This window comes from Saccharopolyspora hirsuta (genome assembly GCF_008630535.1).
GTDB lineage: Bacteria > Actinomycetota > Actinomycetes > Mycobacteriales > Pseudonocardiaceae > Saccharopolyspora > Saccharopolyspora hirsuta.
Window position 1 is genome coordinate 283238 of the sequence record NZ_VWPH01000005.1, and the last position, 114536, is coordinate 397773.

The following is a 114536-nucleotide window of genomic DNA, read 5'->3' on the forward strand; positions in this document are numbered from 1 at the left end:
CGTGGCCGGTGACACCTGCACCCACAGCGCGTAGAACTCGTAGAACCAGCCGAACGGCGACTCCGGGTTGGCGAACCAGCGGAAGTAGTTGGTGACGTACCCGGCGTCGCCCGCGGCGCGCAGCATGGTCAGGATGTAGCCGTCGTCGGCGGTCATCGCCCCGATCAGCCACCACACGCCGAGCGCGCCGATGACCGCCACGTCGCGGACCTTCAGCCGCCACCACCCCGGTTGCAGCAGTCGCGGCGCCCGCCGCACCTCCAGCCTGCTCAGCGCCAGCACCGAACCGGCGAACGCGGCCACCGCCAGCACCATCGCCGCGACCTTCAGCGGCGTCGGCGAGCTGGCGAACCGGTCGTCCACCCGGGCCTCGAACGACAGCCCGCGCACGTCGTCGACAGCGCCGTCCAGCTGCGAGAAGATCCCGGTCAGCTGCGGGCGCCGGTCCCCGTCGACCGCGGCCAGCTCGGTGCCGCCGACGTCGGCCCTGGTGCCGGAGGAGTCCGCGCGCACCGAGATCGCGCAATCACCGGCGGGCAGCGCGGTCGAGCCGATCCGCTGCCCGCGCGACCACAGCGTGACCTCGCCGCCCTCGACCTGCAGGCTCAGCCCGGTCACCCCGCCGTAGGTCGACGACGGCGGGTTCGTCGCGATCAGCACGGCCGCCCCGTTGCTGCGCGCGTCCAGGCTGCGCGCGCTGGCGCAGGGGACTTCGGCGGTGAGCCACAGCGGCGCGTGGGTGACCAGCGGGGCCGACACCGGGGCGGTGCCCTGCGCGGTCGGCCACTTCAGGGTGGTGATCTCGTGCTGCACCGGGAGCAGCGGCACGGCCAAGGCCGCCAGCGCCGACAGCAGGCCGAGCAGCACCGCCCAGCGCCGAGCAGCTTTCGGAGCGGAGTCGCGTCGCGTGATCTCCCCCGACCGCTGAGCCACGCGATCGCCACCTCATCCCTGCCGACAACAGCCAATCCCACTGAGCTTAGAGAGGCGTGCGAACGGGCCGACAACCGGAGCGGCCGATGTCACCCAGCGCGGTCGAAACCGCACGTCCCGCCACCGGAGCTCCCGGGACGTGTGATCCGGATCTCCGCTCCGCCGCTGGGCCTTCCGGGTGAGATCCCCCGGACGGGGGCGCTCGTGTCACTAGCGTCAGCGACATGACCTTCACCTTGATCAAGGGCGCCTTCCGGATCGTCGGCAGCTCCCCCGACGGCGACTCGATCCGCTTCTACCCCGCCGACCCGAAGACCTTCCGCAAGGCGGGGTTGTCCGTGCGGCTGAACTCCAGCGGCGGTGTCCAGCTGCGATTAGAGGGCATCGACGCGCTGGAGACGCACTACCGGCCGCAGGCGCGCGGCAGCGAGCTCTGGCACCAGCCCGCCGAGCTCGCCGACGCAGCGGGCCGGGCGCTGCTGGAGCACCTCGGGTTCACCGGCGTCGAGCGCGACGAGAACGGGCGGGTCACCGCCAGCACGCCGGAGGAGGTGCCCGGCCACATCCTGACCCGGTTCGCGGACAAGTACGGCCGCGCGGTCGCGTTCGCCTTCCCCGGCCAGCGGCCCGGCCGCTCCACCGACGGCGGCGACGTCCGCCTCGACCCCGACGGCCTGCCGAACTCGGCCAACCACGCGCTGCTCGAAGCCGGGCTGGTGTACCCCACGTTCTACTCGAAGCTGTTCCCCGACCTGCGCCAGGCGATGGCCGAGGTCTCGGTCGCCGCGCGCGAGTCCCGCCGCGGGGTGTGGGCCGAGGACGTCACGCTCGAAGGCCTGCGGCTGCGCTCCCGCGAGCAGCTGCGCGACGAGGCGGTGCTGCTGCCCAAGCTGTTCCGCCGCCTGGCCGACTACCTGGAGCTGGAGGAGTCCGGCGGGGTGTCGCTGACCGGGTTCGCGAACTACCTCGACACCCGCGACGACCGCCTGTTCACCGTGCCGACCGGGCACGCCACCGAGCTGGAGACGCTGGTGGAGGTCCGCCGCCAGACCCTGCGCCTGACCGTCGAACCGGAGCGCATCGTCTTCATCGAGGCCTGACCGGTCCCGCCGCGCCCGGTTCCGACGTGGTGAGATGGTCGGACGTCGAGGATGCGCGGGGGGTGCGATGGGCGAGACGGCTGCGCCGACGGTGGCGTCCCGGTTGTTCCGGATCCTGGAGGCATTCTCCCCGGAGCGGCCGTCGCTGACGCTGTCGGCGATCAGCCGCCACAGCGGCCTGGCGCTGACCACCACGCACCGCCTGGTCGGCGAGCTCACCGGCTGGGGCGCGCTGGAGCGCGCCGCCGACGGCCGCTACCGGATCGGGCTGCGGATCTACGAGCTGGCGGCGCTGACCCCGCGCGGCACGTTCCTGCGCGAGGTCGCGATGCCGTTCCTCGGCGACCTCTACGAGGCCACCCGGCAGAACGTGCAGCTCGGCGTGCTCGACGGCGACGAGGTCGTCTACGTCGAGCGCATCTCGGGGCGCGAGGCGGTGCCGGTGGTGTCGCGCCCCGGCGGCCGCCTCCCGCTGCACGCCACCGGGGTGGGCCTGGTGCTGCTCGCGCACGCCGATCCCGAGCAGCAGGAGGCGGTGCTGGCGAAGCCGCTGAAGCGATTCACCGAGCGGACCATCGCCGACGCCCGCCAGCTGCGCGGAGTCCTCGCCGACGTGCGCAGGCAGGGCTTCGCGATCAGCGACCGGCAGATCGAGCTGACCACGCTGTCGGTGGCCGCCCCGGTGCACGACGACTCCGACGAGGTGGTCGCGGCGCTGTCCATCGTCGTCCCGGCGGAGCGCACGGACCCGATGGCCCTGGTCCCGGCGGTCCGCGCAGCCGCCCGCGGCCTCTCCCGCGCCCTCGGCTCCCCCAACGCCCAAGCGCTCCCGCCCACGGCCCACCTCGAACGCCCCTGATCCGCGGGTCACGCGATTTCAAGGGAGAACGGACGTCCTCGACCGTCAGGTGTCCGCCGGGAGGTCGGCCTGGCGAGCGGTGGCGTGCAGGGTGCTCAGCAGCGCGAGAGCGTGGGCGCTGGCTGTGGCTGGTTCCGCGTGGTAGATGATCAGCTGCTGTCCGGGGGCGCTGCGCACGTCGAAGGCTTGGTGGGTCAGGGTGAGCGGGCCGACGTCGGGGTGGACCAGGTGCTTGGGCTCGTGGGTCTTCCCGCGCACCGCGTGGGCGTTCCACAGGGCGCGGAACTCGTCGCTGCCGTCGCTGAGCTCGGCGACCAGGCGCAGCAGATCGGGGTCGTGCGGGTCGAACCCGGCGGCCACCCGCAGGTTCGCCGCGGTGGCCTGCGCCGTCCAGTCCCACCGCGCGTAGAAGTGGCGCCCTGCGGGGTCGAGGAAGGTCATGCGGGCGAGGTTGTCCGCGGAGCGGAACGGTGAGAACAGCGCGTCGGCCAGGGCGTTGGTGGCCAGCACGTCCAAGATCCGGTTGAGCACGAAGGCCGGGGTGTTGGTGTAGCCGTCCATGAGCTGGCGCAGCTGCGGGCTCACGCTCTGCGGCACCTGTTCGAGGCCGGTCCGCGGTGCGGTTCCGGCGAGCCGGTACAGGTGCAGGCGCGCGTCCGGGTCGAGATCCAGCGCCCGGCACAGCGCGTCGAGGACCTGCGGGGACGGGTTGGACTCGCGGCCCTGCTCCAGACGGGTGTAGTAGTCGGCGTTCACCCCGGCGAGCACGGCGACCTCCTCGCGGCGCAGCCCGGGGACCTTCCGCCGACCGGAATGGAGCACGCCTGCGTCCTCGGGCGACCGCTGCGCGCGGCGGGCGCGCAGGAACTGCCCCAACTCTCCACCGCTCATGCCGCCACGTTAGGCGGGTGCCCGCGCGGTTGGGTGGGTGCGGCACACCCAGCCACCGCACGTCCTGCCGCGGACCGCTCCCGCTCTCAAGACTCGGTGGTGCAGGACCACGAGCTGGCTGACCGGCGCTCGCCGCGCTGATCAACCACACCGCGAGATGAGGAGTGCCATGACTGGACGACTGGCCGGTAAGATCGCGCTGATCACCGGCGCGACCGGCGGCATCGGACAGGCCACCGCTGAGCTGTTCGCCCGCGAGCAGGCCCGGCTGGTGGTCACCGACGTCGCCGACGATGCCGTGCGAGCTCTCGCCGCGCGGCTGGAAGCCGACGACGCCGAGGTGCTGGCGACCCGGCTGGACGTCTCCTCCGCCGAGCGCTGGCGCGAGGTGATCGACCTGATCCGCGATCGGTTCGGCCGATTGGACGTCCTGGTCAACCTCGCCGGGATCGTGGACTGGCCCGGCGTCGAGGACACCGAGCAGTCGTCGTGGGACCGGGTGATCGCGGTCAACCAGACCGGCACGTGGCTCGGGATGAAGACCGCCATGCCGCTGCTGCGCGCGTCCGGCAACGCCTCCGTCGTCAACACCTCGTCGGTCCTCGGGCTCGTCGGCAGCGGCGCCGCCGCCGCATATCAAGCGTCCAAGGGAGCCGTGCGGCTGCTGACCAAGACCGCCGCGGTCGAGTACGCCACGCGCGGCGTCCGGGTCAACTCGGTGCACCCCGGCGTCATCCGCACCCCCATGATCCAGGACGTCCTCGACGAGGAGGGCGACCAGCAGCCCGACATCGTGCGCACCCCGATGCGCCGCGCGGGCCGCGCCGACGAGGTCGCCGCCACCGTGCTGTTCCTGGCCAGCGACGAGTCCTCGTTCGTCACCGGCGCCGAGCTGGTCGTCGACGGCGGGCTCACCGCGCACTGACCGCCCCTGCCGAGCCGGGCCCGCCGCTCGGCCTGATCCGGGCTTCCGGTGAACGGAAAGGGGCGTTCCGCGTCGCTGATCGCGCACCGATCGTGGACCGTGAGGCTGCGGCGGCGGTCACATCGGGGTGCACCGCCCGCAGCAGGTCCGAGGGAGGATTCGGTCGATGCAGATCCAGGTCGGGATCGTCGGGGCGGGGCCAGCCGGGCTCATGCTCTCGCACCTGTTGCACCAGCGGGGCGTGGAGTCGGTCGTGCTCGACACCCGGACCCGCGAGGAGATCGAGGGCACCATCCGGGCCGGTGTGCTGGAGCAGAGCTCGGTGGACCTGATGGTCGACACCGGGATCGGCGAGCGCGTCAAGCGGCTCGGCATGGTGCACCACGGCATCGAGCTGCGCTTCGGCGGCCGGGGCCACCGGATCGACTTCGCCGACCTCACCGGCGGCCGCGGCGTGACCATCTACCCGCAGCACGAGGTGCTCAAGGACCTCATCGCCCAGCGCCTGGCCGACGGCGGGGACATCCGCTTCGGCGTCTCCGACGTGCAGGTCGAGGGCATCACCGGCGACCGGCCCCGGATCCGGTTCACCCAGGACGGCGCCGAGCAGCAGCTCGACTGCGCGCTGGTCGCGGGCTGCGACGGATCGCGCACCACGACCCGCTTCCTGATCCCGAGCCCGAACCCCCGGCAGGACCACTTCCGCCAGTACCCGTTCGCCTGGTTCGGCATCCTGGCCGAGGCGCCGCCGTCGTCCGAGGAGCTGATCTACGCCCACCACCGCAACGGCTTCGCGCTGATCAGCACCCGCTCGGCGACCGTCCAGCGGCACTACCTGCAGGTCGACCCGAACGATTCCGTCGAGGACTGGTCCGACGACCGGATCTGGTCGGAGCTGCACACCCGGGTGGCGGGCGCGGAGATCAAGGAGGGGCCGATCTTCTCCAAGTCGGTCCTGCACTTCCGCAGCTTCGTGTGCGAGCCGATGCAGCACGGCCGCCTGTTCCTGGCCGGGGACGCCGCGCACACCGTGCCGCCGACCGGGGCGAAGGGCATGAACCTCGCGATCGCCGACGTGCACGTGCTCTCCCGCGCGATGGCCGAGTTCTTCGCCAACAGCGACCGCACCGCGCTCGACGCCTACACCGCCACGGCCCTGCCCCGGATCTGGCGCGCGCAGCACTTCTCCTGGTGGATGACCTCGATGCTGCACCGCATGCCCGAGGCGACCGGCTTCGACCTGCACCGCCAGCTCGCCGAGCTGGACACCGTCACCCGCTCCCGCGCGGGCCGCACCCTGCTCGCCGAGAACTACGTCGGCACCCCGTTCGACTGAAACCCCATCCGGCGCACTCGTTTTTGGCGCGACGCCGTGGCAGTACCCAGATTTGGCGGGCAGATTCGGACCTGGACGGACTTCACTGCTTAATCGCAGGAACCCCGACCGTTCACGGCCGGGAGGAATGCGATCCCTAAAGCGGCGTGTGGGCGTGCAGTGACCGCGTATCGCGTGCTGCCCCGTTCGTGTTGACGCGAGGCGGGTAATGTTCCTCTGCGATGAAGATCGGCCCACTCGGGATCATTTCTGCTGTCGTCGGCGTGTTCTCGCTGGACCAGCCGACGTCGTCGCCGGGGTCAACGTGCGCGACCGCGCACGCTCGGCGTGGGTATTCGCAAACATGCCCCAACCCGCCAGTTAGCTGGTGGGCGATGCGACCCGTCCCACCGCAGCCAGCCGTGAGACGGGAGCGCGAGCGAAGCCCCTACGGACCGCAGCCGCATGAAAGCTCGGTCTCTTCAGGGCGAGCTGTTTACAACGGGTACTGCTGGATCGGGCCCTGGACGGTGACCCACTGGGTCTCGGTGAAGGCCTCGATGTTGGCCTCCGCTCCCCCGACCCGGCCGCCGTTGCCGGAGGCCTTCACCCCGCCGAAGGGGATGTGCGCGTGGTCGCCGACGGTCTGGTCGTTGACGTGCACCAGGCCGCTCGGGATCTGCTTGGCGATCTCCCAGGCCTGCATGGCGTCGGCGCCCAGCACGCTCAGCGACAGCCCGTACTCGGTGTCGCGGGCGATCTCGACCGCTTCCCGCACCGTCCGGTACCGCAGGACCGGCGCGACGGGACCGAAGATCTCCTGGCGGAACGCGGGCGTGTCGGGCCGGACGTGGTCGAGCACGGTCGGCCGGTAGAACAGCTCGTCGTACTCGCCGCCGGCGACCAGCGTCGCGCCTGCGGCCACGCTCTCGGTCACCAGCCGGTGGATCCCGTCGCGCTGCTTGGCGTCGATGATCGGCCCCAGCGCCACCTCCTCGGTGTTCGGGTCGCCGACCGGCAGGGTGCGCGCCTTGTCGGCCAGCGCGGCGACGTAGTCGTCCGCGATGGACTCGTGCACCAGGTGCCGACCCGCGGCCATGCAGATCTGTCCCTGGTGCAGGTAGGAACCCCAGGCACCGGCCGATGCGGCGGCGGTGACGTCGGCGTCCGGCAGCACGATGATCGCGTTGTTGCCGCCCAGCTCCAGGTGCGCGCGCTTGAGGTGCGCGGCGGCGGCCTCGCCGACCTTGCGGCCAGCCGCGGTGGACCCGGTGAAGGCGATGACGCGGGTGTGCTCGTCGGCCACCAGCGCGGCTCCGGCGTCAGCTCCGCCCGGCAGCACCTGGAACACGCCCTCGGGCACCCCGGCCGCTTCGAAGATCGCCGCCAGCGCGATCCCGCCGCACACCGCGGTCCGGGTGTCGGGCTTGAGCACGACGGAGTTGCCCAGCGCCAAAGCCGGTGCGACCGCGCGGATCGACAGGATCAGCGGGAAGTTGAACGGCGCGATCACCCCGACGACCCCGGCCGCCACCCGCCTGCTGAAGCTGAGCCGCCCGTCCGCCGACGGCAGCAGCGAACCCGCCGGGTGCGACGGCAGCGCGGCGGCTTCGAAGCACTCCTCGGCCGCAGTCCGCGCCTCCAGCTCGGCCTTCGGCCGGATCGAACCGCCTTCCCGGATCAGCCAGCTGCTGACCTCCGCGGCGTGCTCGACGAACAGCTGCCCGGCCCGCCGCAGCACGGCCGCCCGCTCCTCGAACGGCGTGTCCTCCCACCCCCGCTGCGTCGCGGCCGCTCTCGCGCAGGCCGCGGCGACGTCGGCCGGAGTGGCGGAGCCGACGTGCCCGAGCACCTGGCCGGTGGCGGGCTCGACCACCTCGGTCGGCGTCCCGCCGGCCGGTGCCCAGCGCCCGGTGAAGACCTGCTCGGTCCAGCGTTCGGTGTCCAGGATCGTCATGCGTTGGCCTTTCTCGGCAAGGGTTCTTTCACGACGGCGCGGTGCCCGAGGCTTCCACCCCTGGCACCGCGCCGCGACTCGGCTACTGCGCGGGGGCCGGTTCGGGGACCTGGAACTTCTTCTTGGCCACGATCGCCACCGCGATCGCACCGATCACGCCCGGCACCGCGACGGCGATGAAGTTCTGCTGGAACGGCAGTTCCAGGGCCAGCAGCGCGCCGCCGAGCGTCGGGCCGCCGATGGCGCCGATGCGGCCGATGCCCGCCGCCCAGCCGACGCCGGTCGACCGCACCTCGGCCGGGTAGTATTCCACCGCGAACGCGTGGATGATCGCCAGCACGCCGACCGTCGCCGCACCCGCGACGAACAGCAAAGCGTTGAGCACCACCGAGTTCGGGTTGAACGACAACCCGATCAGCGACGCCGAGGCGAGCACGAAGTACAGCACGAGGGTGCCGCGGTAGGTCCACTGGTCGGCCAGCCAGCCGCCGACGATCGCGCCGACCATGCCGCCCAGGTTCAGCACCACCAGGTTCCACAGCGCCGAGCCCAGCGGGTAGCCCGCGGTCTGCATCAGCTTCGGCAGCCAGGTGTTGAGCCCGTAGCTGAGCAGCATGCACATCGCGAAGAACACCCAGATCAGCACGTTGTTGAGGGCGTTGCCACCGGCGAACAGCTGCCGCAACCGGGCTCTGGCCTGCTGCGGGCGCTCCTCCAGCACCACCTCGTCGAGGTCCTCGCGCTCCGGGGCGATCCGCCGCAGCACCACCAGCAACCGCTCCCGGTCACCGCGCGCGGCCAGGTAGTCCGGGGACTCCGGCAGGTGGCGCAGCAGCAACGGCACCAGCAGCAGCGGCAGGCCCGCCACGTAGAACACGCCGCGCCAGGTCCACAGCGGTTCGATGTGGATGGCGAACACCGCCGCGCCGATGCCGCCCACCGAGTAGAACGACGACACCAGCGTGACGAACAGGGCCTTCGCCCGCCGCGGCGCGATCTCCCCGGCCAGCGCGTTGAAGTTGGGCACCAGCGCACCCAAGGACACCCCGACGACGAACCGCAGCACGCCCAGCTGCTCGGGCCCGGTGGCGAAGGCGCAGCCGAACGAGGCGATGCTGGCGATGGTCACGCAGCTGATCATCAGCGGCCGCCGCCCGTGCCGGTCGGCCAGCGGCGAGACGAACAGCCCGCCGACGAGCATGCCGACCAGCGCGACCGATCCGAGCGTCCCGGCGGTGACCGGGTCCATGTGCCACTCGTCCATCAGGTGGGCGATGACGGTGCCGTAGCTGACCATGTCGTACCCGTCGACGACCATCAGCAGCGAGCACAGCGCCAGGACCTTGTAGTGGAAGCCGTTGAGCCGGGCAGCGCCGACCACAGCCCCCGCGGTGTGCTGGGACACTTGGTTCCTCCGGTTTCCACTGCGTCGGGGAGGGCCAGTCAGGGTTCGGTGAGCTCGGTTTCCGCCTCGATCAGCACCGGTCCGCCCGCGCCCAGCGCCTTGGTGAGGGCAGCGGTGAACTCCGCGCCGGTGCGCACCGACGTCGCCTCCACCCCGTACCCGCGGGCGATCTGGGCGAAGTCGATGCCGGGCACGTCCATGCCGGGCGCCTCGCCCGCGTCCAGGACCTTGGAGAACCAGCGCAGCGCGCCGTAGGTGCCGTTCTTCAGGATGACGATGATCACCGGGATCCGGTACTGCGCGGCGGTCCACAGCGCGGTGATCCCGTAGTTGGCCGAACCGTCGCCGATGAGCCCGATGACCTGGCGCCGGTCGTGCGCCAGCTGCGCGCCGACCGCGGCGGGCAGCCCGAACCCGAGCCCGCCGGAGGCCGGGAAGAAGTAGCTGCCCGGCTCGGAGAGGTCCATCTGCGCCCAGAAGGCGCCGGTGGTCGCGGTGGATTCCTTGACGTAGACGGCATCTTCCGGGGCGTGCTCGCGCAGCAGCGCGAACAGCTCCTCCGGGTGCAGCCGGTCCCCGGAGGACTTCACGGCCGGGCGCTCCGGCAGCGGCGGCAGCTCCGGGCGCAGGCCCGGGGTGACCGCGTCGGCCAGCCGCGACAGCGCGTCCTTGACGTCGCCGACCAGCGCCTCCCCCATCGGGGCGCGCGCGGCCTCGCCGGGGTCGCTGGTCAGGTGCACCAGCCGGGCGCCCGCGGGCAGGTACTCGCCGGGCACGAACTGGTGGTATCGGAACACCGGGGCGCCGACCACCACGATCAGGTCGTGCTCGCGCAGCGCGTCGGTGATGCCCTGGACCGCGGCGGGCAGCACGCCGCGGAAGCTGCGGTGCCGGGTGGGGAACGGGCACCGCGGCGCGGAAGGCGCGATCCACACCGGCGCGCCCAGCCGGTCGGCCAAGCGCACGGCGTCGTCGTTGGCGCGCTCGGCGTCGACCTCCGGGCCCAGCACCAGCACCGGGCGTTCGGCGCCGTCCAGCTCCTGGGCCAGCTCGGCCAGCTGCGCGTCGCTCAACGACCCGGCGACGCCGGTCTTGCGGGCCAGCAGGTGCTGCGCCTCCGCCGGTGCTTCCTGGGCCCAGTCGTCGTAGGGCACCGAGACGTACACCGGGCCCTTGGCGGGCAGGTTCGCGATGTGGATGGCGTGGCTGATCGAGCGCGGCACGTCCTGCGCGCAGGCGGGTTCGCAGCTCCACTTCACCAGCGGCTTCGGCAGCGCCGGGGCGTCGACGTTGGCCAGCATGACCTCCTGGCCGATGGTCGAGCGCACCTGCTGCCCGGCAGTGATGACCAGCGGGCTGTGCGAGTAGACCGAGTTGGTCAGCGCGCCGAGCGCGTTGCCGGTCCCGGCCGCCGCGTGCAGGTTGACCAGCGCCGGGCCGCCGCGGGCCAGCGCGTAGCCGTCGGCCATCGCCAGCACCGCACCCTCGTGCAGGCCCAGGACGTAGCGGAAGTCCTCGGGCATCCCGGCCAGGAACGGCAGCTCGTTGGAGCCCGGGTTTCCGAAGATGGTGGTCAGGTCGTGCGATCGCAGCAGTTCGTAGGTCACGTCGCGGACGTCGGCCATGGGTGCTCGCTCCCCGTGTCGGTGATGCCCGCCACCCTAGGGAGCCCAGCCGTCATAGGCCTAATGAATGCTGTTGATCCCGACATGGCCGATATCTATTCTCGCTGCGTGGTCGACGTGGACCTGAACCTGATGAAGACCTTCGTGCTGCTCTACGAGACGCGCAGCGTCACCAGGACGGCCGAGGCGCTGTTCATCACGCAGCCGTCGGTGAGCCACGCGCTGCGGCGGTTGCGCCGCCAGTTCAACGACGAGCTGTTCGCCCGCTCCCCCGACGGCCTCGCGCCGACCGAGATCGCCGAGCGGATGTACCCGCGCCTGCAGCAAGCGCTGGAGGTGATCGAGGAGACGGTGTCAGGGGCGGGGCGGTTCGACCCGGCCACCTCGGCGCGCACGTTCCGGATCTGCGCCACCGACCTCGGCGAGATCAGCCTGCTCCCCGCGGTCCTGGCCCGGCTGGAGCGGGAGGCGCCGAACTGCGCGGTGGAGGTGCTGCCGCTGGACATGGCCGCCGCCCCGAACCACCTGCGCCAGGGCCGGGCCGACGCGGTGATCTGCACACCCCGCATCGATGCCCCGGACCTGCGGCGCGACGCCCTGTTCCAGGAGCACTACCTCGGTCTGCGCGCCCGCGCGCACCCGCGCATCGGCGATCGCCCCGCACTGGCGGAGTACCTGCGGGAACGGCACATCGTGGTGGATCCCGCGGCCGGGCACGTCGACGCCGACACGGAGCTCACCCGGCTCGGGCACCGCCGCGAGGTCGCCGCCCGGGTACCGCACTTCACCGCGCTGCCCGAGCTGCTGGCGCGGACGCACTACCTCTCCGCGGTGCCCAGCGGGGTGGCCGGGTTGTTCACCCGCTCCTCGGAGGTGGCGACCTTCCGGCTGCCGTTCGAGATCCCGACGGTGGAGGTGTCGCTCTACACCTACCGGCGCGCGCTGCCCTCCCCCGGCACGGACTGGTTGCGCGAGCTCATCCGGCGGACCCTGCGCCGCGAGCCGGAACCGTCCACTTGAGACGGTTTCAGGCGGCGACCCGGTTCGGCGCGGCGCCGGTCGAGTGGCGCCGGACGTCCAGCAGGTAGCCGATCCAGAAGCCGACCACACCCGCACCGACGACGGCCAGCGTTCCAACAGCACGCACCATGGGAGTTCCCCTTCTCCTCGGCGCCGGATCCCCTGACCCCGGCCCACCAGGTTCGGTACCGATGCTGAACCCGCCGGATGGCAGCGCCGTTGCCCCGACGATAACGCCCGGTGAAACGGCCGACCACACCGCCCCGCACCAACTCGACCACGCTCCGCAACCGTCCACTGAGGACGTCTTCTCGGTCGGATGACGCCGCCGGGGTCAGGGGCGGGCAGCAACCCCGAGCCGAACGTCAGCGCCGCGCTCCGACGGGCGCTGCTCGCGCATTCACCGAGGTAGAACCACGTCGACACGGTCCGCTCGCCGAGTTCGAAGACGGTGCTCCCGAGCGTGCGCATCGGAACACCCGGCTCGGTGGCGGTGCCGAAACCGCCCTCGTCGAGCGCTTCCCGCCGCCGCGCGCCGGAAAATCCGGGTTCTGCGGCTCGTTCCCGCAACGTGCGGTGACGACGATGGCTGAACAGGGTGTTGTCGGTATCACGCGCTTCGTCGCCCGACGCATCGGCGATCAGGTAGTGCAGCGATGCGCCCGGGGCGTACTGCTTGGCGCCGAGCAGCGCCTGCCGCGCCTCGTCGGCGGTGCGTCCAGCACGAGGCGCGGCAGCTGGGGAGCCCCGCCGAAAAGCTCCGCCCGAAGAGCGGTTCCCGCTGCTGGCGCGGGTGGAAGCCGATCCGCAACCGGCGACCTCGACGGGTTCGGCGGGTTTGACCCGTCTCAGCGCAGCTCGATCCGGCCGCCGGACCCCTCGATCTCGGCGCGCAACGCCGGGGCGTCCGAGCGGGTGAGGTCCAGGTGCGCGCCGACGGCCCGCAGGTCGGCCCGCACCGATTCGGGGTCCGGGTGCTCGGCGCGCAACGACAGGAGCCGGACCTCCGGCAGGCCGGACTCCGCCGGGTGCGGGGCGCTGCCCCAGTCGATGAGGAACGGGACGAGGCCGTCCCGGGGGTTCGGTTCCCGCTTGGCCAGCCGCCACTCCAGCAGCTGCCCGTCCGGGGTGCGCCGCGACATCGACCGGGCCTCGCCCGGATCGTGACCGGCGGCGCGCGCGTCGGCGACCGCCCGGTCCAGGTCGGTGGCGCGCACCGCCCAGGTCACCAGGCGCGGGACCGTCAGGGTGGCCAGCCCGAAGGTGTTCGGCGGGCGCGTCGCCCCGGGGTCGGGCCCGATGATCTCCAGGTAGGCCCGGCCGCCGAGACCGACGAGGTAGTTCTGCGTGCCGTTGTCCGGGTGGCGCCCGCCGGGAGCCGGGTCGACGCCGAGCAGCTCGGCGACCGCCCGCACCCCGGCGAGCAGGTCCGGCACCCCGTACACCAGGTGGTCCAGCCGCGGTTCGACGTTCGCCATCCGCACCTCCCGAAGGCTCGGTCCCGATCCCACCGCCCGGTGCCGGGAACATCAACGGCTCCCGGAGCGACCGGGCACCGCCTACGCTGCCACGCATGGGTTCTCCCGACGACCTCGCCCCGCCGCCGATCCCCGCCGACACCGCGGACCTGACCAGCGGGCCGCCGCTGCACGACGCGTGCCGACCGCTGCGCGCCCTCGTCGGCGTGTGGCGCGGCCGCGGGGAGGTCGACTACCCCACGATCGACGGGCCGTACCGGTTCGGCCAGCAGCTCACGATCTCCCACGACGGGCGGCCGTTCCTGCGCCACGAGGCCCGCGCCTGGCTGCTCGACGCCGATGGCGCGGTGCTCCGACCCGCCGCGTGGGAGACGGGTTGGTGGCGCCCCCAGCCCGACGGGTCGCTGGAGCTGCTGCTGTCCCACTGCACCGGGATCCAGGAGCTGTTCTACGGCGAAGCCGCGGACCGGCGCTGGGACCTGACCACCGACTCCGTGGTCCGGACCGCGACCGCCAAGGACGTCCGGGCCGCGCGGCGCAGCTACGAGCTGGCCGAGGACGACGTCCTCGACTACGCCGAGCACCGAGCGATGGTCGGCGTGGAGATGACACCGCACGTGGCCGCGCGCCTGCACCGCACTCGCTGACCGCGCCCCACCCAGCAGTCCCGGGCAGCCGTTCACGGTCGAAATAAAGACAGCTATGCTGAATACATGAGCCGAGACGACCCCGCTGCCGAAGACACCGCCGGGGTCGCCGCCGCAGCTGCGGAAGTGCGCACCGGCGTGATGCGGCTGGCCCGGCGGCTGCGCGCCGAGCGCAATCCCGGCGAGCTCACCCTGGGCCGCATGGCGGTGCTCGGCCGCCTGGAGCGCGACGGCCCGACCACCAGCAGCGCCCTGGCCGTCGCCGAGCGGGTCACGCCCCAGTCGATGGCCCGCATGGTGCAGCACCTCATCTCCACCGGGCTGGCCGAGCGCGCTCCCGACCCGGACGACCGCCGGGCCGCGATCATCCGCATCACCGACGCGGGCCGCGACCGGGTGCGGCAGGACCGGCAGCGCCGCGAGGCGTGGCTGGCGCAAGCGATGACGACCGAACTCAGCGACGTGGAGCGGGAGGTGCTGGTGCTGGCCGCCCGGTTGCTGGACCGGCTGGCCGACTCCTGACCGCTCGCGCAGGAGCTCCGACGATGACCCGAACGCACGAAACCCCACCCAAGAAGGACAGCAACGCTGAACAAAGCGCTGCGGGTCCCGCGGCCCCGGAACTGCCCGGCCGGTTCATCACGCCGATCGCCTTCGGCACCGTCCTGCAACCGCTGAACTCGTCGATGATCGCGGTCGCGCTGGTCAGCATCCGCGACGTGTTCGACGCGGGCACCTCGGTGACCTGGCTGGTCTCCGCGCTCTACCTGGCCACCGCGGTCGCGGCCCCCGCTATGGGGCGCATCGCCGACGTGCTCGGCCCGCGCCGCACCAGCCTCGCCGGGCTGCTGCTGGTCGGGGCCACCTCGGCGGTGGCGCCGTTCGCGCCGAACGTCGCCGCGCTGGTGGTCTGCCGCATCCTCATCGGCATCGGCACCGCCGCCCAGTACCCGTGCGGGGTGGCGATGATCCGCCGCGCCGCCGACCGGCTGCGCTCCCGCCCGAACAACGCGCTGGCCGCGCTGGCGGTCTGCTCGCAGGTCACGGCGTCGCTGGGCCCCACCCTCGGCGGCCTGCTGGTCGGCCTGTTCGGCTGGTCCGGGGTGTTCTGGGTGAACGTGCCGCTGACCCTGGTCGGCGCCGCGGTGATCATCTGGTGGGGACCGGCGGACCCGCCCGCGCAGCGCGGCCGCGGGCGGCTCGCCGCGCTGCGGCGGGTCGATCCGGTCGGCATCGCGCTGTTCGCCGCGGCGATCACCGCGCTGATGTTCTGGCTGCTGTCGCTGGCCGACGTGCCCCAGTGGTGGTGGCTGGCGATCGCGGTGCCCGCCGCGGCGCTGACCGGCTGGTGGAGCCTGCGCGTCCGCGACCCGTTCCTGGACGTGCGGCTGCTGGGCCAGCGGGCGCTGTCGTTCACCTACGTGCGCACGATCGTGACCTACACGGCGTTCTACTGCGTCTTCTACGGGCTGCCGCAGTGGCTGGAGGAGACCCGCGACCTCGGCCCGGTCGGCGCCGGTCTGGTGGTGCTGCCGATCTCGGCGGTCGGGGTGGTCTCGACGCTGCTGGCGAACCGGCTGCAGCGCAACCGCAGCCCGCGCGCGGCGCTCATCGTCGGCACGGCCGCGCTGTGCGTCGCCGGGCTGCTGCTGACCGTGCCCGGCGAGGACTCGCCGATCCTGCTGCTGCTGGCGATCTCGGCGATGCTCGGCGTGCCGAACGGGTTCAACAACATGGGCAACCAGCGCGCGATGTACGCGGTCGCCCCGGCCGAGCGGGTGGGGGCGGCCTCCGGGCTGTACCGGACCTCGCAGTACGTCGGCGCGAACCTGGCCGCCGCACTGCTCGCGCTGGTGATCGGCGAGCGCGCCGACGACGTCGGGCTGCACCGGATGGGCCTGTCGATCGCCGTTCTCGCGGCGGTCCTGCTGGCCGCTTCGCTGTTCGCCGCCCTGCGCGAACGCCGCTCCTGAGCGGCCCTTCCGGGGGCGGATGCGCGAGAAGGCCCCGCACCGGGGTGCGAGGCCTTCGTCGACGAGCGGTTCAGCTACCCGTGTCGCGGCTGCGGAACGGGTCGGATCACCGTTCTCAGAGGGCGCGGACGCCAGCCGCCTGCGGGCCCTTCGGGCCCTGGCTGACCTCGTAGGAGACCTTCTGGTCCTCCTCGAGGGTGCGGAAGCCGCGCGCCTCGATGGCCGAGTAGTGGACGAACACGTCCGGGCCGCCGTCGTCCGGAGCGATGAAGCCGAAGCCCTTCTCCGAGTTGAACCACTTCACGGTTCCCTGTGCCATGCTCTTCTCTCCTTCTGGGAGCCGGTACTGCATCAGGCGGTCACACTGCGTCACCACCTGGGTCGCGGATCTCGAACGGCGACTTCTCCAGCTACAACCAGAAAGCAGCACGCCCGCATCACCATCCTGCGAGTGTGCGCGAACACGACCCCAGAAAAATACGACCGAGGTAGACACTACACGCTCAGCCAAGATCGCGCCGCTGCCGATCCACCAGCGTGTCGCAGCCAACATCGCACCCACACCGCCCGCCCCGACCTCGGGTTTTCCCGGAAGGTCCGGGAAGATCGACCGCTGCGAGCACCACCCGTCCGGACGATACCGAGCTCGCCTTCAGCTGTCGGCGAAACGCACGTCCCCCAGATGGCCGCACCCGGCTCATTCGAAGCGGGACGCATCGCCCGCGCCGTACCGGACCACCTCGGGTTCGGGTCCGGAGAAGTCCACCACCGTGGTCGGCTCGGTGCCGCAGTCGCCGGAGTCGATCACCGCGTCCAGCACGTGGTCCAGCTCGTCCTTGATCTGCCAGCCCTGGGTCATCGGCTCCTCCTCGCCGGGCAGCAGCAGGGTGCTGGACAGCATCGGCTCGCCGAGCTCGGCCAGCAGCGACTGCACCACCACGTGGTCCGGGATGCGCACGCCCACCGTCTTCTTCTTGGGGTGCAGCAACCGGCGCGGCACCTCCTTGGTGGCCGGCAGGATGAAGGTGTAGCTGCCCGGCGTCGAGGCCTTGATCGCGCGGAAGACCGCGTTGTTGATGATCACGAACTGGCCGAGCTGGGCGAAGTTCTGGCACACCAGGGTGAAGTGGTGCCGGTCGTCGAGGTGCCGGATGGAGCGGATCCGCTCCATGCCCTCCTTGTTCCCCAGCTGCGCGCCGAGGGCGAAGCAGGAGTCGGTCGGGTAGGCGATCAACCCGTCCTCCCGCAGGATGTCCACCACCTGCCCGATCGCGCGCCGCTGCGGGTTGTCCGGATGCACGTCGAAGTACTTCGCCATGACCAGAGCTTAGATCCTCTTCGCCGGATCCAGCCGCCGGACGGCACCGGGCCGATCGACCGCAAAATGGTTGGCGCCCGCACCGGAGAGGGGCCTACCGTCCGGGTACCGACCCGCGGCGGACGAGATCGCCGCGACCTCGTCGAGGGTGACCCGATTGCTCCGCACCGCTGGCCGTTCGCCCACCTCGCCGAGCGCATCACGCCCCGGGGCGGGCACCGCTGTCGGCGCGCTGTTCATCGCGACATCGGGCGTGTGGGTCAGCTTGTCCGGCACGTCGCCGGGCACGGCCTCGGTGTACCGGTGCGCCCTCGCGCTGCCCTTCCTCGCCCTGCTGGCGCTCCGGGAGCCGCGAAGCGAAGCACCGCAGCACGGGCTCTCGCTGGCCGCCGGGGTGCTGTTCAGCGCGGACATGCTGCTGTGGACGCAGGCCATCGCCGAGGTCGGGGCGGGGTTGAGCGCGGTCATCGTCAACCTGCAGGTGGTGCTCGTTCCCGCGCTGGCGTGGTTGGTGGACCGCGAACCGGTGACCCGCCGCTACCTCCTCGCCGTTCCCGTCGTGCTGCTCGGCGTCGCCCTGACCTCGGGTGTGCTGGACGGCGGCGGCACCGGTGCGGATCCGGTCCTGGGGACGGTGCACGCCTCGTTGGCCGCGCTGTGCTACTCGGGATTCCTGTTCCTGCTGCGCAGGTCGGGACGCCGCGGCCCGACCGCGCGGTCCTACCTGGCGATGATGACCACCGCCGCACTGGTGTCCCTGCCGCTGGGGGCGCTGTGGCACGGCATCGACCTCTTCCCCGGTTGGGCGGCGATCGGTTGGCTGCTGCTCGTCGCGGTGTGCGGGCAAGTTCTGGGGTGGTTGCTGGTGGCCGCGTCCCTGCCGCACCTGTCCAGCCAGGTCGGCGCGATCCTGCTCCTGCTGACCCCGGTCGGCGCTCTCGCCCTCGGCGCGGCGGTGCTCGGTGAACGCCCGACACCGCTGCAGCTCCTCGGCTGCGCGCTCGTCCTCGGCAGCGTCGTGGCCGTGGCCGGTCGCCGGGAGTCGTGATCAGAGCAGGCCGCGCTTGGCGGCTTGGACCCCGGCCTGGAAGCGGGTGGTGGCGCCGAGCTGGTCGAGCAGGGCCGCGATGCGGCGCACCACCGTCCGGCGGGACAGGTCCAGGCGGCGGGCGATCGCCTCGTCGGTCGCGCCCGCCGCCATCAGCGTGATGATGGCGCGGTCGCGGTCGGAGAGCTGGTCCTGCTCGCGCTCCACCGACACCGGCAGCGCCAGCGTCCACAACGTCTCGAACAGCCCGCACAGCGCGTTGAGCAGCCCCGAGGCGTGCACGACCAGCGCGCCTTCCAGCCCGGTCCGGTCGGGCTCGGGGACCAGCAGGGCCATCTCGTCGTCGCCGATGGTCAGCTTCACCGGCAGCTCCGAGAGCAGGCGGACGTGCTCGCCGAGCTCGGCCATCCTGGTCATCGCCGCGAACAGGCCCGGGTCGTCGTAGACGTCCTGGCTGTAGACCGTCCGGTAGCGCACCCCGGCGGACATCCGGCGGGCCTGGACCTCCTCCTGCGCCCGGAAGTGGTGCGGCGTGCTGCTGTAGGGCGGGCGGTCCAGCCAGCGGACCTGCTCCGCGGCCCGCTCCTGCAGCCGGGTGGTGAGCATGATCAGCCGGGCCGGGTGCTCCACCGGCTCGACGTGCCGGGAGAACCCGGCGCCGTGCTGCGCCTGGTGGTAGAGCCGGTCCAGCTCCGCACCGGCCCGCCACAGCTCGCGCCGCCTGGTCTCCTCCGCGCGCAGCGCCGCCGACACCGCCCGCTCCGGCGGCGCGGCCTCCCAGAGGTCGGTTCCCTTGCCGACTTCCACGACCAGGTCCAGTTCGGACAGCTCCGCCAGCGCCCGGGTCACCACCTCGGCGGGCAGCCCGGTGTCGCGCACCAGCAGTTCCCGGGGCAGCTGCCCCCGCGTGGTGAGCGCGCGGTACACGCGCCCCTGGTCGCTGTCGGCAGCGAGGACGTCGAGCACGTGGACCTTCCGGCGGAGCGGGACGACCTTCGCCGGGCAGCCTAGAACGCCTGGTCGAACGGGGTCAACGAGATCGGCACCGCCGGAAACGTCCCGAACTGGCGCAGATGTGCGATGGCCCAGGTGAGCCAGCGCGCAGGCCTGGCGCCGGGCGGTTCGATCTTGGCAGGATTCGCGTCGAATCCCAACATCAAGTGCGCGCAACGGGTTGCCGATTCACCGACCCGTCGGTAACACCCCGCGTCGCAACGACTTCCAGCGGAGCCGCGCGCACGAGCCGGGGGGCTCGTCGTCCAGGAGGCAGGATGTTCTCGTCGAAACTCGCGGCGTCGGCGGCCGCCCTCACGCTGATGGCCACCGGCGCGGCCACCGCGCCAGCAGCGGCGTTATCGCCCGCGGCGCCCCCGGCCCCGGTCGTCCGCCCGTCCGGCGAGCACGTGCTCGACGTGGACTACCAGGTGCAGGAGACCGGCTACTGGTGCGGACCCGCGGCGACGCGGATCGCGCTGTCCGCGCGCGGGATCTACCGCAGCCAGGCCGACCTGGCCGCTGAGCTGGGCACGCACACCGGCGGCACCGACTGGATCGGGCAGGTCACCCGGGTGCTGAGCGGTCACGTGGGCTGGTACGAGACCAAGGAGATGCCCGCCGATCCGCCGACGCAGGAGCAGAAGGACCTGCTGTGGAACGACATCGTGCTGGACATCGACAACGGCTACCCGGTCGTCGCCAACATCGTCGCGCCGCCCGGCAACCAGCCGCCCGGCTACCCGCCGGACCAGACGATCTACCACTACTTCACGGTGATCGGCTACAACGACGTCGACCGCACCGTGCTGATCGCCGACCCGGCGTCGTTCGGCGGCAACCAGATCTACTGGCTGACCTTCGACCAGCTGGCCTCGCTCATCCCGCCCAAGGGCTACAGCGCCTGATCCGCCGGACGAACAGGACGATCCGATGCGCATCCGCAGGAATTCGCTTCGCACGCTGGGCATCGCGGCAGCCGCCCTCGCGCTCGGCGCCGCCGTCCCGAGCGCGACCACCTCGGCGGCCGAGCAGTGCCCGGACACCGCGGTCTTCCAGCTCGACGGTTACGGGCACGGGGAAACGCTGACGAACTGGAACAACTCGGCGTTCAACGCCGCACCGCCGGACGGCTGGCAGATCGTGCAGGTGCCCTACCACGCGGGCGTCTTCCCCGGGGTCGACCGCCTCGCCCTGGACGAGTCGGTCGCTCAGGGCGCGGCCCGGTTGGAGCGCGCGGTGCGCGACTTCCACGCCGGTTGCGCCGGATCCCGCCTGGTGCTGGCCGGCTACTCGGAGGGAGCGCTGGTCGCCGGGGAGGTGCTGCAGGTGCTCGCGCAGGACGGTTCCATCCCGCGCGAGCAGGTCAACGGCGTGCTCTACGGGAATCCGCGGCGCGCGTTCGGCGACGGCGGGGTGGGCGGCGTGGCCGGGGGCATCGAGACCAACGTGCCCAGCGTCCTGCCCGGCGTGACGATGCGCGGCGGGCACGACTGGGAAGGCCTGGCGGTGCACGAGGTCTGCAACGTCAACGACGGGATCTGCAACTCCACCAACATGATCACCAACCTGGCGGCGTTCGCCAACGGCCTGGTCGGCTACGCCAGCGGCGACCACGGCTACGACCTGAACCCGGCCCGCGACCTCGGTTCCGGCGTCACGCTGCACCCGCAGCCGCCGCGCGTCCCGCACGGACCACCGCTGCCCATCGCTATCGGGACGCCGTGGCAGATCCAGCAGGAGCTGGGCCAGGACGCGGCGGCCAGGCGGGCCGCGGTCGAAGCCCGCGAGCAGCTCGACCGGTACGTCGGCTCGGACGTGCTGGCGCGGCTGGCCGCCGAATCGCCCTGGTTCAAGGCCTTCGACGCGGCGTGACGCTCAGGAGCAGGTGGCCAGCATCTCCTTCAGCGCCTGCTTCTCCTCCTGGGTGACGGTCAGGTCGTAGCCCTTCTTGACCTCGACCCACTTGGTCGCGTAGTCGCACCACGCGGTCTTCTCCGGCTTCCACTGCGACGGGTCCTGGTCGCCCTTGCTGCGGTTGGAGCTGGCGTCGACCGCGACCAGCTGCGGCAGGTCCATGTCGTTGGCGAACTTCTCGCGGCGCGCGTCGTCCCAGGTGTTCGCGCCGCTGCGCCAGGCGTTGGCCAGCGGGACCATGTGGTCGATGTCGATCGCGGAGGCGTCGGTGAGCTGCTGGCCGGTGTACTCCGAGGTCCAGGTGCCCGACACCGACTCGCAGGAGTTGTTGGTCTTGACGTTCACGCCGTCGCGGGCGAGCACCGCTTCCCGGGTGTTGCAGTTCTTCCCGGCCTGCGGCTGGGACGTCCAGTGCTTGAAGCGCTCCCGCGAGTACCCGTCCATCGAACCCGACGGGGCCACCCGCAGCTGTTCGAGCTGGTCAGCGGCCGCGCCCGTGGGCTGGCTGCCGCGGGCGTCGTCCAGCAGGCCGGACTCGAACACCACCCACATCAGGCCGAGCAGCGCCGCCGCCACGACCGACATCCACGCCGACTTCTTCACAGGCAGTTCCGCCTCTCCGGAATTCTCAGTGGTGGTTGCGCTTTGGGGGTGAGGTCGCGTTTTCGGGGTTTCTCGTGGCTAAGTTGCGTCACGGTCCCCTGAGGTGCGGGTGAGCAGCAGTCGGAACCGTGGCCCAGGGGTGGTCATGTCTTCTCCCGGTTTGGTGACGTCTCCGCCATTCGATCATTCGGGGTGGTGGGGGTTCACTCCGCCACGCGGGGAATGTGGCGCGGCACACGGGCGGTTCAGCGGGTCGTCGCGGCCGCTCGGTTGGGGGCGTAGCGGGGCACGTAGCGCAGCAGGAGTCCGGCGCCGAGGAGGCCGAGGGCTCCCATGCCCGCTCCTGCGAGGCCGACGCCGAGCAGGGCGGTCAGGCCGGAGACGGTGAGCGGGCCGACCGCTTGTCCGAAGTCGGCGGTGAAGCGCCAGGCTCCGAGGAACGGGGCCGGGCCCGGCTGCGGGGCGAGGTCGGCGCCGAGGGTCATCAGGATGCCGCTGCTGGTGCCGTTGGCCAGTGCGAGCAGCGCCGCCACGGCGGCGAAGGTGGGCACGTCGGCGACCGCGAACAGCAGGAGGTGGCCGACGGCCAGGCCGACCATGGACGGCACCGCTGCCCAGATCCGCCCGAACCGGTCCATGATCTGGCCCGAGGTGTAGGACAGCGCGAAGTCGATCCCGCCTGCGATGCCGATGATCAGCGCCGTCGTCGACGGCGGGAGCCCGGCCGCCACCGCGACCAGCGGCAGCACCACCATCCGCGACGCCCGCAGTCCGCCGATGAGCGCCGCGCAGGTGCCCATCCGCAGCAGCACTCCCCGATGCCGGACCAGGGTGCTGACCAGTCCCTGGTGCCCGCGCTCGACGTCCTCCGACTCCGCTGTGCCGAGGTCCTTGGTGCACAGCAGCAGGACGACAGTGGCCGCGGCGAAGGCGATGTGCAGCAGGAAAACCGCGCGCTTGTCCGGGGTCACCAGCAGCACGAGCGCGGAGAGGAAGGGGCCGACGAAGTAGCCCGCGCGGAACAGCCCGCCGAGCACGCTCAACGCCCTGGCCCGGTAGCGCAGCGGCACGGTGGTGGTGATGAACGCGTGCCTGGCCAGCGCGAAGACCGCCGTGGCCAGGCCGACGACGAACACACTCGCGCCGAGCATCCACGGGCTGGTCGAGAAGTAGCAGCCGAGCAGCCCCAGCACCGAGACGACCGCGGCGCCGATCATCGCGGTGCGCTCGCCGAGCCGGTGCACCAGCACCCCGCTGGGCACGTCGCCGATCAGCTCGCCGACCATGAGCATCGCGGCGATCAGCCCGAGCACGCCGAGGTTCGCACCCTGGTCGGCGGCGATGAGCGGGATCATCGGGATGATGGCGCCCTCGCCGGTGGCGAACAGCAGGGTCGGTCCGAACGCCGCGAGCGCGACGGTCCGCAGCTCGAAAGGCCGTTCATCCACCCGCAACTTCCGCACCACTCCTCGCCGAGCACACCCGGGCCAGCTCAGCTTGCCAGACCGAACCCGCTCGCCAGGCGAGAGATCCGTCACCGGCAGATCAGATCTGGAGCAGGTCGGCCAGTCGGGCGCGGTGCTGGTCGGGGGTGCCCAGCAGGAGTTCGGAGGTCTTGGCGCGCTTGTAGTACAGGTGCGCGTCGTGCTCCCAGGTGTAGCCGATGCCGCCGTGCAGCTGCACGGTGTCGGCCGCAGCCTGGAAGTTGGCTGGTGAGACGAGGACCTGCACCAGAGCCGCTGCGAGCGGGAGCTCGCCGGGATCGGCGTCGGCCGTCCAGGCCGCGTAGCGCACCGCGGCCTCGGCCTGCTCCACCGCGCTGCACATGTCCGCCAGGCGGTGCTTGACCCCCTGGTAGGAACCGATGGCGCGGCCGAACTGCACCCGGACCTTGGCGTATTCGGCGGTCATCTCCAGCACCCGCGTCATGCCGCCCAGCTGCTCTGCGGACAGCGCGACGGCGGCGAGGTCGCGCACTCGGGCGCGCACCGCATCCGGGTCGGGCGAGGCCAGGAGCTCGGCCGGGGCCGCCGCGAAGTCCAGGTTCGAGAGGCGGCGGGTCGGATCCAGCGCGCGCAGCGGGGTTTTCGCGACGTGCTCGCCGCGCACCCGGAACCACGCCGTGCCCTGCCCGGTCTTGGCCTGCACCAGCACGACGTCGGCGATGTCGCCGGAAACCACGCGCGGCGCGCGCCCGTCCAGCACCCACGAACCGTCGCGCTGCGCCGCGGTCGGCACCGACTCCTGGTCCCACGCCACGGCCGCGACCAGCTCGCCGGAAGCCATCGCGGGCAGCAGTTCCGCGCGGGCCCGCGCATCGTCGAGTTCGAGCAGCACGTCGGTGGCCAGCACCGCGGAGGCCAGGAACGGCACCGGTGCCAGCGCCCGGCCCAGCTCCTCCAGCACCACCGCGCGCTCCGCGTGACCGGCCCCGGAACCGCCGAACTCCTCGGGGACCACCAGACCGGTCAGCCCCAGCTCGGCCGACAACCTCCGCCACAGCTCGGGATCGTGCCCGTCGCCGTCGGCCAGTTCGCGCACCCGCCGCGGCGGCGCGTGCTCGGCGAGGAACTTCCGCACCGCGGACCGCAGTTCCCGCTGCTCCTGGTCCAGCACCAGCTGCATCGCACACTCCTCGGTGACTCGTCCTGCGGTCGCGCGCTCACGGGGTCCGCTGGGTGCCCACCTTCAGCTCGCGGAACGGCACGTCGCGGTCCACCTGGGGCTCCTTGGGCAGACCGAGGATGCGCTCCCCGATGATGTTGCGCTGCACCTGGTTGGAGCCGCCCGCGATGCTCGACGCCGGGGTGGCGTTGATGGCGACGGCCATCTCCTCGGCCGCGGTGTCGCCGTCCTCCCAGGAGGTCAGCGCCGGTCCGGCGATCAGCCCGGCGGTGTCCACGGCCTGCCACAGCAGTTCGGCACCGGCGAGCTTGGCGATCGATCCGCGTGCACCGGGCGGCGAACCGGCTTCCGCCTCCTGCCGCAGCTTGGTGTTGAACAGCGCCAAAGCCCGTTCCCGCGCGTAGATCCCGGCGAGCCGGTCGCGCACCACCGGGTCGTCGGAGCGGTTGCGCCTGCGGGCCAGGTCGACGAGGTTGTCGCAGGACAGCGGGTCGCTGCCGCGCCGGACCGAGCCGCCGATGGAGACCCGCTCGTGGCCGAGCATGGTGACCGCGGCCAGCCACCCGCCGCCGACCTCGCCGATCACCGCATCGGCCGGGATGCGCACGTCGTCGAAGTAGACCTCGTTGAACGGCGCGCGTCCGGTCATGTCCCGCAGCGGGCGGACGGTCACCCCCGGGCTGTGCATGTCCACCACGAACATGGTGATGCCGCGGTGCTTGGGCACGTCCGGGTCGGTCCGGGCCAGCAGCGCGCCGAAGTCCGCGAACTGCGCCCCGGAGGTCCACACCTTCTGCCCGTTGACCACCCAGGAATCACCGTCGCGCACCGCGCGGGTCTGCAGGCTGGCCACGTCCGACCCGGCGCCGGGCTCGGAGAAGAGCTGGCACCAGATCTCGTCGCCGCGCAGCAGCGGCGGGACGTAGCGGGTCTTCTGCTCGTGGCTGCCCAGGTCGAGCAGCGTCGGTCCGCACATGCCCATGCCGACCATGAACGGCGAGCTGGGCAGGTCGTAGTGCCCGGCTTCCTCGTCGTAGACCTGCTGCTCGGCGGCGGTGAGCCCGCGACCGCCGTACTCGGCGGGCCAGGTGATGCCGATCAACCCCGCATCGTAGGCCGCGGCCTGAAACCGCTTGGCGACTCGCAGCTGCTCAGCGGGCTCCAGATCACCGAGCGGCCCGGGCGCGTTGCGGGCCAAGAACTCCCGCACCCGAGCGCGGAACGCTCCCCGCGATTGGCCGTCGTGGCTGCCTTCGGGATCAGAAGTGCTCATGCGATCGCCTCCGGTCGGCGGAAACCGATCAGTCAGCGCTGACTGTAACCGATCGGATGCGCTCCGAACACCCGCATTTTCCGGGAATTCCACTGTGGACATCCTCGGTCCCGGTACTCTGCAGCCGTGGAACGCAGCCGCAACGACCCGCGCACCCGGCAGGAGCGGGCCGCCGACAGCCGCACGCTGATCCTGCAGGCCGCCGTCGACTGCCTGGTCGAGCACGGTTACGCGGGCGCTTCCACGCTGGCCATCCAGGCCAAGGCGGGTGTTTCGAGGGGACGCCTGCTGCACCACTTCCCGTCCCGGGACGAGCTGCTGGTCGCCGCCGCGCAGCACCTCGCCCGAGACCGGCTGGCGCAGACCGAGCTGCGGGTCGCCGAGCAGCTCGCGGGCATGCCCGAGGGGCCCCGCCGGGTCGACCGCTGCATCGACCTGCTGTGGGAGACCTTCCACGAACCGCACTTCTGGGCCGCGATGGAGCTGTGGACCGCCGCCCGGACCAACCCGGCGCTCAGCGCCGCGCTGCGCCCGGAGGAACGGCGGCTGCGCCGGTCCATCCGATCGGTCTCCGACCGGATCTGGGGCCCGCAGGTGTGCAACCACCCCGTCTACCCGCAGCTGCGCGAAATGCTGTTCACCAGCATGCGCGGCGCCGCCCTGGCCTACGCGTTCGAGGACCGCTCCCCCAGCCGCTCGGCGCACCTCGCGGTGTGGAAGTCCATCACCCGGCGGCTGCTCTTCGAGAGCTGACCCGCAGCGGTCGAGGTTGACCGCCAGCGTCGGCCGACGCAGTATGAGGCACGTCACGCCGCTCTCACCGACGAGGTAGCGATGCCAGCACCTGCGCAGTCCGGCCGAGGCATGACCATCAGCGACCAGCTCGCCCGCCACTCCCGCAAGATCCCCGACGAGATCGCGCTGCGCTTCGCGGGCACCAGCCGCAGCTACCGCGAGCTCGACGAGCGCGTCTCCCGGCTGGCCAACGCGCTCGCCGAACGCGGTGTGGCGCAAGGCGATCGCATCGCGGTGCTCGGCCGCAACGGCCTGGAGGTCATCGAGTCCTACCTCGCCGCAGCCCGGTTGGGCGCGATCTGCGTGCCGATCAACTTCCGGCTGGTCGCCGACGAGGTGGCCTACGTCCTCGCCGACAGCGGCACCCGCGCCGTGATCGTCGACGAGCTGTTCACCGACGTGCTGGACAAGGCGGCGGGGTCCGATGTGGACGTCCGGCTGGTCGTCGGGGAATCCGGCGACTACGAGGCGGCGCTGGCCGCGGCCTCGCCCGTCCACGCCGAGATCGCGGTGGACGAGCAGTCCCCGGCGTTCATCATGTACACCTCCGGCACCACCGGCCGCCCCAAGGGCGCGGTGCTCAGCCACCACAACCTGCTGATGCACACGTTCAGCTCGGCGGTGCACCACGGCATCAGCGGCGACGACCAGGTGTGGCTGGTCGGGGTGCCGCTGTTCCACATCGCCGGGGTGTCCGGGATGCTGCCCTACCTGCTGCAGGGCGGCCGGATCGTGGTCGCCCCCTCGGGGCGGTTCGACCCGGCGGAGACCGTCGAGCTGCTGGCGCGGGAGCGGATCACCGCGTGCTTCCTGGTCCCCGCGCAGTGGCAGGCGATCTGCGACCTGCCCGACCTCGGCGCGCACGACCTCTCCGCGCTGCGCCGGATCACCTGGGGCGCCGCGCCCGCGTCCACCACGCTGCTGCGGGCCATGTTCGAGAAGTTCCCGGACGCCGACATCACCACCGCGTTCGGGCAGACCGAGTGCAGCCCGGTGACCACCGTCCTGCGCGCCGAGGACGCGCTGCGCAAGATCGGCTCGGTGGGCACGCCGATGCTCAACGTCGAGGTGCGGATCGTCGACGACGACATGAACGACGTGCCGCCGGGCGAGGTCGGCGAGATCGTCTACCGGGGCCCGACGGTGATGCGGGAGTACTGGGGCAAACCCGCCGAGACCGCCGAGGCGTTCCGCGGCGGCTGGTTCCACTCCGGCGACCTGGTGCGCCAGGACGAGGACGGCTACCTCTACGTGGTGGACCGCAAGAAGGACATGATCATCTCCGGCGGGGAGAACATCTACTGCGCCGAGGTCGAGGACGCGCTGGCGGCGCACCCCAAGGTCGCCGAGGTCGCCCTGATCGGCGTGCCGGACGAGCGCTGGGGCGAGACCCCGCTGGCGGTGATCGGACCGCGCGACCCCGCCGACCCGCCCTCCCCCGGCGACGTCGCGGAGTGGTGCCGCGACCGGCTGGCCGGGTACAAGCGGCCGCGCCGGATCGCCGTGGTCGACGAGCTCCCGCGCAACCCCAGCGGCAAGGTGCTCAAGACCCAGCTGCGCGCCGACCACGCAGCGGGACGGCTCGCCGTCCAGGAATAACGCGCCGCCATCGCAGGAGACCGCGACCCGCGCGAACCAGGTATGCAACTCGTTGCATTGCAACTGCGTGCATAGTACGGTTCCCCGAGAGGTCAGCGCGGGAGGCGAGTCATGGGCGAGTTCCGGACCAGGTTCACCGAGGAGTTCGGGGTCGAGCACCCCATCGTGCAAGGCGGGATGCAGTGGGTCGGGCGGGCCGAGCTCGCCGCCGCCGTCGCCGAGGCCGGAGCGCTCGGCATGATCACCGCGCTCACCCAGCCCACCCCGGAGGACCTGGTCAAGGAGATCGCGCGCTGCCGCGAGCTGACCGACAAGCCGTTCGGCGTCAACGTCACGATCCTGCCGACCATCGCGCCGCCGCCCTACGCCGAGTACCGGCAGGCCATCATCGAGTCCGGCGTCAAGATCGTGGAGACCGCCGGGTCCAACCCGGCCGAGCAGGTCGCCGCCTTCAAACCGGCCGGGGTGAAGGTGCTGCACAAGTGCACCAGCGTTCGGCACGCGCTCAAGGCGCAGAAGCTCGGGGTGGACGCGGTCAGCATCGACGGCTTCGAGTGCGCCGGGCACCCGGGCGAGGACGACGTGCCCGGGTTGGTGCTCATCCCGCGGGCCGCCGACGAGCTGAGCATCCCGATCATCGCCTCCGGCGGGTTCGCCGACGCGCGCGGCCTGGTCGCCGCGCTCGCGCTGGGCGCCGACGGCATCAACATGGGCACCCGGTTCATGTGCACCGCCGAGTCGCCGATCCACGACGAGGTCAAGAAGCGCATCGCCGCGGCCAGCGAGCTGGACACCGAGCTGATCTTCCGGCCGCTGCGCAACACCGCGCGGGTGGCCAGCAACTCAGTCAGCCGGGAGGTGGTGGCCCGGTTGGACGACGGCGCCGCCTTCGAGGACGTGCGCGAGCTGGTCGCCGGTGCGCGCGGGCGGCAGGTCTACGAGCAGGGCGACACCGAGCTGGGCATCTGGAGCGTCGGCATGGTGCAGGGCCTCATCGACGACATCCCCGCCGTCGACGAGCTGGTGCAGCGCATCGTCGGCGAGGCCACCGAGCTCATCCGGGGCCGCCTCGGGGGCCTGCTCACCCGGACCGCGTGATCCGGGCGTCCACTGCGGACTATCGTCGGCACCGGCAGTGCCCACCCGAGCTGAGGAGCCTTCGGTGTCGTTGGAGTACGCGATCCTGGTGTCGCTGCAGGAGCGCGCGGGTTCCGGGTACGAGCTGGCCAGGCGGTTCGACAAGTCGATCGGGTTCTTCTGGGGAGCCAGCCACCAGCAGATCTACCGCAGCCTGAAGCGGATGGTGGAGCTCGGCTGGGTGACCGGCGACGCGGTCGCGCAGGAGAAGCGGCCGGACAAGAAGGTCTACCGGGTCAGCGAGGCCGGTGCCGCCGAACTGGCCCGCTGGCTCGCCGAACCCGCCGACCCGCCGACCGTGCGCAACGAGCTGTCGGTGAAGATCCGCGGCGCCTCCTACGGCGAGGTGGCCCAGGTCCTCGCCGAGGTCGGCCGCCACCGCCGCCTGCACGCCGAGCGCCTGGCGATCTACCGGGCGATCGAGCAGCGCGACTTCCCGGACCCGACCCGGCTGTCCGGCCAGTCCCTGCACCAGTTCCTGGTGCTGCGCGGCGGGATCCGCACCGAGCAGTCGATGGTCGACTGGTGCGACGAGGTCATCGGCGCGCTCGAGGACGACAGCAGCGCCTGACCCGGCCGCTCAATCCCGCTGCGCCTGGCGCTGTTCCGCGACCAGGCCGTTCATGTCGCGCAGGAAGCGGCGGATCGCGTCGCGGTCGCTCGCTCGGTAGCCGCGCATCCTGCCGACGGCCCGGTCGATGAGCGGGCCGAAGAACGACCAGCCGAGTTTGACGGCCTGCTCCGCCACGACCAGCCGCACCCGCCGCCGGTCCGCCGGGTCCTTCTCCCGCCGGACGTGGCCGCGCTGTTCGAGCCGGTCGACCAGCGCGGTGACCGCGGCGGAGTTCAGCCCGAGCTGCTCCCCCAGCTTCCCCGGCGTCGCGGTCTCCCCGGCCCGGTGCGCGTCCAGCAGGGCGATCAGCGCGCGCAGGTCGGTGGGGTGCAGGTCGTTGGCACCGGCGAACTCCGCGGCCAGCAGGTCCAGTTCGACGGTGACCGCGCGCAGCAGGTGGACCAGTTCCAGTTCGTCCTCCACGTCGACCATGTTAATCTCTCGATCATCGAGATGCTCGACGAGTGAGGTGAACATGGGGTTCCGGGACCTGGCGGACGCCGCGGACTTCTTCACCGCCTACGACACCGCGTTCGCGCACTGGCCGATCCCGGTCGAAGCCCGCGATCTCGACTCCGCCCGCGGCACCACCCGCGTCCACCTCTGCGGCAACCCCGGCGGACGGCCGCTGGTCCTGCTGCCCGGCGGCGGCGCGACCTCGGCGATCTGGGCGGCCAACGTCGAAGCGCTCGGCGAAACCCACCGCATCCACGCCGTCGACCTGCTCGGGGAGGCCGGGCGCAGCGCGGCGCGCGGGACGGCGGTGCGCAACGTCGACGACCTGATGTCCTGGCTGGACGACCTCTTCGACCAGCTCGGCCTGGAATCGGCGGACCTGTGCGGGCATTCCTACGGCGCCTGGATCGCGCTGCACCACGCCGTGCGCTCACCGCGCGTGCGCCGCCTCGCCCTGCTGGACCCGACGGGCTGCTTCACCAAGTGGAACCCCCGGTACCTGCTGCGCGCCCTGCCAACGCTGCTGCGCCCGAGTCCCCGTCGGACGCGCGACTTCCTGCGGTGGGAGACCGGCGGCGCGGCGTTCGACCCCGCGCAGCTGGAGCTGCTGGCCCGCGCGGCGACGTTCCGGCGGGAGAGGGTGATCAGCGGCCCCGGACCCGATCCCACCCGGCTGTCGGCGCCCACGCTCGTCGTGGGCGCGGCGAGGTCGAAGGTGCACGACGCCGATCGGCTCATCGCGGAGGCGCGTCGCGCGATTCCGGCCGTCCGCACCGAAGTGCTGCCGTGCACCAGCCACCACGCGATTCCCTGGCACGACGCCGAACGCCTCAACGCCGTGCTGGCCGACTTCCTGAGCTGAGTGCGCGAGGGGCGCCCGCGGGCGCCCCTCGCTCTGCGGTTCACCAGATCTCGGCGACCCACTCCGGGTGGTCGATGAACGGGTTCCGGTTGTGCTGGAACTGGTCGAAGATGACCTGGTTGCGGCGCTGCTCCGCGGCGTCCGGCGGGTCCTGCTCGTGCCACTGCTTGAGCACCGAGACCCGGCCGATGTGCGGGGCGCTGCCGTTGCCGACCTCGTCGTTGACCTCCAGGTCGGCGAAGCCGTCGTCACCCTCGTAGCGGACCGACATGTAGAAGATCATCCGGGCGACGTCGCCCTTGACCTCGTCGCGCGGCTCCCACGAGTCGCCGTCGGTGAAGTTGCCGGGCGCCTCGGCGACCTCGTCGCCGCCCATGTCGAAGTCCTTGCTGCCGCGCTCGGAGTTGACCGAGACGTCGGTCGGGCGCAGGTGGTGGACGTCGGTGCCGGGACCGGGCGCGGTGCCGAAGTCGCCGTGCGACTTGGCCCAGACGTGCTCGCGGTTCCAGTCGTCGGCGTCGCCGCCGTTGGAGTCCTTGCTCTGCGACCGGCCGGTGTAGAGCAGGACCACGTTGTTGGTGTTGTTCGGGTCCTCGTCGGTGACCTTGAGCGCGTCCCACACCTCGTCGTAGCTCAACGTGGTGGTGCCGCTGCTGATGATCTGGTGCAGCGCGGCCTCGAGCTCCGGGCCGGTCTTGCCGATCGCGTCCTGGTAGTAGTCGTCGGCGGTGGACGCGGCCGCGGACGGTACCGGGATCGCCACCAGGGCGATGCCGAATAACAGGGATAACGACTTCAATCGGGTGGTCTTCATCGGTGTTGGTCCTCTCCCCGTGGGCAACCGGGGGAAGCGTGCCACACCGACGATCACCATTGGGTGAACCAATTGGGGGAGCCCGATGTCGGACAGTGATCAAGTTCGCGAACGCCGGATGGCACCGAACCCGGCGAACACCTCGCAAACTGGGAAAACGTCCGGGAACCGGGCGGTCACCCGCGGTTCCGGCGCGGCCACCAAACGGAAACAACGGGAATAGTCAGCGCCAGCAGCAGCGCCGGGAGCAGGAAGCCCAGCGCCGGGTCGTACCGGTAGAGCCCGGTGAACGCTGCGGGGGAAGCCGACATCCCCAGGAAGCGCAGCGCGGAGACCACCGAGATGACCCCGCCGCCGGAGGACCCGCCGACGAGCACCGTCGCGTTGATGCCGACCAGCACCAGCTGCGCGCAGATCCCGCCGACGGCCCAGGCCAGCGCCACCACCGGCAGCCAGTCGGCCAGCCCGATCGACCCGACCGCGACCGCCGCGACCAGCAGTCCCGCGACCACCACCGCGCGCGGCCCGAACCGGTCCACCGCCCCACCGGTCAGCCGGGCCGTGACCGCCCCGGCGATGCCGAAACCGGTCAGCACCAGGCCCCGGGCGCCGGGGCTCAGCGCGAAGGCGTCGTCGAGCCGGAAGGAGACCAGGAACGGCAGACCGGCCAGCGCCGCCCAGGCGACGAACGCCACCCCGCCCACCAGCAGCACCGGCGAGCGCCAGGCCTCGCGCAACGCGGCCGGGCGTCGCTGCTGGTCGCCGGGCTCGTCAGCGGGCAGCGGGCCGACCGCGAGCACCGCCGCCACCGCGGCCAGCCCGACGAAGGCCCACTGCCAGGCCCCTTCCGCGGCCACCCCGCCGACCAGCGGCGCCGTGGTCTGGCCGATCGCCTGCATCGCGCCGTAGGTGCCCAGCGCCCGGCCGAGCCGGTCCTTCGGCGTCACGGCGGCGAGCTTGGCCAGCAGCAGCGGTGTCGTGAAGGCGTTCGCGACGCCCTGCAACCCGCGGCTGACCTGGAACAGCCAGAACCACGGCGCCACCGCCGCGAGCAGCGCGGCCAGCACGTAGGCCACGTAGGCGACCCGGATGCTGCGCGCCATCCCCCAGCGCTCGCCGAGGCTCCCGGACACCAGCATGACGAACGCGAACGGCAGCAGGTAGGCCGTCAGCGAGGTCGCCGCGGTCGCCTGCGAGACGGCGAAGCTCCGCCCCAGCTCCGGCAGCATCGCCGACACCACGCCACCGCCGAACGGCCCCAGCAGACCGCCCACGTACAGCGGGATCCGGGAGTTCACCGCGCGGGAACCCCGCCAGCGACCCGTCCGCGCATACCCCAAACCTTTCGCCGAGCGAACTACCCACCGGCAGTGGATCACACCGCGCCGGCGAAGTCGAGCGACCCCCGCCGCACGTCACAGCCGCGCCAGCTGCGGGGCCACCTCCGCGGCGAAGAGTTCCAGCGATTCGGCGACCAGCGGGAAGGGCATGCCGCCGATCTGCGGGCCGAAGATCATCAGGTCGTGGCCGTAGCGCTCGCGGTAGGTGCCGACCTTGTCGACGATCTCCTGGGGGCTCCCGGCGAACAGCCCGCCGTCGGTGATGTTGCGCTCCAGCGTCGCCCCCACCGGTTCGTCGCCGACGCCGCCGCGGTCGCGCGTGGGGTCGCGGTCGGTCCACAGCGCCTCGTAGTAGGGCCGCAACACCTCGCGCGCCTGCTGGGACGTCTTGGCCGCGAACAGCGCCCCGCCCGAACCGACCCGGGCCAGCGCCGGGTCGCGACCGTGGAGCTCCCACTGCCGCCGGTAGTGGTCGATCAGCCTGCCGTAGTTCTCCATGGGCTGGATGGCGTTGGCCACGAAGATCGGATCGCCGTGCCGCGCCGCGAGCTCCGGCGAGGCGAGGCTGGTGGCCACGCCGTGCCACACCCGCGGCGGCGTCTGCAGCGGACGCGGCAGGCTGGTGACGCCGTCCAGGGAGCGGAACCGGCCGCGGAAGGTGACGTCCTCCTCCCGCCACAACCGGCGCAGCACCTCGTAGTGCTCGGCCTGCAGCTCCCACTGCTGCGCGCGGTCGTAGCCGAACATGGTGTAGGGGTCGGGGGAATTGCCCTTGCCGACGATCAGCTCCAACCGGCCGTGCGACAGGTGGTCCAGGGTGGCGTAGTCCTCGGCCACCCGCAGCGGGTCGAGCGTGCTCAGCAGGGTCACGGTGGTGATCAGCCGGATGCGGCTGGTCCGGGCCGCGATGGCCGCCAGCACCACCGGCGGCGCGCTGGCCACCGTCCGGCCCGCGTGGTGCTCGCCGAAGCCGAAGTAGTCCAGGCCCGCGTCCTCGGCCAGCTCGGCCAAGCGCACGATGTCGTCGAAGTGCCGGGTGGTCGGCACCGTCGCACCGGTGACCGGATCCGGCTGCGTGCTGCCCAGGCTCAGAACGCCCAACTGCACGACCGCGCACCTCCTCGGCGGCCCACCGGCCGCACGTGTCGGAAATGTCCACTCAGGACTGATCAGCGATGCGGTGCGGTCAGCGGGGACACGCCTGGCTCGCCACGCGACGCAGGTCGACGTGCCGACGCCGGATCAGCGCGATCATCACGCCACCGATCCTCGGACCGCCGCAAGCGGGGTGTCAACGCCTCCCAGGACGTGGACGCCCTCAGCGCCCCGTGCCGACGCGGTGGTCAGCGGCCAGGTCGTGCGCGCGAGCGAGCAGGTCGGCGGGCAGTGCAGCGGGTTCCAGGCCGTAGCGGTCGTCGTAGGCCGTGATCACCTCGGCCTCCAGCGCGCCCAGTTCGAGGCCCGGGGACTCGTCCACGACCGATCCCACGGAGTCGTCGTCGAAGGGCAGCTCCAGCAGCCGGTAGACGTCGGTGAGCAGCGGGCGCAGCACGTCGGTGTCGTCGAAGATCACCACCGCGCTGAACAGCCAGGCGCTCCGCACCAACCGCTGCGCGGTGCCGACCAGCTTCACGCGACCCCGCGCGTTCACGCTGTGCGCGCCGGGGCAGTACTCCCCCGGCACGGCACCGATCTGCGCTTCGACGCCGTGCTTGCGCAGCACGTCGGCCCACAGCTCGGCGTAGCCGGTGAACCGCTCCTCCATCCCGGACAGGTAGCCGGGGTCCGGGCCGACGTGGTCGACCACCAGCGAGCGCTCGGTGTAGGCCACCGCCCGGCCACCGGGTGCGCGCACCACCGGGGTGAACCCGGCCTCGCGCACGGCCCGGACGGCGTCCGGGAACCCGGGCAGCAGGGTGTCCCGGCGGCCGAAGGCCACGACGCGCCCGCTGGGCCGGTAGATCCGCATCCCGGCACCGGCCTCACCGGCGCTGACCCGGCGCAGCATCGCGTGCGCGACCGCGACCTCCGAGGCCTGGTCCCCATCCGCTCCGAGCGCACCGCGATAAAGCTCCACGGGCCGATCCTAATCGGTCGCGAGCTCGACCGACCCGCGCGCCGGATGTCCACTATGGGCATTCAGCGCGGTTCACCACCCCGCGTTGACCGGCGGAGCCGCCCTGACCTATCGTTCCGTTTACAGAACGATAGCCGGTTGAACAGGACAGCGATGACGATCGACCACCTCCCCACCCGCAGCCAGGAGGTCGCCCGCGCACTGGCGGCGGCCGGTGTCCGAGGCGAGGTCCGCGAGCTCGCGGACTCGACCCGCACCGCGGCGGAGGCCGCCGCCGCGCTCGGCTGCGACATCGGCGCGATCGCCAACAGCCTGGTCTTCATCTCCGACGACGAACCGGTCCTGGTCCTCACCAGCGGCAGCCACCGAGTGAACCCCGAAGCCCTCGCCCACCGCTGGGGCCGGGGCGAGCTCCACCGAGCAACCCCGGACCAGGTCCGCGCGGCCACCGGCCAGGTGATCGGCGGAGTAGCCCCGCTCGGCCACCCAACCCCGCTGCCGACCGTCGTCGACGCAGCCCTGTCCGACTACCCCCAGATCTGGGCGGCAGCAGGCACGCCCCGAACGGTCTTCCCCACCACAGCAGCAGAACTCCGCCGAATCACCAACGCCACCGAACTCCCCGTCACCTGAGCGACGGGAGCAGCGGAGTCAGCGGCCGCGGGCAGCCAGCCAACCGAACCGTCTCAGCGCCCGGCTGAACCGCTCCGCCTCCGCCGCCAACTTCCCGAGCCGATCGGGGTCGACCTCACCGCGCGGAACCCGGACTGCTTCATCGCCCAGTTCCCGCTGCAGAACGTGCATCGCAGAAGCCATCTGCCCAGGTGTGTCGATCCGAGCCGGAACGAGCCCCGGCTCCGCGCCACACGCATCCGGTGAGCCGCGGAAGGCAAGCTGAACGAAGCAGTCCGTGCACTCGGCAACCGCTTCCGGCAGCGTAGATGCCACGATCTGCGGTGCAGCGCAGTCCTCGACCTCGTCCGCCCGGAACGACTGGCGACACCACGACTGGATCTGCGATCCGATTGCGCCACGCCGGATGTGCGCGAACCTGGACCACTCGGGAACAACCCCAGCACGGTACTGGAAGTACCGGATCTGCCCGCTGACCTCTGCCCGGCCGGGTGCTGTTGGGTTCTTTTCCTTGAACGTCACCAGTTCTCCCCTATGTTGTTGGTAGTGCTACCAGTCCTCGGACAGGAGCTAGCGTGTCTGGTAGCACGACGGCTCCACCACTCCTCGAATCGGGTGATCAACTGACGTTTCAGCTATCGATGGGATGTGTTTCATGGCTGCCACAGCAGGTACGCCACGCGCTCGGGCATTGTCGGCCGCACTGCGGGAAGCGCGGATCGCCGCCGGGATCGGGGTTCGCGAGCTGGGGCGAATGCTCGAGTACACCCATGTTGAGATTTCGAACTGGGAGACCGGGAAACGGGTTCCGAAGATCGAGACCGTCGCGGCCATCCTCGCAACCGCGTGGCGGCGGCAGAACGGGATCGAATCCTCGATCTTGCCCGCAACGTGCACGAACCGAACTGGCTCACGGTCGGCTTGAACGGCATTCCGCAGCAGCTCGCCGGAGCCGTCGAGTGTGAACGGGCCGCGACCGCCATAGCCGAATGGGCACCGATGCTGGTGCCGGGCCTGCTCCAAACCCTGGACTACAACCGGTCGATGAAGAAGGCCAGTGGTCTGTCGGAAGCCGACACGGAACTCCGGGTGATGTTGAGCGCGAGCAGGCGCGAAGTCATCACGCGGCGGTCCGATCCGGTCAGCTTCAACGCCTTCATCGGCGAAGCAGCGCTGTTCGAACCCATCGGGACGGCTGAAGTGATGGTCGAACAGCTCGACCAGCTCGTCGAGTTCGCGAGCCGGGACAACATCGCCGTCCGGATGGTGCCGCTTCGCACGGGCTGGCATCCGGGGCTGCTGGGGCCCTTCGTCCTGTACGAGTTCGACGACATCACCCCGGTCGTCCACTTCGAGCACTACAGCTCCGGCGCCTTCATCCCGGCCGAGCACGACGTCGACGAGTACCGCAGCGCGATCCAGCAGATCGAGAGCTTGGCGATGGACGAGCGGACGTCCGTCGAGTTCATCGTCGAGGCGAAGGCGACATGGGAGAGGTGAACAGTGATCGGGTACACCTGGCAGAAGTCCAGTTACACCGGCCCGAACGGGAACTGCGTCGAGCTGTCCCGGCCGCGCGGCCTGGTCCGCGATTCCAAGGATCCGAACGGCCCCCGCCTCCAGGTGGACGTACCGGCGCTCGTCCGCGCCGTCCGGGAAGGCCGGTTCGACCGGTGACGGTGAGTGGCCCCGAGGTTCGATCTGCTTCTCGGGGCCACGGCGACCTCACAGCGACGTCGGGATGGTCGGGTGGCGTTCGAAGAGGATCGTGCCGCGGACGATCGCTTCCTTGTACAGGGCCGCTTTTCGGCCGGTGAGGACCGATTCCTTCGGGGTGTCGTCGGCTCGGACGAACTGGACCAGGGCGTCCTTGCGGCCGAGGCTGATGCACTGGTTGAGGTAGCGGAAGCGCAGCGGGCGGGGTTCGCGCCCGGCCAGGCGGTCGGCGATCGCGCGGACCGCGTGCTGGGTCGAGGGCAGGCCCGTCGCGCAGGCCATGCGCAGTTCCTGGCCGGTGCGCATGCGGCCCGCCGCCGCGTCGCCGATGGCCGTCACCTCCGGGTGGGAGACCGAGCGGAACTCGCCGTCGACGATCACGCGACCGTTGCCGTCGACCGCGAAGCCCGCCCGCTCGGCCAGGTCCGGCACCCGGAACCCGGTCGTCCACACCACGGTGTCGGCCGCGACGTGCGAGCCGTCGGCCAGCAGCAGACCGTCCGGGCGCACTTCGGAGACGGCCGCGTTCTCGCGCAGCTCGACGCCGAGGCGGGCGAAGGTGCGCCGCAGGTGGTTCTTCCCCCGCTCGGACAGACCGTGGCCGAGGTCCCCGCCGGTGATCAGCCGGATCTTCAGCGCCGGGTTCGCCTCGGCCAGCTCTGCCGCGGCTTCGATGCCGGTCAGCCCGCCGCCGACCACGGTGACCACCTCGGCGGAGGCCAGCCTCCGGTGCAGGCGCAGCGCGTCGTCGTTGGTGGCGACGGTGAAGGCGTGCTCGGCGACACCGGGGACCGACGTCGTGTCCGCCGCGCTGCCCACGGCGTAGATCAGGCGGTCGTAACGCACTTCGCGGGACGTGCCCGCCAGTCGGAGGGTTCGCGCCTCGGCGTCGATGCCGGTGACCCGGTCGACGACCAGCTCCACGCCGGTGCCTTCGAGTAGGTCGGCCAGCGGCAGGTCGCGCAAGCGCTGGCCCGCCGCCAGCTGGTGCAGGCGGACCCGCTCCACGAACCGGTCCGAGGCGTTGATCAGCGTCACGCGCGCTCCGGTCCAGCGCGCCGCCAGCTTGGCCGCGGCCAGCCCGGTGTAGCCCGCTCCGACGACCACGATCTGGTGCTCCATCGTCCCGTCCTCTCCGTTCGGTGCGTCGTTGCTCTGTGAGCGGAGCAGCCCGCCGAGTTGTGACAACATGTGTCCCACGTCACCGATCGAGCCGGGGTGGGAGTGGTGGCCGAGGAACGGCTGGCGCGGTACCGGGAGATGCGGGACTTCACCCGCACCGCCGAGCCGCGCGGTGCCGAGACCCCCTCCGGGGCGGGCGACCGGTTCGTCGTGCAGCGCCACCGGGCCCGGCGCCGCCACTACGACCTGCGGCTGGAGCTGGACGGGGTGCTGGTCAGCTGGGCGGTGCCCAAGGGGCCGACGCTGGACCCCTCGGTGCGCCGGATGGCCGTGCACGTCGAGGACCACCCGCTGGAGTACGCCGACTTCGAGGGCACCATCCCGGCCGGGGAGTACGGCGGCGGGGACGTCATCGTCTGGGACCGCGGCACCTGGACGCCCGGCGAGGACGACCCGGCCGCCGCCATCGAGGCCGGAACCCTGCACTTCGACCTGCGCGGGGAGAAGCTGGTGGGCCGGTTCGTGCTGGTGCGGCGCGGCGAGACGCAGTGGCTGCTGCTGCACAAGAAGGACGAGCACGCCCAGCCCGGCTGGGACCCCGAGGACCACCCTCGCTCGGTGAAGAGCGGGCGCACCAACGAGGAGGTCGCCGCCGCCCCGGAAGCAATGTGGCGCAGCGATCTGCCGCCGGACCGCGCCGAGATCCGCCTGCGGAACTGGAAAGCGCCCAGCGAGGACGAGATCGCCGCCCTGGACGCGCTCGGCGCCAAGGGCCGCTGGCGGGTGGACGGCCGCGACCTCGCGCTGACCAACCTGGACAAAGTCCTGTTCCCGGGCCGCGACGGCGAAGCGCCGGTGACCAAGCGCGACCTGATCCGCTACCACGCGCTGATCGCGCCGGTCATGCTGCCCTACCTGGACGGTCGGCCGCTGAACTCGCACCGCTTCCCCAACGGCGTCGACGAACCCGGCTTCTGGCACAAGGAGGTGCCCGGCCACGCCCCGGACTGGTTGCAGCGCTGGCGCTATCCCGGGGCCGACCCCGGCGACACCCAGTGGTACCTGATCCCGGACAGCGTCGCCGCGCTGGCCTGGCTGGCCAACTACGCGGCGCTGGAGCTGCACGCCTGGACCTCGCGCGCCGCCGACGTGCAGCACCCGACGTGGGCGCTGTTCGACATCGACCCGGGCAGCCGGACCACCTTCGAGGAGGTGCTGGTGCTGGCCCGGCTGCACCGCACCGCGATGGAGCACCTCGGCGTGGTGGCGCGGCCGAAGGTCACCGGGCAGCGCGGCATCCAGATCTGGGTGCCGGTGGAACCGCGCTACACCTACGCCGAGACCCGCGCCTGGGTGGAGCAGGTGTCGCGCGCGGTCGGCAACGCGGTCCCGGACCTGGTGAGCTGGGCGTGGACCAAGTCCGAGCGCCGCGGGCTGGCCCGCCTGGACTACACCCAGAACGTCATCAACAAGACCCTGGTCGCGCCCTACAGCGCCCGCCCGCGGCCGGGCGCCCCGGTGTCGGTCCCGCTGGAGTGGGACGAGCTCGACGACCCGGAGCTGACCCCGGACCGCTGGACCATCCGCACCGTGCTGGACCGGGTGGCCCGGGTCGGCGACCCGTTCGCGCCGCTGCTCGAGGTCCAGCAGCAGCTCCCGCCGGTGTGACCGGGTTTCAGCGGCTGCCCGCGGTTTCCAGCACGGCCGGTTCGGGCAGCGTCCGGGCCAGCAGCCAGGCCAGCACCGGGAACATCAGCAGGGTCGCCAGGGCGGTGCGCAGGTCAGCCAGCTCGGCGACCAGCCCGAGCACCGGTGTGGCGATGCCGCCGACGCTCACCGCCAGGCCGAGCGTCACCCCGCTGGCGGTGCCGATGCGGTTGGGCAGGTAGTCCTGGCCGAGCGTGACGTGCAGCGAGAACGGCACGTACAGCAGGACGGCGACCAGCGCGACGAAGACGTACACCGAAACGCCGGGCGCCCAGACGACTCCGGCCATCGCCGGGATCGTGGCGGCGTAAGCCAGGCGCAGCGTCCGGGTGCGACCCCAGGACGAGGCGAGCCTGCCGCCGAGCAGGGTGCCGACCGCTCCCCCGGCGAACAGCACGAACAACGCCACCGCACCAGCGGTCTCACCACCGCCGCTGCGCTGCTGCACCCACAGCGCGACGAACGCGCTCAGTCCGATGTAGACGATGGAGCGGAAGATGATGATCGCGGTCAGCCGCAGGAAGACCGGCCAGTCGTCGGTGCCCCGCCTGGCCGGTCCGGCCGCGGCGGAACCGGTCGCGGCGGTGATCGAGCGGAGCGCGGCCACCGTGACCAGTCCGCCCAGCAGCGCCGGGATGAACAGCCACGGGGAGGCCGCCAGACCGCCCGCGGACAGGATCGGCGCCACCACCACCGGCGCCAGTGCGAAACCGATGTTGCCGCCGAGGGAGAACCAGCTCATCGCCAGGTGGCTGCCGCCGGAGGCGGCGCGGGCGAGCCGGGCCGCCTCCGGGTGGTAGGCCGCCACCCCCAGGCCGGAGAGCGCGACCGCGAGCCAGGTCAGCGGGTAGGAGTCGCCGACGCCGCACAGCGCCACGCCGAGCCCGGCCGTCGTCATGCTCACCGGGATCGCCCACGGCATCCGCACGCGGTCGGTCAGCGCCCCGAAGACCGGTTGCACGATGGACGACAGCAGCGTCGCGGCCAGCACGACGCCGGACACCGCCACGTAGCCGTAATGCCGTTCGAGCACCAGGAACGGCACCACCGCCGGGACCGCGCCCTGGTAGATGTCCACGCCCGCGTGGCCGACGGCCAGCAGCCCCACGGACCGGGTCATGTTCTGCGTCACGGTCCCGATCTTGAGCCGCCGCACCGGTGTCGCGCTTCCGATAAACTGCCAGCTCATGTCGAAAATCCGCCACCAGCCGCGGGCGCCCACCGCGCTGCGCCGCATGCCCGCCGGTTCCGGGGTCGACGCCCACCGGCACGACGACCACCAGATCGTCTACGCCGGGCGCGGCGTGCTCTCGGTGACCACCGAGGCGGGCACCTGGATCGCGCCCGGGACCCGAGCCCTGTGGATCCCGGCCGGGATGGTGCACGAGCACCGCGCTTACGGCGAAACCGACCTGCACACCGTCGGGCTGCCCACCAGCGCGAACCCGCTGCGGCTGCACTCGCCCGCAGTGCTGGCGGTCGAACCGCTGCTGCGGGAGCTGATCCTGGCCTGCACCCGGGACGAGTTCGCCAGCGACGCCGAGCGCAAGCGGCTGCGCGCGGTCCTGCTCGACCAGCTCCGCCGCGCCCCGGAGCAGCCGATCCGGCTGCCCAGCCCGCGCGATCCCCGGCTGGTCGCGGTCTGCGCGCTGCTCGACGAGGACCCGGCCGACCAGCGGGCCCTGACCGCGCTGGGCGCGCAGGTCGGGGCGAGCGAGCGCACGCTGAGCCGCCTGTTCCGGGCCGAGATGCGGATGACCTTCCCGCAGTGGCGAACCCAGCTGCGCCTCTGCCACGCGCTGCGCCTGCTCGCCGACGGCGAGGCCGTCACCTCGGTGGCGCACCGCACCGGCTGGTCCTCGGCCAGCGCGTTCATCGAGGTCTTCCGCCGGACCTTCGGGCACACCCCGGGGAAGCAGCCCACCGGGCATCACCCGGAGGCGTGATCAGGATGGCGGTGGTGATCACCGGCCGGTTGGCTGCGGATCATGCGAATCCGAACCCGCTCGGCGGTGCTCACCACCGCCGCCGCCGCGCTGCTGCTCCCCTCCGCGCTGCCCGCCGCGGCCCAGGCCGACGACGCCCGGCTGCTCGGCAGCTACGTCGTGCCGCACGAGCTCCGGGTCGGCGGCACCCCGGTCGGCGGGCTGTCGTCGATCGACCACGACCGCCGCAGCGGTGACTTCGTGCTGGTCAGCGACGACTGGTCCGACTACGCGCCCGCCCGGTACTACCGCGCGACCATCGCGGTGACCGAGCGGGGCATCGAGGACGTGGACTTCACCGAGGTGCACCAGTTCCGGCGCCCGGACGGCCGCACCTACCCGACGATCGACACCTGGCGCGACGAGCAGCACCGGGTGCCGAAGGCCGCGCGCAACGCGCTGGGCACGGTGGATCCGGAGGAGCTGCGGGTCGACCCGCTCACCGGCGCGGTCGCCTGGACCAACGAGGGCCAGCGCAACATCCCGCCGGACGGCTCGGCGGCCGGAACGGTCCTGATGGACCCGGCGCTGCGGATCTCCACCCGCGAAGGGCGGTACGTCCGCGACCTGCCGACCGCGCCCAACGAGAAGATGACCACCGGCGGGACCGGGCCGCGGGTCAACGAGACCTTCGAGGGTCTGACCTACACCCGGGACGGCAGCCAGCTGGTCTCCGCGCTGGAAGGCCCGCTGGAGCAGGACGGGCCGTCCGCCAACGCCGATCACGGCGCGTTCAGCCGGATCACGGTCCACGACCGCTCCGGCCGCCCCGTCGCGCAGTACGCCTACCCGGTGGAACCGCTGTTCGCCGAACCGCAGCCGCCGAACGAGTGGAACACCAACGGCATCTCCTCGCTGCTGGCCGGTGACGAGCCGGACAGCTTCCTGGCGCTGGAGCGCGGCTACGCCAGCGGGGTGGGGACCAAGGGGCGGATCTACGAGTTCAGCACCGCCGGGGCCGACGACGTGCTGAACCGGCATTCGCTCGCCGACGGCGACTTCCGCCCGGTGCGCAAGGAGCTGGTCGCCGACCTCGACGAGCTCGGCCTGCCGTACACCGACAACGTGGAAGGTCTGAGCTGGGGGCCGCGGCTGCCCACCGGCGAGCGGGTCCTGCTCGTGGTCAGCGACAACAACTTCTCGCCGCACCAGCAGACCCAGCTGATCGCCATCGCGGTCCGCTGACCGACCACCGGAGGGCGCGACCCCGAGCGGGGGTCGCGCCCTCCGCGCTTTCGGGAAAAACGGGAACCTGCTTGGGAAAAACGCGTCGCGGTTCGAGCAACGCGCAAATCTTGACCTCCGCCAAATCGCCCACTTATGGTCCAGACCACGGTTCGCACGGTTAAGCGCCGGTGAACCCGCGGTCGTCGGAGTGCCCCTCTCCCCTTCCTCGGCCAGGTTCCAACAGCGCCGCTACCAGGACGTCCGACGTCGCTGGGCGCGGTCTCCCCCGAAGGAGCTGAGATGAACAGAAAGCCGAAGCTCGCCGCCGCCGCAGTCGGTGCAGCGATCGCGCCCTTCCTGGTGGCGATCCCGACCAGCACCGCCAGCGCGCACGGCTACATCGACTCCCCGCCCAGCCGCCAGGCGCAGTGCGCCGCGGGCACCGTCCCGTGCGGCCCGATCAAGTACGAGCCGCAGAGCGTCGAGGGCCCCAAGGGCCTGACCAGCTGCAGCGGCGGCAACCAGGCGTTCGCCGAGCTGGACGACGACAGCAAGGGCTGGACGGTCACCCCGGTCGGCAACTCGGTGACGTTCAACTGGACGCTCACCGCCGCGCACGCCACCAGCACCTGGGAGTACTTCATCGGCGGCAACCGGGTCGCCGTGTTCGACCAGGGCGGCAAGCAGCCGCCGAACCAGCTGTCGCACACCGTGGACCTCAGCGGCGTCAGCGGTCCGCAGAAGGTCCTGGCGGTGTGGAACGTCGCCGACACCGCCAACGCCTTCTACGCCTGCATCGACGTCAACGTCGGCGGCAACTGACGGACCACTTCCGGTGAAAGGGCGGGCCCGCACTCCGATCCCGGAGGCGGGCCCGCCGCCTGTCACAACCCGCTCGGCGCGCCGAACCGGGCGTCCACTCTGGACGCGGTGAGCGCCACCGGCCGGTCCGGGGTCGGCAGGCCGAGCGAGGCGATCAGCCCGAAGTCCGCGCAGGACAGCAGTTCCGCGCTGTGCAGGGCCCACGGTTCGTGCTCGGCCGGGGTGTGCAGCGGATGCCCGTGCCAGGTGGAGAACATCCGCCAGCGCGCGGTGGCGAACCGGGCGGCCTCGTCCGCGGCGATGCGCGGTCCGCGCCGCACCTGCAGTTCCAGCCCCACGTCGCCGCGTTCCACGCGGTAGTCGATCCTCCTGCCGCTGCACGTGCGTTCCACGCGGGCGAACCGGTACGGCAGACCGGCCGCGGCGCGCGCGGCCCGCACGAAGGTGCGGTTCGACGCCTCCATGCTCAGGAACACCAGCCCCCGGCGACCGCGCTCGTCGACGGCGTAGGTGCGGACGTTGACCTCGGCGAAGTCGCGGAACTCGTGCGGTGTCGGCACGCCGAGCACCGAGGTGACGGTCATCCGCAGGCCGATCAGGCCGATCCAGGCGGAACCGGCGAACACGTCGGGGCTCGTGCCGCGCGGCAGGACCGGTCGCAGCAGCGCCGGGTCGCACGGCCAGTGGGCGAACACCACGTCGCGCCAGATCTGGTCGGTCAGCGACCAGCGGATGCGGTGCGGGGCGGTGAGCGTCAGCGGTTCGGTCATCCGGTCACCCTCAGCAACGCGGCGTAGAGCGTCAATCCCGGCCCGAAAGCCAGTGCCACCACGTGACTTCCGGGTCGCATACCGCTGGTGGTCAACTCGTGGAGGACGAGCAGCAGCGTCGCCGAGGAGCAGTTCCCGTGCTCCGCCAGGACGTTCCGCGATTCCCGCAGCGCTTTCGCGGGCAGGCCCAAGGTCTCCTCCACGGTGTCGAGGATGCGCGGTCCGCCGGGGTGCACGGCCCAGCCGGTGACGTCGGCCAGGTCGAGCCCGTTGCGGTCGAGCAGGTCGCCGACCACCGGGCCGAGGTGGCGGGCCAGCACGTCGGGCACCTGCGGCGACAGGCCCATCCGGAAGCCGAGATCGGTGATGTCCCAGGTCATGTGGTCGAGCCCGCTGGTGTCGGTGAACGCCACCAGGTCGGTCACCGCGAGCCCGGCCGCGCGCGGGTGCACGACCACCGCCACCGCCGCGTCGCCGAACAGCGCGTGCGAGACGATCTGCTGCGGGTCGGCGGTGGGCGGCTGGATGTGCAGCGAGGTCAGCTCCAGGCACAGCAGGACGGCGGGCTGACCTCGCGCGGCGACGAAGTCGACCACGCCGCCGAGCGCCGGGAGGGCCGCGTAGCAGCCCATGTGCCCGACGAACAGCCGCCGCAGGTCCGGGCGCAGGCCCAGCGATCCGGCGAGCTTGATGTCCAGGCCCGGCGTGCCGTAGCCGGTGCAGGAGGCGACGGTGAGCAGGCCGATCTCCTGCGGGTCGAGTCCCGCCGCGGACAACGCGGTGCGCACCGCGCGGTGCCCCAGGGGCGGCGCCTGTTCGTCGAAGCGGCGCATCCGGGCTGCTGTCGACCACCCGGAGAGGTCTTCCTCGACCGGGTTGGCCACGGTGTGCCTGCGGTGCACCCCGACCGCCGAGAACAGCCGCCGCGCCAAGGCGCTGTCGCCGAAGTGCGCGGCGAAGAAGCCGTGCCACAGCTCGGTCTGCTCGGCGGTGTCCGGCAGCGCCGAGCCGAACCCGGTGATCGCCGGGGTCACCAGCGCGGTGCTTCGGTGTCGCGGTCGGGATCGCCGCCGAGCGCGGCGACGCCGAGCCAGTCGGCGCAGACGTCGGAGGTCGCCGGTTGCAGCGCGCCGCAGCGGGCGTCGCGGTAGATGCGCTCCAGCGGGTGCCCGCGCCTGGTGGCCGAGGTGCCCGCCGCTTCCAGCACCGAGGAGGCCACCTGCGCGGCGGTGTCGCCCGCGACCAGCTTCGCCCGCCACACCCAGCGGTTCGTCTCCGGCTCGCCGGGCTGCTGCGCCACGCGTCGCGCGGCCTCCTGCACGACCGCTTCGGCCGCCGCAACCGCGGCATCAGCGCGCCCCATCCGGTTGCGCACCGCCGGAAGGCCGTGCAGCCCGCGCTCGCGCAGGTGCGCGCTGCCCACGCGCAAGGCCGAGCGGGCGACTCCGACGTACACCGCGGCGTAGGAGGCGACCAGCCACTGCGGCATCACCTGCGCGACCAGCAACGTCAGGCCTTCCAAGCCGCCGAGCAGCGCGTCCGGGCCGACGGCGACGTCGAAGTGCACGTCGTGGCTGCCGGTGGCGCGCATGCCCAGCGAATCCCAGGTCGGTTCGACCTGGACGCCCTCCCCGGCCGGGACCAGGAAGTACGACACCTTGGGTTCGGTGCCGTCGACGTCCTTGGCGGTGACCAGGTAGGCGTCGGCGTGCCCCGCGCCGGAGACGAACGCCTTGCGGCCGGTGATGCGGAACCCGCGGTCCCCTCGCCGGTACCCGGTGGTGGTGCGCGACAGCCGCGATCCGCTGCCGCGCTCGCTCATCGCCACCGCGTACAGCGCCCCGTCGGCGGCGTCGGACAGCAGCCGGTCGCGCGCGTCGAAGCAGCTCTCCGGCGCACCGAGCTGTTGGAGCAGGTCGTCCGGCGTGTGCGCGAGGGCACCGGTCACCGAGGCGTGCATGTTGAAGATCAGCGCGGTGGCCCCGGCTCCGGTGGCGAGCTCGGACGCCACGGCGGCGTAGTCGGCGAACGAAGCGCCGAATCCGCCCAGCTCCCGGGGGACCATGAGTCCCAACAGCCCGCGGTCGCGCAGGTCGGCGAAGTCCTCGGCGGGGAAGGTGCCCCCGGCGTCGTAGTGCTCGGCGCGCGCGGCGATGCGCGGCACGAGATCGCGCACCACCTCCTGCGCGGACGCAGCTGGCAGCGACACCGGCGTTCACCCCTTCTTCCACCCGATGGCCTGGAACAGCACGGCGGTGGCGCGCATCGGAACCATGCGAACGGCACTGCGCCGTCCGGCGGACCACGCCACCAGGTCCCGCAGCGACGGCCGCAGCCCCCGCAAGGCCAGTTCGACGCCGTGCCGGGCCGCTTCGCCTGCAAGCACACCGCGGTCGACCAGCAGCGCGGGGTCGTGCACGCCGCGCGGCGCGATACCGGGCAGCCGTTCGGCGACGTCGATGGCCAGCACCCGGCACAGGGCGGTCGCGGCCAGCGTGTCCAGCACCAGCAGACCGCCGGGCCGCAGGATCCGGCAGGCTTCGGCGACCGCGGCGCGCAAGTCCGCCACGTGCTCCAGGATCTGCCCCGCCACAACGCAATCCGCGCTGGCCGCCGCGAGCGGAACTGCCTGCACGTCGCCGACCAGCGGCTGCACGCCGTGCTCGGTGGCCTGCCGCAACGCGCTCGGCGACCGGTCCACGCCGATGTGCCGGTAGCCCTTGTCCGCCACGTGCGGCGCCAGCAGCCCGGCCCCGCACCCCAGGTCGACCAGGACCGCGCCCGTCCGCGGTGCGGTGGGCACGAGTGCTGCGCGGGCGGCGGCGAGCCAGTGCAGCATCGCGAACACGCCCCGCGGTTGCCACCACTGATCGGCGCAGGTCTCGTAGAGCTGCGGGTCGTTGCGCAGCGCGGTCCGCGTGCCGCCGCGTGCCATGCGCTCCAGGCTGGCACACTCGGCCGGGTGCGGCACTTCGCAACCGCGTCCGCGCTGCTCCGCGCCGCGCACCCGATCCCCGCGCTGGCGGTCACCGCGATGACCGCCGGACTGGCCGCGGCGGTGGGCGGCGGAGCGCTCGCGGTGCTGGGCGTGGTCGCCGCGGTGCTGCCCGGGCAGCTGTCCGTCGGCTGGCTCAACGATCTCGTCGACGCCGATCGCGACGCGCAGGTGGGCCGCACTGGCAAACCGGTGGCGGCCGGTGCGGTGTCCCGGCGGGCGGTGCTGGTCGCGGTCGTCGTCTCGGCACCGGTCGCAGTGCTGCTGTCGCTCCCGTTCGGCATCGCGGCGACGGCGGCGCACCTGGTCGCGCTGGGGTCGGCCTGGGCGTACGACCTCGGGCTGAAGTCGACGGCGTTCTCGGTGCTGCCCTACGCCGTCTCCTTCGGACTGCTGCCCGTGTTCGTGACGCTCGGAAACGCCGCTGGGCCGCCGTCGTGGCTGGTGCTGGCCGCAGCGCTGCTGGGCTCGGCAGCGCACTTCGTGAACGTGCTGCCGGACATCGCCGACGACGACGCCACCGGCGTGCGCGGTCTGCCGCACCGGCTGGGCGCGGTGAGAAGCACTGCGGTCGCGTCGGTTCTGGTCCTGGCCACCGCCGCGCTGCTCGTGCTCGGTCCGGTCGGTGTCTCCCCCGCCGGGCTGCTGCTGCTCGCGCTGGCGGTGGTGCTGCTCGGCGCCGGGCTCGTGCTGGGCCGCCGTCCCGGGTCCCGCGCCGCTTTCCACGCCGTGATCCTGGTCGCGCTGCTCGACGTCGTCGTCCTGCTGGGCAACGGCGTCTGAGCACTATCCACTCGGGACGGTTCCGGTGAAGGTGGCGAAGGCGATGATGTTGTCCCGGTAGCTGCGCGCGGTGCCGTCGAAGGCCCCACCGCAGGTGATCAGCCGCAGCTGCGGATCGGCGGTGTCGCCGTAGACCTCGTCGGCCGGGAAGCCGCTCTTGGGCTCCTGCGCCATGCGGTGCACCACGAACCGGGCGACCTGCCCGTCCTGGCGACCGATCCGGATCTCGTCCCCGGGCTGCAACTCCCGCAACCGCGCGAAGACGCCGTCCTGGCCGTCGCCGTTGACGTGCCCGAGCACCACTGCTGGCCCGACCGCGCCGGGTGTCGGGCTGTACCGGTACCAACCGGCCTGCATCGGTTCGTGCACCGACGGGAGCTCGACCGTCCGATCGGGGTTGAGCCCCAGCGGGACCAGCGAGGACCGCGCGTCGATCCGGGGAACCTCGATCCACGTCGGGGGCGAGGGCGCCAGCGCGGTCGCGGCCTGCACCTGCTGTGGCGCGGTGGTGGTGCCGAGGTCCAGGGGCTGGTCGGCCGCCGAACATCCCGACAGCACCAAGGAGAGCGCGGCGGCCACGAGGACCGGGGCGGTCGCGCGACCGCCCCGGTGCCCCCGTGCGCGGGAAGGCACGTCCATCTCGGACGCCTCAGTTCGCGCCCGCACGCCGACGGCGCAGCACGACCGCAGCGCCACCGCCCAGGGCCGCGACCGCGGCCGCGCCGCCGAACGCGGCCGGGCCGAAGGATTCCTCCGGTCCACCACCGGTTTCCGGGGTGCCGACCGGCCGCTGCGAGACCTGCCCGCGACCGTCCGCCTTCTCCGGCTCCGCCGCGGGCTTGCTCTCCTGCGGCGCCGGGACGGCGTTGGGCTCGTCCGCCCAGCTGACCGCCGCGGTCAGCGGCAGCGCCGCGGCTCCGAGCAGGGCGGCAGCCGCGAAGGTACGACCAAGCTTCATCTGCGTGCGTCCTCTCCGTTCGATCGGTCCGGGAGCTCCGGACACCGACCAGCTTGGGGCGCGCTTCTCAAGATCCGGTCTGCTCGACGTGAAGAACTTGTTCGGCTTCGCCGGATGTGAAGATCCTGTTCAGGTGCGGCGTCCGGATCACCGCAGCGCACCGGCGGAAGCGATAATGCGCCGCGTGAGCGCACACGTGCTGGTCGCCGAGGACGACCCCAAGCAGGCCGAACTCATCCGGAGATATCTGGAGCGCGACGACCACCGGGTGGTGGTGGTCGCCGACGGCCGGGCGGCGATCGACGAGGCGCGGCGGCGCAAACCGGACCTGGTCGTGCTCGACGTGATGATGCCCAAGGTGGACGGGCTGGACGTGTGCCGGATCCTGCGCGCCGAGTCGGACGTGCCGATCGTGCTGCTGACCGCGCGGACCACGGAGGACGACGTGCTGCTCGGCCTGGACCTCGGGGCCGACGACTACATCACCAAGCCCTACAGCCCGCGCCAGCTCGCCGCCCGCGTGCGCGCGATCCTGCGGCGGGTGCGGCGCGTGCAGGACCGCGGCCACCAGCCGCTGCGCGTCGGAGACCTGGTGGTCGACGAGCAGCGGCACGAGGTCACGCTGGGCGGCACCGCGCTCGACTGCACCCCCGCGGAGTTCCGGGTGCTGGCGGCGCTGGCCGCCGAACCCGGCCGGGCCTTCACCCGCGGTCAGCTGCTCAGCCAGGCCTTCGGGATGGACAAGTTCATCACCGAGTGCACCATCGACGTGCACGTGATGAACCTGCGCCGCAAGCTCGAACCGGATCCCCGCCGACCGGTCCGGCTGCTCACCGTCTACGGCGTCGGGTACAAGTTGCGGGACTGCCCCGATGGCGCGTCGGCATAGCCTGCTGGCCCGGCTGCTGGCCATGTCGGTGGTGGTGGCCGGGTGCTCGATCGGGGCGACCGCGTGGCTGGCCGCGCAGAGCACCAGCGGGGCGATCAACCAGGAGATCGGCGAGAGCCTGGCCACCGACGCCAAGATCTACGACGCGCTGCTCGGCTACGCCGCCGGTCACCCGCAGTGGTCCGGGGTGCAGGACGTGGTGGCCAAGCTGTCCGAGCGCACCGGTCGGCGCATCGCGCTGACCACCCCGGCGCGGGCGCCGATCGCCGATTCCGGGGACCCGCAGGACACCCCGCTGCCGCGGACGCCGTCGGCCGTGGTCGACCCGCTCGCCGTCGACCCGGTGCTCAAGCCCGGCGCCACGATCGACCCGCGGGCCGTCGGCCCCTACCAGCTGACCGCGGCCGAGCGCGCGAAGCTGGCCGCCGAAGCGCAACGCCAGCTCGGGTGCCTGCGGCGGACCGGCTCGGACGGCCGGATCGTCGAGCTGCCCAACGGGCGTTCAACGGTCGAGATCGTCGCCGCCGAACCGCAGCAGAAGCGGTCGCGGTCGGCGGACGCACCCGGTGAGCCGCCGAGAGCGGTGCCCGCCGAGGTCCCGGCACCGGAGTCGTCGGTTCCCGCGGCTCCGCCGCCGGATTCGTGCGCGGCTCCGACGACGACCACCGAAACCGAGCGCACCGCCAACGCCGAGCTGCTGGAGCTGGCCAACGCCTGCCTGGCCAGGCAGGGCGCGGACCCGCTGCCCGCCGACGCGGCCGAGACCACCTGGCCGGACGGGCTGCGCGCCGCACCGGAGGACCAGCGCTGCGTGGACGCCGCACGTCGGGAGCAGCTCGGCGCCCACGTCTCACCCGCGGCACAGCTGTTCATCACCAAGCCGGGCGGCGACCGGGCGGCCACCGATCTGTCCACTGTGGGCATCTCGCGGATCGCGTGGACGGCGCTGGTGGTGCTGGTGCTCACCGTCGGCCTGACCGCGCTGGCCGCCAGCCGCCTGGTCCGCCCGATCCACGCGATCACCGCGGCGGCCCGGCGGATGGGCGGCGGCGACCGCTCCGCGCGGGTGCGCACCGGCGCGCGCGGCGAGATCGGCGAGCTCGCCGCGGCGTTCAACGCGATGTCCGAGCAGGTCGAGCGCACCGAGCAGCAGCGCAGGACGATGGTCAGCGACGTCGCGCACGAACTGCGCACCCCGCTGGTGAACGTGCGCGGCTGGCTGGAGGCGGCGCAGGACGGTGTGGCCACCCTGGACCAACCGCTGGTGGCCTCGCTGCTGGAGGAAACCCTGCTGCTGCAGCACCTCGTCGACGACCTGCAGGACCTCGCGCTCGCCGACGCGGGGAAGCTGCGCGTCTACCCCGAACCGGTGCACCTCGGCGCGCTCCTGGAGCACGTCGCCGCCGCGCACCGCGGTCGCGCCGAGGCGGGCGGCGTCGAGCTGATCGCCGCCGTCGAGGGCGATCCGGACCTGGCCGCCGATCCCACCCGGCTGCGCCAGGCGCTGGGCAACCTGGTGTCCAACGCGCTGCGCTACACGCCTGCGGGCGGGCGCGTCGAGCTGCGGGCGCGTCGGGTGGCCGACGAGGTGCTCATCGACGTCAGCGACACCGGGGTCGGCATCGACGCCGAAGCCTTGCCGCACGTCTTCGACCGCTTCTGGCGCGCGGAGAAGTCGCGCGGCAGGCACGGCGGCGGCAGCGGGCTGGGCCTGGCGATCACGCACCACCTGGTGGACGTGCACGGCGGCAGCATCGAAGTGCGCAGCACCGTGGGAGTCGGCACGACGTTCACCATCCGCCTCCCCGCGATGAAGTCCACAGTGGACATCGCCGAGCGGAGCACCGACGACTAGGCCGAAAGGTGCACCCGCGGCCGCTTAGCACTTTTCGTCTACACCTGTACCAACTTTCCGCTGTCGCCGGGGCGAGCGACCCGACGTGAAATGGTTCACACCATTTTCGTGCATTTCCCCCGAAAGGCGGCTCGCTCATGACCGAGGAAGAACGGCGGATCCGTCGAGCCACGTTCCTCAAAGCCGGCCTGGCCACCGCGGTCACCCTCCCCGCGGTCGCCAGCGAGGTGGTGCGCGCACCCCGCGCCGCCGCCGGACCGCTGACCCCCACCCCGATGTGCGACGACGGGGACGACCCGACGCCCCCGCAGATGGAGGGCCCGTACTTCAAGCCGAACTCCCCGGAGCGCAGCGACCTGCGCGGCGACATGCCCGGCACGGCGCTGACCATCACCGGGGTCGTCTACAGCCGCTCGTGCACCCCGCTGGACCGGGTGCTGCTGGACTTCTGGCAGGCCGACAACGCGGGCAACTACGACAACGTCGGCTACCGCGGCCGCGGCCACCAGTTCACCTCCACCGACGGCCGCTTCCAGCTGGACACGATCGTGCCCGGCCTGTACCCGGGCCGCACCCGGCACGTCCACGTCAAGGTCCAGGCCCCGAACCAGCCGATCCTGACCACCCAGCTGTACTTCCCGGGCGAGCCCGGCAACGACTGGGACGCGATCTTCGACCCGGCGCTGCTGATGGACGTCCAGGGCTCCAACGCCACCTTCGACTTCGTCCTCGACCTGACCTGACGCGAGCGGCGCCCCCGACCGGCGGTCGGGGGCGCCGCTCGCGTCAGGTCAGCAGCCGGGGGCGCAGGGCTGCCCGTTGGTGGTGGAGCCCGCCGCCGGGAGGTCCGAGAGCTTGCGGACCTCGGCGCCGTCGGTGTGCTCGGCGACGAGTTCGACGATCAGCTTCGCGAACCGCGGGTCCGGCCCGGCCGTCCCCGCCCGGGCGAAGCCCATGCCCAGCTCCGCGGCCTTGTCCTTGGCCTCGTTGTCCAGGTCCCAGATGACCTCGAGGTGGTCGGAGACGAAGCCGACCGGGCTGACCACCACCGCCTGCACCCCCTTGGCGTGCAGGTCGTCCAGGTGGTCGCAGATGTCCGGCTCCAGCCACGGCACCTGCGGCGGCCCGGAGCGGGACTGCCACACCACGTCGTAGCCGTCCACGCCGACCGCCTCGGCGACCAGCCGGGCGGCCTCGGCGACCTGGCGGGAGTACCACCGCGGCTGGCCGTCCGGGCCCTCCTGCTCGTCGGCCCGCAGCGGGATGGAGTGCGCGGTGAACACCAGCCGCGCCTGCTCCCGCTGCGCCGGGTCCAGCTCCTCGAACGCCCGGCGCACCGCGTCCGCGTTGGCCTCGACGAACAGCGGGTGGTCGAAGAACTGGCGCAGCTTCACCAGCTCCGGCGCCCGCTCGCCGACCGCTTCCCGCGCCCGGGCGATGTCCTCGTGGTACTGCTTGCACCCCGAGTAGCCGCCCCACGCCGACGTCGCGAACACCAGCGCGCGCCGCACCCCGTCGTCGGCCATCTTCGCGACGGTGTCCTCCACCATCGGGTGCCAGTTGCGGTTGCCGAAGTAGACCGGCAGCTCGCGGCCCTGCGCGGCCAGCTCGGCCTCCAGCGCGGCGATGATCTCCTTGTTGAGCCGGTTGATCGGCGACACCCCGCCGAAGTGGTGGTAGTGCTCGGCGACCTCGTCGAGGCGTTCCGGCGGAACTCCCCTGCCTCTGGTCACGTTCTCCAGGAACGGCCGGACCTCATCCGGTCCCTCCGGTCCTCCGAACGACAGGAACAGCAACGCGTCAAAGCTCACCGGACCATGATGGCTGCGCCGCCCCGGTCGCGCGCAGCCGGGGGCACCGGCTGCGCGCTCGGCCACACTCAGACGCCGAGGGCGTGCACGCCGCCGTCGACCATGATCATCGAACCGGTGGTCTTGGGCAGCCAGTCCGACAGCACCGCGCAGATCGACTTGGCCACCGGCTCCGGGTCGTTGACGTCCCAGCCCAGCGGCGCGCGGTCGCCCCACCCGGCCTCCAGATCGGCGAAGCCGGGGATCGACTTGGCCGCCATGGTCCGCACCGGACCGGCCGAGACCAGGTTGACCCGGACGCCCTTCGGGCCCAGCTCGCGGGCCAGGTAGCGGGAGGTCGACTCCAGCGCCGCCTTGGCCACGCCCATCCAGTCGTAGGACGGCCAGGCCACGCGCGCGTCGAAGTCCATCCCGACGATCGAGCCGCCCTCGCCCATCAGCGGGAGGGTCGCGGTGGCCAGCGACTTCAGCGAGTAGGCCGACACCTCCAGCGCGGTGGAGACGTCCTCCCACGGCGCGGCCAGGAAGTCGCCGCCCAGGCACGACGCCGGGGCGAAACCGATCGAGTGCAGCACGCCGTCGAGCCCGTCGACGTGCTCGCGGACCCGGTCGGCCAGGCTGTCCAGGTGCTCGCTGCTGGTCACGTCCAGCTCGAGCACGGGCGCGGGCTTGGGCAGCCGGGTCGCGATGCGCTCGACCAGGCTCATCCGGCCGAACCCGGTGAGCACCACCTCAGCACCCTGCTCCTGGGCGACCTTGGCCGCGTGGAACGCGATCGACGAGTCGGTGATCACGCCGGTGATCAGAATCCGCTTGCCTTCGAGCAAACCGCTCACGAAATCCTCCGCTGTGCTTCTCCCCAGGTACCGGACTGCCTGGTCCTGGTCTTTTGTCTTTGAAGCGGCGCCAGCCGCCTAGCCCACCCTCGCAACCGGCACCGCGGCGTCTGAGGTTCCGCCACCTGCACCGCCACGCAAAACGAGCCTGGAATCAGGTTCTGTCAGTGGCCCATTCCGAGGCCGCCGTCGACCGGGATCACCGCGCCGGTGATGTAGGCGGCCGCGTCGGAGGCCAGCCACTGCACGGTGCCCGCGACCTCCTCCGGGGCGGCGAACCTGGCCAGCGGGATCTGGCCGAAGATCTCCTTCTTGCGCTCCTCGGACAGCGCGTCGGTCATGTCCGTGGTGACGAAACCGGGGGCGACCACGTTCGCGGTGATGCTGCGCGAGCCCAGCTCGCGGGCGATCGAGCGGGCCAGGCCGACCAGGCCCGCCTTGCTCGCCGCGTAGTTGGCCTGCCCGGCGCCGCCGGAGAGCCCGACCACCGACGAGATGAAGATCATCCGGCCCTTGCGGTTGCGCAGCATGCTGCTGGCCGCGCGCTTGGCCACCCGGTAGGAACCGGCCAGGTTGGCGTCGATGACCCGGCCGAACTGCTCCTCGCTCATCCGCAGCAGCAGGGTGTCGTCGGTGATGCCGGCGTTGGCCACCAGCACCTCGACCCGGCCGTGCGCGGCCTCGACCTCGTCGAAGGCCGCCGCGACCTGCTCCGGGTCGGTGACGTCGCACTGCACCCCGAACAGCCCCTCCGGTGCGCCCGATCCGCGGTGCGTGACCGCGACCTTGTCCCCGGCGGCCTGGAACGCCTTCGCGATGGCCAATCCGATGCCGCGGTTCCCGCCGGTCACCAGTACGGACCGTGCCACTGTGGATCTCCCCTCGAAACGATGCCGCAAGATTCGGTTCAGCCGCGACATTATCCGTTCGGTGGAGACGACCGCTCGTCGCCTCCATACAGAAAACGGGGCACCGTGTCGTGGTGCGCCTACACCTCCGACGGCGGGCAGACTGCGCTATGCGGCCGATCACCCACCGACCCGGGAGGCGTTCCGATGGACAATCCACCCGCTGACCTCGTCGCCGAGCTGCGCGCCGCGCTGTCCGGCCCCGCGCGCTTCGACCCCGGCACCCGCGCGCTCTACGCCACCGACGCCTCCAACTACCGCCAGGTGCCGACCGGCGTGGTCTTCCCGCGCGACGAGGACGACGTGGCCGCCACCGTCGACATCGCACGGCACCACGGTGTGCCGATCACCACGCGCGGGGCGGGCACCAGCATCGCGGGCAACGCGATCGGGACCGGGCTGGTCCTGGACTTCGCCCGCCACCTGAACCGGATCGTCGACATCGACGCCGACCGCAGGCTGGCCCGCGTGCAGCCCGGGGTGGTGCTGGACTCGCTGCGCTCCGCGGTGGCCGGGCACGGGTTGACCTTCGGCCCCGACCCCTCCACGCACAGCCGGTGCACGCTCGGCGGGATGATCGGCAACAACTCCTGCGGGACGCACTCGGTGGCCTGGGGGAAGACCGTCGACAACGTGCACTCGCTGGACGTGCTGCTCTCCGACGGCACCCGGCTGGAGGTCGGCGCGACCTCGCCCGAGCAGCTGGACGCCCTCTGCGCGCGCGGCGACCGCGTCGGGCGGCTGCACCAGGACCTGCGGGCGCTGCGCGACGACGTCGCGGACCTGGTCCGCCGCTCCTTCCCCGACCTGGCGCGCCGGGTATCGGGCTACAACCTCGACCAGCTGCTGCCGGAGAACGGCTTCCACCTGGCCCGGGCGCTGGTCGGCACCGAGGGCAGCTGCGCGGTGGTGCTGGGCGCGACCGTCGAGCTGGTGCCCTCGCCCCCGGCGCGGGCCCTGACCGTGCTCGGGTTTCCCGACACCTACGCCGCGGCCGACGAGGTGCCCCGGCTGCGCGGGCTGGGGGCGCTGGCCATCGAGGGGCTCAGCTCCGAACTGGTCGACGTGGTGCGGCTGCGCAACCCCGCCTCCCCGGCGTTGCCGCTGCTGCCCGGCGGGCGCAGCTGGCTGCTGGTGGAGAGCGGCGGCGCGGACCGCGGGGAGGCCGAAGCCGCGGCCGACGCCATCGTCCGCGCGATGGGCGAGCGCGCGGAGAGCGTCGTGCACACCGATCCGGCGCGGATCGCGGCGCTGTGGAAGATCCGCGAGGAGGGCTCCGGGTACTCGACCCGGATGGCCGGGTCGGAGCGCTGGTCGGGCTGGGAGGACGCCGCCGTCCCGCCCGAGCAGCTGGGCTCCTACCTGCGGGAGTTCGACGCGCTGCTGGCCCGGTTCGGCCGCCGCGGCGTGACCTACGGCCACTACGGCGACGGGTGCATCCACGTCCGCATCGACTTCGACCTGCTCTCCGGCCCCGGCACCGCGGAGTACCGCTCGTTCCTGGAGGCCGCGGCGGACCTGGTGGTGGCGCACGGAGGCTCGGTCTCCGGCGAGCACGGCGACGGCCAGGCCCGCTCCGCGCTGCTGTCCCGGATGTACCCGCCGGAGGTGATCCGGGCGTTCGAGCGGTTCAAGGCGGCCTTCGACCCGCACGGGCTGCTCAACCCCGGGCAGATCGTCCACCCGCGACCGGTCGACGCCGACGTGCGCCCGCTGGTCGCCCCCGCGCGGATCCCGACGCGCACGACGCTGGCGCTGCACGCCGACTCCGGCGACCTGGCCGCCGCGACCCGCCGCTGCGTCGGCATGGGCAAGTGCCTGAACACCACGGGTGGGGTGATGTGCCCGAGCTACCGGGCGACCCGCGAGGAGATGCACTCCACCCGAGGCCGGGCCCACCTGCTGTTCGAGATGCTTGCCGGGCGCGTCGTCCAGCGCGGCTGGCGGTCCCCGGAGGTCCGCGAGGCGCTGGACCTGTGCCTGTCCTGCAAGGGCTGCAAGTCCGACTGCCCGGTCGACGTCGACATGGCCACCTACAAGGCGGAGTTCCTGCACCAGCACTACCGGCACCGGCTGCGCCCGGCCGCGCACTACTCGATGGGCTTCCTCCCGCTGTGGCTGAAGCTCGGCCAGCACGCCCCGCAGCTGGTCAACCGGGTGCTGTCCGGACCGCTGGCACCGGCGCTCAAGCGGCTCGGCGGGATCGACGCGCGGCGCGCGGTGCCGCAGCTGGCCCCGCGAACACTACAGGCGTGGTGGTCCGAGCGAGGTCCGCGCAACGGCACCACCGCACGGGTGGTGCTCTTCCCCGACACCTTCACCAACCACTTCGACCCGCACATCGGGCGCGACGCGGTCGCCGCGCTCGAAGCCCTCGGCCACGCCGTGGAAATCCCCCGCCGACCGGTCTGCTGTGGACTGACCTGGCACTCCACCGGCCAGCTCGGCACCGCCCGCCGCGCGGTCCGCCGCACCGCCCGCGCGCTGCGCCCGCTGCTGGACCGGGGCCTGCCGGTGATCGGCCTGGAACCCAGCTGCACCGCGTTCCTGCGCAACGACGCGCTGGAGCTCGCCCCGGACGACCTCGACGTGGCCGCCCTGGCCGCGGCGACCCGCACCTTCGCGGAGTGGGTGGAACCGACCCGCGAGCGGTGGCAGCAACCCGCCCAGGACCGCCAAGCGTTGGTGCAGGTCCACTGCCACCAGCACGCCGACCTCGGGTTCACCGCCGATCAGGCCACATTGGACGCCACCGGGACGCGAGCGCAGGTGCTCGACGCCGGGTGCTGCGGGCTGGCGGGCAACTTCGGCTTCGAGCGCGGCCACCACGACGTCTCGATCGCCTGCGCCGAGCAGGGCCTGCTCCCGGCCGTGCGCGCCGCCGACCCCGGGACCGACGTCGTCGCCGACGGCTTCAGCTGCCGCACCCAGCTGCGCCAGACCGCCGGGATCGAGCCCGTCCACCTGGCCACCCTCGTCGCCCGTACCCTCGACCGGACCCGGCGGTGACCGAACCGACAACCGCCGGGGGAATGCCGGACCGGGCGCACCGCGTTGTCCCGGTACCCAACCGCAGGAGGGAACGCAGATGGCGACGGTCGAGCTCACCAAGGACAACTTCGAGGAGGTCGTCACCGACGACAGCTTCGTGATCATCGACTTCTGGGCGTCCTGGTGCGGTCCGTGCCGCCAGTTCGCCCCGGTCTTCGAACGCACCTCCGACAAGCACGAGGACATCGTCTTCGCCAAGGTCGACACCGAGGCCCAGCCGGAGCTGGCCGGTGCGTTCGACGTCCAGTCCATCCCGACGCTGGCCGTCATCCGCGACAAGGTGCTGGTCTTCCAGCAGGCGGGCGCGCTGCCGGAGAACGTCCTCGAGGACCTCGTCGGCCAGGCCCGCGACCTGGACATGGACGAGGTCCGCCAGAACGTCAGCAGCTGACCTGTTCCGGGTTCTCAGAAGCCCGGTTCGACGGCTTCACCCACGGCGGCGTGCAGCACGCCCGGCAACGCGCTGATCTCCTCGACCAGCGTCGAAACCGGTGCCTTTCCCCGCAGCCGCAGAGCAACCACCGCGGTGCGCTGCTGCTCGTCGTCGGTGTCCTCGCGCTCCACCTCGAGGTCCATCACCGTCCAGCCGCGACTGGTGCACAGGGTCATGACGCTGCGCAGCACCCCGTAGCCGTCGAGGTAGCCGATGCGCATCACCTGCGGCTCCCGCAGCGACCTGCGCAGCGTGCGCAACAACCACGGATAGCCCAGCACCACCAGGAAGTGCACCGCCGTGGTCGCCGCCGCCAGCACCACCAGACCGCTGCCGCAGGCCATCCCGACCGCGGCCACCACCCACACGGTGGCCGCCGTGGTCAGCCCGCGCACCGCGTCGCGGCGCACGAAGATCAGCCCACCGCCGATGAAGCCGATGCCGGAGACGATCTGCGCGGCCACCCGCGACGGGTCGAACGACACCCGGTCGAACACCAGCAGATCGCCGAAGCCGTACTTCGACACCAGCATGAACAGCGCCGCACCGACCCCCACCAGGGCGTGCGTGCGCATCCCGGCGCTCTTGGCGCGAACCTCCCGCTCCAACCCGATCAGGCTGGAGAACAGCAGCGCCGTCCCCAGCTCGACCAGCAGCGGAACCTCACCGAGCCCGGTCACCACCGCATCCGACGACACCCCTGGAACGTAGCACCGCCGGGATCAGGTCACGATCGCCGAGGTCGCCGCGCCAGGTAGACCACCGCGGGCGGCAGGTTGCGCCACACCGTCCGGCTGATCACCGTCTCCTCGAACTCCGCGCGCAGGTCCGCCAGCTGGCGGCGCGCCGGAGGCGCCCACCGCGTCCAGGTGTAGGCGAACTGCGTGAACGCCCCGCCCGGTGCCAGCGACTCCGCGACCAGCCGGACCAGCGGCACCCCGTCGACCGCCGCGTGCGCCACCCAGGGCAGTCCGCTCACCACGACATCGGCCCGCAGCCCGCGCTCCCGCAGCAGCGCCGGGAGCTGCCGGGCGTCGGCGCACACCGACTCCACGCCGGGGAACCGCTCCCCCAGCTGCGCCGCCCACCGCGAGTTGAGCTCCAGCGCCAGGTGGTGCCCGCGCCCGCCGAGGCGGCGCTGGATCACCTCGGTGAACGCGCCGGTCCCCGGCCCGAGCTCGACCACCACCGGGTCACCGCGGTGCGGGATCGGCGCCACCATCTGCTCGGCGAGCGCGCGCGAGCTCGGCCCGACCGCAGCGGTCGTGGTCGGCGACTTGACGAACTCCCACAGAAAACCCGCTGCCGTGCTCACCTGCGCCACTCCTGATCGCCTCCCGAACCCCGCGTGCCCGGTCGAGCATCGCGGGGCCGGTCGGCGTCCGGGGTGCGGCTAGGTGACCACCGGCGCAACTCGACGCCAACAGTTCCTCACGGCAGCCGCCGCCCGGTGAACATCGAGACCCCGGAAGCGACGATCGCGGTGAGCGTGCCCAGCACCAGCCACGGCTTGCTGGCGTCGGTGTGCTTGGTCTCGTAGCCGATCTGCTCGCCCAGCGTGGCGTAGACCTCGCGGAGCTGCTCGGCGCTGGCCGCCTTGTGGAACTCGCCGCCGGAGAGCTTGGCGATCTCCTGCATGGCCTCGTCGTCGACCTCGACCAGCTCCTGCTGGCCCTGGATCTCGATGCTGCCGTGCCTGGTGCCGAAGGAGATGGTGGAGATCGGGATACCGGCCTGCCGCGCCTCCTTCGCCTTGGTGTAGGCGCCGCGCGGGGCGTCCATGTCGCGCGGGATCGTCTGACCGCCGTCGGCCATCAGCACGATCCGCGCGGGCGGCGCCCCGGCCGGGCCGCCGACCATCTTGCCGAAGGAGTCGATCGCCTGCATCGAGGCGTTGATCCCGTCGCCGGTGGCGGTGGCCTCGGCCAGCTTCAGGCTGTCGATGGCCTGCTTGACGCCCGCCCGGTCGGTCGTGGGCATCACCAGCACGGTCGCGGTGCCCGCGAACGACACCAGCCCGAGGTTGATGCCCGGGGTGAGGTTGTCCGCGAACTCCTTGGCGGCGACCTTCGCCGCCTCCAGCCGACTCGGCTCGACGTCGGTGGCCTTCATCGACAGCGACACGTCGATGGTCAGCATCACCGTGGCCCGGTTGCGCGGGATGCGCTGCTCCGCGGTGGGGCCCATCAGCGCCACGGTGAGCATGATCAGCGCCACGCCCAGCAGCGCCGGCGGAACGTGCTTCCACCAGCCCTGCCGCCGGGCGGCGACCCTGTCCAGCACCTCCAGGTTGCTGAACCGCATCGTGTCCCGGCGGCGGCGCCGCATCGCCCACAGGTAGCCGACGACCAGCGCCGCGACCACGAACAGCAGCAGGAACCACCACGGCGTGGCGAATCCCGACAGACTCAACATCAAGCAGCTCCTCCGGACCAACCGCGCTTGCGGGCCACCACGAACCGCACGACGTCGGCGATCCAGTCCGAATCCGTCCGCAACACCAGGTGCGCGCAGCCCGCGCGGCGCAGCACCCCCGCGACCTCCTCGCGGTGCGCCGCGGCGGCCGCGGCGAACTCCTTGCGCAGCACCGGGGTGGTGTGCACCTCCCGCTGCTTGCCGGTCTCCGGGTCCGACAGCAGCACCGTGCCCACGTCGGGCAGCTCCAGGTCGCGCGGGTCCAGCACCTCCACGGCCAGCAGCGAGTGCCGGGCACCCAAGCCGCGCAGCGCGCGCTGCCAGTCCGTCGGGCCCAGGAAGTCCGAGATCACCACGGCGAGCCCGCGGCGCCGCGGCGGGCGGCGCAGCGACTCCAGCAGCCGGGTGAGGTCACCGCGCGTGCCCTCCTCGGCCCGGGGGCTCCCGGCGACCTTGCGCAGCAGCGCCCGCGCGTGCGCCGCGCCGCCGCGCGCCGGGAGCCGCACCGGACCGGTGCCGTTGTCCAGCACCGCGCCGATCCGGTTGCCCCCGCCGCTGGTCAGGAACACCACCGCGGCCAGCGCCGCGACGGCCAGCTCCCGCTTGTCGCAGGCCGCCGAACCGAAGTCCAGGCTCGGCGAGAGGTCCATCGCGACCCAGGTCTCCAGCTCCCGGTCGGCGACCGTCTGCCGGATGTGCGGCTCGGCGGTGCGGGCGGTGACCGCCCAGTCCATCCGCCGGACGTCGTCGCCGGGCTGGTAGACCCGCGCCTCCCCCGGCTCGGTGCCCGGACCGGGCACCAGCCCCAGGTGGTTGCCCTGCAGCAGGCCGTCCAACCGGCCCCGCACGCTCAGCTCCAGCGACTTCAGCGCCGCTTCCATCCGCCCGGTGTCCAGGGCCGGGGGCGCCCAGCTCGGGCGGTCCCCGCCCGCGGGTTGAGCGGTTGCCGACACGCCCTGGCTCCTCACTGGTGCGGGTTGGGCGCGTGCTGCGGCTGGCCGTAGCCGCCGGGGCCGCCGACCGGAGCGGGCGCGGGCGGGCCGGACTGCGGGCGGGCCGAGACCTGCGGCAGCGGCACGGTCTGCAGAACCCGGTTGACGATGTGCTCCACCGGGATGCCGTCGGCCAGCGCGTCGTAGGACAGCACCAACCGGTGCCGCAGCACGTCCGGCACCACGTCCACCACGTCCTGCGGCAGCACGTAGTCGCGGCCGCGCACCAGCGCCAGGGCCCGCGCGGCGGCGATGATGCCCAGGCTCGCGCGCGGCGAGGCGCCGTAGGACACCCAGCCCGCGATGTCGGAGAGCCCGTGCTCGTTGGGCAGCCGGGTGGCCACCACCAGGCGCACCACGTAGTCGACCAGCGCGTGGTGCACGAACACCGAGGCGGCCACCTTCTGCAGCCGGATCAGCTCGTCCGGGTTGAGCACCGGGTTCGGTTCGGGGGGCGCGACGCCCATCCGGTAGATGATCTCCCGCTCCTCCTCGGCGGAGGGGTACTCGACCGGGAGCTTGAACAGGAAGCGGTCGCGCTGCGCCTCCGGCAGCGGGTAGACGCCCTCGTTCTCGATCGGGTTCTGGGTGGCCAGCACCAGGAACGGGGCGGGCATCGGGAAGCTCTGGCCGCCGATGGAGACGTGCCGCTCGGCCATCACCTCCAGCAGCGCCGACTGGACCTTGGCCGGGGCGCGGTTGATCTCGTCGGCCAGCACGAAGTTGGCCAGCACCGGGCCGAGCTCGACGTCGAAGCGCTCGCTGCCCTGCCGGTAGATGCGGGTGCCGAGGATGTCCGCGGGCACCAGGTCCGGGGTGAACTGCAGGCGGGAGAAGCTGCCGCCGACGACGCGCGCGAAGGTCTCGACCGCGAGGGTCTTGGCCACGCCGGGCACGCCCTCCAGCAGGATGTGCCCCTTGGCCAGCAGCCCGGTCAGCACCCGCTCCACGAGCCGGTCCTGGCCGACGATCACCCGCTTGACCTCGAACACGGTGCGCTCCAGCAGCTGCGCATCGCGCGCCGGGGTGCTCACCTGGTCCGCCGGACGCGCCGCCGCGGCTCCGGCGCCCCCGCTCTCACCGTTGCCGGCCTCGGTCAATTCTCCCAGCCTCCTGTCGTCGATCCGGCCGTTCCCGGCCGATCAAGATCCTGGCACGTCCCCGCCGCACGACCGCGCGGGGGCACTGCGCCGACCCCACCCAACCCCACAGCCGGTATGACCCCGGTAAAGCCACCGACCGGGTGGATTAATTTCACTTGGCACTGAACTCATCGATCACATTGACCGAACGAGAGATGTCCCGGCCCGGTCGCAGGGATCGCTCACCCGTTCGCGGCGCGAGCCTCGCGGAGGTCTTCCGGGGTGTCCACATCGGATGCTTCGGACTCGATCGCCGGGACGTGCAGCGGGGCGAGCGGAGCCAGGACCGCGCGGAGCGGGCGGTTGCGGACTTCGGCGGGCATGGCCTCCCGCAGCGCGGCCGAGCGCCACACCCCCACCAGCCATTGCGGACGGTCGTCGGAGTCGGTGAGCACTGCCCCAGCGGCTTCCGGGGTTGCGCGCAGTGCGGCCAGCAGCCGGGTGATCGTGTCCGGGGTCAGGTGCGGGTGGTCTCCGGCGAGCACCGCGACAGCGCGGGTTTCCGCCGGGAGCAGCGCGAGTCCTGCCTTGAGGCCCGCGAGCGGACCGCCGTCCGGCGGGTCCTCCGCCGTCCACCGCACCGGCCGGGCCGTGGTGCGCGGCGGTCCGACCACGACCAGCGGATCGGCGGCCGCGACCGCGTCCAGGGTGCGGTCCAGCAGGGTTCGGCCGCCGACCGGCAGGAGGACCTTGTCCACCCCGCCCAGGCGACGCGCCCGACCGCCAGCCAGCACCACCGCCGCGAACTCCGCCACACCGCGATGCTTCCAGCCGCCCGCAGCGCCGCACCACCCGGGCCGGAAATTCGGTGGCCGGTTCCGCTCCGGGGCGGCTAACGTCGCCGACCACACGTCCGCACGACCGAAGAGGTGCATTCGATGAGGGTCCGGCACGCAGGCGACGACCTGCCCGCACCGAACCACCACCACTCCGGACGTGAAGGAATCAGAAGTGGACATCCCACGCGGCTTCACCATTCGCGAGAGCAGCCACCGCATCCACAACCCGCTCACCGATGACCAGCTGGCGGTCCTGGGCCGGGCGCTGCACCTGACCCCGGGCACCCGGATCCTCGACCTGGCCTGCGGATCGGGCGAGATGCTGTGCACCTGGGCGCGGGAGCACCAGGTCACCGGCACCGGCGTGGACCTCAGCACGGTCTTCCTCGCCAAGGCCCACGAGCGCGCTGCGGAGCTCGGCGTGGCCGACCAGGTCGCCTTCGTGCACGACGACGCCTCCGGGTACGTCACCGACGAACCCGTCGACGTCGCCGCGTGCATCGGCGCCACCTGGATCGGCGGCGGGGTGCCCGGCACCGTCGAGCTGCTCCGGCGCAGCGTCCACCCCGGCGGTCTGCTGCTGGTCGGCCACCCCTACTGGCGCATCCTGCCGCCGGACCAGGAGACGGTGGCGGGTTGCTACGCCACCAGCGTCGACGAGTACCGGACGTTGCCGGAGCTCCTGGAGGAGTTCGGGCAGCTCGGCTGCGACGTCGTGGAGATGGTGCTGGCCGACCAGCAGGGCTGGGACCGGTACATCGCCGCCCAGTGGTTGAACATCCGGCGGTGGCTCGACGCGAACCCGGACGACGAGCTGGCCCCGGAGATGCGCGCCGAGCTCACCACCGCTCCCGCGCGGCACGCCAGGTACCAGCGGGAGCACCTCGGCTGGGGCGTGTTCGCCCTGCTGGACCGCTGACCGTTTCCGGACCTGAGCACAGCCGGAGGGCCGACCAGCGCGGTCGGCCCTCCGCCGGGGTCAGAGCATGCGGACCGCGTACGGGGCGATGCCGCCGTAGCGGACCGAGGTCACGCGGACCCGGGAGCCCGAGTACGGGGCCTCCACCATCTTGCCGTTGCCCAGGTAGAGCGCGACGTGGTGGATCCGGCCGCCGGTCTGCCAGAACAGCATGTCGCCGCGGCGCATCTGCGACAGCGGCACCCGGCGCCCGGACTGGTACTGGTAGCCGCTGTAGTGGTCGAGCGAGATGCCCGCACCGGCGAACGCGTAGATCATCAGGCCCGAGCAGTCGAAGCCGATCTTGGCGTAGTCGCCGTAGGAGTCGGCCACTCCCCCGTCGCGGATGCCCCGGGTCGGCCCGCGCGAGTTGCCGCCGCCCCAGGCGTACTGCACGCCCAGCTGGGACAGCGCCCGGTTGATCACCACCTCGACCGACCGGCCGCTGGCCGGGGCGGCGGGCTTGGCCGGGACGCGGGAGCCCTCCGACTGGGTCGCGGCCTGCGCCGCGGCCGCCGCAGCCGCTGCGGCCTCCTCGCGCTCCTTGGCCGCCAGCCAGTCCTGGTACTGGCCGCGCTGCTCCTCCAGGCCGGACACGTGCGAGCGCGCCTCGGCCAGCTGCGCCTCCACGTCGGACTTGTCGGCCTCCAACCGCCGGGCCTGATCGGCCTGGGTGTTCTGGGCGGCCACCGCCGCCTGCTCGGCCTGCTCGGCCGCGCGGCGCGCTTCGTCGGCGGCCCGCCGCTTGGCCTCGGCCTCCTCGAGCGCGGCCCGCGCCAGCGAGTCCTTGTTGACCTTCTCCACGCGGGCGCGTTCCAGGTCGTCCAGGACGTCGAGCTCGGACCTGCTGATCACGTCCAGGAACAGCGCCCGGTCGAGCACCTCCTGCGGGTTCCGGGAGCCGACGAACGCGGTCGCCGAGCCGATCTGGCTGCCCTGCCGGTAGCTGCCCGCGACGAACCGGTCCAGCCGCTCGCGGTGCTCCTCGATGCGCCGACCGGCGACGTCGGCCTCGACACCGGCCGCCTCCGCGGCCCGTCGGGCGTCGTCGTAGGCGCTCTCCGCCCGGTCCAGGTCGACGCGCGCCTTGTTCGCGTCCTCCATCTTGACCTCGACCTGCGCCTGCAGGTCGATCAGCTTGGCCTCCGCCTCGGCCAGCCGGTTCGCCAGCTCGCCGACCCGCCCGGCCACCTGCTGCGACTTCTCGCGACCGGCCTGGAGCTCGGCATCGCTGGGGTTCGGCGGCGGTGGCGGCACGGCGGCACCCACCCCCGGTGTCGCCAGCCCGATGGCGACGAGCAGCGCGATGGCGGCGGTTCTCCGCATGCTTCGACTTCCCGGCACGACCGTCACCTCCGCTGTTGCGCCCATTCAGCGGTCATACGTTGGACTGAATGGAGTCACACGACGGCCTCGGATCTTGCCACTTTCGTCCCTATCGCACCACTGGACCCGATCACGACATGCGTAACATCAACCACACGAGTTACATGATCGTCCGGTGGGTGAGATCGAAGAGCGATCAGCGCGGGTGACGGCGGCTCAGGACCAGGTGCTCGGGTCGCCCCAGGTGCGCAGCGGCCGGGTCGGCTCGGTGAGCGGGGCGGCGACCAGCTCGGGCAGCACCTCGACCAGGGGTTCGCGCAGGACCGCGGCGGCCAGCTCGTCGTAGGGCGTCGGCTCGGCGTTGCAGATGACCAGCTCGGCACCGGCCTTGACGGCCAGTTCGGCGAGCCCCGCCGCCGGGTGGACCGTCAGCGAGGTGCCCGCCGCGAGGAACAGGTCGCAGTCGAGCGCGGCGCACTGCGCGGCCCGGATCACATCGGGGTCCAGGGACTGGCCGAAGGAGATGGTGGCCGACTTCAGGATGCCGCCGCAGGACCGGCAGGGCGGGTCGGCCTCCCCGGCGGCGACCCGCTCCAGGGCCGCGCTCATCGGGCCGACCGCACCGCAGTCCAGGCACACCACCTGGAAGATCGTGCCGTGCAGCTCCACCACCTGGTCGCGGTCCAGACCGGCGCGCTGGTGCAGCTCGTCGATGTTCTGCGTCAACAGCGCCCGGAGCCGCCCGGAGCGGTCCAGGTCGACGAACGCGCGGTGCGCGGCGTTGGGCTCGGCGGTCCAGGCCGGGTGCTCGGCGCGGCTGCGCCACGCCTGCTCGCGCACCTGCGGGTCGGCGACGTAGCTGTCGATGTCGCTGAGGCGCTGGGCCGCCGGGTTCCTGGTCCACACCCCGTTGGGGCCGCGGAAGTCGGGGATGCCGGACGCCGTGGACACCCCGGCCCCGGTCAGGGCCGTGATCCGGCGCGCTCCGCCGAACAGCTCTCGGGCCCGCTGCCGGTCGCCCATGCCTCGTCGCACCACGCCTACACGGTCCCACGAACCCCGGGCCCGCTGTGCCCTCGCCCACCGTCTGCCCGCTCACACCGCCCGGACCTGGCCTTGTGAAGGCCGGTTTGCACTCCGGTAACGCCGGGCGAGCCCGGGTGAAACACCGGGTTCCTACGTTCGGTCCAACCGACGGAAGGAGCCGAGTTGACCGCGAGAGCACCTGCCCGCAGCGGCCGCTGGATCGAGGGCTGGAACCCCGAGGACGAGCAGTTCTGGGAGTCCACCGGCAGGCGCGTGGCGCGGCGCAACCTGATCTTCTCGATCGTCTCGGAGCACATCGGCTTCTCCGTCTGGAGCATCTGGTCGGTGCTGGTCCTGTTCATGTCGCCGGAGATCGGCCTGCCCTTCACCGCCGCCGAGAAGTTCCTGCTGGTGGTCACCCCGAACCTGGTGGGCGCGGTGCTGCGGCTGCCCTACGCCGCGGCGGTGACCCGCTTCGGCGGCCGCAACTGGACGATCTTCAGCTCCGCGGTGCTGCTGGTGCCCGCCGCGCTGGCCTGCTACTTCGTGCAGCAGCCGGGCACCCCGCTGTGGGTCTTCCTGCTCATCGGCGCCACCGCCGGGGTCGGCGGCGGGAACTTCTCCTCGTCGATGACCAACATCACGATCTTCTTCCCGCAGCGCCACCAGGGCTGGGCGCTGGGGCTCAACGCCGGCGGCGGCAACCTCGGCGTGGCGGCGGTGCAGGTCGTGGGCCTGCTGGTGATCGCCGCCGCGGGCAGCACCAGCCCGGCCTACGTGGCCGCGATCTACCTGCCGCTGATCGTGGTGGCCGCCGTGTGCGCGGCGCTGTTCATGGACAACGTGGACGCGGTGCGGGCGCGGCCCGGCGCGCTGCGCGAGGCGGCCGCGAACAAGCACACCTGGTGGATCTCGCTGCTCTACATCGGCACGTTCGGCTCGTTCATCGGCTACAGCTTCGCCTTCGGGCTGGTGCTGCAGACCGAGTTCGACTTCACCCCGCTGCAGGCGGCCAGCTGGACGTTCCTGGGGCCGCTGCTGGGTTCGGTCTCCCGCCCGGTCGGCGGCTGGATGTCCGACCGGCTGGGCGGCGGCCGGGTGACGCTGTGGGCGTTCGTCGGCATGACCGCGGGGACCGCGGCGCTGCTGCTGGCCTCGTCCCGGGGATCGTTCGCGGGCTACGTCGCGGCGTTCATCGTGCTGTTCGTGCTGACCGGGATCGGCAACGGCTCGACCTACAAGATGATCCCGGCGATCTTCGCCAAGGAGGCCGAGGACGAGGTGACCGACGGCGGCGAGGCGGTGGCCGCCTTCGCCAGGGCCCGCCGGTTGTCCGGCGCGGTCATCGGCATCGCCGGAGCGGTCGGCGCGCTCGGCGGCGTGGGCATCAACATGGCGTTCCGCGCCTCCTACGGCAGCGAGGCGGCCAGCGGCGACGCGGCGTTGATGGTGTTCCTCGGCTACTACGTGCTCTGCGTGCTGGTCACCTGGGCGGTTTACCTGCGAGGGGCGCTCAAGAGCACTCCGGTTCCGCAGCCCGCGTCGGCGCCGTCGAAGGCGGAGGCCACTCGTGCCTGAGTTGCGAACCGTTGCCACGCACTGCCCCTACTGCGCCCTGCAGTGCGGCACCCGGCTGACCCGCGAGCGGCGCGGGGTGTCGGTGCGGCCGACGGACTTCCCGGTCAACCGGGGCGGGTTGTGCCAGAAGGGCTGGACCGCACCGGCCCTGCTGGACGTGGCGGACCGGCTGCGGAACCCGCTGGTGCGCCGGGACGGAGAGCTCACCCCGGTCGACTGGGACACCGCGCTCGGTGTCGTCGCCGAGGGCGTGCGGCGGCTCCGCGCCGAGCACGGGGCGGACTCCGTCGGGGTGTTCGGCGGTGGCGGGCTGACCAACGAGAAGGCCTACCTGCTGGGCAAGTTCGCGCGGCTCGCGCTGGGCACCAGCCAGATCGACTACAACGGCCGGTTCTGCATGTCCTCGGCCGCGGCGGCGGGCAACGCCGCGTTCGGGGTGGACCGCGGGCTGCCGTTCCCGGTCACCGACCTCGGCGGCGCCGACGTGGTCCTGCTGGCCGGGGCCAACCCCGCCGAGACCATGCCGCCGCTGATGCAGCACCTGCGGTCCGCGCAGCTGGTGGTGATCGACCCCCGCCGCACCGCCACCGCCGAGCGGGCCGCGCTGCACCTGCAGCCCGCCCCGGGCACCGACCTGGCGCTGGTGCTGGGCCTGCTGCACATCGCGGTGGTGGACGGCTGGGTGGACCAGGACTACGTGCGCACCCGCACCACCGGGTTCGAAGCGGCCTGGCAGCGGGCGATGAGCTGGTGGCCGGAGCGCGTCGAACGCACCACCGGCGTTCCGGTGACCGCGCAGCGGCAGGCGGTGCGGATGCTCGCCGAGGCCGGGAGCGCGTACGTGCTCACCGGTCGCGGCGCGGAGCAGCACAGCAAGGGCGTCGACACCGTCGCGGGGTTCATCAACCTGGCCCTCGCGCTCGGCCTGCCGGGGCGTCCCGGTCGCGGTTACGGCTGCCTGACCGGGCAGGGCAACGGGCAGGGCGGTCGCGAGCACGGCCAGAAGGCCGACCAGCTGCCCGGCTACCGGATGATCGACGACCCGGCCGCGCGGGAGCACGTGGCCGGGGTCTGGGGCGTTGCTCCCGAGGTCCTGCCGGGTCCGGGGCGCAGCGCCTACGAGCTGCTGGACGCCCTGGGCACCGCGGACGGGCCCCGTGCGCTGCTGGTCTTCGGCTCCAACCCGGTGGTCTCGGCACCCAACGCCGCGCACGTGGCGCAGCGGCTGTCCGCATTGGACCTGCTGGTGGTGGCCGACTTCGTGCCGTCGGAGACCGCGCAGCTGGCCGACGTGGTGCTGCCGGTCACGCAGTGGGCCGAGGAGGAGGGCACCATGACCAACCTCGAAGGCCGCGTCCTGCGGCGCCACCGGCTCCAGGTGCCGCCCGGTCACGCGCGCAGCGATCTGGAGGTCCTGCACGGGCTGGCGGTGCGGCTGGGCGAACCGGGCCACCGCTACCCCACCCGACCGCGGGAGGTCTTCGAGGAGCTGCGCCGCGCCTCGGCCGGTGGCAAAGCCGACTACGCCGGGATCAGCTACGAACGGCTCGACGCCGGGGAGGCCCTGCACTGGCCGTGCCCGGACGACGGGCACCCCGGCACGCCCCGGCTGTTCCTGGACTCCTTCGCGCACCCCGACGGGCTCGCCCGCTTCGCCGCCGTCGAGCACCGCGATCCCGCCGAAGGTCCACAGAGGACGTTCCCGCTGACCGCCACCACCGGCCGGGTGCTCGCGCAGTACCAGTCCGGGGCGCAGACCCGGCGGGTGGACGAGCTCAACGAGGCGGCGCCGGAGGCGTTCGTGGAAATCCACCCGGACACCGCCGACCGCGCCGGTCTCGCCGACGGCGCGCTGGCGCGGGTGACCTCCCCGCGCGGCAGCGCGCTCGCGCGGGTGAGGGTGGTGGCCACCATGCGCACCGACACGGTGTTCCTGCCGTTCCACTTCCCCGGTGCGGGACGGGCGAACCTGCTCACCGGCGACGCGCTCGACCCGCGCAGCCGGATGCCGGAGTTCAAGGTCAGCGCGGTCCGCCTCGAACCGGCCCGGGAGGTGGCGGCGCGGTGAAGCGGATCGTCATCGTCGGCAACGGCCCGGCCGCGCACCGGTTGGTGGAGCGGCTGCGGGCGCACGGCCACACCGGACCGATCACGGTGCTCGGCGCCGAGCAGCACCCCGCGTACAACCGGGTGCTGCTGGGCTCGGTGCTGGAGCGCTCGCTGTCCGCCGAGTCCGTGCGACTGCCCGAGGTGGACGCCGAGGTCCGGCTGCGGGTCACCGCGACGAGCATCGACCGCGACCGGCGGATCGTGCGCACCGACACCGGCGAGCAGCACCCCTACGACGTCCTGGTCCTGGCCACCGGGTCCCGCGCGCGGCTTCCCGAGATCACCGGGCTGCGGGGTGACCGCCTCCAGCCGCTGCGCACCCTGGCCGACTGCGAGCGGATCGAGGGCGTCTCCGGGCCGCTGGCCGTGCTGGGCGGCGGGGTGCTCGGCGTCGAGGCGGCGCGGGCGCTGCTGGCGCGCGGGCACGAGGTGGCGCTGGTGCACCCGCAACCGCACCTGATGGAACGCCAGCTGGACCCGGCGGGCTCCCGGCTGCTGGCCGACCGGCTCGGCAAGCTCGGCGTCGAACTCCGCTTGGGGCGCAACGCCGTCGCCTACCGGCCGGGCCGGTTGATCCTGGACAGCAGCGAGGTGGTCCCGGCCCGGCTGGTGATCGCCTGCACCGGGGTGGTGCCGGAAACCGCGCTGGCGGTGCGGGCCGGGCTGGCAGTGCGGCGCGGGGTCGTGGTGGACGACCGGTTGCGCACCAACGACCCGCACGTCCACGCCATCGGCGACTGCGCCGAGCACGACGGCAGCACCCCCGGCCTGATCGCCTCGGCGTGGGAGCAGGCCGAGGTCCTCGCCGCCCTGCTCAGCGGCGGCGACTCCCGGTACTCCGGCACCCGCGCGGTCACCCGGCTCAAGGCGCGCGGCATCGACCTGGTCTCGATCGGCTCGGTCGGCGCGCTGGACAGCGGTGGGGCCGAGATCGTCACGCTGTCCGATCCCGCCCGGGGCCGCTACGCCAAGTTGGCGCTGCACGACGAGCGGATCACCGGCGCGGTGCTGTTCGGCTTCCCCGAGGCGATCGCCTCAGTCACCCAGCTGCACGACCGCGACCTGGCGGTGCCCGCCGACCGCCTCGCGCTGCTGCTGGGCACCCCGGCCGCGGTGCCCGGCGCGCCCGTGGAGCTGCCCGACGAAGCGGTGCTCTGCCGCTGCAACAACGTCACCAAGAAGTCCCTGACCACCGCCTGGCAGGGCGGTGCCCGCTCGGTGCCGGAGCTGGCCCGTGCCACGCGGGCGACCACCGGCTGCGGCGGCTGCGTCGACGACGTCGCACGCCTCTGCACATCCCTAGCCAAACGCACTGAACGCCAGGAGAAGGGCGTCGCTTGACACGCCTCGTGCCAACCGGAGTCCTGCTCAACCGCACCTCAGGGGACCGTGATGCAACCCAGCCACAAGAAACCGCACAACGCGAGACCACTCCCGAACGCAACCACCGCTGAAAATCGCGGAGAGGCGGGAAAGGGGCGCGGCATGACCCGCACGCTCATCGTCGTCGGCCACGGGATGGTCGGTCACCGCCTGGTCGAGACGCTCCGCGACCGCGACACCGCCGGTGCCTGGCGGATCGTCGTGCTCGGCGAGGAGCCCCGGCCCGCCTACGACCGGGTGGCGCTGTCGTCCTACCTGGACGGCAAGAGCGCCGAGGACCTGAGCCTGACCAGCCACGAGCTGCTGGACGACCCGCTGGTCGAGCTGCGGCTGGGCACCGCGGTGACCGGCGTCGACCGGACCGCCCGCACGGTGTCCACATCGGACGGTGACGTGCTGGGCTACGACGCGCTGGTGCTGGCCACCGGATCGCGGCCGTTCGTGCCGCCGGTGCCCGGACACGACCTGGACGGCTGCTTCGTCTACCGCACCATCGAGGACCTCGACGCCATCCGCGCCGCAGCCGCCGAGGGCGCTCCCGGCGTGGTCATCGGCGGTGGCCTGCTCGGCCTGGAGGCGGCGAACGCCTTGCGGCTGCTGGGGATGCGCGCGCACGTCGTGGAGATGGCGCCGCGGTTGATGCCGCTGCAGGTGGACGAGGGCGGCGGGCAGGTCCTCGGTCGGCTGGTCGGCGACCTCGGGCTGACCGTGCACTGCGGTGCGGCCACCAAGGCCATCGAGGGCGACGGCCGGGTCCGCGGGGTCGCGCTCGCCGACGGCACCGTGATCGACACCGAGCTGGTGGTGTTCTCCGCCGGGGTCCGGCCGCGCGACGAGCTGGCCGAGGTCGCCGGGCTGGAACGCGCCGAGCGCGGCGGGATCCTGGTCGACGAGTTCTGCCGCACCAGCGACGAGAACATCTGGGCCATCGGCGAGTGCGCCGCGGTGCAGGGCCGCTGCTACGGGCTGGTCGCGCCCGGCTACAGCATGGCCGAAGGCGTCGCCGAGCAGCTGCTGGAGCAGGGCGGCGGCGCCTTCCCCGGCGCGGACCTGTCCACCAAGCTCAAGCTGCTCGGCGTCGACGTCGCGAGCTTCGGCGATGCGCACGGCCAGACCGAGGGCGCGCTGGAGGTCGTCTACGCCAACAACGCGGCGGGCACCTACGCCAAGCTGGTGCTCAGCGACGACGCGCGGGTGCTGCTCGGCGGCGTGCTGGTCGGCGACGCCAGCGCGTACTCGGTGCTGCGTCCGCTGGTGGACCGCGAGCTGCCCGCGCCACCCGAGCAGCTGCTGCTGCCCGCCGGGTCCGGTGTGGACGCCGGTGCTCTGCCCGCAGACGCCACGGTGTGCTCCTGCAACAACGTGAGCAAGCAGGACATCACCACCGCCATCGGCGAGCAGGGGCTCACCGACGTGCCCGGCATCAAGGCCTGCACGAAGGCCGGGACCAGCTGCGGTTCGTGCGTGCCGATGCTGAAGAACCTGCTCGGCGAGTGCGGGGTCGCGACCTCCAAGGCGCTGTGCGAGCACTTCCCGCAGTCGCGCAGCGAGCTGTTCGAGATCGTCCGGGCCACCGGGATCGGTTCGTTCTCCGAGCTGATCGGCAGGCACGGCAGCGGGCGCGGGTGCGACATCTGCAAGCCCGCCGTCGCCTCCATCCTGGCCAGCCTCGGCCACGGGCACATCCTCGACGGCGAGCAGGCCGGGCTGCAGGACACCAACGACCGGTTCCTGGCCAACATGCAGCGCAACGGCACCTACTCGGTGGTGCCCCGGGTGCCCGGCGGGGAGATCACCCCGGACAAGCTGATCGTGCTGGGCGAGGTGGCCAAGGAGTTCGGGCTCTACACCAAGATCACCGGCGGGCAGCGCATCGACCTGTTCGGCGCGCGGGTGGAGCAGCTGCCGCTGATCTGGCGGCGGCTGGTCGACGCCGGGTTCGAGTCCGGGCACGCCTACGGCAAGGCGCTGCGCACGGTGAAGTCCTGCGTCGGCAACGACTGGTGCCGCTACGGCGTGCAGGACTCGGTGAGCATGGCCATCCGGCTGGAGCTGCGCTACCGGGGGCTGCGGGCGCCGCACAAGATCAAGGCCGGGGTGTCCGGGTGCGCCCGCGAGTGCGCCGAGGCGCGCGGCAAGGACTTCGGCGTGATCGCCACCGACAAGGGCTGGAACCTCTACGTCGGCGGCAACGGCGGGTTCACCCCGCGGCACGCCGAGCTGCTGGCCGCCGACCTCGACGACGAGCGGCTGATCCGGCTGATCGACCGGTTCCTGATGTTCTACGTGCGCACCGCCGACCGGCTGCAGCGCACCTCGGCCTGGCTGGAGTCGCTGGACGGCGGGCTGGAGCACCTGCGCGAGGTCGTCGTCGAGGACTCGCTGGGCATCGCCGAGGAGCTGGAGGCGGCGATGCAGCGCCACGTGGACAACTACTCCGACGAGTGGGCCGGGGTGCTGGCCGATCCGGCCAAGCTGGCCCGCTTCGTCTCCTTCGTCAACGCCCCGGAGGCGCCGGACCCGACCATCCGCTTCGTGCACGAGCGCGGTCAGATCCGACCCGGCCCGGTGGCGCTGCCGATGCCCGCCGTCGCAACCCAGGAGGTGTCCAGGTGACCTGGCAACGGATCTGCGAACTCGACCTGCTGCCGCCCGAGTGCGGGGTGCCCGCGCTGGTGCACGACCGGCCGGTGGCGGTGTTCCGCACCGGCGACGACGAGTTGTTCGCGGTCGGCAACGTCGACCCGTTCTGCGGGGCCGGGGTGATCAGCCGCGGCATCGTCGGCGACCGCGGCGGCGAGCCCACGGTCGCCTCCCCGATGCTCAAGCAGGTCTTCTCGCTGCGCACCGGGCAGTGCCTGGACGACCCGGCGGCGCGGCTGCCGGTCTACCGGGTCCGCCGCGGCGCGGGCGACGTGGTGGAGGTCGCGCTTCCTTGACCGACGAACTCGCTGGGTACACCGTCGCGGTGACCGCGGCGCGGCGGGCCGACGAGCTCGGATCGCTGCTGGCCAGCCGAGGCGCGCGGGTCCTGCACGGCCCGGCGCTGCGGATCCTCCCGCTGGCCGACGACGCGGAGCTGCGGCGGGTCAGCCGCAGCTGCCTGGAAGCGCCGCCCGACGTGGTGGTGGCCACCACCGGCATCGGCTTCCGCGGCTGGGTGGAGGCGGCCGACGGGTGGGGCATCGGCGCGGAGCTGCTCGACGCGCTGCGCCCGGCGCAGCTGCTGGCGCGCGGCCCGAAGGCGCGCGGCGCGGTGCACGCCGCCGGGCTGCCCGACCCGTGGTCGCCGCCCTCGGAGTCCTCGGCGGAACTGCTGGCGCACCTGCTCGACCAGGACCTGGCCGGGGTGCGGATCGCGGTGCAGCTGCACGGGCAGCCGCTGCCGGACTTCGTGGACGCGCTGCGCTGCGCCGGGGCGGAGGTGGTCGAGGTCCCGGTCTACCGCTGGACCGCGCCCGCCGACATCGGCGCCCTGGAGAACCTGCTGCGGTCGGTGTGCGCGCTGGAGGTCGACGCGGTGACCTTCACCAGCGCGCCCGCCGCCGCCAGCCTGCTGGCGCTGGCCGCCGAGCGGCGGTGCCGGGACGACCTGCTCGCAGCGCTGCGCGGCCCGGTGCTGGTCGCCTGCGTCGGTCCGGTGGCGCACGCGCCGCTGGCCGACCACGGCGTGCCCGCGGTGATCCCCCGGCGGTTCCGCCTGGGCGCGCTGGTGGGGTCGCTGTGCGATGCGCTGCCCGGCCGGACTCCGACGTTGCCGGTGGGCGGTCGGCAGCTGCAGGTGCGCGGGCACGCCGCCGTGGTGGACGGGGAGGTCCGGCCGCTCTCCCCGCAGGGCCGGACGCTGCTGGGGGTGCTGGCCGAGCGGCCGGGGCGGGTGGTGTCGCGGCGGGAGCTCGCCGAGGCGCTGCGCCGCGCCGGGGGCTCGGCCGACGAGCACGCCGTGGAGCAGGCGGTGGCCCGGCTGCGGGCGGCGCTGGGCTCGCCCGACCTGGTGCAGACCGTGATCAAGCGCGGCTACCGGTTGCCGCTGGAACCGATGGGGGACGCTCCGCGATGCGCACGACCGTGAACCCGCCGCTGCTGCTGGTCGCCCACGGCACCCGGGACCCGGCCGGACCCCGGGTGGTCGAACGCCTGGCCGCCGCCGCGGCCGAGCACCTCCAGGTCCCGGTGCACGTGGGCTACGTCGACGTCATCGGGCCGACCGCGGCCGAGGCGCTGGAGGGCATCGACGGGCCCGTGGTCGCGCTGCCCGCGTTCCTGGCCGCCGGGTACCACGTGCGCACCGACCTGCCCGAGCAGATCGCCGCCAGCGGGCGGGCGGACGTGGCGATCGGCGCGGCGCTGGGGCCCGCCCCGGAGATCGCCGAGGTGATGCGGGAGCGGTTGCTCGCAGCCGGGTGGCGGCCCGGCGCGCGGATCGCCTTCGCCGCCGCCGGGTCCTCCGACGAGCGCGCGCTGGCCGACGTGCGCACGGCGGCGCAGCTGCTGGGCCGCCGCTGCGGGCAGTGGCTGACCCCGAGCTACGTCACCACCGCCGCCCCGGCCACCGCCGAGGTCTGCGGGCCCGGCGACTTCATCGCCCCGTACCTGCTGGCCCCGGGGCTGTTCCACCAGCGGCTCGCGGAGCTGCCGGTGGCCGGGGTCGCCGAGCCGATCGGCGCCCACCCCGCCGTGGTGGAGCTGATCGCGCGCCGCTACCGGCTGGCCCGGCGCGCGGTGCCCGCGGCCTGAAATCGGAGGTGGTCCCGCGGGCCGAACTGGGTACTCCCACGGGATCCAGGCGGCGATGTCGGACCGCCCGGACCGGTTGCAGCTGCCGACGAGGGGGTTGGCCAGATGTCCACCACGACGAGTTCCAGCACGACGCACCGCACCCGTCGACAACCGGCGAGCAAGCAGCGCCGGCAGACCGGCCCGGCGATCCCGGTGCCCTACGTGACGGCCGAGCTGCACACCACCAAGATCCAGCTGCCGAAGGTGCCGGGACTGCCCAGCGGCAAGGACTTGGCCTCCGCCGTCGAGACGGTGCGCGGCCAGCTGCCCTCCCGGGACCAGATGCTCTTCTACGGCGGGTTGACCGCCGCGGCGGCGTTCAGCGTCATCGAGTGGCCGGTCGCGGCCGCGATCGGCATCGGCAACGCGCTCGTGCAGCGCAGCGTGCACCGGGAGATCAGCGAGGCCTGACCGCGAAGGACCGCCGATGCCGCTGGGTTGGCTGCTCGCGAAAGCCGCCGAGGTCGCCGCACCGGTGCTGCACGCAGCCCGCACCAAGACCGCCGCCCCCGCCGGGCGGCGGGTGTGGATCGGTCGGCGGCGCAGCCACCTGGAGATGCTCGGCGTGCACCGGCCGGGCACCGAGGCGGCCGCGCGCGACGTCGAAGCCCGGATCCTCGCCGCCGAAGGGGTGCGCAGCGCCGAGGTCAACGCGGTCCTCGGGCGCGTGGTCGTCGAGCACGATCCGGAGGTCGTGGACGTCGCGGTGCTGTCGCGCGTGATCGCCGAGGTCGAGCGCGAGCACGGCTTGGACGGTGCGTCACCGCGCAACACCGCCCACCCGGCCAACTCCGAGGCCGTGCTCCGCGACGTCGGCGCCCTGGTCGTCGGCCTGGTCGGGCTCGGGTATTCGGCCGTCGGCGCGCTGCTGCCGGTCCGGACGATGTCGCCGCTGGTCCCTGCGGTGGTGTCGCTGGTGGATTCCGTGCCGTGGATGCGCAACGGCCTCGAGCGCAAGCTCGGCCGCGCCCCGGTCGACACCACGCTGGCGCTGGGCGGTGCGGTTTCGCACGGGCTGTCCCGGCGACCGCTCGGCGTGCTCACCGACGTGTGCGGTCGGTTCTGCGCCTCGCGCGAGACGATCGCCCGGCAGCAGGCCTGGTCGGAGTGGGAGCAGTCCGCGGTGCACCGGTGCGAGCCGGTGGTGGTCGAGCCGCGCCCGCGGCCGGTCCCGGACGGCCCCGTCGAGCGGGTCGCCGCGGTCTCCGGCGGCGCCGCGCTGGCGGGCTACGGCACCGTGCTCGCCGCCTCGCGCAACCCGCAGCGCGCGCTGGCCATGCTGCTCGCCGGGGTGCCCCGTCCGGCCAAGGCCGGGCGGGAAGCCTTCGCCACCCACCTCACCACCGCGATCTCGACGCGCGGCGGACTCGTCCTGGAGCCCGATGCGCTGCGCCGCCTCGACCGGGTCGACACCGTCGTGTTCGACTCGCGCGTGCTGCTCACCGGCCGCCGCACCTTGGAGAACGTCGTCCCGCTGGACCCGGCGGCCGATGCCGCGGAGCTGTTCGCCCGCGCCAGCCGACTCGTCGACCCGCAGGACCCGAGCGCCGAGCAGGTCCTCGGAGACTGGTCGACCGGACCTGTTCGGGCCGCCGAGCACCTCCCGGACGCCGTTCGCGGCGCCGCTGCGGAAGCGTCCGCGCGCGGCACGGCGGTGGTGCTGCGCCACCGTGGCGAAGCCGTTGCCGTGGTGGGCGTCGTGGAGGAGCTCGATCCGCTGGCCGAGGCGCTGGTGGCAGCGGCCCGGGAGAACGGCGCGGCGGTGGTGGCCGGGGTCGGCAGCCGGTTGGACCGGCGGCTCCCGCTGGACCGGACCGTGGCCGGTGGTACCCGGCTGGCCGACTCGGTGCGCCGGTTGCAGGCCGACGGCGCGGTCGTGGCGGTGGTCTCGGCCCGCGCGAACGCCGCGCTGGCGGCGGCCGACGTCGGCATCGGACTGTCCACTGCGGACAGGACGCCGTGGGGTGCGGACGTCCTGTGCCCGCGGGCCGACGTCGTCCACCTGGTGCTGGCAGCGGCGGAGAACGCACGCACCGCGAGCCGCCACGCGGTCCTGCTGTCGGTGGCCGGTTCCTGCCTGGGGGCGTTGTTCGCCGCTTTCGGCCCGGCGATCGGCGCTCCGGCGCGCGCCTCGATGCCGGTGCACGCGGCGACCTTGTCGGCTTTCGTCACCGGAACCTGGGCCGGGATGTGCGCGGCGAACCGCGCTCCCCCGGTCCCGCAGGAGAGAACTCCTTGGCACGCGATGCCTCCGGCCGTCGCACTGTCCACGTTGTCCAGCTCGGAGCACGGGCTCGGCGAGTCCGTCGCGGCCACCCGGCGCCAGCACCGCGCCCGCGGCCGCGTCCCGGTGAGCGTGGCCGGGGCCACCGCGGAGGGGCTGATCACCCCGATCACCCCGGTGCTGGGCGCCGGGGCGGTGATCTCCGCGGGCCTGGGGTCGGTGGTCGACGCGGCGCTGATCGTCGGGGTGCTGCTGGCCAGCGCGCTGGTCGACGGGATCCAGCGGGTCGCCACCGACCGGGAGCTCACCCGGCTGCTCGACGCCGGACAGGTGCCCGCGCGCCGCAAGCGGGACGGCGCCGTCCAGGTGGTGCCCGCCGACCAGCTCGTGCCCGGCGACGTGGTCGAGCTGCGCGCCGGCGACGGGGTGCCCGCCGACTGCCGACTGCTGGCGGTGGACGGCCTGGAGGTCGACGAGTCCGGCCTCACCGGCGAGTCGCAGCTGGTCGTCAAGGACACCGCGGCCACCACCGCGCCCGAGGTCGCCGACCGCACCTGCATGCTCTACCAGGGCACGGCGATCGCCAGCGGGTCCGGCACCGCCGTGGTCGTCGCGGTCGGCGCGCACACCGAGCTCGGCCGCACCGCGCAGACCAGGGCGCCGGAGACCGGCAACGGCGTCGAAGCCCGGCTGGGCCAGCTGACCAAGCAGGTCCTGCCGCTCTCGGTGGGCGCGGGCGGCATCCTGCTCGTCGCCGACCTGCTGCGCGGCGTGCCGCTGGGCCGGACCGTCGCGCGCTCGGTGGGGCTGGCGGTGGCCGCGGTCCCGGAAGGCCTGCCGTTCGTCGCGACGCTCGCCGAGCTGGCCGCCGCGCGCCGCCTCTCCAAGCGCGGGGTGCTGGTGCGCAGCCCGGCGACCATCGAAGCTCTGGGCCGGGTCGACGCGCTGTGCTTCGACAAGACCGGCACCCTCACCCAGGGCCGGATCGCGCTCGGGCAGGTCTCCGACGGCCGCACCGGCCAGTCCACTTCGGACCTCGACGCGGCGCACCGGGAGGTCGTGGCGGCCGGGGTGCGGGCCACGCCCCGGCAGGACGACGAGCACCCGCTGCCCCACCTGACCGACCGGGCGGTGCTCGACGGGGCGCGCGCCGCCGGGGTCGTCGCGGACGGGGAGGTGCTGGCGGAGCTGCCCTTCGAGCCGTCGCGGGGGTTCCACGCGGTGCACACCGACGGCCTGCTGTCGGTCAAGGGAGCCCCGGAGGTGGTGCTCGACCGGTGCGTCCGCTGGCGGCGCCCCGGTGGTGGCAGCGCGGTGTTCGACGCCGAGGCGCGGGCCGACGTCGACACCGAGGTCGAGCGGCTGGCGATGGGCGGCTACCGGCTGCTGGCGGTCGCCGAGCGCGCGGTGCCCGGCTCGTTCGAGCTCACCGAGTCCGATGTGGACGACCTGGAGCTGGTCGGTCTGCTGGGGCTGGCCGACCCGGTGCACCCGGCCGCCGCCGAAGCGGTGGCGCAGCTGAGCCGCTCCGGGGTCGACGTGATCATGATCACCGGCGATCACCCCAGCACCGCCGCGGCCATCGCCGCCGAGCTCGGCATGCTCGGCGACAAGCGGGTGCTCACCGGCGCCGAGCTGGACCGGCTCGACGACGAGCAGCTGACCGGCGAGCTGCCCAAGATCTCGGTGTTCGCCCGGGTCAGCCCGGCGCAGAAGGCCCGCATCGTGCGCCGGATGCGGGCCGGTGGCCGGGTGGTGGCGATGACCGGCGACGGCGCCAACGACGTCCCGGCGATCAACCTGGCGCAGGTGGGCATCGCGTTCGGTTCCCGGGCCACCCCGGCCGCGCGCGAGGCCGCCGACCTCGTCGTCGCCGAGGACCGCATCGAGACGCTGACCGACGGCATCGTCGAGGGCCGCGGCATGTGGACGTCGGTGCGCGACGCGCTGTCGATCCTGCTGGGCGGCAACCTCGGCGAGATCGGCTACGCGCTGGGCACCGGGCTGATCAGCCCCGCGGCCGGGCTCAACGCCCGCCAGCTGCTGGTGGTCAACCTGCTCACCGACATCATGCCCGCCATCGCGATCGCGGTGCGGCCGCCGCCGCACGCCACCCCGGAGCGGCTGCTCGCGGAAGGCCCGGAGTCCTCGCTGGGCTCGGCGCTGGCGCAGGACGTCTACCTCCGCGCCGCGGCCACCGCCGGTGCGGCCGGGCTCGCCTGGCTGCTCGCCCGGCCGCTGTCCACCGCCGCGCAAGCGCGCACCACCGGTCTGGTCGCGCTGGTCTCCGCGCAGCTGGCGCAGACCCTGGCGGTGCGGGGCCGCACCCCGCTGGTCCTGGCCGCCGGAGCGGGCTCGCTGGTGCTGCTCGTCGGGCTCGTGCAGCTGCCCGGGGTCAGCCGCTTCTTCGGCAGCACTCCCCTGCTGCCGCACCACTGGGCCATCGCGGCGGGCACCTCGATCGCCGCGGCACTGGCGGTGCTGGTGTGGCAGAAGTGGCCGCGCAACACCGCCTGACCTGCACTGTTCCGGTCCGGTTCACCTCGCCGACACCTGCGGCTGGATCCCGTCTAACCCGGTCGGCGCACAGTCGGGCCGTACCGTCGCAGCAACGCGGAGAGAGCAGACCCCGATGCCCCAGTTCCTGACCACCGTCCTGACCGCCGTCGCCGTCGCCCTGGTGGAGACCCTGGTCGTCCACGTCGTCCGCAAGGCCCTCCGCGCGGCCTAGCGCCCGGGGCTCACACCCCGGCCAGCTCCGAGGCCTGCGTCTTCGCCGGTGCCGACCGCTGGGCGACGTAGGCACCGGCGAGGATCAGCGCACCGCCGAGCAGCTGGATCGGCCCCAGCGCCTCCGCCAGCAGCGCCCAGGCCAGCACGGTGGCCACCACCGGCTCCAGGAACGCGACCGCCCCGGCCACCTGCGGCGACAACCGGCGGACCGCGACGATGCCGGTCAGGTAGGCCAGCACCGTGCTGAGCACGACGATCCAGGCCACCGCCAGCAGCGCCGGGAACTGCTGCCCGGCCAGCTCCACGTCGCCGAGCAGCAGCGCCCAGTCCAGCTCCCACGGCCGCGCGATCAGGGTGACCACCACCGCGCCGAGCAGCAGCCCGAACCCGGCGAGGGCGAACGGGTCGACCTCGGGTCCGCTGTCGGAGAGCAGGAAGTAGGCCGCCTGGCAACCCGCGGCGCCCAGCGCCAGCAGCAGGCCGACCGGGTCGAAGCTCAGCCCGGACCACAGCTCCACCACGCACGCCAGCCCGACCATCGCGATCGCCACCCCGACCGCCGCCGAGCGGCTCACCGGGCGTCGGCGCACGAACCGGATCCAGCCCAGCACCAGCACCGGCCCCAGGAACTCGATCAGCAGCGCCACCCCGACCGGCACGCTGGCGATCGCCGCGAAGTAGAAGACCTGCACCCCGGCGATGGCGAACAGCCCGTACCCGAGGAGCAGCTTGGGCACCCGCCGCACCGCGGCGGCGTGCCGGAGCGCGAACGGCAGCATCAGCAGCGCGCCACCGGCCAACCGCAGCCACGCCACCTGCAGCGGGCTGAAGCCCGCGGTGATCAGCGGTTTGGCGAACGGCCCCGAGCCGCCGAAGCAGAACGCGGACGCGATCGCGACCGCCACCCCGGCGGACTTGGCACTGCTGGTCAGGTTGCGCACCGCACCATCGAAGCACGCGTCCCCGGCCACCCAGAAGCCGATTCCGGTACCGGCGTCCCAATCTTTGGGAACCCCCGGAAAAACAGCGGTTTTGCACGAAGTGGTACATGTGATCGAGAGTTTGCCGACCCTTAGTTGAGGGGCCTTACAGGACAAGCGTACTGTTAACGACGAAGAGAGCGGGTTCTGCGCGCACGCTCGGCCGACGTGCGCGAGACTCGCAATCGTTCCCGAACTTGCGCCCGTCGCGAGATGGAGTTGAACGTGACTGCACCTGCGAGCAAGGACAGCTTCGGCGCCCGCGGCACGCTGAACGTCGGCGACGCCTCTTACGAGGTGTTCCGGCTCAGCGCCGTCGAGGGGGCCCAGCGGCTGCCCTACAGCCTCAAGATCCTCCTGGAAAACCTGCTGCGCACCGAGGACGGCGCGAACATCACCGCCGACCACGTGCGCGCGCTGGCCAACTGGGACGCCAAGGCCGAGCCGTCCACCGAGATCCAGTTCACCCCGGCGCGGGTGATCATGCAGGACTTCACCGGTGTGCCGTGCGTGGTCGACCTCGCCACCATGCGCGAGGCCGTCGCCGACCTCGGCGGCGACACCTCCAAGGTCAACCCGCTGGCCCCGGCCGAGCTGGTCATCGACCACTCGGTGATCATCGACGTGTTCGGCAAGCCGGACGCCTTCGAGCGCAACGTCGAGTTCGAGTACGGCCGCAACAAGGAGCGCTACCAGTTCCTGCGCTGGGGCCAGGGCGCCTTCGACGAGTTCAAGGTCGTCCCGCCGGGCACCGGCATCGTGCACCAGGTGAACATCGAGCACCTGGCCCGCACCGTGATGTCCCGCAACGGCCAGGCCTACCCGGACAGCTGCGTCGGCACCGACTCGCACACCACCATGGTCAACGGCCTGGGCGTGCTGGGCTGGGGCGTCGGCGGCATCGAGGCCGAGGCCGCGATGCTCGGCCAGCCGGTGTCGATGCTGATCCCGCGCGTGGTCGGCTTCAAGCTCACCGGTGAGATCCCGGCCGGTGCCACCGCCACCGACGTGGTGCTCACGATCACCGAGATGCTGCGCAAGCACGGCGTGGTCGGCAAGTTCGTCGAGTTCTACGGCTCCGGCGTGGCCTCGGTGCCGCTGGCCAACCGCGCCACCATCGGCAACATGAGCCCGGAGTTCGGCTCCACCGCGGCGATCTTCCCGATCGACGAGGAGACCGTCCGCTACCTCAAGCTCACCGGTCGCCCGGCCGAGCAGGTCGCGCTGGTCGAGGCCTACGCCAAGGAGCAGGGCCTGTGGCACGACCCGAGCCACGAGCCGGAGTACTCCGAGTACCTCGAGCTGGACCTGTCCACCGTGGTCCCGTCCATCGCCGGCCCGAAGCGCCCGCAGGACCGGATCGTGGTCTCCGAGGCCAAGCAGTCGTTCCGCGCCGCGCTGACCGACTACGTCAAGGTCGAGACCGCTGACGACCGCGCGGTCGACGAGGCCGGCGAGGAGTCCTTCCCGGCCAGCGACGCCCCGGCGGTCACCCACCACGAGTCCGCCCCGGCCGTCGTCTCGGCCGCCAACGGCTCGAAGGGCCGGATCTCCAAGCCGGTCAAGGTGTCCTCCGAGGAGCTCGGCGAGTTCGAGCTCGACCACGGCGCCGTGGTGATCGCCTCGATCACCTCCTGCACCAACACCTCCAACCCGTCGGTGATGCTGGGCGCGGCGCTGCTGGCCCGCAACGCCGTGGACAAGGGCCTGACCCGCAAGCCGTGGGTGAAGACCTCGATGGCCCCGGGCTCGCAGGTCGTCACCGACTACTACGAGAAGGCCGGGCTCTGGCCGTACCTGGAGAAGCTGGGCTTCCACCTGGTCGGCTACGGCTGCACCACCTGCATCGGCAACTCCGGCCCGCTGCCGGAGGAGATCTCCGCCGCGGTGCAGGACAACGACCTGTCGGTGGTCTCGGTGCTGTCGGGCAACCGGAACTTCGAGGGCCGGATCAACCCCGACGTCAAGATGAACTACCTGGCCTCGCCGCCGCTGGTCATCGCCTACGCGCTCGCGGGCTCGATGGACTTCGACTTCGAGAACGACCCGCTGGGCACCGACACCGAGGGCAAGCCGGTCTACCTGCGCGACATCTGGCCGTCGCCGCAGGAGGTCCAGGACGTCATCGACTCGGCGATCACCAACGAGATGTTCACCAAGTCCTACGAGGACGTCTTCAAGGGCGACGAGCGCTGGCGGTCGCTGCCCACCCCGGAGGGCCAGACCTTCGAGTGGGACCCGGAGTCCACCTACGTGCGCAAGCCCCCGTACTTCGAGGGCATGGCCATGGAGCCCGCGCCGGTCACCGACATCTCCGGTGCCCGCGTGCTGGCCCTGCTCGGCGACTCGGTCACCACCGACCACATCTCCCCGGCCGGTGCGATCAAGCCGGACTCGCCGGCGGGCAAGTACCTCACCGAGCACGGCATCGACCGCAAGGACTTCAACTCCTACGGTTCCCGCCGCGGCAACCACGAGGTGATGATCCGGGGCACCTTCGCCAACATCCGGCTGCGCAACCTGCTGCTGGACGACGTGCAGGGCGGCTACACCCGGGACTTCACCCAGGAGGGCGGCCCGCAGGCGTTCATCTACGACGCCGCGCAGAACTACGCCGCGCAGGGCATCCCGCTGGTGGTGCTCGGCGGCAAGGAGTACGGCTCCGGTTCGTCCCGCGACTGGGCGGCCAAGGGCACCCGCCTGCTCGGGGTCCGCGCCGTCATCGCCGAGTCCTTCGAGCGCATCCACCGCTCGAACCTGATCGGCATGGGCGTGATCCCGCTGCAGTTCCCGGAGGGCCAGTCGGCCAAGTCGCTGGGCCTGGACGGCACGGAGACCTTCGACTTCGCGGGCATCACCAAGCTCAACGAGGGCGAGACCCCGGAGACGGTGCAGGTGACCGCGACCAAGGCCGACGGCTCCAAGGTGGAGTTCGACGCCAAGGTCCGCATCGACACCCCCGGTGAGGCGGACTACTACCGCAACGGCGGCATCCTGCAGTACGTGCTGCGCAAGATGATCCGCTCCTGATCCCCTGCCGACCCGGCAGGTGCAGTTGCCGAACGGGCCCGGTGCGCCACAAGCGCACCGGGCCCGTTCCCGTCGGGGCGCGAGTGTTTCCGGCCTCAGACCAGTTCCGCGCCGCGGCGTTCGGGGATGGCGAACATCGCCGCGAAGGCGAGGAGGTAGATCGCCGACAGCAGGGCCAGGGCGAACGGGAAGCCCTGCGCGGTGGCGACGAGGGCGATCACCACCGGGGCGAACCCGCCCAGGCCGCGGCCGATGTTGAACAGCACGTTCTGCGCCGTGGCCCGCGCTTCCGTCGGGTAGAGCTCGGCCATCAGCGCGCCGTAGCCGCCGATCATGCCGTTGGCGAACGCACCCATCACCGCGCCGCCGACCAGCAGCGCCGTCGGCGAGGCCAGCTGGCTGTAGACCAGCACCGACGCCGCAGCTCCCAGCTGGAAGGTCCAGAACGTGCGGCGGCGGCCGATCCGGTCCGCGAGGTGGCCGAACGCCACCGCGCCGACGAGCATGCCCAGCACCGTCACCGCCGTCCACAGCGAGGACTTGGTCAGGCTGTACCCGAACTGCTCGGACAGGTAGGTCGGCAGCCAGGTCATGATCCCGAAGTACCCGAAGTTCTGCACCGTGGTCAGCACGACCAGCGCGAGGCTGACCCGCACCGTCCGGGCATCGGCCAGCAGCAACCGGACCGGGCTCCGGCGCGGCGCCGGATCGGCGTTGCCCGCCAGGAACTTCGGCGACTCGTGCAGCCGCTTGCGCAGCACGACCGCGAAGATCGCCGGGGCGGCGCCGACGACGAACAGCCCCCGCCAGCCGAACGCGCCGATGATCCACGGCGACACCAGCGCCGCCGCGAGCACGCCGAGCTGGAAGCCGACACCCACCCAGGACGTCGCCCGGGCCCGCAGCCTCGCCGGGACGGCCTCGGCCGCCAGCGTCATGCCGATGCCGAACTCGCCGCCGATCCCGACACCCGCGACGAAGCGGTAGGCCGCGAGGTCGGCGAACCCGACCGCGATCGCGGACAGCCCGGTGAACACCGCGAACAGCAGCACCGACCAGGTCAGCATCCGGACCCGGCCGAAGCGGTCGCTGAGCATCCCGAACGCGAAACCGCCGGTGACCGCGCCGAGCAGGGTGATCGTCGTCAGCGAACCGGCCTGCGGGGCGGACAGGTGCAGGTCGGCGGTGATGCCGCCCAGGGCGAAGCTGAGGATCAGCAGGTCGAACCCGTCGAGGGCGTAGCCGACCGACGAGGCGAACACCGCTCTTCGCCCGTACTCCCCCAGCGGCTCGACCCCGGCCGCGCCCGCGCGTTGTTGTTCAGCGGTCATCACTTCTCCTGGACGGCGACGAAGATCGCCGACGTGCGAACGCGCGGCGGAACGGGCCGAGATCATCGATGATTCCGGCCACCACCCGCGGGCGGGTGAGCGCCCCGGCTCGGACCTCGCGCCGCGCTCACCCCGGCTCCGGAGAACTCTACGACAACGCCGACGGTGGCGGACCCGCCACGATCCGCGACCGGGCCGTGCGCGTTCCGAACCCGGGAACGCGCACGGCTCACACCCGCTGATCGCCGCGGGTTACAGCGTGCTCGCCAGGCGGTCGGCCAGGAGACGCGTGAAGCGGGCCGGGTCCGCGAGCTCGCCGCCCTCCGCGAGGAAGGCCGTGCCGTACAGGAGCTCGACCACTTCGGACAGTTCCGCGTCGTCGCCCCGCTCCTCGTGCGCCTTGCGCAGTCCGGCCACCAGCGGGTGCGCCGGGTTGAGCTCGAGGATCCGCTTGGTGGGCGGCACCTCGTGGCCCATCGCGCGGTAGATCTTCTCCATCGTGGGGGTCAGGTCCGAGGACTCGCCAACCAGGCAGGCCGGGGAGGTGGTCAGGCGCGAGGTCAGCCGCACCTGCCGGACCTCGTCGCCCAGCTTCTCGGTCATCCAGGCCAGCACTGCGGCGAAGTCCTTCTGCTGCTGGTCCCGCTCGCTCTCGGCGCTCTTCTTCTCCTCCTCGGTGTCGAGGTCGAGCTCGCCCTTGGCGATGGACTGCAGCGGCTTGCCGTCGAACTCCGGCACCGCGTCGACCCACATCTCGTCGATGGGGTCGGTGAGCACGAGCACCTCGTAGCCCTTGGCCCGGAACGCCTCCATGTGCGGCGAGCTCTCCACGACCTGCCGCGAGGCGCCGGTCAGGTAGTAGATGTGGCGCTGCCCGTCCTTCATCCGCTCCACGTACTGCCGCAGGGTCGTCAGCTGCTCCGGGTCGTGCGTGGAGGCGAAGGAGACGACGTCCAGCAGTGCGTCGCGGTTCTCGGGGTCGCTGAGCAGGCCTTCCTTGACCGCTCGGCCGAACTCGTTCCAGAAGGTCCGGTAGCGCTCGGCGTCGTCGTCCAGCATCGCCTTCACCGCCGAGAGCACCTTCTTGGTCAGGCGGCGGCGCATCAGGCTGATCTGGCGGTCCTGCTGGAGGATCTCCCGCGACACGTTCAGCGACAGGTCCTGCGCGTCCACGACGCCCTTGACGAACCGGAGGTACTCGGGCAGCAGCGCCTCGCAGTCGTCCATGATGAACACGCGCTTGACGTAGAGCTGGACGCCGCGGGTGCGCTCGCGGGCGAACAGGTCGGCGGGCGCGTGCGACGGGAGGAACAGCAGCGCCTGGTACTCGAAGGTGCCCTCCGCCTTGACCTGGACGGTCTCCAGCGGGTCGCGCCAGTCGTGGCTGATGTGCTTGTAGAACTCCCGGTACTCGCCCTCGTCTACCTCGTCCTTGCTGCGGGCCCAGAGCGCCTTCATCGAGTTGAGGGTCTGGACCTCGCGCTTGGTCCCGCCAGCGCCGTCCGGGCTGTCGACCTCCATCCGGATCGGCCAGGTGATGAAGTCGGAGTAGCGCTGGACGATCTGCCGGATCTTCCACTCGTCGGTGTAGTCGAAGAGGTGGTCCTCGGCGTCCTCGGGCTTGAGGTGCAGGGTGACCGAGGTGCCCTGGGGCGCCTCGGCCACGGTCTCGACGGTGTAGGTCCCGGCACCGGCGGAGCTCCACCGGGTGGCCGTGCTCTCCCCCGCCCGCCGGGTCACCAGCGTCACCTCGTCGGCGACCATGAAGCTGGAGTAGAAGCCGACGCCGAACTGCCCGATGAGCTCGTTCGCCGCCGCGTCGCTGGACTCCTTGAGCTTGCGCAGCAGCTCACCGGTGCCCGACTTCGCGATGGTGCCGATCAGCCCCACCACGTCGTCGCGGGACATCCCGATCCCGTTGTCCCGGACGGTGAGCGTGCGCTTTTCGCGGTCGACCTCGATCGCGATGTGCAGATCGGAGGTGTCCACCTCGAGGTCCTTGTCCCGGAACGCCTCCAGCCGGAGCTTGTCCAGCGCGTCCGAGGCGTTGGCGATCAACTCGCGCAGGAAGACGTCCTTGTTCGAGTAGATCGAATGCACCATCAACTGCAGGAGCTGCTGCGCCTCGGCCTGGAACTCGAGGGTTTCCGCCTGCGTACTCACTTGAGCTGCTTCCCCTTTCCCTTCGGGCACTGCGGGCGCGGGTCGAGTCGCAGGAGCGCCCGCGCACCACGCCAATTATGGCCAGCGCGCGGCACGCCCCTGCTGGAACCGGCGGAGGTCCGGGGAACTGCCCCGTTGCTACCGGTCCGGATCGCCCCACGTGACCGGCAGTTCGTGAACGCCGTAGATGTTCATGTCGGTGCGCAGCCGCACCTCGGCGGCCGGGACGGCCAGCCGGAGGGTCGGGAAGCGGCGCAGCAGTCCGGCGAAACCGGCCCGCATCTCGATGCGGGCCAGCTGCTGGCCGAGGCACTGGTGCACGCCGTGGCCGAAGGCCAGGTGGCCGCGGGCCTTGCGGTGCACGTCCAGGGCGTCGGGGTTCTCGAAGCGCTCGGGGTCGTGGTTGGCGGCCAGCAGCGAGATGGCGACCGTCGATCCCTCGCGGATCGTCTCCCCGCAGAGCTCGACGTCCTCCGCGGCGTAGCGGTAGAAGACGTCGGCGACCGACAAGTAGCGCAAGAACTCCTCGACCGCATCGGGCAGCAGGTCCGGGTCGGCGCGCAGTTCCGCCAGCTGCTCGGGGTGCTCCAGGAGCGCGAAGGTGCCCAGGCCCAGCATGTTGGCGGTCGTCTCGTGCCCCGCGAGCAGCAGCAGGAAGGCGATGCCGACCAGCTCCTCGACGGCCAGGTCGTCGTCGCGGGCCAGGTCGGACAGGATGTCCTCGCCGGGTTCGGCGCGCTTGCGGGTGACCAGTTCGGCGAGGTAGCCGGACATCGCGGTGTAGGCGGCCATCTTGTCGTCGAACGAGATGTCCCGGACCATCAGCTTGCTCGAATTGACCTGGAAGGTGTCCCGGTCCGCGTAGGGCACGCCGAGCATCTCGCAGATCACCAGCGACGGCACCGGCAGCGCGAACTCCTTCACCAGGTCGACCGGCGGCGTGAGCCGCTCCAGCTCGTCCAGCTGCCGCTCGGTGATCTCGGCGATGTGCGCTTCGAGCCGCTTCATCCGCTTGACGGTGAAAGCGCCGGTGAGCTTGCGCCGCAGCCGGGTGTGGTCCGGCGGGTCCATCGCGATGAACATGCCCGGCTCCGCCGGGGACGGCTCGGTGAAGACCGGCATGCCGGGCGTCTCGTACGGCAGGTGGATGACGCCGAGGTCCTGGCGGGAGCTGAACCGGGTGTCGGCCAGGGCCTGGCGGGCCGCGTCGTACCCGGTGATCAGCCAGCCCTCGTGCCCGTCGGGGAAGATCATCGGGCTGACCGGTCGGGACTCGCGCAGCCGGGAGATCCTGCTCGGCGGGTCGAACGGGCTCGCATCGCGCTCCACCGGCAGGCCGTGCGGAACGGGAACTGCTCCAGTCATCGAACTTCCCTTCGTGGTGGGTGCTGCGACCACCGTCGCCGACGGCGTTGACACGCCCCTGACACGGCTCTGACACCTCGGGGCGGGCTTGCGTCAACAGCCGGATCTCCGCCGGTGGACCGTGGCAAAATCGGCCTGGTGAAGATCGGGATGCTCGGACCGTTCGAGGTCCGCACGGAGGACGGCGTCCTGGTCGACGTGCCGGGTGCCCGGTTGCGCGGGCTGCTCGCCGCGCTCGCGCTCGCGCCGGGCCGCGTGGTCCCGAAAGCGGCGCTCGTGGACTGGATCTGGGGCGAGCATCCCCCGGCCGAAGCGGCGAACGCGTTGCAGCGCCTGGTTTCCCGGCTGCGGAAGGCACTGCCGCCGGGAACGGTGGAGGGGCAGCCGAACGGTTACCGGCTGGCGGTGCCCCCGGACGCCGTCGACGCCGTGCGGTTCGAGCTCCTCGTCGGTCAGGGCCGCGACGATCCGCAGCGGCTGCGCGAGGCCCTCGCGCTGTGGCGCGGTCCCGCCCTGCAGGACGTCGAGCTGCCGGACAGCGCAGCACTCGCCTCGGCGAGCACCCGTCTCGAAGGACTTCGCCTCGCTGCCGTGGAGGACCGGTTCGACGCGGAGGTCGGACTCGGTCGCGAAGCAGAGATGGTCGCGGAGCTGACCGATCTGGTGGCCGCGCACCCGCTGCGGGAACGGCTCGTCGCCGCGCTCATGCGCGCCCTGGTCTCGACTGGTCGCGACGCGGAAGCGCTGCTGGTCTACGAGCGCACGCGGGAAGCCCTGGCCGATGCGCTGGGCGTCGACCCCTCACCGGAGCTGTCCGCGTTGCACGGCGCGCTGCTGCGGGGCGAGCTGGGGCGACGCGAGGAGAACCGGAAGACCAACCTGCGCGCCGAGCTGACCAGCTACGTCGGCAAGGACGCCGACGTAGCCGCGGTCGGTCGGCTCGTCACCGAACACCGGCTCACCACCCTGACCGGGCCGGGCGGCACGGGGAAGACCAGGCTGGCCGCGGAAACCGCGCGCACGCTGGTCGACGGCATGCCGGACGGGGCCTGGCTGGTCGAGCTGGCCCCGATCGGCGCGGACGGCGACGTGGCGCATGCGGCGCTCGCCGCGCTCGGCCTGCGGGACGCGCTGCTCGGCGAGGCGCCGGACGCCGATCCGGTCGAGCGGGTCGTCGCCGCGGTGCGCGAGCGCGAGATGCTGCTGGTCCTGGACAACTGCGAGCACGTCATCGACTCCGCGGCGAAGTTCGCCCACCGGGTCCTCGGGGAGTGCCCGCGGCTGCGGATCCTCGCCACGAGCCGGGAACCGCTCGGCATCACCGGCGAGGCGCTGTGGCCGGTCGCGCCGCTGGGTCTGCCCGCGCAGGACGCCGCCCCCGACCGGATCGAGTCCTCCCCCGCCGTCCAGCTGCTGCGGGACCGGGCCGGTGCGGTGCGCAAGGACCTCGCCAGCGATGCCCGCGCGCTGACGACCATGTCGCGCATCTGCCGCGCGCTGGACGGCATGCCGCTGGCGATCGAGCTCGCCGCGGCCAGGCTGCGCACCATGTCGCTCGACCAGCTCGCCGACCGGCTCGACGACCGGTTCCGCCTGCTGACCGGGGGCAGCCGCACCGCGCTGCCCCGGCACCGGACGCTGCGCGCGGTGATCGACTGGAGCTGGGAACTGCTCACCGACGCCGAACGCGCAGTGCTGCGCAGGCTTTCGGTGTTCTCCGGCGGTGCGAGCCTGGAAGCGGCCGAGCGGGTCTGCGCGGGCGATCCGGTGGAAACCGGGCGAGTTCTCGAGCTGCTGACCGCGCTGGCCGAGAAGTCGCTGGTGCTGGCCGAAGGCGACCGGGTTCCGCGCTACCGGATGCTCAGCACCATCCAGGAGTACGCCGGGCACCGGCTGGCGGAAGCGGGCGAAGCGGATCTCGCGCGCCGTGCGCACCTCGCGCACTTCACCGAGCTCTCCCAGGTCTCGGACCCGCACCTGCGCCGGGCCGAGCAGTTGGACTGGCTCGCCGCGCTCGAGGTCGAGCACGACAACATCGCCGCCGCGATGCGCGGTGCGCTCGCGGCGGGCGATGCGGCCGGGGCGATGCAGCTCGCCGCGGCCGCAAGCTGGTACTGGTGGCTGGGCGGGCACAAGGCCGAGGGCAGCGAGCTGCTCCTGGCCGCCGCTGCCGTGCCCGGTGAGGTGCCCGACGAGACCCGGGCCGTGGTGTGCTCGTTCATCGTCAGCTTCGTGACCGCCGGGATGCTGGGTGATCACCACCGGGCGGCGGAGTGGATCAGCGAGGCGCACGAGCTCGGCCAACGCGTTCCGCACCACCACCCGGCGCTGAGGTTGGTCGCCCCGCTGGAACGTCTGCTGCACGAGCCGGACGCGGCGCTGGTCGCGTTCGAGCCGCTGCTCACCGACGAGGACCCCTGGGTGCGCGCCCTCGCCCGGCTGCACCTCGGCAAGACCCGGATCATGCTCGGCCACGAGGGCCGGGAGGTGGACGCCCACCTCCAAGCGGCGCTCACCGAGTTCCGCGCGACCGGCGAGCGGTGGGGGATCTCGTTCGCCCTGACCGAACTGGCGAACCGCATCGCCGCGCGCGGCGAGTTCGCCGCCGCGTGCGAGCACTATGAGCAGGCCATCGCCGTGGTCACCGAGGTCGGCGCCGTCGACGACGTGGTGCGGATGCGGTCCCGGCAGGCGCAGCTGTACTGGCTGATCGGTGATGCGGAGGCCAGCGCGGCCGCGATGGCCGAAGCCGGACGAATCGCAGAAGGAGTTGCCGGGCCGCACGAGCTGGCCGAGCTGGCCCTGGCGCGGGCCGAGCTCGCGCGCTGGCGCGGCGACGCCGAGCAGGCGCGCCAGCAGCTCGAAGCGGCGACCGCGGTGCTGGGCGCGGAGGCCGAGCGGGCGAACATCGGCGCGATGCTCCACGACCTGCTCGGCTACCTCACCGACGATCTCGACGAGTCCCGCGAGCACCGCACCGCGGCCTTCCACGCCGCGTCCGAGGCGGGCTACGCGCCGCTGATCGCCCAAGCTCTCGTCGGGATCGCGGACCTGGCACTGCGCCGCGAGCAGCACGAGCAGGCCGCGCGACTGCTCGCCGCGAGCACCGGCGTGCGCGGTCTGCCGGACCGCGCTCTGCCGGACGAGGCCCGGATCGAGCAGGCCGTGCGGGAGCAGCTCGGCGACGCGCGGTTCACCGAGGTCTCGCGGGAGGGGGCGCGGGCGAGCTGGCGCGACCTGGCCGCAGCCGCGCTCTCCCGCTGAGCTTCAGTCCTGGTGGGGGCGGCGGCAGACGTAGATCCGGGCTGGCGGGACGTTGCGCCACACCGTGTGCGAGGTCAGGACCTCGTCGAAGGTCAGGTCCAGGCGGCGGCGGAACTGGCGGGCGCCGGACATGCCCAGGGCGTGCACGTAGGCGAAGGTCGTGAAGGCGCCGCCCGGCGCGAGGACCGTGCCGACCTGGTGCAGGATGTCGCGCTGCAGCGTCGCGGGGAAGATCGACCACGGCAGGCCGCTGACCACCGCGTCCACCTTGTCCACACCGATCTCGGCGAGCAGCTCGCCCAGCCGGGCCGCGTCGCCCTGGACGACCTCCAGCCACGGCAGCTCGGCGCGCAAGTACTCGACCATGCCGCTGTCCAGCTCGATGGCCACCTGGCGGCCGCCCGCCGGGAGCCGCTCGGCGATCGCGCCGCTGAGCGCCCCGGTCCCCGGTCCGAGCTCCACCACCACCGGCGTGCCCGAGGTCGGCACCACGGAGGCCATCTCCCGGGCCAGGTTCGGCGAGCTCGGGGCGACCGCGCCGACCAGGTTGGGCTTGCGCACCGCGCGCTCGATGAAGGCGCGGTAGTTGGCCAACGTCGATCCGGCACCGGACCGGGGCGGTGCGGCAACGCCCCGCTGCCGACCGCGGGTCTGTTCGGCTGGAGTCACGGACGCCCTTCCCGGTAGGTGGTTCGGACTGGCTCGGCCCACCCTATCGGGCACTGCGGCGCGGAGGACGACCATGTGCGGCATCACATGCCGATCACCGCGGCGACCGTCCGCATTCGGACCATTACCGAACGAAAGGACCCACCCCCGGGAAACGGGGAATCAGGGCTTGTCGAATGGCGGGAGAAATCCGCGGGAATTGTGTAACGAAAACCGGTCGGCCGACGATGGGAACCGAATGCGCCGACCGCCGGTTCGAAGGAGTACGGGCCCGGGCGGGAACCGTGCGCCGAGCCCGCGCGCGCGTCCGCTCAGGCGATGCGCTCGGCCACCGGGCCGACCGGCTCGATCGCCTGGTCAGGGGTGCCGGGCTGCGGTCGGTTCACCCACTTGACCATCGCTCCCGCCACCGCCAGCAGAACAACCGCCTCAGCCGCCAGGGCCACCCACACCGTTGTCACTTCTTGCCTCCCTTCTGCGAACCTCCCCGACTTCCGCACGCGCGCGCAGGAGCGCCCGACCGCAACAGCGGGCAGGACGAACGGAAGAAGGTTTGGGGAACCGTGCTTGCAACAACAATCGTAGGCCTTTGTTTCGGCCGGATTAAAGGGACCCCGGGGTGTCTTGCGTCTCCCCCTCTTGGCCGTATCCGAGCAATGGCGCGACCGGTGGCGCAGACCACTCCGGGGCCGGGAAGAAACCGGCTCCCCGGCTGTTCTGCTGGGTGTGCGGCTCATCGACGTCGTGGTGATCGGGGCCGGTCAGGCCGGGCTGACCGCCGCCCACCACCTGCAGCGGACCGGGGTCGACCACGTCCTGCTCGATCGCGGTGCCGGTCCGGGCGGCGCGTGGCGGAACCGGTGGCCGTCGCTGCGCCTCGGCGGCGTGCACGGCATCCACCCCCTGCCGGGCGTTGCGATGCCGGAGACCGACGGGGCGCGTCCGGCGTCGGAGGTGGTCTCGGAGTACTTCGGGAGCTACGAGCGGGAACTCGCGCTGCCGGTGCTGCGCCCCGTGCACGTCCACGCGGTCCGCGACGGCGGCGAGCGGCTGCTGGTGGAGTCCTCGGCGGGGACGTGGGCGGCGCGCGCCGTGATCAACGCGACCGGCACCTGGGACAACCCGTTCTTGCCGCACTACCCCGGTCGGCGCGAGTTCACCGGCCGCCAGCTGCACACCGCTGACTACCGCGGCCCGGAGGAGTTCCGCGGGCAGCACGTGATCGTGGTCGGCGGCGGCATCTCGGCGGTCGAGCACCTGCTGGAGATCTCCGAGGTCGCGGACACGACGTGGGTGACCCGCCGACCGCCGAAGTTCACCGACGCGATGTTCACCCCGGAGGACGGGCGCGCCGCGGTCGCCGAGGTCGAGCGCCGGGTCCGCGCGGGCTTGCCGCCCGGCAGCGTGGTCAGCGCGACCGGACTGCCCAACAGCCCCGCGGTGATCGCCGCGCGCGAGCTCGGGGTGCTCGACCGGTTGCCGATGTTCCAGCGGATCACCGCCGACGGGGTCGTCTGGGCCGACGGCCGCGCGCAGCGCGCCGACGTGATCCTCTGGGCCACCGGGTTCCGGCCCGCCATCGCGCACCTCGCACCGCTGAACCTGCGCGCGCCGGGCGGCGGCGTTCAGCTGGACGGCACCCGCGCGGTCGCCGAACCCCGGCTGCACCTGATCGGGTACGGGCCGTCGGCGAGCACCATCGGCGCCAACCGCGCCGGTCGGGCCGCGGCGCGCGAGGTGCGCGAGCTGCTCCGGACCGGAGATCAAGAATGCCTTAAGTGACCCTGTCCAGGGACCAAATCCCCTGTGCGCCCGGCGCGCAGGACAGCAGAGTGCGCAGTGGCGACTCAACCGCGCCGAAGCGGCGCCATCTCCAGGAGAGGGGGAGGTGGCGCCGCTTCTTGCTCGCGTCAGGGCTTGCGGGCCACTCCCCCGGGTCCGGTGATGAGCGATTCGCCCGCCCACCGCTCCCCGGGGTCGGGGCGCCAGTCGAGCAGGTCCACCAGGCCGGGTTCGACCAGCTCCAGGTCGCCGAACATCGCGGCGACCTCCGCGTGGGACCGCAGGTAGAACCCGCCGATGCGTTCGCTGTAGAGCGCGGAGGCCCGGATGCGGGACTCGTCGACGCCGTCGCTGCCCGCGTGCGAGATCGCCACGTAGCTGCCCGGGCACAGCCGGTCGGTGTAGCGCGCCACGATGCCCGCCGGGTCGTCGCCGTCGGGCACGAAGTGCAGGACGGCGAAGAACAGCACCGCGATCGGCCGGTCGAAGTCCAGCGTGGACCGGACCTGCTCGTCGCCGAGCACCTCGTCGACGTCCCGGAAGTCGGCACGGATCGCCACCGCCCCGTCGTTGCCGCGCAGGATCGCCCGGCTGTGCGCGACGGCGACCAGATCGCTGTCGACGTAGACCACGCGGCAGCGCGGGTCGACCCGCTGGGCGATCTCGTGCACGTTGCCGACGGTCGGGATGCCCGAGCCCAGGTCCAGGAACTGGCGCACCCCGAGCTCGGCGAGGTGCTGCACCGCCCGGCGCAGGAACGAGCGGTTGGCCCGCAGCACCGCGGGCAGCGTCGGCATCATCTCCGCGGCCCGCTCGGCCAGGTCCCGGTCCACCTGGAAGTTGTGCGAACCTCCCAGGTGCACGTCGTAGACCCGGGCCGAGCTGGGCCGCCGGATGTCCACGCCCTGCGCCCACCACGACTGAACGTCCACTTCGCACCTCCGACCGCGGGGATGTGCTCCACCACACCGGATCGGCGCTGGGATGGCAAGACCTTGATCGATCACCGCTCGACCAGGGACAGCGCCTGCGACGGGCACACCGCCACGGCTTCGCGCACCTCCTCCGCCGCGTCCTCGTCCACTTCGGCCGCCAGCACCAGCACCCGGCCGTCCTCGTCGTTCTGGTCGAACCGCGCCGGGGCGGTGAGCACGCACTGCCCGGCCCCGACGCAGCGGTCCAGGTCCGCTGCTACTCGCACGTCCGCTCCTCCCCCCAGGTCACCGGGAGCTCGTACAGCCCGAAGACGGTCGCCTCGGACTTCACCGGCACCTCCTCGACCGGGACCGCCAGCCGCAGGTCCGGCAGCCGCCGGAACAGGGTGTCGAAGACGACCTGCAGCTCCATCCGCGCCAGGTTCTGCCCGAGGCACTGGTGCGGGCCGAACCCGAAGGCCACGTGGTGGCGGGCCTTGCGGTCGACGTCGAGCTCGTCGGGCCGGTCGAAGGCCTCCGGGTCGCGGTTGGCGGCGGACACCAGCGCCATCACGCCCTCCCCCGCTCGGACCAGCACGCCGCCGATCTCCACGTCCTCCAGCGCGACCCGCGAGGTCGCGCCCTCGACGATGCTGAAGTAGCGCAGCAGTTCCTCGACGGCGGGCAACGTCTTCGCCGGGTCCGCGACGATCGCCGCCCGCTGCTCGGGGTTCTCCAGCAGCGCGAGGGTGCCCAGCGAGATCATGTTCGCGGTCGTCTCGTGCCCGGCCACCAGCAGCAGGAACGCGGCGCTGACCAGGGCCGGGTGGTCGATCCCGCCGGACTCGAGCTGCTTGCGGGCCAGTCGGCCGAGCAGGTCGTCGGGCAGCTCGCGCTCCTTGGCCGCCACCAGGTCGTCCAGGTAGGACCGCAGTTCCCGGACCGCGCGGACGCGCTCGTCGAACGGCGTGGAGCGGTGCACCAGCCGCGAGCTGCGCTGCTGGAAGAACTCGTGGTCGTCGTAGGGCACGCCGAGCAGTTCGCAGATCACCAGCGACGGCACCGGCAGCGACAGCGCCGCCACCAGGTCGACCGGGCGGGGACCGGCGAGCACCTCGTCGATGCGGTCGTCGACGATCTGCTGGATCCGCGGGCGCAGCGCCTCGATGCGCCGGACCGTGAACTCGCCGAGCACCGCGCGGCGGGCCGCGGTGTGCTCCGGCGGGTCCATCCCGATCATCGACGGCGGCAGGTCCTGGAAGACGTTCTGCTGGTTGACCGTGAAGCGCGGGAACCCCGGGCGGCGGCGGTCCGAGCTCAGCCGCGTGTCGCCGAGCACCTGGCGGACCAGGTCGTGGCGGGTGACCAGCCAGGCGGAGTTGCCGCCCAGCATCGAGACCTTCGCGATCGGCTCCTCGGCGCGCAGCCGGGAGTACTCCGGGGCGACGGAGAACGGGCAGGTCCGGGCCTTGGGATAGGTGGTTGTCGGGCTGGCGGTCGGTTCGACCATCGTGACCCCCTGATCACCGAGCGAACAACTGGACGGTTCTCCTCCAGTTATAGCCAAGCGGAAGAAGATCGTCCAGTTATTTCCGGGGCGGAACATGCGACAATCCGCCCGAACAGCCAGCGGGCAGCACGAGCGAGGACCATGAGCACCGAGACCACGCCGCCACTCCGGGCCGACGCGCGGCGCAACCGCGACCGGATCATCAACGCCGCCCGCGCGGTGTTCGCCGAGCACGGCCCCGAGGTGCCGATGGAGGAGATCGCGCGGGCCGCCGGCGTCGGCACCGGCACCCTCTACCGGCGCTTCCCGGACCGCGACTCGCTGATCCGGGCGGTCGGCCAGGACGTCTTCGGCCGGGTGCTCGCCGAGGCCCGCGAGATCGCCGAGCGGGAGACCGACCCGTGGCGCGCGCTGACGGAGTTCCTGCTCACCGCCTCGGACCTGCACACCGTGCTGCGGCTGTCGGTGCACTCGCCGCGCGCCCGCGCGGTCCTGGGCACCGACCCGGAGCTGGCCAAGGTCCGCGGCGAGATGCTGACCATCCTGGACTCGATGGTGCGCGGCGCGCAGGAGTCAGGCGCGCTGCGCCCGGACATCGGCAGCGGCGACGTCGCCCTGCTGCTCTCGAGCGTGCTGCACGGCGTCCGCAACGTCCCCGACGACGTCCGCCGCGACGCCCCGGCCCGCTACCTGACCCTGGTCCTCGACGGGTTGCGGGCCAGCCCCGGCTCCGCGCTGCCCGGCCGTCCGGTGACCGGCGAGGACATCTCGATGGCGCGGGTCTACCCCGCGGAGTGATCCCGCCTGCCCGGCACCAGCAGCCGCAGCAGGTGGTAGCCGACCAGCGTCACCAGGGTGCCCAGCGCGATGCCGTTGAGGCTGAACTGCGGGGTGATCTCCAGCGACACTCCCCCGATGCCCATCACCAGACCGGCCGCCAGCGGCAGCAGGTTGACCGGGTTGCCGAAGTCCACCTTGTTCTCCACCCAGATCTTCGCGCCCAGCAGGCCGATCATGCCGTAGAGCACGACCGTGATGCCGCCGAGCACGCCGCCCGGGGTCGCCGCGATCACCGCGCCGAACTTGGGGCAGAGCCCGAACAGGATCGCCACCACCGCCGCCACCCAGTACGCCGCGGTGGAGTACACCCGGGTGGCCGCCATGACGCCGATGTTCTCCGCGTAGGTGGTGGTGGGCGGGCCGCCGACGGCGGTGGACAGGGTGCTGGCGAACCCGTCGGCGAAGATCGCGCGGCCCATGCTGCCGTCCAGCTTCGCCCCGGTCATCTCCTCGACCGCCTTGACGTGCCCGGCGTTCTCCGCGATCAGCGCGATCACCACGGGCAGCACGACGATGACAGCGGCGAGGTCGAAGCTCGGCGCGTGCAGCGCGGGAAGCCCGAACCAGGGCGCGTCCGCGACCGCGCTGAGGTCGAGGCGGGGGTGGGTGCCGACCACCCCGTTGGCGTCCGGCGCGGTGATCGGCCCGAAGCCCCGGTCGAACAGCCAGGACAGCGCGTAGCCGACGACCAGTCCGATGAACACCGCGATGCGCGACCAGAACCCGCGCAGCAGCGCGCTGCAACCGAGCACCACCAGCATCGTGATCAGCGCGATCCACTGGTCCTGCGGCCAGTAGGTGGAGGCGACCACCGGGGCGAGGTTGAAGCCGATCAGCATCACCACCGCCCCCGAGACGGCGGGCGGCAGCAGCCGGTGCACCACCTGCGCGCCGACGAAGTGGATCAGCAGGCCGACGCCCGAGAGCACCAGCGCGCACACCAGCAGCGCGCCGGTGACCGCCGAGCTGTCCCCGCCCCCGGCGCGGATCACCGCCACCACGCCCACGAAGGAGGCGCTGCTGCCCAGGTAGCTGGGGATCTTGCCCTGCACGATCAGCAGGAACAGGATGGTGGCCACCCCGGAGACCATGATCGCCAGGTTGGGGTCCAGCCCCATCAGCACCGGGAACACGAACGTCGCGCCGAACATCGCGACCACGTGCTGGGCGCCGAGCCCGACGGTGCGCCCCCAGGACAACCGCTCGTCCGGGGCCACCGCCTCACCGGGCCGCGGGGTGCTGCCGTCCCCGTGCAACCGCCAGCCGATGCCGAGCTTGGCGCCGAGTCCCTGCCGCATGGCGTGCCTTCCTGCTCCACCCGCCGCGCGGGCCAGTGATGTCGCGCGGAACTCTACAAAGCAGGTGCGGTGTGACCAGCGCCGCCACGGCGATGTGACCGGCCGTGCACCGCCGGTGGCTGATCGCAGCGGTGCTCAGCCCACGGCCGGGATGATCTGCTCGCCGTAGGTGTCCACTGTGGTGTCGATGGCGTCGTGCATGGCGTAGATCGCGAACTGGTCCACTCCCGCGTCGCGGAGCTCCCGCAGCTTGGCCACGTGCTGCTCGGGCGTCCCCAGCAGGCAGAACCGGTCCACGATCTCGTCGGGCACGAAGTCGGTGCTGCGGTTGCCCGCCCGGCCGTGGTGGGAGTAGTCGTAGCCCTCCCGCTCCTTGATGTAGTCGGTCAGCTCGGTGGGCACCGCCGCCGCGGCGTCGCCGTAGCGGGCGACCAGGTCGGCCACGTGGTTGCCGACCATGCCGCCGAACCAGCGGCACTGCTCGCGGGCGTGCGCGAGGTCCTCGCCGACGTAGGCCGGGGCCGCCACGCACACGGTGATCGACGCCGGGTCGCGCCCCGCTTCGCGCGCGGCCTGCCGGACGTGGTCGACCATCCAGCGCGTCAGGTACGGATCGGCGAGCTGCAGGATGAACCCGTCGGCCTGCCGCCCGACCAGCTCCAGCGCCTTGGGGCCGTAGGCGCCCATCCAGACCGGCAGGTGCCCGTCGCGCACCCACGGCAGCCGCACCGGCGTGCCGTGCAGCTGCACCTCGCGCCCCTCGGCGAGCTCCTTGATCACGTGCATGGCCTGCTCCAGGGTGGCCAGCGTGGTCGGGTGCCCGCCGGTCACCCGCACCGCCGAGTCACCGCGGCCGATGCCGCACACCGTGCGCGGCCCGAACATGTCGTTGAGCGTGGCGAAGGTCGACGCGGTGACGGTCCAGTCCCGGGTGACCGGGTTGGTGACCATCGTGCCGACCCGCAACCGCTCGGTGGCGGCCAGGATCTGGCTGTGCACGACGAACGGCTCCTGCCACAGCACGCAGGAGTCGAACGTCCACCCGTGGCTGAAGCCGAGCTCCTCGGCACGGCGCATCCGCTCCACCACCGACCACGCGGGTGGATCGGTCTGCAAGACGAGCCCGAAGTCCATGACGCATCCCTTCCGCGCTCAGATCAGGTACTGGCAGGTGTCCCGGGTGAGGAAGCGGCCGTGGCCCGCCCGGCCGAGGTACTCGCCGTCGTCGACGACGACCCGGCCGCGGGACAGCACGGTGCGGACCGCGCCGGTGATCTGCTTGCCCTCGTAGGCGTTGTAGTCGACGTTCATGTGGTGGGTCCGCGCCGAGAGAACCTGCTCGCGGTCCGGGTCGTAGATCACGATGTCGGCGTCCGCGCCCGGCGCGATGGTGCCCTTGCGGGGGTGCAGGCCGAACATCCGCGCCGGGGTGGTGCAGGCCAGCTCGACCCAGCGGCGGCGGCTGATGTGGCCGTCCACCACCGCCTGGTGCAGCAGGTCGACCCGGTTCTCCACGCCCGGGATGCCGTTGGGGATCTTGGAGAAGTCCCCGCGGCCCAGCTCCTTCTGGTCCTTGAAGCAGAACGGGCAGTGGTCGGTGGAGACCACCGACAGGTCGTTGGTGCGCAGCGCCCGCCACAGGTCGGCCTGGTGCTCGGCGGGGCGCAGGGGCGTCGAGCAGACGAACTTCGCGCCCTCGAACTCCGGCCGGTCCAGGTCGTCCAGGCTGAGGAACAGGTACTGCGGGCAGGTCTCGCCGAAGACGTTCAGCCCGGCGTCCCGGGCCCGGGTGAGCTCCGCGACCGCTTCGGCGGCCGAGACGTGCACGACGTAGAGCGGCGCACCGGCCACCCTGGACAGCTGGATCGCCCGGTGGGTCGCCTCGGCTTCCAGCAGCGGGTGCCGCACCCGCCCGTGGTAGCCGGGGTCGGTCCGGCCCGCTGCCAGCGCCTGCTGGACCAGCACGTCGATCGCGATGCCGTTCTCGGCGTGCATCATCGTCAGCGCACCGTTGTCCGCGGCCTGCTGCATGGCGCGCAGGATCTGCCCGTCGTCGCTGTAGAACACCCCCGGGTACGCCATGAACATCTTGAAGCTGGTGATCCCCTCGGCGACCAGCGCGTCCATCTCCTTGAGCGCGTCGTCGCCGACGTCGGAGAGGATCATGTGGAAGCCGTAGTCGATCGCGCACCGCCCGTCGGCCTTGGCGTGCCAGGCGTCGAGCCCCTCGCGCGGCGAGCCGCCCACCGGCTGGATCGCGAAGTCCACGATCGTCGTCGTGCCGCCCCACGCCGCCGCCCGGGTCCCGGTTTCGAAGGTGTCGGAGGCGAAGGTGCCGCCGAAGGGCATCTCCATGTGGGTGTGCCCGTCCACCCCGCCCGGGATCACGTAGTGCCCCTCGGCGTCGAGCACGGCGTCGGCCGCGGGCACCCACTGCTCGGCGATCTCGGGTGCGGCGATCGCGGCGATCCGCTCGCCGTCGACGAGCACGTCCGCGCGGACCTCCTCGGTCGCGGTGATCACCAGGCCACCGCGGATGACCGTCCGGCTCATCGCTGCCCCGCTTTCTCCAGTGCTGCCAGCAGGATCCGGGCTCCTTCGCGCGCCTCCGGCTCGGTGAGGCTCAACGGCGGCGCGATGCGCAGCACGTTGCCGTCCAAGCCGCCCTTGCCGATGAGCAGGCCGCCGCGCCGGGTCTCCTCCAGCACCTCGGTGGCCAGCTCCGGGGCCGGAGCACCATCAGCGCGCACGAGCTCGACGCCGATCATCAGCCCCTTGCCGCGCACGTCGGCCACCGCCGGGATCCGGCCCACCGCGTCGTCGAGCAGCCCGCGCAGGACCGCCCCGACGCGCGCGGCGTTGCCCTGCAGGTCGTGGGCGATCAGGTGGTCCAGGTTGGCCAGCGCCCCGGCCGCGGTGATCGGGCTGCCGCCGAAGGTGGAGATCGAGTTGGCCCGGACGCTGTTCATCACCTCGGCGCGCGCGATGACCCCGCCGACCGACAGGCCGTTGCCGATGCCCTTGGCGAAGGTGACGATGTCCGGCGCGCCGTTGGCGTCGTGCGCCTGCCAGCCCCAGAAGTGCTCGCCGGTACGACCCCAGCCGGTCTGCACCTCGTCGCTGATCCACAGGATGCCGTGCCGGTCGAGCACCTCCTTGAACCGCGCGAACAACCCGTCGGGCGGCACCGCGAACCCGCCGACGCCCTGGATCGGCTCGGCGATCAGGCACGCCACGGTGCCGTGCAGCTGGTCGAGCACGTCCTCCAGGTCCGCTGCGCAGGCGTCGGTGAACTCCGCGTCGGGCAGGTCGGCGAGCGGGGTGCCGCGCCGGCGGCTGCCGTGCACGTAAGCGGTCTGCACCGGCGACAGGCTCGTCGGGGACCAGCTGCGGTTGCCGGTCACGGCCAGCGCCGAGAACGAGCGGCCGTGGTAGCTGTTGCGCAGGGCCAGCACCTGGTTCGAGCCGCGGTGCGCGGTGGCCAGCAGCAGCGCGGTGTCGTTGGCCTCGGTGCCGCTGGTCGTGAAGAACACCCGCGGGTCGTCGATGCCGGAGAGCTCGGCGACCCGTTCGGCCAGCTCGACCATCGGCCGGTTGAGGTAGAGCGTCGAGGTGTGCAGGACCTTGCCCGCCTGCTCGCGGACCGCGGCGGTGACCTCCGGCAGCGCGTGCGCGGTCATCGTGGTGAGGATCCCGCCGAAGAAGTCCAGGTACCGGTTCCCCTCGGCGTCCCAGACGTGCCGCCCCTCGCCGCGCTCGACGTCGATGGGCTCGTCGTAGTACAGCGCCAGCCACTCGGGCAGCACAGCGCGGTGCCGCTTGGCCAGCTCGGCGTGCGTGCTCGTCATCTGCTCCCCCTCACGGCTCGATCAGCGGCTGGTAGGCGTCGGGGCGCCGGTCGCGGTAGAACGCCCACTTCTGGCGGACCTCGTCGATCAGGTCGAAGTCCAGGTCGCGGACCACCAGCTCCTCCTCGGTGCCGCTGGCCGGTTCGCCCACGAACTGCCCGTAGGGGTTCACGAAGTAGCTGGTGCCGTAGAAGTCGTTGTCGCCGTACTCCTCCACGCCGACCCGGTTGATCGCCGCGATGAAGTACTCGTTGGCCACCGCCGCGGCGGGCTGCTCCAGCTTCCACAGGTAGGACGACAGCCCGCGGCTGGTCGCCGACGGGTTGTAGACCAGCTGCGCCCCGGCCAGCCCGAGCGCCCGCCAGCCCTCCGGGAAGTGCCGGTCGTAGCAGATGTAGACGCCGACCCGGCCGACCGCGGTGTCGAACACCGGCCAGCCGAGGTTGCCGGGCCGGAAGTAGTACTTCTCCCAGAACCCGGGCAGGTGCGGCAGGTGGTGCTTGCGGTACTTGCCGAGGTAGCTGCCGTCGGCGTCGATGACCGCGGCGGTGTTGTAGTAGAAGCCGGGCCCGTCGACCTCGTAGACCGGGACGACCAGCACCATGCCGGTCTCCCGCGCCAGCGCGCACATCCGCTGCACGGTCGGCCCGTCCGGCACCGCCTCGGCCCACCGGTGGTGCTCGGGCTCCTGCACCTGGCAGAAGTACGGCGCGTTGAACACCTCCTGGAAGCCGATGATCTTCGCCCCCTGCGCGGCGGCGGCACGGGCGTGCGCCTCGTGCTGCTCGACCATCGACGCGGTGTCCCCGGTCCACTTCGCCTGGACCAGGGCGGCACGAACGAGGTTGGACATGGTTGCGCTGCACCCCTTCGGTCGGTGAAGCCAGAACGAGCCGATCGGCCCACCCACCGAAGGTATGACCACCCACCACCACGCGCAATGATCGTCCGGTTACGCAGTGTTCCCACTTCGCCCGCCGACCACCCCGGGCATGCGGCGATGCCGCGAGCACCCCGGCGCCCCGCCCGCCCGAATTCCATCGAACAGGCGAAGCGCCGGTGTGTCGTTCCGGACGGCCGCACCCGAACCCACCGGATCGGCGCCGCACGCCCCTGGTCGTCCACTGTGGTCACAGCGGGGGTTCGAGGTGGGACCAGGGGGTTTCGGCTTCGATCTGGGCCGCCAGGGCCAGCAGGGTCGGTTCGGCGCCGAGGCCGCCGACGAACTGGACGCCCAGCGGCAGGCCGGCCGGGGTCCGGTAGGTGGGCACGCTCATGGCCGGGCGGCCGGTGATGTTGGCCAGCTGGGTGAAGGGGACCTTCTCCAGGTTCTTCAGCACCACGCCGTCGACCGGCTTGGTCCGCGCCACCTTGCCCGCCAGGCCCGCCTTCAGCAGCAGCGCGATCGCCCTGCGCAGGAGCGGGGGCGTGTCGAGCTCGCCGATCCGGGCCGGCGGGTGGGCCAGGGTCGGGGTCAGCAGCAGGTCGTAGCGGTCGTGGAAGTCGGCGAGCGCGCGGTTGTAGCCGTTCCACCGGTCCAGCGTCGCGACGTACTCGGTCGCCCTCATCTCGCGGCCCGCCGCGGCGATCAGCCTGGTGTCGAGCTCGAAGTCGTCCACCGCCGCGCCGAGGGTGCGCCGCGCGCCGTCCACCGCGTGGGCCGCCTGGGCGAACCACACCGCGAGGAAGTCGCGGGAGAGCTGGCGGCCGTCGATGGCGGGCTCGGCCTCCTCGACGTCGTGGCCCAGCCCGGACAGCAGCGCCGCGGTGTCCTTGACCGCCGCGACCGCGTGCGGGCTCACCGGGAAGCCCAGCGGCGAGCGGCAGGTGAAGCCGATCCGCAGCCGTCCCGGCTCGCGCCGGGCGCACTCGGCGTAGGAGGTGTCCGGCCGGGCCGCGAGGTACGGGCCGCCGGGGTCGGGGCGGGCGGTGAGCACGTCGAGCATGACCGCCGTGTCGCGCACCGTCCGGGAGAGCACCCCGTCGGTGGCGCCGCCGTGCATGTGCTCGGCGTGGTCCGGTCCGGCGGGCACCAGCCCGCGGCCGGGCTTCAGCCCGAACAGGCCGCAGCACGCCGCCGGGATGCGGATCGAGCCGCCGCCGTCGCTGGCCCCGGCCACCGGCACGATGCCCGCCGCGACCGCGGCTGCCGCACCTCCGGACGAGCCGCCGGGCGTGTGGCCGGTGTGCCACGGGTTGCGGGTCGGGCCGCTGGCCTCCGGTTCGGTGATCCCCTTCGCCCCGAACTCCGGGGTGCTGGTGCGGCCGAAGATCACCAGCCCGGCGTCCAGCCAGCGCTCGACGGTGGCGCTGTGCCGGGCCGCGGTGGTTCCGCGGGTGGACCGGGATCCGGCGCCGGTCCGCACCCCGGCGTAGTCCTGGTGCAGGTCCTTGAGCAGGAAGGGCACCCCGGCCAGCACACCGCTCAGCGGCTGGGCCGCCCGCTCGCGCGCGATGTCGAACATCGGCCGCACGATCGCGTTGAGCCGACCGTTGACCTGCTCGGCGCGCTCGATCGCCGTCTCCAGCAGTTCGCGCGGCGCCACCTCACCGCGGCTGACGAGTTCGGCCAGGCCCACGGCGTCGAAGCGCCGGTACTCCGCGTAGTCCATCCGTCCACGCTGGCACGGAGTTGATGTTTCTCCAACCCCCGCGCGCTCAGCTGCCCAGGCCGAGGCCGCGCCGGTCCAGGTAGGTCAGCCAGCGGCCCCGGCGGCCCGCGTTCTCGTCGGCGCGGGCCAGGGCCCGGCGGGTCAGCTGGACCAGCGGCCAGCGCAGCGGTTCCGGCGGGAAGGGCGTCGGCGCGCGGCGCACCAGCTCCAAGCGGGTCCGCTCGGTGTCCTCGCCCCACAGCAGGTCCAGCACGGTTCGCGCGCCGAAGCGGGACGCGGCCACGCCGAGACCGGTGTAGCCGACCGCGTAGGCGATCCGGCCGGTGCGGCCGATCAGCGGGGTGAACCGGGTCGTGGAGTCGATCGGCCCGCCCCAGCGGTGGGTGAACCGCACGCCCGCCAGCTGCGGGAAGGTGCGGAAGAAGTTGCGCGCCAGCTGGCCGTGCGCCGCGTCGTGGCGGGCCAGGGCGGGATCGGTGCGCCCGCCGAAGTAGTACACCGCGTCGTAGCCGCCCCACAGGATCCGGCCGTCCGGTGTCGGGCGGTAGTAGTGGAAGCGGTTCGCGCTGTCGGTGACGCCCTGCCGGTCCCGCCAGCCCAGCTCCGCCCACTGCTGGTCCGACAGCGGTTCGGTCACCAGGACGTAGTCCCAGATCGGCAGCACGCGGCGGCGGATCGTGCGCAGCGGAGCGCGGAAGGCGTTGGTGCCCAGCACGACGCCGCCCGCGCGGACCACCCCGCGGGGCGTTCGCAGCCGTACCTGCCCGCCGCGCTCGCGCACCCCGCGCACCGGGCTGTCCTCGTGGATGCGCACGCCGAGGCGCTGCGCCGCGTCGGCCAGCCCCCAGGTCAGCCGCGCCGGGTCGACCAGGCCACCGGCGTCGGGCAGCCGCACTCCCGCCCGGTAGGTCGGCGAGTTGATGTCGGCGCGGACTCCCCCGGCGCCCAGGAAGCGGGCGTCCATCCCGTGCTGCCGGTACAGCTCGGCTTCGTCGCTGAGCTCGCCGACCTCGTGCGGTTCGGTGGCCACGGCGGTCTTGCCGCACAACCTCAGGTCGGCGTCGATGTCCTGGTCGCGGACGAACTTCTCGATCTCCAGCAGGTTCTCGCGCCCGAGGGCGACCAGCCGGTCCAGCTCGCCGGGCCAGTGCAGCGCGCCGTGCGCGAGACCGTGCGTCAGGGATTCGGACAGGAACCCGCCGTTGCGGCCGCTGCCGCCGTGCCCGAGCCGGTGCGCTTCGAGCAGCAGCACGTCCAGCTCGGGGCGGCGCTGCTTGGCCAGGATCGCCGTCCACAGCCCGGTGAACCCGCCGCCGACCACCACCAGGTCCGCGCGGTCGTCACCGGCGAGGGGTTCGCGCGGCTCGGGGCGGTCGGCGCGGTCGGTCCAGTGCACGGCGACGGCGGCGTAGGCCAGCGCTTTCCCGGGCTGTGCTGCGCTCATCGGCGGCTACTCCCACCAGGGGCGGTAGCCGACACCGTGCTTGGCCACGCGCTGGACGTCGCGGCGCAGTTCCCGGGTCTCGCGCGCCACCCCCGGCGGGAACCCGTGCTTGAGGGCGCGGTGCTCGGCGGTCTCGCCCATGTAGCAGACCGAGTAGAACAGGCCGACCAGCAGCCCCAGCAGGATCGCGCTGAGCCTGATCTCCAGCGGGCCGGGCAGCAGCACCAGCAAGCAGAACGGCGCCAGCTGGGTCAGCGCGCGGAAGATGTGCCGCAGCACCCAGGTGCGGCAGGTGACGTCGTGCAGCACCCACTCGGCGCAGCGGTCCGGCAGCCTGCCACCGAAGGCGTACCAGACCCATTGCGCTGGATTGGGCCGATTGGTCGCCATGCTCTCCAGGCTAGTCGTCGGGGGGTTCGACCGGGCCGCCCGTTCGGCCGGTCCTGCTCGCCGCCGAATCCTAGCCACCCCGCCCGGCGACCGGTTCGGCCGAACCCGCGTCACCCCGGACGGCGAACCGCGTCCCACCGGTAACGAAACCGGTCGTGGACCGATGTTCACAGCAGAAGGGGTGAGAGACGTGTTCGTGGTCGTCGTGGCGCTGTTGTTGGTCGTGGTCCTGGGTGCGGTGATGTTCACCGACGTGTTCGACGGGAAGGGGTCGTCGGACCGCCGGAGCCTCAAGCACCTGGTGGCGGAGCTGAAGCGGGGCATCCGCACGCCCAGCCACCGCTGAACTGTCCGAAGTGGACGTCAGGCCCGGCCGTCGGCCGGGCCTGTTCGCGTCAGAGCATGCCGCGGCGGGCGAGGTTGCCGATCAGGGCCCGCACCCCGAAGGTCCACTGCGGACAGTCCTCGGATCGGGCCACCCGGTTGACCAGGGTGCCCAGCTCCGGGGTGGAGATGCGGACCACGTCGCCGGTGCGGTGGGTGAAGCCCGCGCCGGGCGCGCCGCGGTCCTCGGTCGGGGCGAACAGCGTGCCGGTGTAGAGGATCAGGCCGTCCGGGTACTGGTGGTGGGCGCCGAGCGCGGCGCGGGACAGCTCCACCGGGTCGCGGCTGATCTCCCGCATCGAACTGGCTCCGGCGAGCACGAAGCCGTCCTCGCCGATCACCTCCAGGCGCACCTCCAGGGCGCGCACGTCGTCGAGCCCGAACGAGTCGTCGAACAGCCGCAGGAACGGCCCCAGGGCGGCCGAGGCGTTGTTGTCCTTGGCCTTGGGCAGCAGCAGGGCGCTTCGCCCCTCCACGTCGCGGAGGTTCACGTCGTTGCCGAGCGTCGCTCCGACGATGCGGCCGTCCGAGCGGACCGCCAGCGCCACCTCGGGTTCGGGGTTGTTCCACTCCGAGCCCGCCGCGATGCCGACCTCGGCGCCGACGCCGACCGCCGCCAGCAGCGGGGCCTTGGTGAAGATCTCCGGGTCCGGGCCGAGCCCGACCTCCAGGTACTGCGACCACAGCCCGTCGCGGACCAGCACCTCCTTGACCGCCCGCGCCTGCGCCGAGCCCGGCACGACCGCGGCGAGCGCACCGCCGATGGCCCGCTCCACCTGGGCCCGGACCTCGGCGGCCCGCGCCGCGTCACCACCGGCGCGCTCCTCGATGACCCGCTCCAGCATGCTCTTGACGAAGGTCACCCCGGCGGCCTTGAGCACCTGCAGGTCGGCCGGGGCCAGCAGGTGCGCTCCGCGGGCACCGGCGAGGGTGTCGGCGAGGACCTGCGGCAGCGGCCAGCTCTTGCGGGCCGGTGCGGACCTGGCCAGGTGCACCGCGTCGGGGTGTTCCAGCAGGTCGGCGAGGGTCGGGGTCACCGCGGTGAGGTCCACGAGTTCGTCCCCGCGGACCGCGACCACGGCGGGCCCGTCCTCCTCCGGGTCGTGCAGCCGCCCGACCAGCGTGGCCGCGGTGCGGTCGGCGGGCAGGACGTCGAGGGCGTTGTCGAGCAGTTCCACGCGCACCCCTCCCGGTCGGTGTTGATCGAGGAGGGTACCCGGCCGGACGGCCCCGTCCGAGCGGCTGACCAGTGATGATCTTGCCCGGGGGCTGGCGGGGCGGATCAGCGGTCACGTAGGGTTCGACCGGACCGCCTCACCCGTTCGAGTGAGGCGGGTGGACTTGTCGACCAACCAGGTGGGGTGACAACAAGTGGGCAGTTCGTCGTTGCCTCGAACCCGCGGCCGCCACCGGCGCGTGCGGCCCAAGACGTGGCACCGCACAACTCCCCCGCGCTTGCTCGGCTACGCCGTCGCGGTCTTCGTCACCGCGATCGCGGTCAGCAGCGCGCACCACGGCACCGCCGCCGCTCCCGTCCCCGCACCTCAGGCCGCAGCCCCGCAACCGGCCGCGCAGTTCCTGCCGCCCCAGCCCACCTCGACCGCACCGGACCTCAACCGCGTGGAGCCGGTCGTGCTCGCCGAAGCACCGCCGCAGGTCCCCGAGACCACGAGCAGGCCCGAGCCCACCGCCGACCCGGAGCCCGCGCCGGTCCGCACGAGCGAGACCCCGGAGCCCGAGGTGCAGCCGACGACCACCTCGGCGCCCACGACGACGAGCTCGCCCGCGAGCAGCCTCCCCTCGGAGACCTCCGAACCGACGCAGCCCTCCGAGACCGCACCTCCCTCGGACACGGCGCCGCCGTCGGAGGAGCCGAGCGAGACCGCTCCCCCGTCGGAGACGCAGCCGCCGACCCGCTCCGAGCCGGAGCGCCCGCGCCTGCTGCCCCGCATCGGCGACGTCGTCGACGGGCTCACCCGGCCGCTGCTGGGCGGTTAGCCGTCGCGATCCGCGGCACCCGGTGGGACAGTTGATCCCGAGGGGGTGCCGCCATGGACGTCATCGCGATCACCGGTGGAACCGGACACCTCGGGCGCGAGCTCGTGCGCCTGCTCAAACCCGAGCACCAGGTCCGGATCCTCACCCGCCGCCCCGGCACCGATCCCGAGGTGGAGTGGGTGCAGGGCGACCTCGCCACCGGCGAGGGCGTGCCGGAACTCGTCGCCGGTGCGACCACCGTGGTGCACGCGGCCACCTGCTCCCCCGCCGCGCAGCGCGGCTTCATGCACCCGGTCGACTTCTGGCGCAGCCCGCCCGACGTGGACGTGGACGGCACCAGCCGGTTGCTGGAGGACTCCACCGCTGCGGAGGTGCAGCACTTCCTCTACGTCTCCATCGTCGGCGTGGACCGGCCCGCGCTGCCCTACCTGCGGCTGAAGCACACCGCCGAGGAGCTGGTCAGCGTCTCCGACCTGCCGTGGTCCACGGTGCGCGCCACCCAGTTCCACTGGCTGCTGGACCGGATGCTCAACCGCGCAGCGCGGCTTCCGATCCTGCCGCTGCCCGCGGCGCTGCCCACCCAGCCGGTTGACGCCCGGGACTTCGCGGAGTACCTCGTGGAGTGCATCGGCAACGGCCCCGGCGGTCGGCGGGAGGACTTCGGCGGGCCCGAGGTGCTCACCCTCGGCGATGCGCTGCGCACCTGGCAGGCCGCCCGCGACAAGCACCGGAAGACCTTCGAGGTGCCCGCGCCGCGGCGGTTGCGGCGGATCGCCTCGGACATGACCTGCCCCGGCGCGCGGCGCGGCCGGATCACCTGGGCGGACTGGCTGCGCACCCACCCCGCCGAGTGACCATCCACATCGGACACCCGCGGGCCCGGTGCCCGGGGACCCGCCGCGGCCGCCTACGATTCTCGTCGTACGGGGTACGGAGGTGCGATGGCGAGCGAGTACAGCGGTGGCGGTGATCCGGTGCGCAGCCTGGCGCTGCTGTGGCGCACCCAGGACGGGCCGAGCAGCGGCCGCCGGGGGCGCTCCGACCTGAGCGTGGACCGCATCGTCCGCGCCGGGATCGAGATCGCCGACGCCGACGGGCTCGCGGCGCTGTCCATGCGCCGGGTGGCCGACCACCTCGGCGTCGGCACCATGTCGCTGTACACCTACGTGCCGGGCAAGGCCGAGCTGATCGACGTCATGCTCGACACCGTCTACGGCGAGACCGCCCGCCC

General features: G+C 72.6%; 106 protein-coding genes (2 of these 106 running past the window's edge). 48 read left to right on the forward strand and 58 right to left on the reverse strand.

What is annotated here, in order from left to right; genetic code table 11:
• Positions 1-933, reverse strand: the 5' end (the start) of a protein-coding gene (locus tag F1721_RS12190) for an arabinosyltransferase domain-containing protein (protein ID WP_150066736.1). Its footprint begins 2235 nt before the window's first position; only the first 933 of its 3168 coding nucleotides appear in the window; its start codon is at positions 931-933; the stop codon falls past the left edge of the window.
• Positions 934-1157: 224 nt separating this feature from the next.
• Here F1721_RS12190 and F1721_RS12195 point away from each other — a divergent pair, with 224 nt between their 5' ends.
• Together F1721_RS12195 and F1721_RS12200 are read left to right on the forward strand one after the other, a co-directional pair.
• On the forward strand, positions 1158-2033 hold the full coding sequence (locus F1721_RS12195) for a thermonuclease family protein (protein ID WP_150066737.1): 876 nt from the start codon (positions 1158-1160) through the stop codon (positions 2031-2033).
• Between the two features lie 67 nt (positions 2034-2100).
• Complete coding sequence (locus F1721_RS12200; RefSeq protein WP_150066738.1) at positions 2101-2892, forward strand: IclR family transcriptional regulator; 792 nt, start codon at positions 2101-2103, stop codon at positions 2890-2892.
• A gap of 45 nt (positions 2893-2937) precedes the next feature.
• Here F1721_RS12200 and F1721_RS12205 read toward each other — a convergent pair whose 3' ends face one another.
• The gene (locus tag F1721_RS12205; RefSeq protein WP_150066739.1) at positions 2938-3783 is read right to left on the reverse strand and encodes a helix-turn-helix transcriptional regulator; all 846 of its coding nucleotides are present in this window, start codon (positions 3781-3783) and stop codon (positions 2938-2940) included.
• Positions 3784-3952: 169 nt separating this feature from the next.
• Between F1721_RS12205 and F1721_RS12210 the strand changes: the two genes are divergently transcribed.
• Entirely contained in the window at positions 3953-4708 is a 756-nt protein-coding gene (locus tag F1721_RS12210) for an SDR family NAD(P)-dependent oxidoreductase (protein WP_150066740.1), read from the forward strand.
• A gap of 166 nt (positions 4709-4874) precedes the next feature.
• Positions 4875-6044 (forward strand): 4-hydroxybenzoate 3-monooxygenase, encoded by a 1170-nt coding sequence (locus tag F1721_RS12215; RefSeq protein ID WP_150066741.1) that lies wholly within the window; start codon positions 4875-4877, stop codon positions 6042-6044.
• A 475-nt stretch (positions 6045-6519) separates the two neighbouring features.
• Here F1721_RS12215 and F1721_RS12225 read toward each other — a convergent pair whose 3' ends face one another.
• The 3 genes from F1721_RS12225 to mdlC form a co-directional block, all read right to left on the reverse strand.
• Positions 6520-7980, reverse strand: coding sequence for an aldehyde dehydrogenase family protein (locus F1721_RS12225; protein ID WP_150066742.1), 1461 nt, complete (start codon positions 7978-7980; stop codon positions 6520-6522).
• A gap of 82 nt (positions 7981-8062) precedes the next feature.
• On the reverse strand, positions 8063-9385 hold the full coding sequence (locus F1721_RS12230; protein WP_150066743.1) for an MFS transporter: 1323 nt from the start codon (positions 9383-9385) through the stop codon (positions 8063-8065).
• Between the two features lie 38 nt (positions 9386-9423).
• Positions 9424-11010: a benzoylformate decarboxylase gene (mdlC, locus tag F1721_RS12235; RefSeq protein WP_150066744.1), complete on the reverse strand. Its 1587-nt coding sequence runs from the start codon at positions 11008-11010 to the stop codon at positions 9424-9426.
• 108 nt (positions 11011-11118) lie between these two features.
• Here mdlC and F1721_RS12240 point away from each other — a divergent pair, with 108 nt between their 5' ends.
• Positions 11119-12030, forward strand: coding sequence for a LysR family transcriptional regulator (locus F1721_RS12240; protein WP_150066745.1), 912 nt, complete (start codon positions 11119-11121; stop codon positions 12028-12030).
• A gap of 7 nt (positions 12031-12037) precedes the next feature.
• Here the strand turns inward: F1721_RS12240 and F1721_RS35325 are convergent, their stop codons facing one another.
• Together F1721_RS35325 and F1721_RS12245 are read right to left on the reverse strand one after the other, a co-directional pair.
• Positions 12038-12160 (reverse strand): hypothetical protein, encoded by a 123-nt coding sequence (locus F1721_RS35325; protein WP_281288756.1) that lies wholly within the window; start codon positions 12158-12160, stop codon positions 12038-12040.
• 718 nt (positions 12161-12878) lie between these two features.
• Entirely contained in the window at positions 12879-13508 is a 630-nt protein-coding gene (locus tag F1721_RS12245; protein ID WP_150066746.1) for a VOC family protein, read from the reverse strand.
• Positions 13509-13603: 95 nt separating this feature from the next.
• Between F1721_RS12245 and F1721_RS12250 the strand changes: the two genes are divergently transcribed.
• The 3 genes from F1721_RS12250 (at position 13604) to F1721_RS12260 (ending at position 16128) form a co-directional block, all read left to right on the forward strand.
• Positions 13604-14155, forward strand: coding sequence for a heme-binding beta-barrel domain-containing protein (locus F1721_RS12250; RefSeq protein ID WP_150066747.1), 552 nt, complete (start codon positions 13604-13606; stop codon positions 14153-14155).
• A 66-nt stretch (positions 14156-14221) separates the two neighbouring features.
• Entirely contained in the window at positions 14222-14677 is a 456-nt protein-coding gene (locus tag F1721_RS12255; RefSeq protein ID WP_150066748.1) for a MarR family winged helix-turn-helix transcriptional regulator, read from the forward strand.
• 23 nt (positions 14678-14700) lie between these two features.
• A complete protein-coding gene (locus F1721_RS12260) occupies positions 14701-16128 on the forward strand; it encodes an MFS transporter (protein WP_150066749.1) in 1428 nt (475 codons plus the stop codon).
• A 115-nt stretch (positions 16129-16243) separates the two neighbouring features.
• Here the strand turns inward: F1721_RS12260 and F1721_RS12265 are convergent, their stop codons facing one another.
• Both F1721_RS12265 and F1721_RS12270 read right to left on the reverse strand, forming a co-directional pair.
• A complete protein-coding gene (locus F1721_RS12265; RefSeq protein ID WP_150066750.1) occupies positions 16244-16447 on the reverse strand; it encodes a cold-shock protein in 204 nt (67 codons plus the stop codon).
• Positions 16448-16825: 378 nt separating this feature from the next.
• Positions 16826-17446, reverse strand: a complete 621-nt coding sequence (locus F1721_RS12270) for an L-threonylcarbamoyladenylate synthase (protein ID WP_150066751.1) — start codon at positions 17444-17446, stop codon at positions 16826-16828.
• Between the two features lie 157 nt (positions 17447-17603).
• Here F1721_RS12270 and F1721_RS12275 point away from each other — a divergent pair, with 157 nt between their 5' ends.
• Positions 17604-18494, forward strand: a complete 891-nt coding sequence (locus tag F1721_RS12275) for a DMT family transporter (protein ID WP_150066752.1) — start codon at positions 17604-17606, stop codon at positions 18492-18494.
• On the opposite strand, the gene F1721_RS12280 is transcribed toward F1721_RS12275, so the two are convergent.
• Positions 18495-19460: a helix-turn-helix transcriptional regulator gene (locus F1721_RS12280; RefSeq protein WP_150066753.1), complete on the reverse strand. Its 966-nt coding sequence runs from the start codon at positions 19458-19460 to the stop codon at positions 18495-18497. It abuts the gene before it with no gap.
• Between the two features lie 305 nt (positions 19461-19765).
• On the opposite strand from F1721_RS12280, the gene F1721_RS12285 reads away from it, so the two are divergent.
• Together F1721_RS12285 and F1721_RS12290 are read left to right on the forward strand one after the other, a co-directional pair.
• Positions 19766-20395, forward strand: a complete 630-nt coding sequence (locus F1721_RS12285) for a C39 family peptidase (RefSeq protein ID WP_150066754.1) — start codon at positions 19766-19768, stop codon at positions 20393-20395.
• Positions 20396-20420: 25 nt separating this feature from the next.
• Complete coding sequence (locus tag F1721_RS12290) at positions 20421-21362, forward strand: cutinase family protein (protein WP_150066755.1); 942 nt, start codon at positions 20421-20423, stop codon at positions 21360-21362.
• A gap of 3 nt (positions 21363-21365) precedes the next feature.
• Here F1721_RS12290 and F1721_RS35045 read toward each other — a convergent pair whose 3' ends face one another.
• The 4 genes from F1721_RS35045 to F1721_RS12310 form a co-directional block, all read right to left on the reverse strand.
• Positions 21366-22007 (reverse strand): HNH endonuclease family protein, encoded by a 642-nt coding sequence (locus F1721_RS35045; protein ID WP_246154726.1) that lies wholly within the window; start codon positions 22005-22007, stop codon positions 21366-21368.
• Positions 22008-22252: 245 nt separating this feature from the next.
• The gene (locus tag F1721_RS12300; protein ID WP_211840440.1) at positions 22253-23455 is read right to left on the reverse strand and encodes an MFS transporter; all 1203 of its coding nucleotides are present in this window, start codon (positions 23453-23455) and stop codon (positions 22253-22255) included.
• Between the two features lie 97 nt (positions 23456-23552).
• Complete coding sequence (locus F1721_RS12305) at positions 23553-24632, reverse strand: acyl-CoA dehydrogenase family protein (protein ID WP_150066756.1); 1080 nt, start codon at positions 24630-24632, stop codon at positions 23553-23555.
• Positions 24633-24669: 37 nt separating this feature from the next.
• Complete coding sequence (locus F1721_RS12310; RefSeq protein ID WP_150066757.1) at positions 24670-25905, reverse strand: acyl-CoA dehydrogenase family protein; 1236 nt, start codon at positions 25903-25905, stop codon at positions 24670-24672.
• A gap of 126 nt (positions 25906-26031) precedes the next feature.
• On the opposite strand from F1721_RS12310, the gene F1721_RS12315 reads away from it, so the two are divergent.
• The 4 genes from F1721_RS12315 to F1721_RS12330 all read left to right on the forward strand — a co-directional run bounded on the left by F1721_RS12315 (position 26032) and on the right by F1721_RS12330 (position 30007).
• Positions 26032-26658 carry a TetR/AcrR family transcriptional regulator gene (locus tag F1721_RS12315; RefSeq protein WP_150066758.1) on the forward strand — a complete coding sequence of 209 codons (627 nt, stop codon included), beginning with the start codon at positions 26032-26034 and terminating at the stop codon, positions 26656-26658.
• An 81-nt stretch (positions 26659-26739) separates the two neighbouring features.
• Positions 26740-28299: a long-chain-fatty-acid--CoA ligase gene (locus tag F1721_RS12320; RefSeq protein WP_246154728.1), complete on the forward strand. Its 1560-nt coding sequence runs from the start codon at positions 26740-26742 to the stop codon at positions 28297-28299.
• Between the two features lie 111 nt (positions 28300-28410).
• The gene (locus F1721_RS12325; protein WP_150066759.1) at positions 28411-29397 is read left to right on the forward strand and encodes an NAD(P)H-dependent flavin oxidoreductase; all 987 of its coding nucleotides are present in this window, start codon (positions 28411-28413) and stop codon (positions 29395-29397) included.
• 64 nt (positions 29398-29461) lie between these two features.
• A complete protein-coding gene (locus F1721_RS12330) occupies positions 29462-30007 on the forward strand; it encodes a PadR family transcriptional regulator (RefSeq protein ID WP_150066760.1) in 546 nt (181 codons plus the stop codon).
• 9 nt (positions 30008-30016) lie between these two features.
• On the opposite strand, the gene F1721_RS12335 is transcribed toward F1721_RS12330, so the two are convergent.
• Positions 30017-30472, reverse strand: coding sequence for a MarR family winged helix-turn-helix transcriptional regulator (locus tag F1721_RS12335; protein WP_211840441.1), 456 nt, complete (start codon positions 30470-30472; stop codon positions 30017-30019).
• 52 nt (positions 30473-30524) lie between these two features.
• Here F1721_RS12335 and F1721_RS12340 point away from each other — a divergent pair, with 52 nt between their 5' ends.
• Complete coding sequence (locus F1721_RS12340) at positions 30525-31367, forward strand: alpha/beta fold hydrolase (RefSeq protein WP_150066762.1); 843 nt, start codon at positions 30525-30527, stop codon at positions 31365-31367.
• Positions 31368-31407: 40 nt separating this feature from the next.
• Here F1721_RS12340 and F1721_RS12345 read toward each other — a convergent pair whose 3' ends face one another.
• The 5 genes from F1721_RS12345 to F1721_RS12360 form a co-directional block, all read right to left on the reverse strand.
• Positions 31408-32181, reverse strand: a complete 774-nt coding sequence (locus F1721_RS12345; RefSeq protein ID WP_150066763.1) for an endonuclease I family protein — start codon at positions 32179-32181, stop codon at positions 31408-31410.
• 176 nt (positions 32182-32357) lie between these two features.
• Positions 32358-33479 (reverse strand): MFS transporter, encoded by a 1122-nt coding sequence (locus F1721_RS12350; RefSeq protein ID WP_150066764.1) that lies wholly within the window; start codon positions 33477-33479, stop codon positions 32358-32360.
• Between the two features lie 117 nt (positions 33480-33596).
• Positions 33597-34628, reverse strand: a complete 1032-nt coding sequence (locus F1721_RS12355) for an LLM class flavin-dependent oxidoreductase (protein ID WP_150066765.1) — start codon at positions 34626-34628, stop codon at positions 33597-33599.
• A gap of 79 nt (positions 34629-34707) precedes the next feature.
• Complete coding sequence (locus F1721_RS35630) at positions 34708-34776, reverse strand: putative leader peptide (RefSeq protein ID WP_350941185.1); 69 nt, start codon at positions 34774-34776, stop codon at positions 34708-34710.
• A gap of 63 nt (positions 34777-34839) precedes the next feature.
• A complete protein-coding gene (locus F1721_RS12360; RefSeq protein WP_150066766.1) occupies positions 34840-35598 on the reverse strand; it encodes a lipoate--protein ligase family protein in 759 nt (252 codons plus the stop codon).
• Between the two features lie 153 nt (positions 35599-35751).
• Between F1721_RS12360 and F1721_RS12365 the strand changes: the two genes are divergently transcribed.
• Positions 35752-36231 (forward strand): YbaK/EbsC family protein, encoded by a 480-nt coding sequence (locus F1721_RS12365; protein WP_150066767.1) that lies wholly within the window; start codon positions 35752-35754, stop codon positions 36229-36231.
• An 18-nt stretch (positions 36232-36249) separates the two neighbouring features.
• On the opposite strand, the gene F1721_RS12370 is transcribed toward F1721_RS12365, so the two are convergent.
• Positions 36250-36753 carry a hypothetical protein gene (locus F1721_RS12370; RefSeq protein ID WP_150066768.1) on the reverse strand — a complete coding sequence of 168 codons (504 nt, stop codon included), beginning with the start codon at positions 36751-36753 and terminating at the stop codon, positions 36250-36252.
• A 133-nt stretch (positions 36754-36886) separates the two neighbouring features.
• Here F1721_RS12370 and F1721_RS35050 point away from each other — a divergent pair, with 133 nt between their 5' ends.
• Genes F1721_RS35050 through F1721_RS12380 form a run of 3 tightly spaced genes read left to right on the forward strand, consistent with a single transcriptional unit; the run spans position 36887 to position 37908 of the window.
• Positions 36887-37156, forward strand: a complete 270-nt coding sequence (locus F1721_RS35050; protein WP_246154730.1) for a helix-turn-helix transcriptional regulator — start codon at positions 36887-36889, stop codon at positions 37154-37156.
• On the forward strand, positions 37078-37731 hold the full coding sequence (locus tag F1721_RS12375; RefSeq protein ID WP_246154731.1) for a DUF5753 domain-containing protein: 654 nt from the start codon (positions 37078-37080) through the stop codon (positions 37729-37731). Before F1721_RS35050 ends, F1721_RS12375 begins: the two co-directional genes overlap by 79 nt.
• Positions 37732-37734: 3 nt before the next feature.
• On the forward strand, positions 37735-37908 hold the full coding sequence (locus tag F1721_RS12380; RefSeq protein ID WP_150066769.1) for a DUF397 domain-containing protein: 174 nt from the start codon (positions 37735-37737) through the stop codon (positions 37906-37908).
• 48 nt (positions 37909-37956) lie between these two features.
• Here F1721_RS12380 and F1721_RS12385 read toward each other — a convergent pair whose 3' ends face one another.
• Positions 37957-39138 (reverse strand): NAD(P)/FAD-dependent oxidoreductase, encoded by a 1182-nt coding sequence (locus F1721_RS12385; RefSeq protein WP_150066770.1) that lies wholly within the window; start codon positions 39136-39138, stop codon positions 37957-37959.
• Between the two features lie 36 nt (positions 39139-39174).
• On the opposite strand from F1721_RS12385, the gene F1721_RS12390 reads away from it, so the two are divergent.
• Positions 39175-40737 (forward strand): DNA polymerase domain-containing protein, encoded by a 1563-nt coding sequence (locus F1721_RS12390; RefSeq protein ID WP_150066771.1) that lies wholly within the window; start codon positions 39175-39177, stop codon positions 40735-40737.
• Positions 40738-40744: 7 nt separating this feature from the next.
• Here the strand turns inward: F1721_RS12390 and F1721_RS12395 are convergent, their stop codons facing one another.
• Positions 40745-41965, reverse strand: coding sequence for an MFS transporter (locus F1721_RS12395; RefSeq protein WP_246154735.1), 1221 nt, complete (start codon positions 41963-41965; stop codon positions 40745-40747).
• Here F1721_RS12395 and F1721_RS12400 point away from each other — a divergent pair.
• From F1721_RS12400 to F1721_RS12410, 3 genes are all read left to right on the forward strand, one after another.
• Positions 41964-42722: an AraC family transcriptional regulator gene (locus F1721_RS12400; protein WP_150066772.1), complete on the forward strand. Its 759-nt coding sequence runs from the start codon at positions 41964-41966 to the stop codon at positions 42720-42722. The two genes, F1721_RS12395 and F1721_RS12400, sit on opposite strands and share 2 nt — an antisense overlap.
• Before the next feature lie 42 nt (positions 42723-42764).
• On the forward strand, positions 42765-43946 hold the full coding sequence (locus F1721_RS12405) for an esterase-like activity of phytase family protein (RefSeq protein WP_150066773.1): 1182 nt from the start codon (positions 42765-42767) through the stop codon (positions 43944-43946).
• A gap of 282 nt (positions 43947-44228) precedes the next feature.
• Positions 44229-44750 carry a lytic polysaccharide monooxygenase auxiliary activity family 9 protein gene (locus F1721_RS12410; RefSeq protein WP_150066774.1) on the forward strand — a complete coding sequence of 174 codons (522 nt, stop codon included), beginning with the start codon at positions 44229-44231 and terminating at the stop codon, positions 44748-44750.
• Positions 44751-44812: 62 nt separating this feature from the next.
• Here the strand turns inward: F1721_RS12410 and F1721_RS12415 are convergent, their stop codons facing one another.
• From F1721_RS12415 to F1721_RS12430, 4 genes are read right to left on the reverse strand one after another with little or no spacing between them, the layout of a single operon-like run.
• Positions 44813-45520 carry a YqjF family protein gene (locus tag F1721_RS12415; RefSeq protein WP_150066775.1) on the reverse strand — a complete coding sequence of 236 codons (708 nt, stop codon included), beginning with the start codon at positions 45518-45520 and terminating at the stop codon, positions 44813-44815.
• Positions 45517-46557: a type III polyketide synthase gene (locus F1721_RS12420; RefSeq protein ID WP_170301473.1), complete on the reverse strand. Its 1041-nt coding sequence runs from the start codon at positions 46555-46557 to the stop codon at positions 45517-45519. Before F1721_RS12420 ends, F1721_RS12415 begins: the two co-directional genes overlap by 4 nt.
• Positions 46551-47729, reverse strand: coding sequence for an acyl-CoA dehydrogenase family protein (locus F1721_RS12425; protein ID WP_211840442.1), 1179 nt, complete (start codon positions 47727-47729; stop codon positions 46551-46553). Before F1721_RS12425 ends, F1721_RS12420 begins: the two co-directional genes overlap by 7 nt.
• Before the next feature lie 6 nt (positions 47730-47735).
• Positions 47736-48455, reverse strand: a complete 720-nt coding sequence (locus F1721_RS12430; RefSeq protein WP_150066777.1) for a methyltransferase domain-containing protein — start codon at positions 48453-48455, stop codon at positions 47736-47738.
• A 27-nt stretch (positions 48456-48482) separates the two neighbouring features.
• Between F1721_RS12430 and F1721_RS12435 the strand changes: the two genes are divergently transcribed.
• On the forward strand, positions 48483-49298 hold the full coding sequence (locus tag F1721_RS12435; protein ID WP_246154738.1) for a UbiA family prenyltransferase: 816 nt from the start codon (positions 48483-48485) through the stop codon (positions 49296-49298).
• Positions 49299-49301: 3 nt separating this feature from the next.
• On the opposite strand, the gene F1721_RS12440 is transcribed toward F1721_RS12435, so the two are convergent.
• Together F1721_RS12440 and F1721_RS34390 are read right to left on the reverse strand one after the other, a co-directional pair.
• Complete coding sequence (locus F1721_RS12440; protein ID WP_150066778.1) at positions 49302-49937, reverse strand: class F sortase; 636 nt, start codon at positions 49935-49937, stop codon at positions 49302-49304.
• 10 nt (positions 49938-49947) lie between these two features.
• A complete protein-coding gene (locus tag F1721_RS34390; RefSeq protein WP_170301461.1) occupies positions 49948-50256 on the reverse strand; it encodes a Tat pathway signal sequence domain protein in 309 nt (102 codons plus the stop codon).
• 184 nt (positions 50257-50440) lie between these two features.
• Here F1721_RS34390 and F1721_RS12450 point away from each other — a divergent pair, with 184 nt between their 5' ends.
• The 3 genes from F1721_RS12450 to F1721_RS12460 all read left to right on the forward strand — a co-directional run bounded on the left by F1721_RS12450 (position 50441) and on the right by F1721_RS12460 (position 53743).
• Entirely contained in the window at positions 50441-51145 is a 705-nt protein-coding gene (locus tag F1721_RS12450; RefSeq protein WP_211840443.1) for a response regulator transcription factor, read from the forward strand.
• The gene (locus F1721_RS12455) at positions 51129-53000 is read left to right on the forward strand and encodes an ATP-binding protein (RefSeq protein WP_211840444.1); all 1872 of its coding nucleotides are present in this window, start codon (positions 51129-51131) and stop codon (positions 52998-53000) included. Before F1721_RS12450 ends, F1721_RS12455 begins: the two co-directional genes overlap by 17 nt.
• A gap of 137 nt (positions 53001-53137) precedes the next feature.
• Complete coding sequence (locus F1721_RS12460) at positions 53138-53743, forward strand: dioxygenase family protein (protein ID WP_150066781.1); 606 nt, start codon at positions 53138-53140, stop codon at positions 53741-53743.
• Positions 53744-53791: 48 nt separating this feature from the next.
• Here F1721_RS12460 and F1721_RS12465 read toward each other — a convergent pair whose 3' ends face one another.
• The 3 genes from F1721_RS12465 to fabG all read right to left on the reverse strand — a co-directional run bounded on the left by F1721_RS12465 (position 53792) and on the right by fabG (position 56516).
• Positions 53792-54811, reverse strand: coding sequence for a ferrochelatase (locus F1721_RS12465; RefSeq protein ID WP_150066782.1), 1020 nt, complete (start codon positions 54809-54811; stop codon positions 53792-53794).
• Positions 54812-54879: 68 nt separating this feature from the next.
• On the reverse strand, positions 54880-55647 hold the full coding sequence (gene fabI, locus F1721_RS12470; protein WP_150066783.1) for an enoyl-ACP reductase FabI: 768 nt from the start codon (positions 55645-55647) through the stop codon (positions 54880-54882).
• A gap of 164 nt (positions 55648-55811) precedes the next feature.
• Positions 55812-56516, reverse strand: a complete 705-nt coding sequence (gene fabG / locus F1721_RS12475; RefSeq protein ID WP_150066784.1) for a 3-oxoacyl-ACP reductase FabG — start codon at positions 56514-56516, stop codon at positions 55812-55814.
• A gap of 186 nt (positions 56517-56702) precedes the next feature.
• Here fabG and F1721_RS12480 point away from each other — a divergent pair, with 186 nt between their 5' ends.
• Positions 56703-59564 (forward strand): FAD-binding and (Fe-S)-binding domain-containing protein, encoded by a 2862-nt coding sequence (locus F1721_RS12480; RefSeq protein WP_150066785.1) that lies wholly within the window; start codon positions 56703-56705, stop codon positions 59562-59564.
• 79 nt (positions 59565-59643) lie between these two features.
• Positions 59644-59997 (forward strand): thioredoxin, encoded by a 354-nt coding sequence (gene trxA / locus F1721_RS12485; protein WP_150066786.1) that lies wholly within the window; start codon positions 59644-59646, stop codon positions 59995-59997.
• Between the two features lie 14 nt (positions 59998-60011).
• Here the strand turns inward: trxA and F1721_RS12490 are convergent, their stop codons facing one another.
• From F1721_RS12490 to mobA, 6 genes are all read right to left on the reverse strand, one after another.
• A complete protein-coding gene (locus F1721_RS12490) occupies positions 60012-60737 on the reverse strand; it encodes an MgtC/SapB family protein (protein WP_150066787.1) in 726 nt (241 codons plus the stop codon).
• A gap of 29 nt (positions 60738-60766) precedes the next feature.
• Positions 60767-61354, reverse strand: a complete 588-nt coding sequence (locus tag F1721_RS12495) for a class I SAM-dependent methyltransferase (protein ID WP_150066788.1) — start codon at positions 61352-61354, stop codon at positions 60767-60769.
• Positions 61355-61470: 116 nt separating this feature from the next.
• Complete coding sequence (locus tag F1721_RS12500) at positions 61471-62451, reverse strand: VWA domain-containing protein (protein ID WP_211840465.1); 981 nt, start codon at positions 62449-62451, stop codon at positions 61471-61473.
• Positions 62452-62453: 2 nt separating this feature from the next.
• The gene (locus tag F1721_RS12505; protein ID WP_246154796.1) at positions 62454-63335 is read right to left on the reverse strand and encodes a DUF58 domain-containing protein; all 882 of its coding nucleotides are present in this window, start codon (positions 63333-63335) and stop codon (positions 62454-62456) included.
• Between the two features lie 83 nt (positions 63336-63418).
• Positions 63419-64546, reverse strand: coding sequence for an AAA family ATPase (locus tag F1721_RS12510; protein ID WP_150066791.1), 1128 nt, complete (start codon positions 64544-64546; stop codon positions 63419-63421).
• Positions 64547-64770: 224 nt separating this feature from the next.
• Positions 64771-65343: a molybdenum cofactor guanylyltransferase gene (gene mobA, locus F1721_RS12515; protein ID WP_246154741.1), complete on the reverse strand. Its 573-nt coding sequence runs from the start codon at positions 65341-65343 to the stop codon at positions 64771-64773.
• Positions 65344-65539: 196 nt separating this feature from the next.
• Between mobA and F1721_RS12520 the strand changes: the two genes are divergently transcribed.
• The gene (locus F1721_RS12520) at positions 65540-66286 is read left to right on the forward strand and encodes an SAM-dependent methyltransferase (RefSeq protein ID WP_150066793.1); all 747 of its coding nucleotides are present in this window, start codon (positions 65540-65542) and stop codon (positions 66284-66286) included.
• A gap of 60 nt (positions 66287-66346) precedes the next feature.
• Here the strand turns inward: F1721_RS12520 and F1721_RS12525 are convergent, their stop codons facing one another.
• Together F1721_RS12525 and F1721_RS12530 are read right to left on the reverse strand one after the other, a co-directional pair.
• Positions 66347-67651: an NlpC/P60 family protein gene (locus F1721_RS12525; RefSeq protein WP_150066794.1), complete on the reverse strand. Its 1305-nt coding sequence runs from the start codon at positions 67649-67651 to the stop codon at positions 66347-66349.
• A gap of 216 nt (positions 67652-67867) precedes the next feature.
• Positions 67868-68674, reverse strand: a complete 807-nt coding sequence (locus tag F1721_RS12530; protein ID WP_211840467.1) for an SIR2 family NAD-dependent protein deacylase — start codon at positions 68672-68674, stop codon at positions 67868-67870.
• Between the two features lie 186 nt (positions 68675-68860).
• On the opposite strand from F1721_RS12530, the gene F1721_RS12535 reads away from it, so the two are divergent.
• From F1721_RS12535 to F1721_RS12575, 9 genes are all read left to right on the forward strand, one after another.
• Positions 68861-70255, forward strand: a complete 1395-nt coding sequence (locus tag F1721_RS12535) for a nitrate/nitrite transporter (protein WP_150066795.1) — start codon at positions 68861-68863, stop codon at positions 70253-70255.
• On the forward strand, positions 70248-72323 hold the full coding sequence (locus F1721_RS12540; protein ID WP_150066796.1) for a molybdopterin oxidoreductase family protein: 2076 nt from the start codon (positions 70248-70250) through the stop codon (positions 72321-72323). The genes F1721_RS12535 and F1721_RS12540 overlap by 8 nt, the downstream gene beginning before the upstream one ends.
• Complete coding sequence (locus F1721_RS12545; RefSeq protein WP_150066797.1) at positions 72320-73705, forward strand: FAD-dependent oxidoreductase; 1386 nt, start codon at positions 72320-72322, stop codon at positions 73703-73705. The genes F1721_RS12540 and F1721_RS12545 overlap by 4 nt, the downstream gene beginning before the upstream one ends.
• A 144-nt stretch (positions 73706-73849) precedes the next feature.
• On the forward strand, positions 73850-76363 hold the full coding sequence (nirB, locus tag F1721_RS12550) for a nitrite reductase large subunit NirB (RefSeq protein WP_150066798.1): 2514 nt from the start codon (positions 73850-73852) through the stop codon (positions 76361-76363).
• Complete coding sequence (gene nirD / locus F1721_RS12555; protein ID WP_150066799.1) at positions 76360-76686, forward strand: nitrite reductase small subunit NirD; 327 nt, start codon at positions 76360-76362, stop codon at positions 76684-76686. The genes nirB and nirD overlap by 4 nt, the downstream gene beginning before the upstream one ends.
• Positions 76683-77819 carry a uroporphyrinogen-III synthase gene (locus F1721_RS12560; RefSeq protein WP_150066800.1) on the forward strand — a complete coding sequence of 379 codons (1137 nt, stop codon included), beginning with the start codon at positions 76683-76685 and terminating at the stop codon, positions 77817-77819. The genes nirD and F1721_RS12560 overlap by 4 nt, the downstream gene beginning before the upstream one ends.
• The gene (locus tag F1721_RS12565; RefSeq protein ID WP_150066801.1) at positions 77804-78484 is read left to right on the forward strand and encodes a sirohydrochlorin chelatase; all 681 of its coding nucleotides are present in this window, start codon (positions 77804-77806) and stop codon (positions 78482-78484) included. Before F1721_RS12560 ends, F1721_RS12565 begins: the two co-directional genes overlap by 16 nt.
• Positions 78485-78589: 105 nt before the next feature.
• Complete coding sequence (locus F1721_RS35055; RefSeq protein WP_150066802.1) at positions 78590-78937, forward strand: hypothetical protein; 348 nt, start codon at positions 78590-78592, stop codon at positions 78935-78937.
• Between the two features lie 16 nt (positions 78938-78953).
• Positions 78954-83267, forward strand: a complete 4314-nt coding sequence (locus F1721_RS12575; protein WP_150066803.1) for a cation-translocating P-type ATPase — start codon at positions 78954-78956, stop codon at positions 83265-83267.
• Positions 83268-83491: 224 nt separating this feature from the next.
• Here the strand turns inward: F1721_RS12575 and F1721_RS12580 are convergent, their stop codons facing one another.
• Complete coding sequence (locus tag F1721_RS12580; protein ID WP_150066804.1) at positions 83492-84424, reverse strand: EamA family transporter; 933 nt, start codon at positions 84422-84424, stop codon at positions 83492-83494.
• Between the two features lie 252 nt (positions 84425-84676).
• Here F1721_RS12580 and acnA point away from each other — a divergent pair, with 252 nt between their 5' ends.
• Complete coding sequence (gene acnA, locus F1721_RS12585; RefSeq protein WP_170301462.1) at positions 84677-87493, forward strand: aconitate hydratase AcnA; 2817 nt, start codon at positions 84677-84679, stop codon at positions 87491-87493.
• Positions 87494-87588: 95 nt separating this feature from the next.
• Here the strand turns inward: acnA and F1721_RS12590 are convergent, their stop codons facing one another.
• The 3 genes from F1721_RS12590 to F1721_RS12600 all read right to left on the reverse strand — a co-directional run bounded on the left by F1721_RS12590 (position 87589) and on the right by F1721_RS12600 (position 92352).
• Positions 87589-88824: an MFS transporter gene (locus F1721_RS12590; RefSeq protein ID WP_150066806.1), complete on the reverse strand. Its 1236-nt coding sequence runs from the start codon at positions 88822-88824 to the stop codon at positions 87589-87591.
• 252 nt (positions 88825-89076) lie between these two features.
• A complete protein-coding gene (gene htpG, locus F1721_RS12595; protein WP_150066807.1) occupies positions 89077-90987 on the reverse strand; it encodes a molecular chaperone HtpG in 1911 nt (636 codons plus the stop codon).
• A 138-nt stretch (positions 90988-91125) separates the two neighbouring features.
• Complete coding sequence (locus F1721_RS12600; RefSeq protein WP_150066808.1) at positions 91126-92352, reverse strand: cytochrome P450; 1227 nt, start codon at positions 92350-92352, stop codon at positions 91126-91128.
• A 138-nt stretch (positions 92353-92490) separates the two neighbouring features.
• Between F1721_RS12600 and F1721_RS12605 the strand changes: the two genes are divergently transcribed.
• On the forward strand, positions 92491-95616 hold the full coding sequence (locus F1721_RS12605; protein WP_150066972.1) for an ATP-binding protein: 3126 nt from the start codon (positions 92491-92493) through the stop codon (positions 95614-95616).
• A gap of 3 nt (positions 95617-95619) precedes the next feature.
• Here the strand turns inward: F1721_RS12605 and F1721_RS12610 are convergent, their stop codons facing one another.
• Both F1721_RS12610 and F1721_RS34395 read right to left on the reverse strand, forming a co-directional pair.
• On the reverse strand, positions 95620-96177 hold the full coding sequence (locus tag F1721_RS12610; RefSeq protein ID WP_150066973.1) for a class I SAM-dependent methyltransferase: 558 nt from the start codon (positions 96175-96177) through the stop codon (positions 95620-95622).
• 419 nt (positions 96178-96596) lie between these two features.
• On the reverse strand, positions 96597-96746 hold the full coding sequence (locus F1721_RS34395; RefSeq protein ID WP_170301449.1) for a hypothetical protein: 150 nt from the start codon (positions 96744-96746) through the stop codon (positions 96597-96599).
• A gap of 265 nt (positions 96747-97011) precedes the next feature.
• Here F1721_RS34395 and F1721_RS12615 point away from each other — a divergent pair, with 265 nt between their 5' ends.
• Entirely contained in the window at positions 97012-98067 is a 1056-nt protein-coding gene (locus F1721_RS12615; protein WP_150066809.1) for an FAD-dependent oxidoreductase, read from the forward strand.
• Between the two features lie 128 nt (positions 98068-98195).
• Here the strand turns inward: F1721_RS12615 and F1721_RS12620 are convergent, their stop codons facing one another.
• From F1721_RS12620 to F1721_RS12630, 3 genes are all read right to left on the reverse strand, one after another.
• Positions 98196-98999: an SAM-dependent methyltransferase gene (locus F1721_RS12620; protein WP_246154743.1), complete on the reverse strand. Its 804-nt coding sequence runs from the start codon at positions 98997-98999 to the stop codon at positions 98196-98198.
• 71 nt (positions 99000-99070) lie between these two features.
• Entirely contained in the window at positions 99071-99268 is a 198-nt protein-coding gene (locus F1721_RS12625) for a ferredoxin (RefSeq protein ID WP_150066810.1), read from the reverse strand.
• A complete protein-coding gene (locus tag F1721_RS12630) occupies positions 99259-100491 on the reverse strand; it encodes a cytochrome P450 (protein WP_150066811.1) in 1233 nt (410 codons plus the stop codon). Before F1721_RS12630 ends, F1721_RS12625 begins: the two co-directional genes overlap by 10 nt.
• A gap of 141 nt (positions 100492-100632) precedes the next feature.
• On the opposite strand from F1721_RS12630, the gene F1721_RS12635 reads away from it, so the two are divergent.
• Positions 100633-101289, forward strand: coding sequence for a TetR/AcrR family transcriptional regulator (locus F1721_RS12635; RefSeq protein ID WP_150066812.1), 657 nt, complete (start codon positions 100633-100635; stop codon positions 101287-101289).
• Here F1721_RS12635 and F1721_RS12640 read toward each other — a convergent pair.
• From F1721_RS12640 to F1721_RS12675, 8 genes are all read right to left on the reverse strand, one after another.
• A complete protein-coding gene (locus F1721_RS12640) occupies positions 101274-102629 on the reverse strand; it encodes a uracil-xanthine permease family protein (protein WP_150066813.1) in 1356 nt (451 codons plus the stop codon). The genes F1721_RS12635 and F1721_RS12640 overlap by 16 nt on opposite strands.
• 135 nt (positions 102630-102764) lie before the next feature.
• Positions 102765-103763, reverse strand: coding sequence for a TIGR03842 family LLM class F420-dependent oxidoreductase (locus F1721_RS12645; protein WP_150066814.1), 999 nt, complete (start codon positions 103761-103763; stop codon positions 102765-102767).
• A gap of 18 nt (positions 103764-103781) precedes the next feature.
• Positions 103782-105182 carry a dihydropyrimidinase gene (hydA, locus tag F1721_RS12650; protein ID WP_150066815.1) on the reverse strand — a complete coding sequence of 467 codons (1401 nt, stop codon included), beginning with the start codon at positions 105180-105182 and terminating at the stop codon, positions 103782-103784.
• A complete protein-coding gene (locus tag F1721_RS12655) occupies positions 105179-106477 on the reverse strand; it encodes an aspartate aminotransferase family protein (protein WP_150066816.1) in 1299 nt (432 codons plus the stop codon). Before F1721_RS12655 ends, hydA begins: the two co-directional genes overlap by 4 nt.
• Before the next feature lie 10 nt (positions 106478-106487).
• Complete coding sequence (locus tag F1721_RS12660) at positions 106488-107330, reverse strand: nitrilase-related carbon-nitrogen hydrolase (protein ID WP_150066817.1); 843 nt, start codon at positions 107328-107330, stop codon at positions 106488-106490.
• A gap of 277 nt (positions 107331-107607) precedes the next feature.
• Positions 107608-109089 carry an amidase gene (locus tag F1721_RS12665; RefSeq protein ID WP_150066818.1) on the reverse strand — a complete coding sequence of 494 codons (1482 nt, stop codon included), beginning with the start codon at positions 109087-109089 and terminating at the stop codon, positions 107608-107610.
• Positions 109090-109135: 46 nt separating this feature from the next.
• Positions 109136-110533, reverse strand: coding sequence for an NAD(P)/FAD-dependent oxidoreductase (locus F1721_RS12670; RefSeq protein WP_150066819.1), 1398 nt, complete (start codon positions 110531-110533; stop codon positions 109136-109138).
• A gap of 6 nt (positions 110534-110539) precedes the next feature.
• On the reverse strand, positions 110540-110923 hold the full coding sequence (locus F1721_RS12675; protein ID WP_150066820.1) for a DUF5313 family protein: 384 nt from the start codon (positions 110921-110923) through the stop codon (positions 110540-110542).
• A gap of 181 nt (positions 110924-111104) precedes the next feature.
• On the opposite strand from F1721_RS12675, the gene F1721_RS34400 reads away from it, so the two are divergent.
• On the forward strand, positions 111105-111269 hold the full coding sequence (locus F1721_RS34400) for a hypothetical protein (RefSeq protein ID WP_170301450.1): 165 nt from the start codon (positions 111105-111107) through the stop codon (positions 111267-111269).
• A gap of 49 nt (positions 111270-111318) precedes the next feature.
• Here the strand turns inward: F1721_RS34400 and F1721_RS12680 are convergent, their stop codons facing one another.
• Positions 111319-112485: a fumarylacetoacetate hydrolase family protein gene (locus F1721_RS12680; protein WP_150066821.1), complete on the reverse strand. Its 1167-nt coding sequence runs from the start codon at positions 112483-112485 to the stop codon at positions 111319-111321.
• Positions 112486-112723: 238 nt separating this feature from the next.
• On the opposite strand from F1721_RS12680, the gene F1721_RS12685 reads away from it, so the two are divergent.
• The 3 genes from F1721_RS12685 to F1721_RS12695 all read left to right on the forward strand — a co-directional run.
• Positions 112724-113305 (forward strand): hypothetical protein, encoded by a 582-nt coding sequence (locus F1721_RS12685; RefSeq protein WP_150066822.1) that lies wholly within the window; start codon positions 112724-112726, stop codon positions 113303-113305.
• Between the two features lie 53 nt (positions 113306-113358).
• Positions 113359-114159 (forward strand): SDR family oxidoreductase, encoded by an 801-nt coding sequence (locus F1721_RS12690; RefSeq protein ID WP_150066823.1) that lies wholly within the window; start codon positions 113359-113361, stop codon positions 114157-114159.
• A gap of 87 nt (positions 114160-114246) precedes the next feature.
• Positions 114247-114536, forward strand: the 5' portion of a protein-coding gene (locus F1721_RS12695) for a TetR/AcrR family transcriptional regulator (RefSeq protein WP_150066824.1). The gene runs 475 nt beyond the window's last position; 290 of the gene's 765 nt are visible here — the first part of the coding sequence; its start codon is at positions 114247-114249; its stop codon lies beyond the right edge, outside the window.

Coding starts and splice junctions, on each gene's coding strand:
- F1721_RS12195 (WP_150066737.1), top strand. CDS start 1,158: ATGACCTTCACCTTGATCAAGGGCGCCTTCCGGATCGTCGGCAGCTCC.
- F1721_RS12200 (WP_150066738.1), top strand. CDS start 2,101: ATGGGCGAGACGGCTGCGCCGACGGTGGCGTCCCGGTTGTTCCGGATC.
- F1721_RS12205 (WP_150066739.1), bottom strand. CDS start 3,783: ATGAGCGGTGGAGAGTTGGGGCAGTTCCTGCGCGCCCGCCGCGCGCAG.
- F1721_RS12210 (WP_150066740.1), top strand. CDS start 3,953: ATGACTGGACGACTGGCCGGTAAGATCGCGCTGATCACCGGCGCGACC.
- F1721_RS12215 (WP_150066741.1), top strand. CDS start 4,875: ATGCAGATCCAGGTCGGGATCGTCGGGGCGGGGCCAGCCGGGCTCATG.
- F1721_RS12225 (WP_150066742.1), bottom strand. CDS start 7,980: ATGACGATCCTGGACACCGAACGCTGGACCGAGCAGGTCTTCACCGGG.
- mdlC (WP_150066744.1), bottom strand. CDS start 11,010: ATGGCCGACGTCCGCGACGTGACCTACGAACTGCTGCGATCGCACGAC.
- F1721_RS35325 (WP_281288756.1), bottom strand. CDS start 12,160: ATGGTGCGTGCTGTTGGAACGCTGGCCGTCGTCGGTGCGGGTGTGGTC.
- F1721_RS12245 (WP_150066746.1), bottom strand. CDS start 13,508: ATGGCGAACGTCGAACCGCGGCTGGACCACCTGGTGTACGGGGTGCCG.
- F1721_RS12250 (WP_150066747.1), top strand. CDS start 13,604: ATGGGTTCTCCCGACGACCTCGCCCCGCCGCCGATCCCCGCCGACACC.
- F1721_RS12255 (WP_150066748.1), top strand. CDS start 14,222: ATGAGCCGAGACGACCCCGCTGCCGAAGACACCGCCGGGGTCGCCGCC.
- F1721_RS12260 (WP_150066749.1), top strand. CDS start 14,701: ATGACCCGAACGCACGAAACCCCACCCAAGAAGGACAGCAACGCTGAA.
- F1721_RS12265 (WP_150066750.1), bottom strand. CDS start 16,447: ATGGCACAGGGAACCGTGAAGTGGTTCAACTCGGAGAAGGGCTTCGGC.
- F1721_RS12270 (WP_150066751.1), bottom strand. CDS start 17,446: ATGGCGAAGTACTTCGACGTGCATCCGGACAACCCGCAGCGGCGCGCG.
- F1721_RS12285 (WP_150066754.1), top strand. CDS start 19,766: ATGTTCTCGTCGAAACTCGCGGCGTCGGCGGCCGCCCTCACGCTGATG.
- F1721_RS12290 (WP_150066755.1), top strand. CDS start 20,421: ATGCGCATCCGCAGGAATTCGCTTCGCACGCTGGGCATCGCGGCAGCC.
- F1721_RS12305 (WP_150066756.1), bottom strand. CDS start 24,632: ATGCAGCTGGTGCTGGACCAGGAGCAGCGGGAACTGCGGTCCGCGGTG.
- F1721_RS12310 (WP_150066757.1), bottom strand. CDS start 25,905: ATGAGCACTTCTGATCCCGAAGGCAGCCACGACGGCCAATCGCGGGGA.
- F1721_RS12320 (WP_246154728.1), top strand. CDS start 26,740: ATGCCAGCACCTGCGCAGTCCGGCCGAGGCATGACCATCAGCGACCAG.
- F1721_RS12325 (WP_150066759.1), top strand. CDS start 28,411: ATGGGCGAGTTCCGGACCAGGTTCACCGAGGAGTTCGGGGTCGAGCAC.
- F1721_RS12340 (WP_150066762.1), top strand. CDS start 30,525: ATGGGGTTCCGGGACCTGGCGGACGCCGCGGACTTCTTCACCGCCTAC.
- F1721_RS12345 (WP_150066763.1), bottom strand. CDS start 32,181: ATGAAGACCACCCGATTGAAGTCGTTATCCCTGTTATTCGGCATCGCC.
- F1721_RS12365 (WP_150066767.1), top strand. CDS start 35,752: ATGACGATCGACCACCTCCCCACCCGCAGCCAGGAGGTCGCCCGCGCA.
- F1721_RS35050 (WP_246154730.1), top strand. CDS start 36,887: ATGGCTGCCACAGCAGGTACGCCACGCGCTCGGGCATTGTCGGCCGCA.
- F1721_RS12385 (WP_150066770.1), bottom strand. CDS start 39,138: ATGTTGTCACAACTCGGCGGGCTGCTCCGCTCACAGAGCAACGACGCA.
- F1721_RS12400 (WP_150066772.1), top strand. CDS start 41,964: ATGTCGAAAATCCGCCACCAGCCGCGGGCGCCCACCGCGCTGCGCCGC.
- F1721_RS12395 (WP_246154735.1), bottom strand. CDS start 41,965: ATGAGCTGGCAGTTTATCGGAAGCGCGACACCGGTGCGGCGGCTCAAG.
- F1721_RS12405 (WP_150066773.1), top strand. CDS start 42,765: ATGCGAATCCGAACCCGCTCGGCGGTGCTCACCACCGCCGCCGCCGCG.
- F1721_RS12410 (WP_150066774.1), top strand. CDS start 44,229: ATGAACAGAAAGCCGAAGCTCGCCGCCGCCGCAGTCGGTGCAGCGATC.
- F1721_RS12415 (WP_150066775.1), bottom strand. CDS start 45,520: ATGACCGAACCGCTGACGCTCACCGCCCCGCACCGCATCCGCTGGTCG.
- F1721_RS12430 (WP_150066777.1), bottom strand. CDS start 48,455: ATGGCACGCGGCGGCACGCGGACCGCGCTGCGCAACGACCCGCAGCTC.
- F1721_RS12440 (WP_150066778.1), bottom strand. CDS start 49,937: ATGGACGTGCCTTCCCGCGCACGGGGGCACCGGGGCGGTCGCGCGACC.
- F1721_RS34390 (WP_170301461.1), bottom strand. CDS start 50,256: ATGAAGCTTGGTCGTACCTTCGCGGCTGCCGCCCTGCTCGGAGCCGCG.
- F1721_RS12455 (WP_211840444.1), top strand. CDS start 51,129: ATGGCGCGTCGGCATAGCCTGCTGGCCCGGCTGCTGGCCATGTCGGTG.
- F1721_RS12460 (WP_150066781.1), top strand. CDS start 53,138: ATGACCGAGGAAGAACGGCGGATCCGTCGAGCCACGTTCCTCAAAGCC.
- F1721_RS12480 (WP_150066785.1), top strand. CDS start 56,703: ATGGACAATCCACCCGCTGACCTCGTCGCCGAGCTGCGCGCCGCGCTG.
- trxA (WP_150066786.1), top strand. CDS start 59,644: ATGGCGACGGTCGAGCTCACCAAGGACAACTTCGAGGAGGTCGTCACC.
- F1721_RS12505 (WP_246154796.1), bottom strand. CDS start 63,335: ATGGAAGCGGCGCTGAAGTCGCTGGAGCTGAGCGTGCGGGGCCGGTTG.
- F1721_RS12525 (WP_150066794.1), bottom strand. CDS start 67,651: ATGCGGAGAACCGCCGCCATCGCGCTGCTCGTCGCCATCGGGCTGGCG.
- F1721_RS12530 (WP_211840467.1), bottom strand. CDS start 68,674: ATGGGCGACCGGCAGCGGGCCCGAGAGCTGTTCGGCGGAGCGCGCCGG.
- nirB (WP_150066798.1), top strand. CDS start 73,850: ATGACCCGCACGCTCATCGTCGTCGGCCACGGGATGGTCGGTCACCGC.
- F1721_RS12565 (WP_150066801.1), top strand. CDS start 77,804: ATGCGCACGACCGTGAACCCGCCGCTGCTGCTGGTCGCCCACGGCACC.
- F1721_RS35055 (WP_150066802.1), top strand. CDS start 78,590: ATGTCCACCACGACGAGTTCCAGCACGACGCACCGCACCCGTCGACAA.
- F1721_RS12575 (WP_150066803.1), top strand. CDS start 78,954: ATGCCGCTGGGTTGGCTGCTCGCGAAAGCCGCCGAGGTCGCCGCACCG.
- acnA (WP_170301462.1), top strand. CDS start 84,677: ATGGAGTTGAACGTGACTGCACCTGCGAGCAAGGACAGCTTCGGCGCC.
- F1721_RS12590 (WP_150066806.1), bottom strand. CDS start 88,824: ATGACCGCTGAACAACAACGCGCGGGCGCGGCCGGGGTCGAGCCGCTG.
- F1721_RS12600 (WP_150066808.1), bottom strand. CDS start 92,352: ATGACTGGAGCAGTTCCCGTTCCGCACGGCCTGCCGGTGGAGCGCGAT.
- F1721_RS12630 (WP_150066811.1), bottom strand. CDS start 100,491: ATGGTCGAACCGACCGCCAGCCCGACAACCACCTATCCCAAGGCCCGG.
- F1721_RS12635 (WP_150066812.1), top strand. CDS start 100,633: ATGAGCACCGAGACCACGCCGCCACTCCGGGCCGACGCGCGGCGCAAC.
- F1721_RS12640 (WP_150066813.1), bottom strand. CDS start 102,629: ATGCGGCAGGGACTCGGCGCCAAGCTCGGCATCGGCTGGCGGTTGCAC.
- F1721_RS12645 (WP_150066814.1), bottom strand. CDS start 103,763: ATGGACTTCGGGCTCGTCTTGCAGACCGATCCACCCGCGTGGTCGGTG.
- hydA (WP_150066815.1), bottom strand. CDS start 105,182: ATGAGCCGGACGGTCATCCGCGGTGGCCTGGTGATCACCGCGACCGAG.
- F1721_RS12655 (WP_150066816.1), bottom strand. CDS start 106,477: ATGACGAGCACGCACGCCGAGCTGGCCAAGCGGCACCGCGCTGTGCTG.
- F1721_RS12660 (WP_150066817.1), bottom strand. CDS start 107,330: ATGTCCAACCTCGTTCGTGCCGCCCTGGTCCAGGCGAAGTGGACCGGG.
- F1721_RS12665 (WP_150066818.1), bottom strand. CDS start 109,089: ATGGACTACGCGGAGTACCGGCGCTTCGACGCCGTGGGCCTGGCCGAA.
- F1721_RS12670 (WP_150066819.1), bottom strand. CDS start 110,533: ATGAGCGCAGCACAGCCCGGGAAAGCGCTGGCCTACGCCGCCGTCGCC.
- F1721_RS12675 (WP_150066820.1), bottom strand. CDS start 110,923: ATGGCGACCAATCGGCCCAATCCAGCGCAATGGGTCTGGTACGCCTTC.
- F1721_RS12690 (WP_150066823.1), top strand. CDS start 113,359: ATGGACGTCATCGCGATCACCGGTGGAACCGGACACCTCGGGCGCGAG.